69 protein-coding genes and 1 pseudogene (1 of these 70 cut by a window edge) are annotated in these 90,547 nt (G+C 72.5%); 44 read left to right on the top strand and 26 right to left on the bottom strand.

The window, feature by feature from the left end:
- Positions 1 to 100: 100 nt before the first annotated feature.
- Complete coding sequence (locus AB0F56_RS28640; protein ID WP_362014582.1) at positions 101 to 1,288, top strand: low specificity L-threonine aldolase; 1,188 nt, start codon at positions 101 to 103, stop codon at positions 1,286 to 1,288.
- A 28-nt stretch (positions 1,289 to 1,316) separates the two neighbouring features.
- On the opposite strand, the gene AB0F56_RS28635 is transcribed toward AB0F56_RS28640, so the two are convergent.
- Positions 1,317 to 2,384: an asparaginase gene (locus tag AB0F56_RS28635; RefSeq protein WP_362014580.1), complete on the bottom strand. Its 1,068-nt coding sequence runs from the start codon at positions 2,382 to 2,384 to the stop codon at positions 1,317 to 1,319.
- A gap of 116 nt (positions 2,385 to 2,500) precedes the next feature.
- On the opposite strand from AB0F56_RS28635, the gene AB0F56_RS28630 reads away from it, so the two are divergent.
- The 5 genes from AB0F56_RS28630 (at position 2,501) to AB0F56_RS28610 (ending at position 5,982) form a co-directional block, all read left to right on the top strand.
- On the top strand, positions 2,501 to 2,956 hold the full coding sequence (locus AB0F56_RS28630) for an Lrp/AsnC family transcriptional regulator (protein WP_362014579.1): 456 nt from the start codon (positions 2,501 to 2,503) through the stop codon (positions 2,954 to 2,956).
- A gap of 78 nt (positions 2,957 to 3,034) precedes the next feature.
- Positions 3,035 to 3,460, top strand: a complete 426-nt coding sequence (locus AB0F56_RS28625) for a cell division protein SepF (RefSeq protein WP_362014577.1) — start codon at positions 3,035 to 3,037, stop codon at positions 3,458 to 3,460.
- 292 nt (positions 3,461 to 3,752) lie between these two features.
- On the top strand, positions 3,753 to 4,973 hold the full coding sequence (locus AB0F56_RS28620) for an ATP-binding protein (RefSeq protein ID WP_362014600.1): 1,221 nt from the start codon (positions 3,753 to 3,755) through the stop codon (positions 4,971 to 4,973).
- On the top strand, positions 4,966 to 5,355 hold the full coding sequence (locus tag AB0F56_RS28615) for a nucleotide pyrophosphohydrolase (RefSeq protein ID WP_362014575.1): 390 nt from the start codon (positions 4,966 to 4,968) through the stop codon (positions 5,353 to 5,355). The genes AB0F56_RS28620 and AB0F56_RS28615 overlap by 8 nt, the downstream gene beginning before the upstream one ends.
- Positions 5,356 to 5,481: 126 nt before the next feature.
- Positions 5,482 to 5,982: a DUF6099 family protein gene (locus tag AB0F56_RS28610; RefSeq protein WP_362014573.1), complete on the top strand. Its 501-nt coding sequence runs from the start codon at positions 5,482 to 5,484 to the stop codon at positions 5,980 to 5,982.
- A gap of 26 nt (positions 5,983 to 6,008) precedes the next feature.
- Here the strand turns inward: AB0F56_RS28610 and AB0F56_RS28605 are convergent, their stop codons facing one another.
- Entirely contained in the window at positions 6,009 to 6,245 is a 237-nt protein-coding gene (locus AB0F56_RS28605; protein ID WP_362014571.1) for a hypothetical protein, read from the bottom strand.
- 251 nt (positions 6,246 to 6,496) lie between these two features.
- Here AB0F56_RS28605 and AB0F56_RS28600 point away from each other — a divergent pair, with 251 nt between their 5' ends.
- The 17 genes from AB0F56_RS28600 to AB0F56_RS28520 all read left to right on the top strand — a co-directional run bounded on the left by AB0F56_RS28600 (position 6,497) and on the right by AB0F56_RS28520 (position 35,546).
- Positions 6,497 to 7,420 carry an LLM class F420-dependent oxidoreductase gene (locus AB0F56_RS28600; RefSeq protein ID WP_362014570.1) on the top strand — a complete coding sequence of 308 codons (924 nt, stop codon included), beginning with the start codon at positions 6,497 to 6,499 and terminating at the stop codon, positions 7,418 to 7,420.
- A 14-nt stretch (positions 7,421 to 7,434) separates the two neighbouring features.
- Positions 7,435 to 8,337 carry a homocysteine S-methyltransferase gene (gene mmuM, locus AB0F56_RS28595; RefSeq protein WP_362014568.1) on the top strand — a complete coding sequence of 301 codons (903 nt, stop codon included), beginning with the start codon at positions 7,435 to 7,437 and terminating at the stop codon, positions 8,335 to 8,337.
- Positions 8,338 to 8,489: 152 nt separating this feature from the next.
- On the top strand, positions 8,490 to 9,977 hold the full coding sequence (locus AB0F56_RS28590) for a 3' terminal RNA ribose 2'-O-methyltransferase Hen1 (RefSeq protein ID WP_362014566.1): 1,488 nt from the start codon (positions 8,490 to 8,492) through the stop codon (positions 9,975 to 9,977).
- Positions 9,974 to 12,517 (top strand): polynucleotide kinase-phosphatase, encoded by a 2,544-nt coding sequence (locus AB0F56_RS28585; RefSeq protein WP_362014564.1) that lies wholly within the window; start codon positions 9,974 to 9,976, stop codon positions 12,515 to 12,517. Before AB0F56_RS28590 ends, AB0F56_RS28585 begins: the two co-directional genes overlap by 4 nt.
- Positions 12,518 to 12,779: 262 nt before the next feature.
- Positions 12,780 to 13,502 (top strand): Crp/Fnr family transcriptional regulator, encoded by a 723-nt coding sequence (locus AB0F56_RS28580; RefSeq protein ID WP_362014562.1) that lies wholly within the window; start codon positions 12,780 to 12,782, stop codon positions 13,500 to 13,502.
- A 78-nt stretch (positions 13,503 to 13,580) separates the two neighbouring features.
- On the top strand, positions 13,581 to 14,393 hold the full coding sequence (locus AB0F56_RS28575; RefSeq protein WP_362014561.1) for a hypothetical protein: 813 nt from the start codon (positions 13,581 to 13,583) through the stop codon (positions 14,391 to 14,393).
- Entirely contained in the window at positions 14,390 to 16,747 is a 2,358-nt protein-coding gene (locus tag AB0F56_RS28570; RefSeq protein WP_362014559.1) for a hypothetical protein, read from the top strand. The genes AB0F56_RS28575 and AB0F56_RS28570 overlap by 4 nt, the downstream gene beginning before the upstream one ends.
- Positions 16,744 to 18,192: a hypothetical protein gene (locus AB0F56_RS28565; RefSeq protein ID WP_362014557.1), complete on the top strand. Its 1,449-nt coding sequence runs from the start codon at positions 16,744 to 16,746 to the stop codon at positions 18,190 to 18,192. The genes AB0F56_RS28570 and AB0F56_RS28565 overlap by 4 nt, the downstream gene beginning before the upstream one ends.
- Positions 18,189 to 18,728 (top strand): Pycsar system effector family protein, encoded by a 540-nt coding sequence (locus AB0F56_RS28560; RefSeq protein ID WP_362014555.1) that lies wholly within the window; start codon positions 18,189 to 18,191, stop codon positions 18,726 to 18,728. Before AB0F56_RS28565 ends, AB0F56_RS28560 begins: the two co-directional genes overlap by 4 nt.
- A gap of 5 nt (positions 18,729 to 18,733) precedes the next feature.
- A complete protein-coding gene (locus tag AB0F56_RS28555; protein ID WP_362014554.1) occupies positions 18,734 to 21,286 on the top strand; it encodes a VWA domain-containing protein in 2,553 nt (850 codons plus the stop codon).
- Between the two features lie 47 nt (positions 21,287 to 21,333).
- Positions 21,334 to 24,720, top strand: coding sequence for a tubulin-like doman-containing protein (locus AB0F56_RS28550; protein WP_362014552.1), 3,387 nt, complete (start codon positions 21,334 to 21,336; stop codon positions 24,718 to 24,720).
- Positions 24,717 to 27,182 (top strand): ATP synthase subunit I, encoded by a 2,466-nt coding sequence (locus AB0F56_RS28545; protein ID WP_362014550.1) that lies wholly within the window; start codon positions 24,717 to 24,719, stop codon positions 27,180 to 27,182. The genes AB0F56_RS28550 and AB0F56_RS28545 overlap by 4 nt, the downstream gene beginning before the upstream one ends.
- A complete protein-coding gene (locus AB0F56_RS28540; RefSeq protein ID WP_362014548.1) occupies positions 27,179 to 29,404 on the top strand; it encodes a hypothetical protein in 2,226 nt (741 codons plus the stop codon). Before AB0F56_RS28545 ends, AB0F56_RS28540 begins: the two co-directional genes overlap by 4 nt.
- Positions 29,401 to 31,401 carry a hypothetical protein gene (locus tag AB0F56_RS28535; protein ID WP_362014547.1) on the top strand — a complete coding sequence of 667 codons (2,001 nt, stop codon included), beginning with the start codon at positions 29,401 to 29,403 and terminating at the stop codon, positions 31,399 to 31,401. Before AB0F56_RS28540 ends, AB0F56_RS28535 begins: the two co-directional genes overlap by 4 nt.
- A 40-nt stretch (positions 31,402 to 31,441) precedes the next feature.
- Positions 31,442 to 32,674, top strand: coding sequence for an arginine deiminase (locus tag AB0F56_RS28530; RefSeq protein WP_362014545.1), 1,233 nt, complete (start codon positions 31,442 to 31,444; stop codon positions 32,672 to 32,674).
- Between the two features lie 214 nt (positions 32,675 to 32,888).
- Positions 32,889 to 33,899: an ornithine carbamoyltransferase gene (gene argF, locus AB0F56_RS28525; RefSeq protein ID WP_362014543.1), complete on the top strand. Its 1,011-nt coding sequence runs from the start codon at positions 32,889 to 32,891 to the stop codon at positions 33,897 to 33,899.
- A 171-nt stretch (positions 33,900 to 34,070) separates the two neighbouring features.
- Complete coding sequence (locus AB0F56_RS28520; protein WP_362014542.1) at positions 34,071 to 35,546, top strand: amino acid permease; 1,476 nt, start codon at positions 34,071 to 34,073, stop codon at positions 35,544 to 35,546.
- Here the strand turns inward: AB0F56_RS28520 and AB0F56_RS28515 are convergent.
- Positions 35,500 to 35,943, bottom strand: a complete 444-nt coding sequence (locus AB0F56_RS28515; protein ID WP_362014541.1) for an ATP-binding protein — start codon at positions 35,941 to 35,943, stop codon at positions 35,500 to 35,502. The genes AB0F56_RS28520 and AB0F56_RS28515 overlap by 47 nt on opposite strands.
- 280 nt (positions 35,944 to 36,223) lie before the next feature.
- Between AB0F56_RS28515 and AB0F56_RS28510 the strand changes: the two genes are divergently transcribed.
- Both AB0F56_RS28510 and AB0F56_RS28505 read left to right on the top strand, forming a co-directional pair.
- A complete protein-coding gene (locus AB0F56_RS28510) occupies positions 36,224 to 37,051 on the top strand; it encodes an enoyl-CoA hydratase family protein (protein ID WP_362014539.1) in 828 nt (275 codons plus the stop codon).
- A 2-nt stretch (positions 37,052 to 37,053) separates the two neighbouring features.
- Complete coding sequence (locus tag AB0F56_RS28505; protein ID WP_362014537.1) at positions 37,054 to 39,360, top strand: bifunctional salicylyl-CoA 5-hydroxylase/oxidoreductase; 2,307 nt, start codon at positions 37,054 to 37,056, stop codon at positions 39,358 to 39,360.
- Here the strand turns inward: AB0F56_RS28505 and AB0F56_RS28500 are convergent.
- Positions 39,347 to 40,168, bottom strand: coding sequence for a PaaX family transcriptional regulator C-terminal domain-containing protein (locus AB0F56_RS28500; RefSeq protein WP_362014536.1), 822 nt, complete (start codon positions 40,166 to 40,168; stop codon positions 39,347 to 39,349). The genes AB0F56_RS28505 and AB0F56_RS28500 overlap by 14 nt on opposite strands.
- Positions 40,169 to 40,177: 9 nt before the next feature.
- A complete protein-coding gene (locus AB0F56_RS28495) occupies positions 40,178 to 41,821 on the bottom strand; it encodes an AMP-binding protein (RefSeq protein ID WP_362014534.1) in 1,644 nt (547 codons plus the stop codon).
- 109 nt (positions 41,822 to 41,930) lie between these two features.
- Between AB0F56_RS28495 and AB0F56_RS28490 the strand changes: the two genes are divergently transcribed.
- The 5 genes from AB0F56_RS28490 to AB0F56_RS28470 all read left to right on the top strand — a co-directional run bounded on the left by AB0F56_RS28490 (position 41,931) and on the right by AB0F56_RS28470 (position 46,956).
- Entirely contained in the window at positions 41,931 to 43,091 is a 1,161-nt protein-coding gene (locus tag AB0F56_RS28490; RefSeq protein ID WP_362014532.1) for an acyl-CoA dehydrogenase family protein, read from the top strand.
- Positions 43,088 to 43,486, top strand: a complete 399-nt coding sequence (locus AB0F56_RS28485) for a RidA family protein (RefSeq protein WP_362014530.1) — start codon at positions 43,088 to 43,090, stop codon at positions 43,484 to 43,486. Before AB0F56_RS28490 ends, AB0F56_RS28485 begins: the two co-directional genes overlap by 4 nt.
- Before the next feature lie 118 nt (positions 43,487 to 43,604).
- Positions 43,605 to 45,158 carry an MFS transporter gene (locus AB0F56_RS28480; RefSeq protein WP_362014528.1) on the top strand — a complete coding sequence of 518 codons (1,554 nt, stop codon included), beginning with the start codon at positions 43,605 to 43,607 and terminating at the stop codon, positions 45,156 to 45,158.
- 179 nt (positions 45,159 to 45,337) lie between these two features.
- Positions 45,338 to 45,838: a thiol peroxidase gene (tpx, locus tag AB0F56_RS28475; protein ID WP_362014527.1), complete on the top strand. Its 501-nt coding sequence runs from the start codon at positions 45,338 to 45,340 to the stop codon at positions 45,836 to 45,838.
- 170 nt (positions 45,839 to 46,008) lie between these two features.
- Entirely contained in the window at positions 46,009 to 46,956 is a 948-nt protein-coding gene (locus AB0F56_RS28470) for a tetratricopeptide repeat protein (RefSeq protein ID WP_362014525.1), read from the top strand.
- Positions 46,957 to 46,966: 10 nt separating this feature from the next.
- On the opposite strand, the gene AB0F56_RS28465 is transcribed toward AB0F56_RS28470, so the two are convergent.
- The 5 genes from AB0F56_RS28465 to AB0F56_RS28445 all read right to left on the bottom strand — a co-directional run bounded on the left by AB0F56_RS28465 (position 46,967) and on the right by AB0F56_RS28445 (position 54,052).
- Complete coding sequence (locus AB0F56_RS28465; protein WP_362014524.1) at positions 46,967 to 47,932, bottom strand: ABC transporter substrate-binding protein; 966 nt, start codon at positions 47,930 to 47,932, stop codon at positions 46,967 to 46,969.
- A 1-nt stretch (position 47,933) separates the two neighbouring features.
- Complete coding sequence (locus AB0F56_RS28460) at positions 47,934 to 49,898, bottom strand: ABC transporter permease subunit (protein ID WP_362014522.1); 1,965 nt, start codon at positions 49,896 to 49,898, stop codon at positions 47,934 to 47,936.
- Between the two features lie 67 nt (positions 49,899 to 49,965).
- Positions 49,966 to 51,021: a glycine betaine/L-proline ABC transporter ATP-binding protein gene (locus AB0F56_RS28455; protein ID WP_362014520.1), complete on the bottom strand. Its 1,056-nt coding sequence runs from the start codon at positions 51,019 to 51,021 to the stop codon at positions 49,966 to 49,968.
- On the bottom strand, positions 51,018 to 52,553 hold the full coding sequence (locus tag AB0F56_RS28450; RefSeq protein WP_362014518.1) for a GMC oxidoreductase: 1,536 nt from the start codon (positions 52,551 to 52,553) through the stop codon (positions 51,018 to 51,020). Before AB0F56_RS28450 ends, AB0F56_RS28455 begins: the two co-directional genes overlap by 4 nt.
- Positions 52,550 to 54,052 (bottom strand): aldehyde dehydrogenase family protein, encoded by a 1,503-nt coding sequence (locus tag AB0F56_RS28445; RefSeq protein WP_362014516.1) that lies wholly within the window; start codon positions 54,050 to 54,052, stop codon positions 52,550 to 52,552. Before AB0F56_RS28445 ends, AB0F56_RS28450 begins: the two co-directional genes overlap by 4 nt.
- Before the next feature lie 226 nt (positions 54,053 to 54,278).
- Here AB0F56_RS28445 and AB0F56_RS28440 point away from each other — a divergent pair, with 226 nt between their 5' ends.
- Complete coding sequence (locus AB0F56_RS28440; protein ID WP_362014515.1) at positions 54,279 to 54,716, top strand: nitroreductase family deazaflavin-dependent oxidoreductase; 438 nt, start codon at positions 54,279 to 54,281, stop codon at positions 54,714 to 54,716.
- Positions 54,717 to 54,828: 112 nt separating this feature from the next.
- Positions 54,829 to 55,035 carry a cold shock domain-containing protein gene (locus tag AB0F56_RS28435; protein ID WP_362014513.1) on the top strand — a complete coding sequence of 69 codons (207 nt, stop codon included), beginning with the start codon at positions 54,829 to 54,831 and terminating at the stop codon, positions 55,033 to 55,035.
- On the opposite strand, the pseudogene AB0F56_RS28430 reads toward AB0F56_RS28435, so the two are convergent.
- Positions 54,983 to 56,072, bottom strand: a pseudogene (locus AB0F56_RS28430) (UDP-N-acetylmuramoyl-L-alanyl-D-glutamate--2,6-diaminopimelate ligase); the annotation flags it as partial. The gene AB0F56_RS28435 and the pseudogene AB0F56_RS28430 overlap by 53 nt on opposite strands.
- A 305-nt stretch (positions 56,073 to 56,377) precedes the next feature.
- Between AB0F56_RS28430 and AB0F56_RS28425 the strand changes: the two are divergent.
- A complete protein-coding gene (locus tag AB0F56_RS28425) occupies positions 56,378 to 58,468 on the top strand; it encodes an MMPL family transporter (protein ID WP_362014511.1) in 2,091 nt (696 codons plus the stop codon).
- Between the two features lie 19 nt (positions 58,469 to 58,487).
- Here AB0F56_RS28425 and AB0F56_RS28420 read toward each other — a convergent pair whose 3' ends face one another.
- From AB0F56_RS28420 to AB0F56_RS28410, 3 genes are all read right to left on the bottom strand, one after another.
- On the bottom strand, positions 58,488 to 59,465 hold the full coding sequence (locus tag AB0F56_RS28420; RefSeq protein ID WP_362014510.1) for an alpha/beta hydrolase: 978 nt from the start codon (positions 59,463 to 59,465) through the stop codon (positions 58,488 to 58,490).
- A 252-nt stretch (positions 59,466 to 59,717) separates the two neighbouring features.
- Positions 59,718 to 60,365, bottom strand: a complete 648-nt coding sequence (locus tag AB0F56_RS28415) for a fasciclin domain-containing protein (protein ID WP_362014508.1) — start codon at positions 60,363 to 60,365, stop codon at positions 59,718 to 59,720.
- 67 nt (positions 60,366 to 60,432) lie between these two features.
- The gene (locus AB0F56_RS28410) at positions 60,433 to 62,004 is read right to left on the bottom strand and encodes a molybdopterin-dependent oxidoreductase (RefSeq protein ID WP_362014506.1); all 1,572 of its coding nucleotides are present in this window, start codon (positions 62,002 to 62,004) and stop codon (positions 60,433 to 60,435) included.
- A gap of 156 nt (positions 62,005 to 62,160) precedes the next feature.
- On the opposite strand from AB0F56_RS28410, the gene AB0F56_RS28405 reads away from it, so the two are divergent.
- The 3 genes from AB0F56_RS28405 (at position 62,161) to AB0F56_RS28395 (ending at position 64,121) form a co-directional block, all read left to right on the top strand.
- Positions 62,161 to 62,652 carry a MarR family transcriptional regulator gene (locus AB0F56_RS28405; protein ID WP_362014504.1) on the top strand — a complete coding sequence of 164 codons (492 nt, stop codon included), beginning with the start codon at positions 62,161 to 62,163 and terminating at the stop codon, positions 62,650 to 62,652.
- 111 nt (positions 62,653 to 62,763) lie between these two features.
- Complete coding sequence (gene sigK, locus AB0F56_RS28400; protein WP_362014502.1) at positions 62,764 to 63,354, top strand: ECF RNA polymerase sigma factor SigK; 591 nt, start codon at positions 62,764 to 62,766, stop codon at positions 63,352 to 63,354.
- The gene (locus AB0F56_RS28395; RefSeq protein WP_362014500.1) at positions 63,351 to 64,121 is read left to right on the top strand and encodes an anti-sigma factor; all 771 of its coding nucleotides are present in this window, start codon (positions 63,351 to 63,353) and stop codon (positions 64,119 to 64,121) included. Before sigK ends, AB0F56_RS28395 begins: the two co-directional genes overlap by 4 nt.
- 13 nt (positions 64,122 to 64,134) lie before the next feature.
- On the opposite strand, the gene AB0F56_RS28390 is transcribed toward AB0F56_RS28395, so the two are convergent.
- From AB0F56_RS28390 to AB0F56_RS28355, 8 genes are all read right to left on the bottom strand, one after another.
- Positions 64,135 to 64,800: an alpha/beta hydrolase gene (locus tag AB0F56_RS28390; protein WP_362014498.1), complete on the bottom strand. Its 666-nt coding sequence runs from the start codon at positions 64,798 to 64,800 to the stop codon at positions 64,135 to 64,137.
- On the bottom strand, positions 64,797 to 65,552 hold the full coding sequence (locus AB0F56_RS28385; RefSeq protein WP_362014599.1) for a DUF1295 domain-containing protein: 756 nt from the start codon (positions 65,550 to 65,552) through the stop codon (positions 64,797 to 64,799). Before AB0F56_RS28385 ends, AB0F56_RS28390 begins: the two co-directional genes overlap by 4 nt.
- A 56-nt stretch (positions 65,553 to 65,608) precedes the next feature.
- Positions 65,609 to 66,958 carry a class I SAM-dependent methyltransferase gene (locus AB0F56_RS28380; RefSeq protein WP_362014497.1) on the bottom strand — a complete coding sequence of 450 codons (1,350 nt, stop codon included), beginning with the start codon at positions 66,956 to 66,958 and terminating at the stop codon, positions 65,609 to 65,611.
- Positions 66,955 to 67,683, bottom strand: a complete 729-nt coding sequence (locus AB0F56_RS28375) for a DUF1365 domain-containing protein (protein WP_362014597.1) — start codon at positions 67,681 to 67,683, stop codon at positions 66,955 to 66,957. Before AB0F56_RS28375 ends, AB0F56_RS28380 begins: the two co-directional genes overlap by 4 nt.
- Positions 67,684 to 67,730: 47 nt before the next feature.
- Complete coding sequence (locus tag AB0F56_RS28370) at positions 67,731 to 68,987, bottom strand: FAD-dependent oxidoreductase (protein WP_362014495.1); 1,257 nt, start codon at positions 68,985 to 68,987, stop codon at positions 67,731 to 67,733.
- Positions 68,988 to 69,351: 364 nt separating this feature from the next.
- Positions 69,352 to 70,881, bottom strand: a complete 1,530-nt coding sequence (locus AB0F56_RS28365) for a UDP-N-acetylglucosamine 1-carboxyvinyltransferase (protein WP_362014493.1) — start codon at positions 70,879 to 70,881, stop codon at positions 69,352 to 69,354.
- A gap of 51 nt (positions 70,882 to 70,932) precedes the next feature.
- Positions 70,933 to 71,289: a VOC family protein gene (locus AB0F56_RS28360; RefSeq protein ID WP_362014596.1), complete on the bottom strand. Its 357-nt coding sequence runs from the start codon at positions 71,287 to 71,289 to the stop codon at positions 70,933 to 70,935.
- Positions 71,290 to 71,366: 77 nt separating this feature from the next.
- On the bottom strand, positions 71,367 to 72,323 hold the full coding sequence (locus AB0F56_RS28355) for an AraC family transcriptional regulator (protein WP_362014491.1): 957 nt from the start codon (positions 72,321 to 72,323) through the stop codon (positions 71,367 to 71,369).
- A gap of 81 nt (positions 72,324 to 72,404) precedes the next feature.
- On the opposite strand from AB0F56_RS28355, the gene AB0F56_RS28350 reads away from it, so the two are divergent.
- Positions 72,405 to 73,259 carry an NAD(P)H-binding protein gene (locus AB0F56_RS28350; protein WP_362014489.1) on the top strand — a complete coding sequence of 285 codons (855 nt, stop codon included), beginning with the start codon at positions 72,405 to 72,407 and terminating at the stop codon, positions 73,257 to 73,259.
- Positions 73,260 to 73,279: 20 nt separating this feature from the next.
- On the opposite strand, the gene AB0F56_RS28345 is transcribed toward AB0F56_RS28350, so the two are convergent.
- Positions 73,280 to 74,305, bottom strand: a complete 1,026-nt coding sequence (locus tag AB0F56_RS28345) for a saccharopine dehydrogenase NADP-binding domain-containing protein (RefSeq protein WP_362014487.1) — start codon at positions 74,303 to 74,305, stop codon at positions 73,280 to 73,282.
- Positions 74,306 to 74,406: 101 nt separating this feature from the next.
- On the opposite strand from AB0F56_RS28345, the gene AB0F56_RS28340 reads away from it, so the two are divergent.
- Positions 74,407 to 75,435: a helix-turn-helix domain-containing protein gene (locus tag AB0F56_RS28340; protein WP_362014485.1), complete on the top strand. Its 1,029-nt coding sequence runs from the start codon at positions 74,407 to 74,409 to the stop codon at positions 75,433 to 75,435.
- 150 nt (positions 75,436 to 75,585) lie between these two features.
- On the top strand, positions 75,586 to 78,303 hold the full coding sequence (gene acnA / locus AB0F56_RS28335; RefSeq protein WP_362014484.1) for an aconitate hydratase AcnA: 2,718 nt from the start codon (positions 75,586 to 75,588) through the stop codon (positions 78,301 to 78,303).
- 111 nt (positions 78,304 to 78,414) lie between these two features.
- Here the strand turns inward: acnA and AB0F56_RS28330 are convergent, their stop codons facing one another.
- From AB0F56_RS28330 to AB0F56_RS28320, 3 genes are all read right to left on the bottom strand, one after another.
- Positions 78,415 to 79,323 carry a VCBS repeat-containing protein gene (locus tag AB0F56_RS28330; RefSeq protein ID WP_362014594.1) on the bottom strand — a complete coding sequence of 303 codons (909 nt, stop codon included), beginning with the start codon at positions 79,321 to 79,323 and terminating at the stop codon, positions 78,415 to 78,417.
- Positions 79,324 to 79,547: 224 nt separating this feature from the next.
- The gene (locus AB0F56_RS28325) at positions 79,548 to 80,480 is read right to left on the bottom strand and encodes a VCBS repeat-containing protein (RefSeq protein WP_362014482.1); all 933 of its coding nucleotides are present in this window, start codon (positions 80,478 to 80,480) and stop codon (positions 79,548 to 79,550) included.
- A gap of 156 nt (positions 80,481 to 80,636) precedes the next feature.
- Positions 80,637 to 84,476: a GH92 family glycosyl hydrolase gene (locus AB0F56_RS28320; protein ID WP_362014481.1), complete on the bottom strand. Its 3,840-nt coding sequence runs from the start codon at positions 84,474 to 84,476 to the stop codon at positions 80,637 to 80,639.
- Between the two features lie 388 nt (positions 84,477 to 84,864).
- On the opposite strand from AB0F56_RS28320, the gene ngcE reads away from it, so the two are divergent.
- From ngcE to AB0F56_RS28295, 5 genes are all read left to right on the top strand, one after another.
- On the top strand, positions 84,865 to 86,328 hold the full coding sequence (ngcE, locus tag AB0F56_RS28315; protein WP_362014479.1) for an N-acetylglucosamine/diacetylchitobiose ABC transporter substrate-binding protein: 1,464 nt from the start codon (positions 84,865 to 84,867) through the stop codon (positions 86,326 to 86,328).
- A 115-nt stretch (positions 86,329 to 86,443) separates the two neighbouring features.
- Complete coding sequence (locus AB0F56_RS28310) at positions 86,444 to 87,373, top strand: sugar ABC transporter permease (RefSeq protein WP_362014477.1); 930 nt, start codon at positions 86,444 to 86,446, stop codon at positions 87,371 to 87,373.
- Between the two features lie 178 nt (positions 87,374 to 87,551).
- The gene (locus AB0F56_RS28305; protein ID WP_362014593.1) at positions 87,552 to 88,415 is read left to right on the top strand and encodes a carbohydrate ABC transporter permease; all 864 of its coding nucleotides are present in this window, start codon (positions 87,552 to 87,554) and stop codon (positions 88,413 to 88,415) included.
- A gap of 292 nt (positions 88,416 to 88,707) precedes the next feature.
- A complete protein-coding gene (locus tag AB0F56_RS28300) occupies positions 88,708 to 89,919 on the top strand; it encodes an ROK family transcriptional regulator (RefSeq protein WP_362014476.1) in 1,212 nt (403 codons plus the stop codon).
- A gap of 122 nt (positions 89,920 to 90,041) precedes the next feature.
- On the top strand, positions 90,042 to 90,547 hold the start of the coding sequence (locus AB0F56_RS28295; RefSeq protein ID WP_362014474.1) for a substrate-binding domain-containing protein. The gene runs 595 nt beyond the window's last position; only the first 506 of its 1,101 coding nucleotides appear in the window; its start codon is at positions 90,042 to 90,044; the stop codon falls past the right edge of the window.

Below are 90,547 nucleotides of genomic sequence, written 5' to 3'. Positions count from 1 at the left end.
TACGACACCCTCATGGCCGACCAACTCGACACCGCCATCGAACAGCACGGCAAGGGCGACCTCGGACAACTCCTCGCCGGAAACGACACCTGGACGCGCGATGAGTGAGCCCGGTGACGCGGACTCCGCCGGCCGGAACTCCCTCGACCAGACCTCCCTCGACCAGACCTCCCTCGGCCGGAACTTCCTGAGCGACAACACCGCCGGCGCGTCCCCCGAGGTGGCGCAGGCGGTCGCCGACGCGCTGGCCGGGCACGCCATGCCGTACGGCTCCGACCCGTACACGGACTCCGTACGGCGCCGCCTCAGGGACGTCTTCGAGCGGGACCTCGACGTCTTCCCGGTCTCCTCGGGGACCGCCGCCAACGGCCTCGCCCTGTCGGCCCTCGCCCGTCCCTGGGGGAGCGTCCTGTGCCACTCCGGGAGCCATGTGCACAACGACGAGTGCGGTGCCGCCGAGTTCTTCACGGGCGGTTCCAAGGTCGTCACCGTCCCCGGCGCCGACAGCAAGGTCGACCCCGAGGCGCTGCTGCGCGAGATACGGAGGCGTGCGGGTGACCGGCACAGCGTGCAGCCCTCGGCCCTCACCCTGAGCCAGGGGACGGAGACCGGCGGCGTGTACACCGTCGAGGAGATCCGTACCCTCTGCCTGATCGCCAAGGCCTCCGGTCTGGGCGTGCACATGGACGGCGCGCGCTTCGCCAACGCGGTGAGCCGACTGGGCGTGAGCCCGGCGGAGATGAGCTGGAAGGCCGGCATCGACGTGCTGTCGTTCGGCACGACCAAGAACGGCACGATGACCGCGGACGCGATCATCTCCTTCGACCCGTCCCTCTCGGCCGAACTGGCCGCCCGGGTGAAGCGCGCGGGGCAGCTCGCCGCCAAGGCGCGGTTCCACGCCGCGCAGCTCGACGCGTACCTCACCGACGACCTCTGGCTGCGCAACGCCGACCGCGCGAACGCTCTCGCCGCACGTCTGAGGGACGGCCTGCGCGGCGTACCGGGCGTCGAACTGCCCGGTGCGGAGCCGCAGATGAACATGGTCTTCTGTGCTCTCGCGCCCCAGGTCGTCAAGGGGCTGCTCGCCGACGGCCACGCCTTCTACCACGACCGTTGGGAGCCGGGTGTCGTCCGGTTCGTGACGTCGTTCGCGCACTCCCCGGAGGACGTCGACGCCCTGCTGTTCGCGATCCGCCGCCACACCGCCGAGCCGGCGACGGAATCCCCGAAGCCGGCCGTCCCGCACCCCCGTGACCGGTCGTCACGGCACCACTGCGTCCGCGACTGACCCCGACTCCCGCCCGGGCGCGGGGCCGTCAGGAGGCGCGGGAGCCGGACGTCGCGAGGGCGGGCTCGGGGCGCACCGGGCCGTTCAGCAGGCTGTGCAGCAGGGCCGGGCGGCGCTCGGCGGAGACGTCCGCGAGAAGCGTCGCCAGGACGGCCATCCGGGCCTGCCCCGCGCGCAGCGTCCCCGCGGGTACGGCTCCGGCGGCCACCAGGTCCACGGCCCCGCCGCCGGTGTACAGCTCGGCGATCGGGCCGGCGGGGACCCGCGTGCTCAGCGCCACCAAGGTGCCGTCGGCGACGGCCGCGCCGACGGCCGCGGAGATCTCGGGGGTGGCGTTGCCCGCTCCGGTGCCGACGAGCACGACGCCCCCGGCGCCGGCGGCGACGGAGGTGTTCAGGAAGAGCGGGTCGCCGTCGCTGTGGTGCATGACCACGTCGACCCGGGGCAGTGCCTCGGCCGTGTCGCCGGTGGCCGTGGCCTTGGGCAGCGGCAGCGGAGTGGGGCGGTCCGGGCTGCGGCGGATGTGCACGCTGCCGAAGCCGACCTTCCCGAGGACGCTCTCGGAGGGGTCCGCGAACGCGTCCGCCGCGAGGGTCTGCGTCTTCACCGTGCCGCGCGCCGCATGCACGCGGCCGTCGAAGACCACGAGTACGCCCAGGTCGCGCACCGAGGCGGCGACCTGCAGGGCGTCGTACACATTGCCGGGGCCGTCGCCGTCGCCCGTACCGAGCGGACGCTGCGCGCCGGTGAAGACGACCGGGCGGGGGTCGGAGTGGTGGAGGTCCAGGAAGAAGGCGGACTCCTCCAGGGTGTCCGTGCCGTGCGTGACCACGACGCCGTCCACGTCCGGGTCGGCGAGGGCGGCGTGGACCGCGTGCAGCAGGGTGAGCTGGCGGGCGGAGGTCATCCGGGAGCTGTTGACGTTGAACAGGTCGACGACCTCGACCGTCACGCCCTCGGGCAGCGCCGAGGTGGCCAGGACGTCGTCGCCCGACGCGTCGGCGGCGTAACCGGTGCCCTGCCAGCGGCTGGCTATGGTGCCGCCCGTGCTGATGAGGGTGATCCGGCGGGGCCGGTCGTCGCGTGTCCACTGCATGGGTGTCTGTCCCGGGGATCGAAGGTAGTCGCCTTCGCAACGATAGTTCAGCTTGTATGGAATTTGATTGCGAGTTCCGCGCCGGAATCGTAAATTCCGGCATGCATAATTGCGTCATGGACCGGATCGACCGCAGCATCTTGCGTGAGCTTCAGGACGACGGACGGCTGAGCAATCTGGAGCTCGCCCAGCGCATCGGCCTCAGCGCCTCCGCGTGCCTGCGGCGCGTACGGCAGCTGGAGGAGGACGGGGTGATCCAGGGGTACCGCGCCGTGATCGACCCCTCCGCCGTCGGGCGCGGCTTCGAGGTCCTCGTCTCGATCGAGGTCCGGCGCGACCGGGAGACCGTCGAGGCCTTCGAGGAGGCCCTGCAGACCATCCCCGACGTCATCGAGGCCTACCGCCTCTTCGGTAGCCCCGGCTGCCTCCTGCGCATCGCGGTCGCCGACCTCGCCGCGTACGAACGCCTCTGGATCGAGCGGCTCACCTCGCTCGCGGGCGTCACGGAGGTCAACTCGCAGATCATCATGAAGCGGGTCAAGGAACCGCGCGGACTGCCGGTCGAACGCTGATGACCTCCGCGAACGGCCCGGCAGAGTCCACTCGTGTCGGTGTTGGGCCGAACGGGTGAGAAACGGGAGGATGGGCGCATGAGTAGGTACGAGAGGTACGACGTCACCGACGCACAGTGGGAGGGCCTCGCCCAGGTCGTCCCCCTGCGCGGCCGTGACGAATGGCCGTCCAGAGTCGACCACCGCACGATGCCCGACGAGTACGAGACCGCCGAGCAGCGCCGCATGGTCGTCCTGCGCGTGCAGGTCTTCGCCGACGCCCGCGAGGTCGCCGAGTACCTCATCGCCCGCATCCCGGTCCTCCTCGACCTGACCAGCGCGGACACCGAAGTCGCCAAGCGCATCCTGGACTTCAGCAGCGGCGTGGTCTTCGGCCTCGGCAGCGGCATGCACCGGGTCGACCGCAACGTCTTCCTGCTCGCCCCCGCAGGTACGGAGGTCGAGGGCACGTCCGACGCGGAGGCCGGGGACGACGTGGCCGGGGCGGCCGTCCCCCGATCGTAGGAAGATGGACAGGGCGTAACGGTTCGTCATCCACGGGGCTGCGTACGGTCCGATCATGGACTCCACCGGCGGCCACACGCCCGATTCCGTCTCCTCCTTCCCCTCGTCCTCCGCCGCTTCCCATGCCTGTACGACCCCGGTCCGGGCGCCGTTACGCGGCCCCGCGGGGGAGCGGGCTCCGGTGGGTGGTGGCGGTCCGCCCGTGGGTGGAGCGGGTGGTTCCGGCGGCGGTCCAGGTGGCCCCGTCGGCCCCGATCGGCGCGCCGCGCGGCGGGACGCGCTGCGGCAGTTGATGGACGCCTCCGCGCGCCGCCCCGCCCGCCCCGCCGTCACCGAACTCCGTCTCTCCGCCTTCGCCGCGCACCGCGCCGCCGTCCACCCGCTCGGCCCCGTGACCCTCTTCAGCGGGGCGAGCGGCAGCGGCAAGTCCAGCGCCCTGCGGGCCTACGAGGCGCTCGCCCGGCTCGGCGCGGGCGAGGAGGTGGCCGCCGCGTTCCCCGACGCCGCCGCCCACGTGCCCGAACGGGCCCGGCCCGACGCTCAGGGGAGGCGCGGCTTCCGGATCGGCTGCACCGTCGACGGCCCGGCCGGACCCGTCCGCCTCGACCTCGCGGTCCAGGCCGAACCCACCCTCCGTATCGTCGGCGAACGCCTCACCTGCCGCGGCCGTACGCTCCTCACCACCGCGCTCCGCGACCCCGGCCGCAGCACCGTCCAGGCCGAATGGCACACCGCGGGCACCACACCCGTCACCCGGGCACCCTTCCCCGACGACCTCCTCGGCACCGCGCTGCTGCCGCTGCGCGTGGCCGGCAAGACGAAGGGGCAGCTGGAGGTCCTGGCGGCGGCCGAGCAGGTGGTGGTGGCGCTGCGCTCGGTGTTCCCCTGCGACCCGGAGCCCACGCGGATGCGGGGATCCGTGCCGATGGGCGAGGGCCGGCTGCTGCGCGGCTGCGACAACCTCGCGGAGGTGCTGCACCGCACCGCCTCCGAGTGCCCGCGCCGCCACGCCCGGCTCGCGACGGTGGCGGGCGCCGGGTGCGCGGGGGTCGTGACCGGGCTGCGGGTGGAGGAGCTGCCCGACGCGACGGTACGGGCGCTCCTGGAGCGGGCACCGGGCGGCGCCGTGCGGCCGGGCCCGGCCGGCGCGTCCGGGTGGGCCGGGGGCGCCGTGGTCCCGGCGCCCCGCAGGGCGCCGTTCGCGACCCCGCTCGGCCGGCTCGGCGACGGCGAACTGCGCTACCTCGCCCTCGCGCTCGTCCTGCTCACCGGGCCCGGAGTGCTCGCCATGGACCAGCTCGGCGAGGTGCCCGCCGCGATGCGGACCCTGACCGTCCTCGCCGACGGCCTCGACCGCTCCCTGGACGTCACCCAGCTCCGCGCGCTGTTCGGGCTCTCCGCCGACATCGCCACCGGTGGACACATCCGGCTCGTGGGCTCGGTGGGGGAGCCGGCCGCACGATACGCACGCGAGACACCGGGGGTGTCGGTGGTAGACCTGGGGCGTGAGTGAACTGGATGTAGCGGGATTGCAGCGCAGACTGGCCGAGTTCGCGGCCGCGCGGGAGTGGCAGCCGTACCACACACCGAAGAACCTGGCGGCGGCGCTCAGCGTCGAGGCGGCCGAACTCCTGGAGATCTTCCAGTGGTTGACGCCCGAGCAGGCGGAGCGGGTGATGGACGACCCGAAGACCGCCCACCGGGTCGAGGACGAGGTCGCCGACGTCCTCGCGTATCTGCTGCAGTTCTGCGAGGTGTTGGGCGTGGACCCGCTCGCCGCGCTGGCGGCGAAGATCGACAGAAACGAAGTTCGATTCCCCGCCCGACGGCCCCCGATCCCCGAGGAACGGGACGACAGCGCGACCGAAAACGGTTTTCGTCACTCTTCGGAGTGATCGGGATTTCCCCATCGAGCTTACTGTCCACAGATTTCCGAATTCCTCTGGCGTGGGGGCTCAGGCACCTTCACGCTGGGTAATGGAGTCAGTGGGCAGTAAGTCGTACGAACGGGGGCGGCGTACATGGAAGCGGAGCGACTGATCGCGGCAGGCCGGCACGCGCTCGCGGGAGCGGGGACGGCAATGGACATCGTGGCGGAGGCCTGGCAGGCCCAGGCCCTCGCCCAGGCGATAGGGAGTCATCTCGCCCTCTGTGGACCGCAGGAGCTGCGGAGCGAGGCGCGAGGACTGAGCGAGATCGGCGGCGGACGCGGCATGGTGTCCGACCACCCGCTGCTCGGGACGGGCGGACCGAGAGCCGCCCAGCTCACCGAAGTGGTCGAGCCGCGCGTGGCGTTGACCGCGCTCGGCGCGCTGCTCGGGGAAGTGGGGATCGCCCTGGTCGGCGTGGCCTGCGCGACCGACGAGGAAGGGCTGTACTGGCAGTGCATCGAGGCCATCGACGCCGCCGACGAGTCGAACGACCGGGTGCGCGGGATGCTGCGCCGACTCGCGATCCGGGAGCGGGACCGGCCGCCCGATGCCGCTCGGGGCCGGGCGGGCCCGGCGGGGGCGTCGTCATGAGTCGCCGGCGGGCGGCCGGGCCGGCGTCACCGCGCGCCGGGCTCGTCCTTCGCCCGGCTCCGTCCCTCGCCCTCGCTCTCCAGCCGGTCCGACGAGGACTGGAGGTCGGCGTCCAGCTGCGACAGGTCGGCGGTCAGCGCCGCCATCAGCTCCTCCATCTGCTGCAGCAGGCCCTTGGGGGCGCCGGAGCCCTTCTGCTCGGGCACGGACTGCTGCACCGGCTGCTCGGGCATCGCCCTTTCGGGCGCGGCTTCCTGGGACATGGCGGCCTCCTCGGCCCAGGCCCTTCCCCCGAGGGGAGGGCCACACGGGAGAACGACGCACCGGCAGCGGCCGCCGGCACGCGGGCGCCGGGCGGTCCGGCACCGCCCGAGCCAACGACGCGCGCAGGGCCACGGTCACTGGCCAGGCGGGACGCGCCCCGCCACCGGGCCCGATATTCACCCGACCGGGCAGGACCTGCCCCCGGGCTGACGGAGAGGTTGACGGCCGCCCGTCGGTGCAGGATGGAGGCATGGATCTTCGAATCTTCACCGAGCCCCAGCAAGGGGCCGACTACGACACGCTGCTCACGGTCGCCAAGGCCACCGAGGACCTCGGCTTCGACGCCTTCTTCCGCTCCGACCACTACGTCAGCATGGGCTCCGCCGACGGGCTGCCCGGGCCGACCGACGCCTGGATCACCCTGGCGGGCCTCGCCCGAGAGACCCGGCGGATCAGGCTCGGCACGCTGATGACCGCCGGCACGTTCCGGCTGCCCGGCGTCCTGGCCATCCAGGTCGCCCAGGTCGACCAGATGTCCGGCGGCCGGGTCGAACTGGGCCTGGGCGCGGGCTGGTTCGAGGAGGAGCACCGGGCGTACGGCATCCCGTTCCCCAAGGAGAAGTTCGGCCGCCTCGAGGAGCAGCTGGCCATCGTCACCGGGCTCTGGAACACGAAGCTCGGCGAGAAGTTCTCCTACGACGGCGAGTTCTACCAGCTCGCGGACTCGCCCGCGCTCCCCAAGCCGGCCCAGGACCGGATCCCGGTCCTCATCGGCGGGCACGGCGCGACCCGCACGCCGCGCCTGGCCGCGCGGTACGCCGACGAGTTCAACATCCCCTTCGCCTCGATCGAGGACAGCGAGCGGCAGTTCGGGCGCGTCCGGGCCGCCGCCGAGGCCGCGGGGCGCCGGGCCGACGAGCTGGTGTACTCCAACGCCCTGGTGGTCTGCGTCGGCAAGGACGACGCGGAGGTGGCCCGCCGGGCGGCGGCCATCGGGCGGGACGTGGAGGAGCTGAAGGCGAACGGGCTGGCCGGCTCGCCCGACGAGGTCGTCGACAAGATCGGGCGGTACGGAGCGATCGGGGCGTCCCGGATCTACCTCCAGGTCCTCGACCTGTCCGACCTGGACCACCTGGAGCTTGTCTCCTCCCAGGTCCAGTCGCAGCTCGGCTGAACGGAGGCGCACCGATGAGGCCCGTCGACCCGCTCGCCGAGGCGCTCGCCCGCGAGGTGCTCGTCCTCGACGGCGGGCTCTCCAACCAACTGGAGGCCCAGGGCTGCGACCTGAGCGACGAGCTGTGGTCGGCGCGGCTGCTCGCCGACGGGCCCGAGCAGATCGGGGCGGCGCACACCGCCTATGTGCGGGCGGGCGCGCGGGTGCTGATCACCGCGAGCTACCAGGCCACCTTCGAGGGCTTCGCCCGGCGCGGGGTGGCCCGGGCGGAGGCGGCGCGGCTGCTCGGGCGGAGCGTGGAGCTGGCCCGGGCGGCGGGGGAGGGGGCGCCGGCGCCGGTGTGGGTGGCCGCGTCGGTGGGGCCGTACGGAGCAATGCTTGCGGACGGCAGCGAGTACCGGGGCCGGTACGGGCTGACCGTGCGCGAGCTGGAGCGGTTCCACCGGCCCCGGGTCGAGGCGCTCGCGGCGGCGGGGCCGGATGTGCTGGCCCTGGAGACGGTGCCGGACGCGGTCGAGGCGGAGGCGTTGCTGCGGGCCGTCGAGGGGTGCGGGGTGCCGGTCTGGCTCTCGTACACCGTGGCGGGCGGGCGGACGCGCGCCGGGCAGGGGCTCGCCGAGGCGTTCGGGCTCGTCGCGGGGAACGCGCAGGTGCTCGCGGTCGGGGTCAACTGCTGTGAGCCGGCGGACGCGGCGCGGGCGGTCGGGATCGCGGCGGAGGCCACGGGGAAGCCGGTCGTCGTCTACCCCAACAGCGGGGAGGAGTGGGACGCCGGGGCCCGCGCCTGGCACGGCACCGGCTCCTTCGACCCGGACGGCATGCGGGACTGGCCGGCGGCCGGGGCCCGGCTGATCGGCGGCTGCTGCCGCGTGGGCCCGGACCGCATCGCGGCCCTGTCCGCCGCCCTCGCGCCCTGACGCGCGGGGTTCGGCCCCGTACCCCGTGCGGGTGCGGGACCGAGCGGGGGGTGCTGCCACCGCGTGAGCGGTGCGGCGGCGCTTCCACCGCGTGCGCGGCGCAAAGGGAAAATGCCTGGTCGGGGCCGGGATATCGGACCATACTCGGACGTGTGTTCCTGACGATCAGCACCACCGGCACCCCCGAACGTCCCGCGACCGATCTGGGCTTTCTGCTGCACAAGCATCCCGACAACGCGCAGACGTTCTCGACCTCGCACGGCACGGCACACGTCCTCTACCCCGAGGCGAGCGCCGAGCGGTGCACGGCCGCGCTCCTCCTGGAGATCGACCCCGTGGGTCTGGTGCGGCGCGGCAAGGGCAAGGGCCGGGGCGGCGCCCCCGACTCCGCGCTCGCGCAGTACGTGAACGACCGGCCCTACGCCGCCTCCTCGCTGCTCGCCGTCGCCCTCGCCACCGTCTTCAAGAGCGCCCTGCACGGCGCCTGCAAGGCGATGCCCGAGCGGGCCGCCGCGCCGCTGCCGCTGCGCGTCGAGGTCCCGGCGCTGCCCGCGCGCGGCGGTGCCGAGCTGGTCCGCAAACTGTTCGGGCCCCTCGGCTGGGACACGGTCGAGGCGGAGCCGGTGGCGCTCGACACCGCGTTCCCCGAGTGGGGCGACTCGCGCTACGTGCGCCTCGTCCTCGAAGGGGAGCTGCAGCTCGCCGACGCGCTCAACCAGCTGTACGTCCTGCTGCCCGTCCTCGACGACGCCAAGCACTACTGGGTCTCGCCCGACGAGGTCGACAAGCTGCTGCGCGCGGGCGACGGCTGGCTGGCCGACCACCCCGAGCAGAAGCTGATCACCAGCCGCTACCTCTCCCGCCGCTGGGGCCTGACCCGGGACGCCATGGAGCGCCTGGAGCTCGCCCGCCTCGCCGAGGCCGACGACCTCGATGTCGAGGACGTCGACAACGCCGTCGACGAGACGAGCGACACCGAGGAGAAGCCGGTGCCGCTCGCCGTGCAGCGCCGCGACGCGATCCTCGCCGCGCTGCGCGCCGCCGACGCGACCCGTGTGCTCGATCTCGGCTGCGGACAGGGCCAGTTGGTGCAGGCGCTGCTCAAGGACGTGCGCTTCACCGACATCGTCGGTGTCGACGTGTCCGTGCGCGCCCTGACCGTCGCCGGGCGCCGGCTGCGGCTCGAGCGGCTCGGCGAGCGGCAGGCCGGCCGGGTGAAGCTGATCCAGGGCTCCCTCGCGTACACCGACAAGCGGCTCACCGGCTACGACGCGGCCGTCCTGAGCGAGGTCATCGAGCACCTCGACCTGCCCAGGCTGCCCGCGCTCGAATACGCCGTGTTCGGCTCGGCGCGCCCCCGCACGGTCCTCGTGACCACGCCGAACGTCGAGTACAACGTCCGCTGGGAGTCGCTCCCGGCCGGACACGTCCGGCACAGCGACCACCGCTTCGAGTGGAACCGCGAGGAGTTCCGCGCCTGGGCGGGTCGCGTCGCCGAACAGTACGGATACGGAGTCGAGTTCACACCCGTCGGACCCGACGACCCGGAGGTCGGCCCGCCGACCCAGATGGCCGTCTTCACCCAGAAGACCGAAGCGACCGAAGCGACCGCCGCGACCCCGAAGGAGGAGCAGGCATGACCACCACCGAGACCACCCGCACGCTGCCCGTCACCGACCTGTCCCTCGTCGTCCTGATCGGGGCGAGCGGTTCCGGCAAGTCCACGTTCGCGCACCGCCACTTCAAGCCCACCGAGGTCATCTCCTCCGACTTCTGCCGGGGTCTGGTCGCCGACGACGAGAACGACCAGAGCGCCAGCCGGGACGCCTTCGACGTCCTGCACTACATCGCGGGCAAGCGCCTGGAGGCGGGACGGCTGACCGTCGTCGACGCCACCAACGTCCAGCAGGAGGCGCGGCGTCAGCTCGTCCAGCTCGCCCGCCAGTACGACGTGCTCCCGATCGCGATCGTCCTCGACCTGCCCGAGGAGGTCTGCCAGGCGCGGAACGCGGCGCGTCCCGACCGCGCCGACATGCCCCGGCACGTCGTCCAGCGCCACCGCCGCGAGCTGCGGCGCTCGCTGCGCGGCCTGGAGCGCGAGGGCTTCCGCAAGGTGCACGTCCTGCGGAGCGTCGAGGAGGTGGAGGCCGCCCAGGTCGTCCTGGAGAAGCGGTTCAACGACCTGCGCCACCTCACCGGCCCCTTCGACATCATCGGTGACATCCACGGCTGCCGTTCCGAGCTGGAGACCCTGCTCGGGAGGCTCGGTTACGTCGACGGCCACCACCCCGAGGGGCGTACGGCGGTCTTCGTCGGCGACCTCGTGGACCGGGGCCCGGACAGCCCGGGCGTCCTGCGGCGCGTGATGTCCATGGTCGCGGCCGGGGACGCGCTCTGCGTGCCGGGCAACCACGAGAACAAGCTGGGCCGCTGGCTCAAGGGCCGCAAGGTCCAGGAGACCCACGGCCTCGCCGAGACCATCGAGCAACTGGGGCGCGAGAGCGAGGAGTTCCGCGTCGAGGTGGGCACGTTCATCGACGGGCTCGTCAGCCACTACGTCCTCGACGAGGGCAGGCTGGTGGTCTGCCACGCCGGTCTGCCGGAGAAGTACCACGGCCGGACCTCCGGCCGGGTGCGCTCGCACGCGCTGTACGGGGACACGACCGGGGAGACCGACGAGTTCGGGCTGCCCGTGCGCTACCCGTGGGCGGAGGAGTACCGCGGCAAGGCCACCGTCGTCTACGGCCACACACCCGTCCCGAACACCGCGTGGATCAACAACACCATCTGCCTCGACACGGGTGCCGTCTTCGGCGGGAAGATGACCGCGCTGCGCTGGCCGGAGCGTGAACTCGTCGACGTACCGGCGGAGAAGGTCTGGTACGAGCCCGCGCGGCCGCTCGCCGGCGAGGCGCCCGGCGGGCACGAGGGCCGGCCCCTGGACCTCGCCGACGTGCACGGACGCCGGATCGTGGAGACCCGGCAGATGGGCAACGTGTCCGTACGCGAGGAGAACGCGGCGGCGGCCCTGGAGGTCATGAGCCGGTTCGCGGTCGACCCGCGCCTGCTCGCCTACCTCCCGCCGACCATGGCGCCGACCGCGACCTCGAAGCGGGAGGGCTACCTGGAGCACCCGGCCGAGGCGTTCGCGCAGTACAAGACGGACGGCGTCGAGCGGGTCGTGTGCGAGGAGAAGCACATGGGCTCGCGGGCCGTCGCCCTGGTCTGCCGGGACGAGGACGCGGCGCGCGAACGGTTCGGCGTGACCGGAGTGACCGGCGCCCTGCACACCCGTACCGGACGGCCCTTCTTCGACGACCAGGAGGTCACCGAGGAGGTCCTCGCGCGGCTGCGGGCGGCGATCACGGCCGCCGGGCTCTGGGAGAGCCTCGACACCGACTGGCTGCTGCTCGACGGCGAACTCATGCCGTGGTCGCTGAAGTCGGCCGGGCTGCTCCGCTCGCAGTACGCGGCCGTCGGCGCGGCCTCCCGCGCCGTCTTCCCGGGCGCGCTGGGCGCATTGGAGCAGGCGGCGGCGCGCGGGGTCGCGGGCGTCGACGCGCTCCTGGCCAAGCAGCGCGAACGGGCCGACGACGCCGAGGCGTTCACGGAGGCGTACCGGCGGTACTGCTGGCCGACGCAGGGCCTGGAGGGGGTGCGGTTCGCCCCGTTCCAGATCCTCGCCGCGCGGGGGCGCGCGCTGACGGCCGTGCCGCACGACGAGCAGCTCGGGTGGCTCGACCGGCTCGTCGACGCCGACCCGACCGGACTGCTGCAGGTCACGCGCCGGCTGATCGTCGACACGGGCGACGAGGAATCGGTGAAGGCCGGGGTCGACTGGTGGCTGGAGATGACGGCCGCCGGTGGCGAGGGCATGGTCGTCAAGCCGCTCGCCGCGCTCGTCCGCGCGGCCAACGGCCGGCTCGTCCAGCCGGGCGTGAAGGTCCGCGGCCGCGAGTACCTGCGGATCATCTACGGACCGGAGTACACCCGCCCGGAGAACCTGGAGCGGCTGCGCAACCGCTTCCTCGGCCACAAGCGCTCGCTGGCCCTGCGCGAGTACGCGCTCGGCCTGGAAGCAGTGGACCGGCTGGCCGAGGGCGAGCCGCTCTGGCGGGTCCACGAGGCCGTCTTCGCGGTGCTCGCACTGGAGTCCGAGCCGGTGGATCCGCGTCTGTGACGTGATCGAGACGGTGCCGCCACGGGGGGCGCAGGGGGCTGGATAGCAACGCTCCCCTGCGCCCCCCATGCTCGTTGGCGGGTATTCGCACCAGCCCCTAGCGTTCTTCACCCCACGGCGTGACGCAGCGTCAACACAGTGGCTGCGCTCGTCACGTGAGGTGAGACCCATACACATGAGCGCGCAGGCGGAGCGGTTTCGTCACGTGGCCGAAAGGCCGCGCGGCCGCCGCCGAGCGGGCGGGAGCGGGGGGTGAGCGACGGTGAGTCTTTTCGGCCAGGACCGCTCGTTCCTCCACGCCCTCCCCGACCAGGACCGCGCCGCGCTCCTCGCCGCCGGCACCCCGCGCGCCTACGAGCCCGGCGAGGTGATGATCCGCGAGCGCGACACCTCCGCGTACGTCCTCGCGCTCACCTCGGGCTGGTCGGTCGTCTCCGTCGAGACCGAGCGCGGCACCCGGCTCATCCTCGCCCTGCGCGGCGCGGGCGAGGTGGTCGGCGACCTCGCCGCCGTGGACCGGCGCCCGCGCAGCGCCACCGTCACCGCCCTCGGCCGGGTGGAGGCCGTGGCCGTCTCCGGCGACCGCTTCCGGCACTTCCTCGCCACCCACCCGCACGCCACCGCGCTGATCATGCGGCAGCTCTCCGCCCGGCTGCGCAGCGCCGACGTCGAGCGCCGCTCCCTCGCCTCCGAGACGGTCCTCCAGCGGCTCGCCGCCCGCCTGGTCGAACTGGCCGAGCGCGCGGGCCGGCGCGCCGAGAGCGGGACCGTACTCGAACTCCCGCTGCACCAGCACGACCTGGCCGCCGCCGTCGGCGCGACCAGGGAGGCGGTGGCCAAGGCCCTGCGGCTGCTGCGCGAACAGGACGTCGTCCGTACCGCGAACCGCCGGGTCGTCGTCCTCGACATGCCCGTCCTGCTCCTCCTCGCCCAGGGCGGATCACCTCGTACGAGCCCGGCGGAGAAATCTCCGCCCGGTGTGTAAACGGCTACAGCCCGGGCCGCCGCGCGCGGCCAGTCTTGACCCGTCACCACGGCACCACGGCACACACAGGGAGTCCGAGTGAGCACTGCGGGAGCGAGCGTGGGAGCGAGCGCCGGAGCCATCCACCGGCTCGTCGTCTTCGGCGACGCCGTCGGATCGGGCACCTTGGGCATGGACGCGAAACGGCTGATGCGCGCCACCATGTACGAGGCCTTCGGAGAGGCGTACGCCGCCATCGGCGTCGAACCCGGCGCCGTCCACCAGGAGGACCGCGGCGACGGCATCCTCGGGGCGCTGCGCCCCGACGTACCGCCGATGTTCGTCGTCGGACGGTGGATCGACACCCTGTACGAGAGCCTGCGCGAGCACAACGCGAACCGGCGCGACCGGCTGCGGATACGGGTCGGCATGAACGCCGGTCTCGTCCTGGAGGACGGCCACGGCCTGGTCGGACGGGCGGTCGACCTCGCCTGCCGGCTCTGCGACAGCCCGACGGCCAAGGAGATCATGACCGCGGCGCCCGAGGCCGACCTGCTCGTGGTCGTCTCGGACTGGCTCTACTCCAACGTCGTGGTCGAGGGCGGCCGTTACGTCGAACCGGCGCACTACCGGCAGGCCCGGGTGCGCTCCAAGGAGACCGACGAGCTCGCCTGGTTCCACATCCCCCGCCTCCCGGCCCCGCCGCTCCCGTCGGCCCCGGGGGGCGCACAGACCGGCGGTGGGCCGGCGCGGGGGGACGGCCCACCGCCCATCGACGTACCCGCACCCGAGCCCTCGCGTCGGTACCACGCCGAGGGCGACATGCAGGTGTTCGAGCGGAACACGATCCACGGCGGCTTCACCGGCGTCCGCAAGGACCGGCCCGCCGCCGCAGAGGGGGAGACGGCATGAGCGACCAGGACGACGCCCCGGCCCCGGAGGAGTCCCGGGACGAGGCCTCCCCCGGCGGCTCGGGCGGGTCCGGCGGGTCCGGCGGAACGGGAGGCGGCGAGACCTCCGGGCCCGAGCGGCCCGCTTCCGAAGGAGGCGCCGAAACGCCCTCGACCCCGGAGCCGAGCCCCTTCGAGCGGGCCGGCCGCAGTCCGGTCGACGGGGTGGGCGGCACCGGCGGCGCCGGAACCGCGCGGGCCGCCCTGCGCACCCTCGCGCCCCGGCCCGCCGGCCGTACGTACGAGATCGGCGGCGACGGTCACATCTACGAGGGCAACCAGTGGATCACCCAGTTCTGGGCGGGCACCCGCCCCGAACTGGTCCAGGGCGCCGTGCCGCAGGAGACGCTCCAGCACCTGGACGACGTCTACCGCGAAGTGCCCGGCTACGCGCGGATGCGGGACCTCCTGCGCGGCAACCGCCTCCTCGTCCTGAGCGGCGAACCCGGTAGCGGCCGCAAGGCCACCGCCCTCGCCCTGCTCTCCGAGGTCACCGACCACAAGGTCAACCGGCTCGACCCCCGCCACCGCGTCGACGAGATCGACACCGCGTCGCTGGAGGGCGGCTTCGGCCACCTCCTGGAACTCCCTTCCGACGAGGGCCGGGCCGAGCACGAGCCGCACCGGGGCCGCGACGAGCCCCGTGACCGGACGCGCCGTACCCGCGTACGCCTCTCCGAACTGCACCTCGACCGGTTCAGCGAGCAGCTGCGCGAACAGGACGCGTACGGCGTCGTCCTCGTCGAGAGCGGCGACCTCGCCGACCGGTTGCTGCGCGGGCGGTACGGGATGTACTGCCCGCCGCCGCCCTCCCACGAGGTCCTCCACCGCCACCTGCGGATGCTGCTGCGGGGCGAGCCCGAGGGCGCCCTCGACGGCGCTCGGGCCCTGGCCACGCGCGCGGACGTGACCAAGGCCCTCGGCCTCGACGCGCTCCGCCCCCGGGAGGCCGCCCGGCTCGCCGACCACCTGGCCAGGCGGCAGAAGGAGGAGCTGACCGACGCCGAACTCCTTGAGGACTGCTCGGCGTTCGTCCGCGCGCAGGCCCGCTCCTGGTTCGCCGGCGCGGACCGGCCCGGCACCCTGCCGGAGGCGCTGCCCGCCCTCAACGCCACGGCGTTCCGGATCGCGGTCGCCGTCTTCAACGGCTCGGCGTACAGCATCGCCGCCGAGGCGGCCGAACTCCTCACCTGGGAGCTGGCCGCCACCCTCGACCCCGAACAGCCGCCGGGGCGGCGGCTTTTCGGTACGCACGCCGACAGCCGGCCCGTCCTGGCCCGCTCCGTCCTGGAGGACGGCGAGCTCGACCTCGGCTCCGTCAAGGTGCCGGTCCGGGCCATCCGCTTCCAGGGCGAGGCGCTGGCCCCGGCCGTCCTCGCCGAGATCTGGGACGGCTACCACAACGTGCGCGGCCCGGTCTCCCGCTGGCTCCGGACGCTCTGCCACGACCCGCGCCCCGAGGTGTGGGTACGGGCCTCCATCGCCGCGGGCGTGCTCTGCTCCTGGGACTGGATCTACGGGTTCGGCGAGCTGATCGCCCCGATGGCGGCCATGGACAGCGCCGTACCGCGGATGGCCGCCGCGACCGCGCTCGCCGAGGCGGCCCGCAACCCGCGCGTGAAGCCGGCCGTCGTCGCCGTCCTCAAGGAGTGGGCGAACGGGGAGGACGACGACCTCCTCGACACCGCCCTGCTCACCCACGGCTACGTCCTCGCCGCCGGGACCGTGACGGGCTCGCTCGACGCGCTCGCGCGCGTGGTGCGCCGCCGGGAGGCCACCGACGTGGACGTCATCGGCACGGCCTCCTTCAGCGTCGTACGGCTGCTCGCCTCGGGCGACCCGGAGCCGGTCGTACGGCGGATGGCGGCCTGGCTCCGTGACGGGCGGCTCAACCTCGCCAACCTGGTCCTGGTCTCCATGCTGAACACGCTGACGTTCCGGACCACCCACCTCTGGGGGCTGCGGGACGTGCCCGAGCTCGAACCGCACGCGGCCCGGCCGCTCCTCGTGGCCCTGCTCGCCACCCACCCCTCCCTGGCGCCGCACTTCGCGGGGCTGCTGCGCCACACGCTCTCCACCGGGCGTTCGGGCGAGGCGGCCCTCGACGGCCTGGGGAGCCTGCTGCGCCGCGCGTCGCGCGACGAGGAGGCGCTGGACCACGTGTGCCGGCTCCTGCCGCTGCTCGGGGTGACACGCAGGGACCGCGACCGGCTGCGCGGGCTGCTGAAGGAACTGGTCGGCGACCGTGACCGGCCGATGGACCGGCGGGCCGCGGGCCGGATGTGGGACGCGGTGGCGGAAGGAGCCGAGCGATGAACGACCCCCGGAACCAGAACGGCGGCCAGGGCGGGCAGGGCGGCGGACAAGGGCAGCGGCGACAGCAGGGCGGCGCACAGGGCGCACAAGGCGCGCAGGGAGCGCAAGGAGCGCGGGGCCAGCAGCGAGGTCAGCAGGGACAGCAGGAGCAGCCCGGACAGCCGGGGCAGCCGGGCGGGGAGAAGGCCGTGGGGCCGCTGTTCTGTGAGCTCGCGCCCCCGTACAAGCGGACCAGCGGCGCGGTCGCGGCCGTGCTCCTCTACCGCAACGGCGGCCACCGCATCATGTGGCCCGACCGCACCGAGGACACCAACAAGCCCCTCCTGGGCTCCCCGTACACCGTCTTCGAGGTGCTGACCGGCCGCCATGTCACCGAGTTCGAGCTCAGCCTGCCCGCCTCGGGGGACGGCATCTTCTTCCAGGCCGCCGCGCGGGTGGTGTGGGAGGTGGCGGACCCGTACCTCGTCGTCACCCAACAGGTGTGGGACGTGGCCGAGTTGATCCGCGACGACCTCCTGGACGGGCTGCGGGCGGTGTCCCGCCGCTTCCGGCTCACCGACGCGCAGCGCGCCGACGAGGCCGTACGGGAGGAGCTGAGTTCCGGGCGCTTCAGCCTCGGCGAGGACCTGGGGCTGCGCGTACGGGTCCTGGTCTTCATCGACCTGGCCGACGCCATCAAGGAGAAGGTCGGCGAGCGGGACATCATCGAGGTGTCGATCCAGGTCGACGAGCGCGAGCTGGAGCAGAAGCGGCTCAAGGAGCTGGGCGAGCGCGGGCTCGTCGCGGAACGGGCCCGGGAGCTCGAAGAGCTGTTCCGGCGCGGTGATCTGGCCCAGATCGCCCACCACATGGCGATGAACCCCGACAAGCAGTGGGAGATCAGGCGCGAGCTCCAGCACGAGAAGCGGGAGGGACAGGCCGACTTCCTCGCCGTGTTCAACCGCCTGCTCGACACCGGGGTCCTGGAGCGGCACGACATCGGCGAACCGATGTACCAGGTACTGGAGTTCCTGCGGGAGAGCACGGGCTCGGTCCTCGGCGGAGTCGCCCACCGGGTCCTCAACCCGCCCGGTTCCCGCCGCGGCAGGGCGGCCCTGGACAGGGGCCAGGGGCAACCCGAGCCCGTCGCACCGCCGTGGCGCGACGACGAGCGCGACGAGGACGAGCGGGACGTACGGGATCAGGACGCGCGCAACGAGAACGCGCGCAACGAGAACGCGCGCGACGAGGACGCGCGGGAGGTACGGGACGAGGAACGGACGGTCTACGAGCCGACCCGCGTCCAGTCGTCCTCCGAGCGCGACCGCGCCCGCCGCCGACGCCATGACGAGGGGCGCTACGACGACCGGCGCTACGACGACCGGCGGTACGACGAGCGGGGCTTCGGCGACCGGGGTCCCACGCGCCGCCCCAGCTCCGACTTCAACGACTGGGACACGGAATGACCGCGCCCACGCCCACCCCGACCCCCGCTCCCACCCCCACTCCCGCGCCGACCCCCGCACGCGTGCCGGACGCCGCCGACCTCCGCTTCATGGCCGAGCGGCTCCTCACCACCGTCCGCGAGGACATCGGCCGGGCCGACACGAAGGCGGCGATCCTGCTCTCCGGCGCCCTCGCCTTCCTGGCGGTGGTCTTCTCCCGCAACCCCGGCCCCCTGCCCTCGTCGGGCGCGGGCCTGGCCCTGTTCGTGGGAGCCGGGGTGCTGTGGACGGCCGGGGTCCTGATGCTCGTCTCGGTGGTCCTGCCGCGTACCCGCGTCGGCGCCGACCGCACCCTGCTGCGCGAACTGACGGCGGGGACCGGGCCGGACGTGCTGCGCGACCGGCTCACGACGTCCGGCGAGGACGTCACCGACTGGCTTCTCGAACAGGCGAGCGTGCACGGAATCGTGCTCGCCGCGAAATACCGGTGGCTGCGTCGGGGCGTGAGCGCTCTCGCGCTCGGCGCGCTGCCGGCCCTCTTCAGCGGACTGTGGTGAGAAACATGCAGTGGAGAAAGACCGGGGGAGTCCTGCTCCTCGCCGGGGCGCTGCTCGCGCTCTCCGGCCCGGGCGCGGCGGGTGCCGGTGACGCGGCGACGCTGTGGACCCGTACGAGTGCACAGGCGAACTCGGCGGCCCCGACGCCGTCCGAGGGCCCCGACCCCATCGACTTCGCCGTCGTCGTCGACCAGTCGGCGAGCCTCGCCGACAAGGACCTCGCCCTGGAGACGGAGGCGGCGGCCCTGCTCAGCCAGGGGGAGATATCCGAACGCTCCCGGGCCACCGTCATCGGCTTCGGAAGCTCCGAGAAGCCGGGCCAGTCCCCGGTGAACGTGGTCTGCCCGCCGACCGTCGCCGACGCGGCCGGCCGCCAGAGCCTGAGCGACTGCGTCCCGAAGCTGACCCGCAGGGACGCCGCCCGCATGGGTCCCGGCACCGACTTCCCCGCCGCGATCCGCCAGGCCGTCTCCCGACTCACGGAGGGCGGCCGGACGACCACGCCCAAGGTCGTCTTCCTGCTCACCGACGGCAAGCTCGACGTCGGCGACAGCCCCGAGTACGGCCCCGACAAGGCCATCCGGCAGAGCAACGGCGAGAAACGGCTCGCCGAGGAACTGGCCCGCGCGCGGGCCGCCTCCGTGCAGATCTGGCCCCTGGGCTTCGGCGGCGAGATCGACCGCGCCGCCCTCACCGCGATGGCCGAGGGCGGCTACCGGGGCAGCTGCGCCGACGTGCCCGGAGCCATACCGCGGATGCGGGTGGTCGACGACGCGGCGGGGATCGACAAGGCGCTCCAGGAGACCTTCGCGGCGGCCCGCTGCGCCCGGATCGCCCACGGTACGGTCGGCAAGCCGCCGGCCGACCTGGCCGTCACCATCCCGCCGATCGCCACCGACGGTTCGCTCACGGTCGGCAAGCACGACCCCAAGGTCCGGGTCACCTACTACGACCCGAGCGGCCGCAAGGTCCCCACCCAGGGCGAGTTCGACGGCTCGACGTTCGAGGTCAGCGGCCAGGACGGCCCGGTCGAGGCGCTGCGCGTCAAGAACCCGATGCCCGGCCGCTGGCGCGTCCACATCGAGGCCCCGGAGGGACACCGGGACCGCGAGGTCGCCGTACGGGCCATCTGGCAGGGCCGGTTGCGTTCCGAGGTCACCCTCGACCCCGCCTCGCCGCGCGGGGGCGAGGAGACCGTGGTGGAGGTGCGGATGCAGACCCGGCGCGGGGTCGTCATCACCGACCCCACCCAGTTGGCGGGGGTCGGTGTCTCGGCCGTGCTCAGCGGCCCCGGCTTCGAGCCGGTCACCGTCCGCCTCGCCGACGACGGGCAGGCGCCCGACCGGCGGGCGGGGGACGTGCGGTTCACGGGGCGCGTCACGATTCCGGCGACCGCCACCGGCGACCTGGAACTCGTCACGAACATGGCGGCGCCCGGCATCACCTCCGACCGCCGCCCGCTGCACACCCGGAAGTCCGAGGGCACGCCCGTCGTCACCGCCGGTCTCACCGTCGACCGGGCGACCGTCCACCCCGGGGCCACCGTCCGCGGCACCCTGGACGTCGCCAACGACGACAGCGTGCCGCACCGCCTGCGCCTCGCCCTGAAGGACCAGACGCCGGGCGCCGACCTCACCCTCTCCCCGGCCACGGTCACCGCCGAAGCGGGCCGCACGACCCGGTACGACTTCTCGGTCACCGTCGGGCGCGGCACGCCCGTGGGCGAACTGGGCGGCCAGATCGTGGTCCTGGACGCGGCCGACGGCGACCGCACCCTCGACACCACCTTCCTCGACGTGCGCGTGGAGGCGCCGCCGACCTGGTGGGACCGCTGGTGGGGCGCGGTGGTGGCCGGGGCGGCGGTCCTCCTGCTCGCCGCGGCCTTCACCGTCGTCCGGTTCCGCGACCGGCGCCGGCGCAAGGACCTGACCGGCGTCCGGCTCGAACTCCTCCGCGACGGACAGGTCCTGAGCACGCTCGGCATCCGCAAGAACCAGAGCCCCGGCGGCGAGTACCCCTTCACGATCGAGGAGGCGCGCGGGGCGGCCCCCACACTCCGCCGGGCCCGCGGCGCCTCCTCCGCCCACCGGCTGCGCCGGTCGGGCGGCGGCGAGCTGCTCCTGCGGCCCAGGGGCGGGCGGGAGTTCTCCATCCGCCCGGGGGTCCCGGCGGGCCTCGACGACTTCGAACTCGTCGCCGTCGACGGCCGCCGCCCGCACCGCGGCACGGACTCGGTCCGTACGAGCGGGTCCGGCGGCCGGGAGCGTACGGGTACGGGCTCGGGTACGGGCGGCTCAGGCCGGGAACGTACCGGCGCCTCGGGCCGGACCGGCGGCTCCGGCGGTCTGCGCGACCGCTTCCGCCGCGGTTCCTCCACCCCGGGCGCGGACGCTCGCGGCACCGACCGGCGCCGGGAGCGTGCGACCACCGACCGCGACCGGTCCGGCGACCGGTCCACCGACCGCGACCCGGCCCGGGACCGGCGCCGTACCGGACGTCCCGACTCCGGCGGCGGCGCCGAGCAGCCCCGCGGGTCGACCCGCTCATCGGACTTCTGACGGCTCACGCACCGACCGCACCACCACGGTCTCAAGGGGAGACGCACATGAAGATCTACCAGCCCATGCTCTTCGTCGGCCTGGGAGGCACCGGCGGACGCATCGGCAGCGAACTGGAGCGGAGCCTGCGCAGAGAGCTGTGCGGCCCCGACGGCACCGATCTCGTCGACGGCGGCAAGCGGCTGCCGTTCCAGCTGCCCGAGTGCCTGCAGTTCGTCTACGCCGACTTCAGCGAGGGCGACCTGCTGCACCAGCCGCAGTTCAAGGCCAAGGGCGCCGAGAGCCAGGCCTACGCCCGTACGTCCAGGATGGTCCGCGACCTGCTGCCGGCCGAGTTCGACTCCTCTCCCGACGTGACCCGCATGCTGCGGATCGCGCTGCACGAGGAGACCCGTTCGTGGCTGCCGCCGCAGGCCCGCCAGCCCCGGGTCGCCCCGCTGCACGACGGCGCGGGCCAGCTGCCGACCGTGGGCCGCGCCGCGCTCTTCGCGACGATGCGCCACGGCCTCGAACCGGTCCTGCGCCAGCTGCGCGAGGCCATCAGTGCCATCGGCACCTCGGCCGGTGACCTCCAGCGGGTCGGCGGCGGCCGGATCCGGGGCTGCGACGTCTTCGTCGCCTTCTCGGTGGCCGGCGGCACCGGAGCCGGGATCTTCTACGACTTCCTGCATCTCATCGGGCACGAGTTCCGCAACGCCAAGGTGCGCGGCGTGAAGATCTACCCGCTGGTCGTCATGCCTTCGGCGTTCCCGCCCGAGGCGGGCGGCGGCCGCGAGGCCGAACTGAACGCGGCCCGCTCCCTGGTGGACCTCTCGCGGCTCGTCGACGACCAGAACGTGCCGGACGCGGCGGACGAACTCGGTGACGTCGAGCAACGCAGTCGGATCAGCGTCCACTACCCGGGCGAGGGCGCGGTCAAGCTGCGGGCCTCCACCGTGCAGACCGCGTTCCTCTTCTCCAAGCCCGCCGTCATCCGCCCGGAGGACCTGCGCCGTTCCATCACGGCGATGGTGATGTCCCTCATCGGCACGGAGGTCGGCGAGGACTCCGGTGGCCCCGGGGGCAACCGGGGGAGCGACGACGACTACCAGTCGTTCGCCGCCAGTTTCGTCAACAAGAGCGTGGAACGGTCCACTCCGGCCCGTACCGGCATCGGCTACCGCGGCATGTCCACCAGCCTCGCCGCCTCCCTCACCGTGCCCGTCGACGACCTCGCCGAGATCGTCGCAGCGCGCCTCCTCGCCCAGGCCGTCCGGGGCATGACCGAGCGGGCCCGCCGTCCCTCCTCCGACTCGCCGGAGCTGGTCAAGGAGCTCTTCAACCGGTCCGGGATCGGGCGGCTCTGGGTCCGCGAGGCCCCCGACGTGCCCGCGCCGGAGGAGCTGCCCAAGGGGAGCCGGGCGATCACCCGGGCGCTCTTCGACCGGCTCGGTGACATGGAGGACTCCCTCGACCGCCTCACGAGCACCCTGGAGCGCGAAGTCCCGCGCCTGGTCGAGGAGTTCAAGCCGGGCACCGGTGTGCGGGAACTCCTCGACAAGATCGGTCCCTTCCAGCTGGAGGCCGTTCTGAACGGCCTGCCCGGCCACACGGACCGGATCGGCCGGGAGGGGTTCACCGGCATGCTCGACAACCGGCGCAACGAACCCGAACGGCCCCCGCACGTCCACACCCAGCCGCCCGTGATCCCGCACATCAAGCGCAGTAAGGGCGGTCTCGTACCGGCCCGGTGGAGCGACCCCGACGTCCAGGACGCGCTCGCCGAACAGGAGGACTGGTACACCTGGCGGGCCCGGAAGCTCTGGCACAGCGGCTGGCAGGAGGGCGAGACGCAGTGGCGGGACCCGCTGCACCGGATCGTCCACGACCTCGGCGAGCTGACCAGCGCGCTGCGCGCCCACGAGCAGGACGAGGGCCGCCTCTTCGCCGACCGCAGGCGCGAGCTCTACCGCGACGACCGCACGGGCATCACGTACCTCCTGCCCCCGCAGAACAGCCTGCGGGCCTTCTACGACGACGTCCTCGACCGGCTCGCGCAGAGCGAGCGGCTCCCGGAGAACGTCGACGCCGCCACCCTCCTCGGGCGGCTGGTCAGGGCCGAGGACTGGCGCTCCGCCCTGGACGCCGTCCGCCGCTCACCGGGCGCCGCCGTCAAGGAGATCAAGCAGGTCGTCGAGCAGCGCGTCAAGCGGCTCTTCGGCGAGGCCAACGAGGACCGCTACACGCGGCCCCTGCTGCCCTCGATGGAGCTGCTGCTGCGGGCCGCGTCCGGGGACGAGGCCGCCGAGTCGAAGATCGACGTCCGCTGGCTCGAACAGTTCCGGGCCGGGATCGCCGGGCTGCTCCCGGTGGGCTTCAGCCCGGACGGCGGCGGACCGCTGAAGACCCTCATCGTGCACCCGGCGAGCGAGTCCGACACCCGCGCCTCCGAGTACCTCGCCGAGGACCTGAACCTGCCGGTCGGCGGGACGCAGGAGTTCCGGGCCGTGGACACCGACTCCATCACCGTGGTCCTCTTCCGCAGCGGGATGAACCTCACCGACATCTCCGAGGTCCGCGGTGTCCTCAAACTGTGGGCGGAGGCACGGGACTCGGCGGGCGAGGACGACTTCCTGCACTGGCGGCAGCGGCTCGGCTACCAGGACGACTGGCTGGTCTCCACCGAGGAGGACCGGACCCGGATCCTGCACCGGCTGCTCAACGCGATGTGGAACGGGAACATTCGGATCCAGGGACCGGCGGACTCCCCCGAACTGGTCCGCATCCGGCTCCAGGAGGGCGAGGGCGCGAGCATGTCGCTCCGCCTGGAGGGCTTCGACGGAGCGCTCTCCAGCTGGGCCGGTCTGCTGCGCGGCTACGAGCAGTCGGCGCTGCTCGACGAGGGGCAGATCGTGGAGGTGTTCTGCGAGCGGCTGATGCGCTCGCTGCCCAAGGGGCTCACCCATGTCCCGGCCGACCCGTCGCCGCTCTTCGTCCACCTCATCGAGAAGGTCGTCCCGCGCCAGGTGGCGCTGCTCGACCAGTTGAGTGCGGAGTACGACGAGCGGGACGCGCAATGGCTCGCGCCGCTGCGCCACTTCTGGACGGAGACCTTCCCGGCCGCCATGAACCGGCGCTTCTCCGGGGCGGGACATCCCGTACGGCCCAGCCTCCAGGCCCTCTTCGACCGGTACGTCCAGACACAGGCACAGGCACAGGCTCAGGCGCAAGCGCAAGCGCAAGCGCAAGCGCAAGCGCAGGAGCAGGCGCAGGCTCAGGCCGAGGCGCAGGCCCAGGCTCAGGCCGAGAACCAGGCGCCCGAGCCGCCCCCGGAGTCCGTGCCCCGGCCACGGCCCGAACCCCGGCCCCAGGCGGCGCCCCAAGCCCCGCCCCCGCCCGCGGCCACGCCCGAGGACGTCCGTTACCCGTGGGACCTGGACGGTGAGGAGGAGTGAGCCCCCGCGCGACCCCGGAGCACCCGGTACCCGGCCACGCCGTGTGCCTCGACCTCAGGGCCCCGCTGCACGACCCCGACGGCGTCGTGCGCGCCGCACTGGAGGCCCCGCAGCCCCCCGGGGACCGGCGCTTCGTCGTGCTCGACGACGCCGAGATGCTCGTCGCCCACCAGCTCCTGCACGAACGCCTGTCGTCGTACGGCCCCGCGCGGATCATCTGCCTCGCCGTCGGCGCCCCGGGCCGGCGCACCCTGCACCGGTCGCTGACGCTGCGCCCGCGCAACGCCGGGGTGCTGTGGCTGCTCGACGAGCCGGACGACGCCGCGCTGCGCCCGCTCGTGGACATCGTCTCGGGACCCGAGGTGTTCGGGGCCGTGCTCCGGGCGCTGGCGGAGGTGGTCCACGGCGTGGCCGTTCCCTCCGCCCGCGTCCTGGAGCACGACCTGACCGAGGAGGCCCGCGCCCGGTCCTGGCGGCAGGCCGTGGAGGGGCTCGCGGGACCGGACGTACCCGCCCAGGCGCCCTCGACGGACGGAGCTCCCGCCGAACTGGCCCTGCTCCTCGACGAGTCCGTGCCGCGCTCGCTCGCCGGCCACGACTGGCTGCCCGCCCACGGGCGGGCCGGGGGCCTGCTGCTCACCTGCGAGGAGGCCTGGGACGACGCCGTCGAGGGCCACGCGCGCGTGCGCGGTCCGGCCGGCTTCCTCGCCGGGGCCGACCGGTCGCCCGACCTGCCGGGGGAGATCGAGCGCTTGGCCGGCGCCCTGAAGCGCCTCCGTACCGCCGTCGCCGACACCTTCGCCGTCGCGGGCGGGGCGAGGCTCACCGCCGAGCACCGGGGGCACCTGCGCGACCGGGGCGTCGAACTGCCCGAGATGCCGCGGGAGATCTCGCGCGCCGGGATCGTCCCGGCCCTGCGGGACCACACGTACGAACTCATCGGCCGCGGGCTCCCGCTGCGCTCCGTCGCCGCCCGGCTCGCGGCCCTCTCCTCGCGCACGGCGCCCGCGGGCAGCGCCGCGCGGCTCCAGCGTCTCGACGAGATCTGCCCGCCCGAGGACCTGCACCGGATGGCCGCGCAGCAGCCGTTCACGGCCGGCGGCTCCCGGCCCGTCGCGCTCGTGGTGACCGGTGTCCTCGCCCTCCTCGCAGGGCTCTGGCCCGGCGCCGGCTGGGCCCTCGGGCCCGGCACCGGCGTCCTCGCCGCCGTCCTGGCCCATCTGATGCTGCGCCGCAGGCCCAACCGCTCACCGGACGGGCGGCTCGACGGCGGCGGCAGCACCGGCGCCGCGCCCCGGCTCTTCGGCGGCGTCGTCGGCGGGATCCTCGGGGCGGCCGTCGGCCAGCTCGTCGGCCTCCCGCTCTGGGCGGGCGCCGTGACCGCCGTGCTGGCCGTCGGCGCCGTCGTGGGCCTCGCCCTGCGGGACTGGACGCGCGCCGTGGACGACTGGTGGGCGCGGATGGACCCGGGGCACGCCGGCCCCCTGTTGAAGGAGATCCAGGACCTCGTGATCACGACGGCCGTGCACGACTGGCTCTTCGCCGACGTGCGCCACCACTGCGCGGAGGGCGCCGGGGCGGTCGCCCGACTGCTGCGCGGCCTCGCCGCGACGGCCGACGCGTACGCGTACCCGTACGAGGGGAACGGGCCCGGCTCCGGGCGCGCCCACGACCACGGCCCGGAGCGCACCGCTCCGTCGGGCGGCGCGGACGCGGGCACGGGCACGGCTCCGGGCGAGGCCTGGAGCTGGGGCGACTGGGCGGACAGCGCGGGCGACGACCTCTGGTCCGACGGACCGGACGAGGACGACCTCGTTCCCGAGCCCCGCAAGCCCGAGTCCCCGGCGCCCGCCAAGCCCCTTGCCCCGACGGGGGCGTCCGGGGACCCGGCGCCCGCCTGGCTGGAGCGGCGGCACGGCGACGGCGGTCCCGCCCTCGTGGACACCCTCCTCGCCGACCTCGTCGAGGGCACCGTCCGCATCCTCGACGGCTGCTGGGCGGGGATCGAACGCGACCCGGCGAACGCCGGCCGGCTGCCGCTGGACGAGCGGCTGACCGAGCTGCTCGACGAGACCCGCGTCCGGCTGGAACGGGACGTCGCGGCCTCCCCGCCGCCCGGCTCGGGCGACCGGCGCGACCGCCCCGACGCGGCCCGGCTCACCGGTGTCGCGCCCGACGCCGTGGCCCGGCTGATAGCCGCCGACGACGACCCCGACCACACGGTGCCGATGTGCGGGCCCGAGCATCTGCGGCTGCTCTCGCACGACCCCGGCGCCGTCCGCCAGGTCCGCTTCGTCCCCGAGACGATGCGGCGCGGAGCCACCGGCGACGACATCTGGCGTGGCACGGGGGAGGACGTGGAGTGGACCCGCGCGGGACGGCACGCCGGCGTCCTGCGGCTCGTACCGCTGCGCCCGGACGTGGTACGCATCGTCAGGGCAGAGGAGGCGGGAACGCCATGACCGAACCCGACGACGGGACCCGGCACGCCCGGCACGCCCGACACCCCGGAACCCCCGGGCCTCAGGATGAGTTGGAGTTCTCCACGCACCTCGGGGACACGATCCGGTTCGCCGTCCGGTACGGCGCGGACCGCAGAGCGGCCGGCCGCCCCGGCGTGCTCGTCCGCGAGGTCACGCTGAGCGCCGGCTGGCCGGTCCTCCAGTACCGGCTGCCGCGCTCGGCGCAGGCGGACCCGCACGCGTACGGCGCCCTGGAACGGGAGGTCTCCGCCGCCGTCGCGCTCGAACGGCGTTACGGCACCGAGAAGTTCGGGGAGGTCTTCACCCGGATCGTCGGCTTCGACCTGGAGGGCGCGGACCCCTTCGTGCTCTACCGGCTGTCCGCCGGATCGCCGCTCACGGAGTGCGCCGGTCGCCTCAACGGCGACGAACAGCACCGCGTTCTCGCCCAACTCGCGCTCTCCGTACGGCTGCTGGCCGAGGTCGAGTTCGTGCACCGGACGATCGCCCCCGACACCGTGCGCTGGGACGGCACCCATGTGCGGCTGGGGGAGCCGTACGCCGTCCTGCGCGAGGGCGAGCCCCGCGAGGCCTTCGGCTCGGCGCCGTGGGCCTCGCCCGAACAGCGCGCCGGGCGCGGCACCGCCGACACCCGCGACGACCTGTGGTCGGTCGGCAGGATCGGCTACTACCTCCTCTCCGGCCACCCCGACCGGGGCGAGGGGCCGCCGGAGGACCTGGGCGACTACCGCCGCCTCGCGGCGCTCGAACACAGCGGGCTCTTCGCCGCGGACGCGGCCGCGCGGCCGTCCCCCGTGGAGCTGTTGCGGCTCCTGCACGTCCCGGACCCGCTCGCCACGGCCGTCGGCGCCCCCGATCCGCTCAGCAGGGGCCGCGCCGAGTTCGACGCCCACCTCGCCCGCAAACGCCGGGTGGCGGCGTCGCTGTTCCCGCCGGAGCCGAGCGGGACGGGGGACGGGCGGCAGCCGGGCGGGGACGCGGCGCGCAACCCCTACGACCTGGTGCCGCCCCGGCCCTCCCTGCGCGCCCGGCTGTTCGGCGGCGACACCACCGACCGGAACCCGCCACGCCCCGCCCCGGCCCCACCCCCACCCCCCGCTTCCGCGACGGCCGACGCCCCGGCCGCGCGGCGACGCGGTCGGATGTGCCCGCACTGCCTGCTCTCCGTCGAGTACGACGAGAGTCTGCTGGTCACCATCGACGCCAAGGGCAACCGGCTCCCGCTCGACCTCGCCGCCGAACAGCGTCCCGCGCACCGGCGCGAGCTCCTGCGCAAGGCGTACCACCTGTGCCCGCACGCGGGGCCCGGCGACGAGGCGCACGAACTGCCCGTGCCGTACCTGACCAACGGCGAGCCGCTCTCCATCGCCTTCGTCGGCAGCTCCTCCGTCGGCAAGACCCATCTCCTCGCCGCCATGCTCGGCGAGGTCGAACTCGGCGGCCTTGAGCGGTACGGACTGAAGTGCCTGCCGCTCAACCCGGACACGCACCGCGCGTTCCTGCGCGAGCGCGTGCAGAGCCTGCAGCAGGGGCGGCGGCTCGGCAGCACCGTCCAGCAGACCTTCGCCCGGTTCGCCGACGGCCTGCTCGTCTCCGCCCGGGGCGCGACGCCACGGCCCGTCGTCTTCTTCGACCTGGCCGGCGAGGACCTCGCCCAGGACGGTGTGGTGACGAACTTCCTGTCGGGCGTCGACGCGTTCGTCTTCGTCCTCGATCCGCTGCGCGCCCTGCGCATGCCCGCGCTCGACCCGGTCCGCGAACAGGACGGGCTGCCCCTGCGGGAGCTGGGGGACGAGGCGTTCACCACGGTCCTCAACCGCCTGGAGCGGCCGGCCGACGGACTGATCGGCGCGCCCGCGGCGATCGCCGTCAACAAGTCCGACCTGGTCCGCTTCGAACCGGCCGTCGACCGCTGGCTCGGCCGCGCGCTGCCGCCGAGGATCGACCGGGAGGCGCTGCGGGCCGAGAGCCGGGACGCGTACGCCTTCCTGGCCCACCACGCGAGCCGTGCCTGGCTCAAGCCCTTCGACGACAGTGCCCGCTGCACGCTGCACTTCGTCGCGGCCACCGGCGGGCAGGCGAAGGGGGACCGGTTCCCGCACGGGGCCCGGTCGCGCCGGGTCCTCGCACCGCTGTTGTCCATCTTCGCCATGTGCGGGCTGCTTCCCGGGGCGGAACCGATCGAGGAGGGAGCCGGATGAGCCGGTCGAGATACGAGGCGGACCAGATCGTCTTCCGCTGGGACAGCGAGAACGCCGTCGGCACCACGGGGTTCGGGCCGGTGGCGTGGTCGGGGCAGCGGGACGAGGTCGAGGCCCTCTTCCAGATCTACGGAGCGCTGCTGCGGGCGAGCGGGGAGGAGACCCGGCCCGCGCTGCTCCGGGTGGAACAGCCCGCGGGCGTCGTCCTGATCCGCCGCATGCCCGGACGCGACCCCGGCGGGCGGGCGTCGGTGGTCTGCCATGCGCTCGTCGGCTCGCCGGAGCTGCTCGACCCGGCGTTCTGTCTCGGGCTGCACGCCTGGGACTGGCAGGGGGCGGAGCTGCCGTCGGGGCTGATACGGGGAGCCCTGCCCGCCGTCCCGAGGGAGGCGCTGGTGGCCTCGGCCGTGGCCGGTCAGCGGGCGCTCGACCTGGCGTTGCCCGGAGTGGAGTACGAACTCACGGGCATGGTCGCGGAGTTGCTGCGGCACCCGCAGGCCCGGTTCACGGTCCTGGACGAGCGGGGCGACACCGCGTACGCGGTACTGCGCGGGCTGCACGCGATGTTCACCGACGTACCGCGCCCGCGCCGCTGGACCTTCGCGAGCCACGACACGGTCGAACTGAACAAGCTGCGTTACGTGTTCGTCGGCCAGTGGGCGGGGGCGGCAAGCCGGAACACGGACCGCCGCCGGGTGGACCCGCGCGAGCGGATCGGCGACCGGGCGGAGGAGCTCGCGGCCCGCCTGGTCCACCACCACCTCGACGGCCCGGAGGGCGCGGTCGTCGCGGCCCTCCGCGAGGCCCCGGGCGCGGGCGACCTCTCGCTCCTGGAGTCGGCCGAACGGGCGGTGGCCCGCCTCGACGCGGCCCGCGCCCGCCGCGCGTCCACCGACGACACCAAGCCCCCGGAGCCCGCGCGCGGACCGGCGTGGGTCCAGGACGAGGAGGCCCCGTACGGGGCCCAGGAGGCGGGCGGGCCACCGGCTGTCGAGCCCGCCGCACCGGTCCAGCCCGTCACGCCGGTCGTACCGGTCGAGCCCGTGGTGCCCGTAGCCCCGCCGGCCTGGCCCCCCGCTCCGTACCAGCCACCGCAGGTACTTCAGTCACCGCAGCCACCCCCGACACACCAACCACCCCCGCCACCGCCCCCGCCCCCGCCACCCCAGCCCCACGGCGACCTGCCCGTCGTGGCCCCCGTGTGGCGAGGGCCCGAGGGGAGCAAGGCCTGGTGGCGCAGGGGGCGGTCGAGGCGCGGGAGGCCGGTGGAGACCGGTCTCGTACGGTGGCTGGCCGCCGACGCGGACGACGCCGAGGCGCGCGTCCGGGCGGCCGGTGACCGCGAACTGCTCACCGCGCTCCGGGGTCACCGTTCGTACCGCGTCACCACCCTTCTCATGCGCGAGATCGCCCGACGCCTGCCCCACTGGCCGCAGTCCCTGCGGCGGGAGTTCGGCGACCTCGTCATCGCCCACGAGTTCTTCGTGACGGCGCCGCGCTCCGCCCTCCTCGGCGAGCCCGACGAGGCCGAGCGCGCCGCCAACGCGGCCGCCCTGCACCGCTGGGCCGTGCGCCCGCTCCTCGACGAGGGCGACGCACCGGGCAACGGCGTACTCGTCGCGCTCCTGACCCGGCTCCGGGCGAGCCCGGTCCCCGCCGCCCGGGCGGCCTTCCAGCAGATCGTGGACGACGAGCGGCCCGGTCTCCCCGAGGCCGTCTGGCGCGCACTCGTCCAGGATCCTGCGCTCCCGCCGGAACCCGTACCGACGCCCGTACCGACGCCCGTGGCCTTCCATGCCCAGGCCCCGCACTCTCAGGCCCCGCACTCTCAGGCCCCGCACCCTCAAGCTCCGCCGCCCCTCGTTCCCTCACCCCCGCCACCCGCGCCCGCGGCCTCGCCCCCGCGTCCCCCCGGCGACGGGAAGCTCGTCTTCCTGGCGCTCCTCGCCGTGATCGTCACCCTCGTCTCGGTCATCGTGTCGATGGTCGTGACGTGAGAACCACGCGTGAGCCGCCCGGCTCCGTCAGGATGGGCGCATGGGATTCCATGTCGATTCCGAGACCGGGCGGCTCCGCCGCGTCATACTGCACCGGCCCGATCTGGAGCTGAAGCGGCTGACACCCTCCAACAAGGACGCTCTCCTCTTCGACGACGTGCTCTGGGTGCGCCGCGCACGCCAGGAGCACGACGGGTTCGCCGACGTGCTGCGCGACCGGGACGTCGAGGTCCATCTCTTCGGGGATCTCCTCGCCGAGTCCCTCGAACTGCCCGCCGCCCGCAAGCTCGTCCTCGACCGGGTCTTCGACGAGAAGGAGTACGGCCCCCTCGCCGCCGACCATCTCCGCGCGGCCTTCGACTCCCTGGACGCCGTCGCGCTCGTGGAGGCGCTCGTCGGCGGGATGACGAAGCGGGAGTTCCTGGCGGTGCACCGCGAACCCACCTCGGTCCGGTTCCACGCGATGGACCTGGACGACTTCATCCTCGGCCCGCTCCCGAACCACATCTTCACCCGGGACACCTCCGCCTGGATCTACGACGGGGTCTCCATCAACGCGATGCGCTGGCCCGCCCGGCAGCGCGAGACCGTCCACTTCGAGGCGATCTACAAGCACCACCCGCTCTTCGCCGGCCCCGAGGCGGGCGGCTTCCACCTCTGGTCCGAGGGTCAGGCCGACTACCCGTCCACGATCGAGGGCGGCGACGTCCTCGTCATCGGCAACGGAGCCGTCCTGATCGGCATGAGCGAGCGGACCACCCCGCAGGCGGTGGAGATGCTGGCCCGGGGGATGTTCGCGGCCGGCTCGGCCCGGACGATCATCGCGCTCGACATGCCGAAGCGGCGCGCGTTCATGCACCTCGACACGGTGATGACGATGGTCGACCACGACACCTTCACCCAGTACGCGGGGCTCGGCATGCTCCGCTCGTACACGATCGAGCCGGGCGACGAGGGCCAGTCCCTGCGGGTCACCGACCATCCGCCCGAGCACATGCACAGCGCGATCGCCGCCGCGCTCGGTCTCCAGGACATCCGGGTCCTCACCGCGACCCAGGACGTCCACGCGGCGGAGCGCGAGCAGTGGGACGACGGCTGCAACGTCCTCGCCGTCGAGCCGGGCGTGGTCGTGGCGTACGAGCGGAACTCGACCACCAACACCCATCTGCGCAAGCAGGGCATCGAGGTGATCGAGATCCCCGGCAGCGAGCTGGGCCGGGGGAGGGGCGGCCCGCGCTGTATGAGCTGCCCGGTGGAGCGCGACGCCGTGTGAGGCCGGCCGGGCAAGGGGCGGCCGCGGCGGGGACGGCCGGGCCAGGGGCAGCCGAGGCGGGGACGGCAGTCGGTCCGGGCGCGACGGCGGAGTCGAGTGGGCGGGGTCACTGTATAGCCATGCTGATTGGCGTATAGACTTCCAGTCGCAGACTTGTTCGTCGTCCGTTCGTCGTCGTCGCCTCGCCGTCCCCGACCGTATCCAGGAGCGCCCCATGGCCACCGACCTCATCGGCCGCCACTTCCTCAAGGAGCTGGACTTCTCCGCCGAGGAGTTCCGCGGTCTGATCGACCTGGCCGCCGAGCTGAAGGCGGCCAAGAAGGCGGGCGTGGAGGTCCAGCGGCTGCACGGCCGGAACATCGCTTTGATCTTCGAGAAGACCTCGACCCGGACCCGCTGCGCCTTCGAGGTCGCCGCGGCCGACCAGGGCGCCTCGACCACGTACCTGGACCCGGCCGGCTCCCAGATCGGCCACAAGGAGTCGGTCAAGGACACCGCCCGGGTCCTCGGCCGGATGTTCGACGCCATCGAGTACCGCGGCGACAACCACGAGAAGGTCGAGGCGTTCGCCGCGCACGCGGGCGTCCCCGTGTTCAACGGACTGACGGACGACTGGCACCCCACGCAGATGCTCGCCGACGTCCTCACCATGACCGAGCACACGGACAAGCCGCTCGACGAGGTCGCCTTCGCCTACCTCGGCGACGCCCGCCTGAACATGGGCAACTCCTACCTCGTGACCGGCGCCCTCCTCGGCATGGACGTCCGGATCGTGGCCCCGAAGGCGTACTGGCCGGGCGAGGCGGTCGTCGCCTCGGCGCACGCCCTCGCGGAGACCAGCGGCGCGACGATCACCCTCACCGAGGACGTCGGCGAGGGCGTCAGGGGCGCGGACTTCGTCGCCACCGACGTCTGGGTCTCCATGGGGGAGCCCAAGGAGGTCTGGGACCAGCGGATCGCCGACCTCCTGCCGTACGCCGTGACCATGGACGTGCTGCGGGCCACCGGCAACCCGGCCGTGAAGTTCCTGCACTGCCTGCCGGCCTTCCACGACCTCGGGACGGCCGTCGGCCGCGACATCCACGCCCGGCACGGGCTGAGCGAGCTGGAGGTCTCCGACGAGGTCTTCGAGTCGGACCACTCCGTCGTCTTCGACGAGGCCGAGAACCGGATGCACACCATCAAGGCGGTCCTCGTCGCCACGATGGCCGGCGACCTCGGGTAGTCGTCACCTGCTCGTCACCGCAGCTCACGGATAGCGATACGCCCGATTGGGTGTATATGCGATCCATGGTTACCATCGGATCGATTGGTGGGGTTCGGGCTCACAAGCCCGGACCCCATTCGTGCGTCCACACCCCGGGCGCCCCGCTTGATCAGAGATGAGAACCCCCGCATGTCCCCGTCCGCGCCGCGGATCAAATCCCCCCAGCAGCTGATCGCCGAATCCGGCGCGGACCTCGAAGGCCACGGCCTCAAGCGCACCATGGGCCTCTTCCAGCTCATGTGCTTCGGCATCGGCGCGATCGTCGGCACCGGCATCTTCGTCGGCCTCTCCGACAGCGTCGCCGAGGCGGGCCCCGCCGTCGTCGTCTCCTTCGTCCTGGCCGCGATCACCTGCGTCTTCACCGCCTTCTCCTTCGCCGAGCTGGGCGGCGCGATCCCCGTCTCCGGGTCCTCCTACTCCTTCGCGTACGCGAGCCTCGGCGAGCGGGTCGCCTTCCTCGTCGGCTGGTGCCTGCTCCTGGAGTACGGCGTCTCCGTCTCCGCGGTCGCGGTCGGCTGGAGCCAGTACCTGAACGAGCTCCTGGACAGCCTCGTCGGGCTGAGCCTGCCGCAGGCGCTCTCCGCCGGACCCGGCGACGGCGGTGTCGTCAACCTGCCCGCCGTCGTCGTCATCGCGCTCGCCGCCGTGCTCCTGGTGCGCGGGGTCCGGGAGAGCGCCCGGGCGACGGCCGCGATGGCCGTCCTCAAGCTCGGGATCCTGGTCCTCTTCTGCGCGATCGGCTTCAGCGCCTTCCAGGACGGCAACCTCTCGCCGTTCGCCACCCACGGCGCCGCCGGGATCACCGCGGGCGCGTCCGTGGCGTTCTTCTCGTACATCGGCTTCGACGCCATCACCACCGCGGGCGAGGAGGTCAAGAACCCCCGCCGCAACATCCCCATCGCGATCCTCGTCTGCATCGGGGTCGTCACGGTGCTCTACGGCGCGGTGGCGCTCTCCGCGATCGGCGCGCTCGGTGCGGACGCCGTCGCCGACAAGCCGGCCGCGCTCTCGCTCGTCGTCGACCAGGTCACCGGGTCCTCGATCGGCGGCGGGATCATCGCCTTCGGCGCGGTCGTCGCGATCGCGTCGGTCGTCCTCGCGGTGATGTACGGGCAGACCCGCGTCCTGATGTCGATGTCCCGGGACGGGCTCGTTCCCCGGGTCTTCGAGCGGGTCTCGCCGAAGAGTGCGACCCCCGTCGCCAACACCTGGATCGTGGCGGCCGTCTTCGCCGTCCCGGCCGCGTTCGCCTCGCTCGACGTGGTGGTGGGCCTGACGACCATCGGCACGCTCGCCGTCATGGCCGTCGTCAACATCGCGGTGATCGCGCTGCGCCGCCGCGATCCGGAGCTGCCGCGCTCCTTCCGGGTGCCGCTCTACCCGCTGAGCCCGGTGCTCGGGGTCGGCTTCTGCCTGTACCTGATCTGGGGCACGGGCTGGGCGACCTGGCTTCAGTTCGCGGCCTTCCTGGCCGTCGGAGCGCTCGTCTACGCGTTCTACGGGCGCCGCAACTCGCGGCTCGCCTCCGGTGCCGAGGACCGTACGACGTCCCCCGAGCTCAGCGCTCCGGCCGCCGACGCTGTGCCGGCACCGCGGGAAGGGTGAACCAGACCGCCTTGCCGTGCGCGGTGGGGCGGTGGCCGCAGTCGCTGGAGAGCGCGCGGATGAGGAGAAGCCCGCGCCCGTGCTCCTGCCAGGGGTCGGGCCGCTGGACCGGCCCGGGGCCGATCAGCTCGCCGGGGCCCGCCGGGCGCCGGTCGTGCACCTCGACCTGACAGCCGCCCGGCAGCAGCTCGACGACCAGCTCGATGGGGTCCTCGGGGTCCGTGTGCTCCACGGCGTTGGCGACCAGCTCGGCGGTGAGCAGCTCGGCCGTGTCGCTGTCGGCGGGCGCGGCCAGCTCGGTGAGCGCGGTGCGGACGAGGGCCCGGGCCATCGGCACGGCGGCGGTGGTGTGCGGAAGCTCGACGCGCCACGAGGCGGTGTCGGCGGCTTCGGCCATGGCGGGCTCCCTTCACCGAGAGCGGTGGGCGGTGGGCAGGGCGAGGCGGTGCGGTGCGCGGGGAGGGCGAAGAGAAGGACATGGGGACCGCCTGCCCCGACACGTCCGGCTTTCAACCTTACGAACCGGTCCGGCCGAATCCATGGGCACCCCCTCCTTCACGGCGGGGACCAGTGCCCCCAAGGTCCCGGGACCTTCGGACCGTCGCGATATCGCGCACTCGTGACGGTGGTCACAACACGGTGATACGCTCCGGGGAGGAGGAAGGGAGGGCGACCCCATGAGCCCCTTTACCGGCTCCGCACCCCGTACCGAGCGCTGGCGGCATCTGCGGCTGACCGTCGACGACGGCGTCGCCACCGTCACCCTCGACCGCCCCGCGAAACTCAACGCGCTCACCTTCGGCGCCTACGCCGACCTGCGCGACCTGCTCGCCGAGCTGTCCCGCGAGCGGGCCGTCCGCGCCCTCGTCCTCGGCGGCGGGGGGCGCGGCTTCTGCTCCGGCGGCGACGTGGACGAGATCATCGGCGCCACACTCGCCATGGACACCGCCCAGCTGCTCGACTTCAACCGGATGACCGGACAGGTCGTCCGCGCGATCCGCGAGTGCCCCTTCCCCGTGATCGCCGCCGTCCACGGCGTCGCGGCCGGCGCCGGAGCCGTCCTGGCCCTCGCCGCCGACTTCCGGATCGCCGACCCCACCGCCCGCTTCGCCTTCCTCTTCACCCGCGTCGGGCTCTCCGGCGGCGACATGGGCGCGGCCTATCTGCTGCCCCGGGTCGTCGGCCTCGGCCACGCCACCCGGCTCCTCATGCTCGGCGACCCCGTCCACGCGGCCGAGGCGGAACGCATCGGCCTGCTCAGCGAGGTCACCGAGGAGGGCGCCGCCACCACCCGCGCCGCCGAGCTCGCCCGCCGCCTCGCCGACGGCCCGGCCCTCGCCCACGCCCAGACGAAGGCCCTGCTCACCGCCGAGCTGGACATGCCCCTCGCGGCCTCCGTCGAGCTGGACGCGGCCACCCAGGCGCTCCTGATGAACGGCGAGGACTACGCCGAGTTCCACGCCGCCTTCACCGAGAAGCGCTCCCCGAAGTGGCGGGGGCGCTGAGGATGCCCCCGCCCGAGGCGGGCCGCGCCCCCGCCGCCCCGCTCCGGATCGCCGTCGTCGGCGGCGGCCCCGGCGGGCTCTACGCGGCCGCGCTGCTCAAGCGGCTCGACCCCGCCCGCGAGGTCACCGTCTGGGAGCGCAACGCCCCCGACGACACCTTCGGCTTCGGGGTCGTCCTCTCCGACGAGACCCTCGGCGGCATCGAGCACGCCGACCCGGCCGTCTACCGGGCCCTCCAGAACGAGTTCGTCCGCTGGGACGACATCCACATCGGCCACCGGGGCGAGCTGCTCACCTCCACCGGCCACGGCTTCGCCGCCCTCGGCCGCCGCCGGCTCCTGGAGATCCTGCACGCCCGCTGCGCCGAACTCGGCGTACGGCTCCGCTTCCGTACCGGGGCGCCGCCCGCCGCCGCACTGGCCGCCGACCACGACCTCGTCATCGCCGCCGACGGCGTCCACAGCGCGACCCGGGAGGCCCACGCGGACGTGTTCCGCCCCCGGATCACCACCCACCGCTGCCGCTACATCTGGCTCGCCGCCGACTTCGCCCTCGACGCCTTCCGCTTCGAGATCGCCGAGACCGAACACGGCGTGATGCAGCTCCACGGCTACCCCTTCTCCGCCACCGCCTCCACCGTCATCGTCGAGATGCGCGAGGAGGTCTGGCAGGCCGCCGGCTTCGACGAGATGGGCGAGGACGAGTCCACCGCCCACTGCGCCAAGCTCTTCGCCGACGTCCTCGGCGGCCGGCCCCTGCGCTCCAACCGCTCCACCTGGACCGCGTTCCGTACGGTCGTCAACGAGCGCTGGTCCCACGGCACCACCGTCCTCCTCGGCGACGCCGCCCACACCGCGCACTTCTCCATCGGCTCCGGCACCAAGCTCGCCGTCGAGGACGCCCTCGCGCTCGCCGCCTGCGTCGAGGAACAGCCCACGATCCCCGAGGCCCTGGCCGCGTACGAGACCGAACGCAGGCCCGTCGTCGCGTCCACCCAGCGCGCGGCGGCCGCCAGCCTGCGCTGGTTCGAGGAGATCGAGGGCCATCTCGACCAGCCGCCCCGGCAGTTCGCCTTCAACCTGCTCACCCGCAGCCGCCGCGTCACCCACGACAACCTGCGGCTGCGCGACCCCCGGTTCACCGACGCGGTGGAACGCGAATTCGGCTGCCCGCCCGGCACCCCGCCGATGTTCACGCCCTTCCGGCTGCGCGGCCTCACCCTGCGCAACCGGGTCGTCGTCTCCCCGATGGACCTGTACGTCGCCGAGGACGGCCTCCCCACCGACTACCACCTCGTCCACCTCGGGGCCAGGGCCCTCGGCGGCGCAGGGCTCGTCATGACCGAGATGGTCTGCGTGAGCCCCGAGGGCCGCATCACCCCGGCCTGCACGGGCCTGTGGACCGAAGAGCAGGCCGCGTCCTGGAGCCGGGTCACCGCCTTCGTCCACGAGAACGCCCCGGGCACGGCGATCGGCGTCCAGCTCGGCCACTCCGGCCGCAAGGGCTCCACCCGCCGCATGTGGGAGGGCATCGACCAGCCGCTCCCCGAAGGCAACTGGCCCCTGACGGCCGCCTCACCGCTGCCGTACCGCGAGGGCGTCAACCAGATCCCCCGAGCCCTGGACCGGGCCGGCATGACGGCCGTACGGGAGGAGTTCACGGCCGCCGCCCGGCGCGCCGCCGCCTGCGACTTCGACCTCCTGGAACTGCACTGCGCCCACGGCTACCTGCTCTCCGGCTTCCTCTCCCCGCTCACCAACCACCGCGACGACGCCTACGGCGGCCCGCTGGAGAACCGGCTCCGCTTCCCCCTCGAAGTCTTCGACGCCGTACGGGAGGTGTGGCCCGAGGACCGGCCGATGACCGTCCGCCTCTCCGCGACCGACTGGGCGGACGGCGGCACCACGCCCGAGGACTCCGTGGAGATCGCCCGCGCCTTCGCCGCCCACGGCGCCGACGCCCTCGACGTCTCCACCGGCCAGGTCGTCCCCGACGAACGCCCCGAGTACGGCCGCTCCTACCAGACCCCGTATGCCGACCGGATCCGGGGCGCGCTCGGCGTCCCGGTCATCGCCGTCGGCGCGATCTCCTCCTGGGACGACGTCAACTCGCTGCTCCTGGCCGGCCGCGCCGACCTCTGCGCCCTGGCCCGCCCGCACCTCTACGACCCCCACTGGACCCTGCACGCGGCGGCCGACCAGAACTACCAGGGCCCGGCCGCCCCCTGGCCGGCCCCGTACCGCGCGGGCAGCCGCACACCCCCGACGGGCCGCACGGACGCGCCGAAGCCGCGGCTCAGGCTGTCGTGACGTGCGCGAACTCGGCCCCCCGGTCGCGCAGCCGCTCGTGCAGCTCCGCGAAGACCGCCGCCGAGCGGGCGCCCGGCCAGTCCTGGGGCAGCAGCTCGGCCGGCAGGACCGGGTCGGCGTACGGGAGGCGGCGCCAGGAGTCCAGGGCGAAGAGGTAGTCGCGGTACGCGTCCTCCGCCGTGCCCTGCGCGGCCGTCCAGGCCCGCAGGACGGGCTCGTGGGCGGCCAGGAACTCCTCGTGGAGCTTGGCGATCGACGGCAGGTCCCACCAGCGGGCCACCGCCTCCGCCGTCGGCGCGTACCCCAGGTGCTCGCCCCGGAAGAGGTCCACGTACGAGGAGAGCTCCAGGCGCTCCAGGGTGTGGCGGGTCTCCTCGTACAGCCGCGCCGGGGCGATCCAGACCCCCGGCGACGCCGTCCCGAAGCCCAGCCGGGCCAGGCGTGAGCGCAGCAGGTGGCGCTTGTGGCGCTCGGCCTCGGGGACGGTGAAGACCGCGAGGACCCAGCCGTCGGAGAGCGCCGGCTCGGTACGGGCGTAGATCCGGCGGTCGCCGTCGTCCAGGAGCTGGCGGGCGTCGTCCGACAGGACGTACCCGGCGGCCCCGTCCGCCGTCCGCCGGGGCAGCAGCAGGCCGCGCCGCTTCAGCCGGGACACCGACGAGCGCACCGACGGCGCGTCCACGCCGAGGACCGCGAGCAGCCGGATCAGCTCGGCCACCGGCAAGGGCTCCTCGCCGGGCGCGAGCCCGCGGCCGTACGCGCCGTACAGCGAGACGATCAGGGAACGGGGGGTGTGCTGCTCGACCACGTGATCACTCTAGGGGGTGTCCTCCGAGGCCGCGCGCAGCCGGAATCGCTGCAGCTTGCCCGTGGCCGTCCGGGGCAGCGCGTCCAGGAAGACGATCTTCCGCGGGCTCTTGTACGGCACGAGCCGGGCCCGTACGAAGGCCCGCAGCGCGCCCGCCGTCTCCGCGTCGCGCGGCACCCCGTCCCGTACCACCGCGTACGCCACCACTATCTGGCCGCGCAGCGCGTCCTCGTGCCCCACGACCGCCGCCTCGACCACGTCCGGATGGGCCAGGAGCGCCTCCTCCACCTGGGGGCCCGCGATGTTGAAGCCCGCCGAGATGATCATGTCGTCGGCGCGGGCGACATAGCGGAAGTAGCCCTCGGTGTCGCGGACGTACGTGTCGCCCGTGACGTTCCAGCCCCGGTGGACGTACTCGCTCTGGCGCGGGTCGGCCAGATACCGGCAGCCGACCGGGCCGCGCACCGCGAGCAGCCCCTCCTCGCCGTCCGGGAGCTCGGCCCCCGACCGGTCCACGACCCGCGCCTGCCAGCCGGGGACCGGCCGGCCGGTGGTGCCCGGGCGGATGTCGCCGTCGGCCGCCGAGATGAAGATGTGGAGGAGTTCCGTCGCGCCGATGCCGTTGATGAGCTTCAGACCGGTCCGCGCGTGCCAGGCGTCCCAGGTCGCGGCCGGCAGGTTCTCGCCCGCCGACACGCACCGCCGCAGCGAGCCGAGGGTCGACACGTCGTGGCCGCCGTGCCGGTCGATCTCCTCCAGCATCACCCGGTACGCCGTCGGCGCGGTGAAGAGCACCGACACTTGGTGGGCGGCGATCGCCTCCAACAGCTGCTTGGGGCCCGCCTGTTCGAGCAGCAGCGCGCTCGCCCCGGCGCGCAGCGGGAAGAGCACGAGCCCGCCGAGCCCGAAGGTGAAGCCGAGCGGAGGGGAGCCGGCGAAGACGTCGTCCGGCTCGGGGCGCAGCACGTGCGCCGAGAAGGTGTCGGCGACGGCGAGCACGTCCCGGTGGAAGTGCATGCACCCCTTCGGCCGCCCGGTGGTCCCCGAGGTGAAGGCGATCAGGGCCACGTCGTCGGCGGCGGTCTCCACCGCCTCGTACGTGTCCGGCGCGGCGGCGGCGAGGGCCAGCAGGTCGTCCGGGGCGTCCCCGCCGAAGGCCGTGATCCGCAGCCCGGGCACCTCGGCCTTGACCAGGTCGTCCACCGTCCGCACATCGCAGAGCGCGTGCGTGCAGCGGGCCATCTCGCACATGACGGCCAGTTCCTGGGCCCGCTGCTGGGCCAGGACGGTGACGGCCACCGCGCCCGCCTTCATCACGGCGAGCCAGCAGGCGGCCAGCCAGGGGGTGGTGGGGCCGCGCAGGAGCACCCGGTTGCCGGGCCGGACGCCGAGCTCGGCGGTGAGGACGTGGGCGATCCGGTTCACCCGGCCGCTCAGCTCTCCGTAGCTCCAGACGTTCCCGTGGCCGTCCCGGAACGCGGGCCGCTCCGTGCCGAATCGTTCCACCGTACGGTCGAGCAGTTCGGTACCGCAGTTGAGCCGCTCCGGGTAGTCGAGCCCCGGCAGATCGAAGAGCAGTCGTGGCCACTGTGCGGCGGGCGGCAGGTGGTCGCGCGCGAAGGTGTCGTGGTGGGCCGAGGGGGTCAGCTCCATGAGTTCGTCCCCTTGTCGTGGTGGGGTCGCCCAACGAGCGTATCGTGATGATGACGACAGTCAACGGTGCGCGATAGAGATGATGTCGGCGAACGGGACAGGGGTCCGAATGTCCGTATTCTCACTCGATCCACAGCAGACCGCCCGCTGCGCGGAACTGCGCGCCCTCGCGGCCGAACGGCTCCGGCCGATCGCCGACAAGGGCGAACCCGGCCGTGTCAACCGCCCCCTCGTCGCCGCCCTCGGCGAGCACGGCCTGCTCGCCGGGCTCTTCGACGCGGGCGCCCTCGACCTCTGCCTGCTCCGCGAGTCCCTCGCCCAGACCTGTACGGAGGCCGAGACCGCCCTCGCCCTCCAGGGCCTCGGCGGCCACCCGGTCGCCGCCTTCGGCACCCCCGAGCAGCGGGCCCGCTGGCTGCCCGAGGTCGTCGCGGGGCGGGCCGTCGCGGCCTTCGCGCTCAGCGAGCCCGAGGCCGGCTCGGACGCCGCCGCGCTCGCCCTGGAGGCCCGCCCGGACGGCGCGGGCGGCTGGCGCCTGCACGGCGAGAAGCGCTGGATCTCCAACGCCCCGGAAGCCGACTTCGCCACCGTCTTCGCCCGGACCACCCCCGGGGCGGGCGCCCGTGGCGTCACCGCCTTCCTCGTCCCGGCCGACCGGCCAGGACTCTCCGGCAGCGTCCTCGACATGCTCGCCCCGCACGCCATCGGCAGCCTCGTCTTCGACGGCGTCCCGGTCGGCCCCGCGGACCTCCTGGGCGAGCCCGACCGGGGCTTCCGGGTCGCCATGACCACGCTCAACCGCTTCCGTCCGAGCGTCGGCGCCTTCGCGGTCGGCATGGCCCAGGCCGCCCTCGACGCCACCCTCGCGCACACCGCCACCCGCGCGGCCTTCGGCGGCGTGCTCGGCGACCTCCAGGCCGTCGCCCACCAGGTCGCCGAGATGGCCACCCGTACCGAAGCCGCCCGCCTCCTCGTCTACGCGGCGGCGGCCGCCTACGACGCCGGGGCGGACGACGTGCCCCGCCGCGCGGCGATGGCGAAGCTGCTCGCCACCGAGACCGCGCAGTACGTCGTCGACGCCGCCGTCCAGCTTCACGGAGCGCGGGCGCTGCAGCGCGGCCATCTCCTCGAGCACCTCTACCGGGAGGTGCGTGCCCCCCGCATCTACGAGGGCGCCACCGAGGTCCAGCGCACGATCATCGCCAAGGAGCTGTACCACGCTCATGCGGCGCAGGAACCGAAGAAGCAGCCACAGGAGGTCACGGCATGAGCCTGCACCGGCACAACCCCGCCGAACTCTCCCCGCCCACGGGCTTCTCCCACGCCGTCACCGCCACCGGCTCCCGGCTCGTCCTCCTCGCCGGGCAGACCAGCCTCGACCGCGACGGCAAGGTCGTCGGGGAGACCCTGCCCGAGCAGTTCGAGACCGCCCTGACCAACCTCCTCACCGCGCTCCGGCACGCCGGCGGCTCCCCGAGGGACCTCGCGCGCGTCACGGTCTACGCCACCGACATCGCCGACTACCGCCGCCACGCCCACGAACTGGGCCGGATCTGGCGGCGGTTGGCGGGCCGCGACTATCCGGCGATGGCCGTCATCGGAGTCGTACGGCTCTGGGACGAACAGGCGCTTGTGGAGGTGGACGGCCTCGCCGTCCTGGAGTGAACGGCCGTTGACCGCACCCCCGCTTGATCAACTGGAGAGTCGCAGAACCCGGGCTTAATGTCGAAAGGTGGACTGACCGGCCCACGGCCTCTCTCAGTGAGCGAGGGCGCGATCCGCCATGAGCACACCGAACCCGACGCCCAACCCAGCACAGACCACGACGCCGCCCAAGAAGGGCGGCGACGGCAAGGGCATAGCCCTCTTCGTCATCGCCTCGTGTCAGCTGATGGTCGTTCTCGACATCACGATCGTCAACATCGCACTGCCCCACATCCAGGACTCCCTGAACTTCTCCACCACGAGCCTGTCCTGGGTGGTCAACGCGTACACGCTGACCTTCGGCGGATTGCTGCTGCTCGGCGGACGCGCGGGTGACATCCTCGGCCGGCGCCGCGTCTTCATCTTCGGCATCCTGCTCTTCGGATTCGCCTCGCTGCTCTGCGGCTTGGCCCAGAACGACTGGCAACTGCTGGCTGCCCGGGCCCTGCAGGGCGTCGGCGGCGCGATAGCCTCCCCGACCTCGCTCTCCCTGATCACCACGAACTTCGAGGAAGGCCCGGAACGCAACCGGGCCTTCGGCGTGTTCGCGGCGGTCTCGGCGGGCGGCGGAGCGATCGGCCTCGTCGCCGGCGGGCTGCTCGTCGAATGGCTCGACTGGCGCTGGATCTTCTTCGTCAACGTGCCGATCGCCCTGCTCATCGCGTTCCTCACGCCCCGCCACATCAAGGAGTCCGAACGCCACCCCGGGCACTTCGACTTCACCGGAGCGCTCACCTCCACCCTCGGCATGGTGGCGCTGGTGTACGGGTTCATCCGGGCCGCCCAGGAAGGCTGGCGGGACCCGTGGACGCTGGCCTCGTTCGGCGCGGCCGTCGTCCTGCTGCTCCTGTTCATCCTGGTCGAGCGGCGCTCCCGGCAGCCGATCACCCCGCTGCACATGTTCGCGGACCGCAACCGGGCGGGCACGTACGCCATCATGCTCTGCCTCGCGGCGGCGATCTTCGGGATGTTCTTCTTCCTGACGCTCTGGGTGCAGGACGTCCTGCACTTCAGCCCGCTCAAGACCGGCCTGGCGTTCCTGCCGGTGAGCGCGATCATCGCGGTCGGCGCCGGGCTCACCTCCAACCTGCTCCCCAGGTACGGGCCGAAACCCTTCATGGTGGCCGGCTCGTTCATGTCGGCGGTCGGTCTTTCCTGGCTGACCCTGACCGACGTCCACTCCACCTATCTGGGCAGCGTCCTCGGCCCGATCCTGGTCTTCGGCTTCGGCATGGGCCTGATCTTCGTCTCGCTGACCATCATGGCGCTGTCCAACGTCGAGCAGCAGGAGGCGGGTGCCGCGTCCGGGCTGCTCAACGCCACGCAGCAGGTGGGCGGTTCGCTCGGCCTGTCGATCCTGGTGACGGTCTTCGGCACGGCCAGCCGCAACGAGGCGAAGGACCAGATTCCCGCCTTCCTCGCCCAGGCGAGTCCCCTGGAGAAGGCCCAGTTCGCCAAGACGGGCGAACTTCCCCCGCCCTGGTCCGACGAGGTCCTCACGGCCGGTGTCTCCCAAGGCTTCATCACGGCCGCGATCTTCTCCGTCGTGGCGTTCGTCATCTCCATCTTCGTGATCCAGGTCCGCGCCTCGGACATCGAACGCCTCAAGGGCGGCATGCCACCTCCCGGCTGACCCGACGGCCCCGCCATGACCCCCGTGCCCGACGAGGAGCTCCCCGCCGACGACGACGGACTGCGCACGGGGGTCGTCGACCGGATCGACTGGTGGCGGGGCGTACCGGGGGATCACTCCACGTACGATCGAGGGCGTTGTCGTATCACTCTGCGAACACTCTCCGAGGGAGCTTCTCCATGGCCCAGATCGCGTTCAAGGGCAACCCCGTCCAGGTCAACGGCGTGCTGCCCGCCCCCGGCAGCGTCGCTCCGGCGTTCTCGCTCGTCGCCAAGGAGCTGACGGACAGCACGCTGGAGCAGTACGCGGGCCGGCGCAAGGTCCTGAACATCTTCCCGAGCGTCGACACCGGCGTCTGCGCCGCCTCGGTGCGCGCGTTCAACGAGAAGGCCGCCGACCTGGACAACACGGTCGTGCTCTGCATCTCCGCGGACCTGCCCTTCGCCCAGTCCCGCTTCTGCGGCGCCGAGGGCCTGGAGAACGTGAAGACGCTCTCCACCCTGCGCGACCGTGACTTCCACACCAACTACGGCGTCGACATCGCCGACGGCCCGCTGGCCGGCCTGACGGCCCGCGCCGTCGTCGTCCTCGACGAGAACAACGAGGTGCTCCACTCCGAGCTCGTCGGCGAGATCGCCACCGAGCCCGACTACGAGGCCGCCATCGCCGCCCTGAAGTAGGCCGGGACGGGTACGGGCGGGCCGCCGACGCGGCGCCCGCCCGTACCACCTGACCCTCCCACGACCGCCGGGTGAACTCTGGTGGAAGCTTGGCCCCAGGACGATTCGCGGGGTGCCGGCGCCGGGGATAGTGATCCCGGTCAGACAGAGTTCACGCACGTGGGGGTTCGATGACGAGATGGGATGCGGTCCGGGTCCGGCAGGGTCTCGTCGACAGCTGTTCCTCGGCCGAGCAGGCCGGTGACCAGGCCCTTCGCAAGGGCAAGCCGCGCGAGGCGCGGCGGCACTACGAGCGGATGCTGGCCGAGTCGATCCGGCTCGCCGAGCAGTTCCCCGACCTCGCCACCCGGCGGGACCTGAGCCTCTCGTTCAACAAGTACGGCGCCTTCTGGGTGGGCGCCGACCGCCTCGACCAGGCCGCGCAGGCGTACGAGGAGGGCCTCGCCATCGCCACCCGGCTGCGCGAGGAGAACCCGGACGACATCCGGCTCCTGAGGGACCTCAGGTTCGGCGAGTTCAAGCTCGGCGAGATCGCCCTGCGGACCGGCGGCCCCGCGGCCCAGGACACCGCGCACGATCGCTTCACGACCGCCCTCTCGCTCGCCGAGCACGTCGTCGCGGCCGACCCGCTCCACCCCGCCGACCGCCGCGAGCTGGGCGTCGTCCTGGAGCGCCTCGGCCTGCTCGCGTCCGAACGCCAGGACCTCGACGAGGCCGCGCGCCGGTACGCCCGCGCCCTCGCCGTACGCCGTGAACTGGCGGCCGAGTTCCCCGGCGACCCCCAGGCGCGGCGCGACCTCGCCGTCCAGTACGAACGCCTGGGCGACCTGGCCCTGCGCCGCCGCGACCTGGAGGCCGCCCGCGCCCACTACGACGAGTCCCTCTCGCTGCGCCGCGCCCTCCTCGGCGACGACCCGCGGGACCTGTCGACCCAGCGCGACCTGAGCGTCCTCTGCGAGCGCCTCGGGGACGTGGCGCTGCTCACCGACGGCCCGGAGCAGGCCCGCCAGTGGTACGACGACAGCTTCGCCATCCTGGACGCGGCCTACGGCCCCAAGCACCCGGAGACCCGCACGCTCCGCAAGAAGCTCCGCAGCCACCCGACGGCCCCGAACTGACCCCCCGGTGTCATCGGGACGGGAGCCAGGTCCGCCAGGTGGTCTCGTTCTCCTTCACCCAGCGCGCCGCCGCCTCCCGCGGTGACAGCTTCTGCTCCGCGATCATCAGGGCCACGTCGTTCTGCATCTCCGTCGTCCACCGGAACTTCTTCAGGAACGCGGCGGCGTCACCCCCGCCGTCCGCGAAGCGGGCGTTGAGGAACTTCTGCAGCGGCGTGTGCGGGTACGCGCAGGCCACCTTCTCCGGATCGGCGTCGCAGCCCTCCTTGTACGCGGGCAGCTTCACCTCCGTCATGGGAACCTTCTCGAACAGCCACTGGGGCTTGTACCAGTAGCTCAGGAACGGCTTCTTCTCCTTGGCGAACTGCTTGATCTGGGTGATCTGCGCCGCCTCGGAGCCCGCGAACACGACCTCGTAGTCGAGGTCCAGGTTCTTCACGAGCGCCTTGTCGTTCGTCACGTAGGACGGCGAGCCGTCCAGCAACTGGCCCTTGCCGCCGCTCTCCGCGGTACGGAACTCGTCGGCGTACTTGTTCAGGTTCTTCCAGTCGGTGACGTCCGGGTGCCTCTCGGCGAAGTACGTCGGTACGAACCAGCCGATGTGGCCGGTCACCCCGAGGTCGCCGCCCCGGGCGATCGTCTTCTTGTCCTCGACGTACCGCTTCTCCTGCTCCGGGTGGCCCCAGTCCTCCAGGATGGCGTCCACCCGGCCCTGGCTGAGCGCGTCCCAGGCCGGCACCTCGTCGATCTGGACGGTGTCCACCCGGTAGCCGAGCTCGTGCTCGAGCAGGTACTGGGCGACGGCGACGTTGGCCTGCGCGCCCACCCACGACTGCACCGACAGGGTCACCGTGCGGGAGCCCTCGGCGTCGGCGAAAGGGGAGGCCTGGCGGGTCATGTCGGCGGCTCCGCAGCCGGTGAGGCCGACCGCCAGGGCGGCGGCCGTCACGAGTGCGGCGATTCGGGTGCGAGCCATCTCAGGCCCCCTTTCCGGAGAGGTCACGGCGCTGCGTCGGCTGGGTGACGCGGTCGAGCATCAGGCCCAGGCAGACGATCGCGGCGCCCGCGACCAGGCCGGTCGCCAGGTCGCCCTGGGCGAGGCCGAAGACCGCGTCGTAGCCGAGCGCGCCGCCGCCCACGAGCCCGCCGATGACGACCACGGCGAGCACGAGCACCACGCCCTGGTTGACGGCGAGGAGCAGCGCCGGCCGGGCCAGCGGGAGCTGGACCTGGAGGAGCTGCTGGCGGCCGGTCGCGCCCAGCGAGCGCGCCGATTCGAGCGCGGCCGGGTTCACCGCGCGCACGCCCTGGGCCGTGATCCGTACGACCGCGGGCAGCGCGTAGACCACGGCGGCCGCGACCGCCGGGGCGCGGCCCACACCGAACAGGGCGACCACGGGGATCAGGTACACGAACTGCGGCATCGTCTGGAAGACGTCGAGCACCGGGCGCAGCGCCCGGTCAAGGCGGCCGCTGCGGGCCGCGGCGACGCCGAGGGCGAAGCCGAGCAGGAGGGTCACCGCGACGGCGGCCAGGACCTGGGAGAGCGTGTCGAGCGCCGGGTCCCAGACGCCGAGGACCCCGATCGCGGCCATCGCGAGGACGGCGGTCACGGCGGTGCGCCAGGTGCCGATGAGCAGGGCGAGCGCGCCGACGCCGACCAGGACCGCCCACCAGGGCAGCCACTGCAGGCCGTCGCGCAGCGGGTTGAGGACCCAGGTGGTGAACCGGGCCGCCCAGTCGGCGGTGCCGCCGACGAGCGGTACGCCGGAGTAGAGGTGGGCGGTCATCCAGTCGACCGCCCCGTTGACGGGTTCGGCGACGTCGACGGTCCACGCGGTGGGCCAGGTGAGCCGGTCGGTCAGGCGGCCCGCGACGGCGACGACGGCGGTCACCGCGAGGGCGACGGCCCACCCGAGCCGCGAACGGCGGGCCGGAGCCGCGCCGATCCGCTCGCCCGCGGCGGCGGTCACCCGGTCCAGGACGACGGCGAGCAGCACGATCGGCACGCCGGCGGCGAGCGCGGCACCGACGTCCACCGAGGCCAGCGCCTGGTAGACCCGGTCGCCGAGGCCACCGGCGCCGATGACGGACGCGATCACGGCCATGCCGAGCGCCATCATGATCGACTGGTTGACGCCGAGCAGCAGCTCCTTGCGGGCCAGCGGCAGCCGGGCCGTCAGGAGCCGCTGCCTGCCGGTCGCGCCGAGCGAGGCCGAGGCCTCCATGACGCCGGCGTCGACGCCCCGAAGGCCGAGCGCGGTGAGCCGCGCCATGGGCGGGGCGGCGTAGACGACGGTCGCGAGCACGGCCGCGGGCACGCCGATCCCGAAGACCAGGACGACAGGCAGCAGGTACGCGAAGGCCGGCAGCACCTGCATGGTGTCGAGGACCGGGCGCAGGACCCGGTGCATACGGTCGGACAGGCCCGCGGCGAGCCCGAGGAGGCCGCCGAGCAGCACGGACGCGGCGACGGCGACCACCATGAGGGCGAGCGTCTGCATGGTCGGCACCCACATGCCGAGCAGCCCGCAGACGGCAAAGGCGGCGACGGACGTCAGCGCGAGCCGGACACCCGCGACCCGCCAGGCCACCAGCCCGGCGGCGGCGGTCACGCCGGCCCAGCCGAGCGCGAGCAGCACGAGGTACACCGCGCGGACGGAGACGACCACGACGTTGCTGACGTGCCCGAGGAAGTACAGGAACAGCGGGTGGCCGTCGCGGTTGTCGATGATCCAGTCGCTGGTGCGACCGAGCGGTCCGGAGACGTCGACGGCGAGCGCCGGGGGCCAGCCGCCGGCGCCGAGCAGGAGGCCGCCGAGGACGAGCGCGAGGAGCGCACCGGCCCCGATCAGCCGGCCGCGGTGGCGGGCGACGGCGCGCAGCGCGGCGCCGACACCGCCCGGGCCGCCCGACGAGGCGGAGGTGACGGTGGCGGTCATCGGCCCCACCGCCCAGGAGCCGTACCGGTCGGACCGCCCGGCGGCGGCCAGGTCGAATGGGCGAACATCAGGCCACCGCCTTCCGCGAAGCGGCGGCCGGGACCCCGGCGACGACGCCGAGGAGCCCCGCGTGGTCGACCACGCCGAGACAGCGGCCGTCCTCGACGACGCGCGCGTTCTCGCCCGTGCGGGCCACGGCCTCGATGGCCTCGTGGACGGTGGCGCTCGGGGCGAGCGAGGGACCGCCCTCGTGCTCGTCGGGGAGCGCGGGGCGCATCGCCGAGCGGACGGTCAGGACCTGCTCGCGCGGCACGTCCCGGACGAAGTCCCTGACGTACTCGTCGGCGGGGGAGCCCACGATCTCCTCGGGCGTGCCCAGCTGGACGATCCGCCCGTCGCGCATCAGCGCGATGCGGTCGCCGAGCTTCAGCGCCTCGCTCAGGTCGTGCGTGATGAAGACCATCGTCCGCCCCTCCTCCCGGTGCAGGCGGACGACCTCCTCCTGCATGTCCCGGCGGATCAGCGGGTCGAGCGCGCTGAACGGCTCGTCGAACAGAAGGACTTCGGGGTCCACGGCGAGCGCGCGGGCCAGCCCGACGCGCTGCTGCTGGCCGCCGGACAGCTGGCCGGGCCTGCGGTGCTCCATGCCCTCCAGGCCCACCTTGGCGACGAACTCCGCCGCCCGTTCCCGCCGTTCGCCGCGGCCCACGCCCTGGATCTCAAGTCCGTAGGCGACGTTGTCGAGCACCGACCGGTGCGGCAGCAGACCGAAGTGCTGGAAGACCATCGCGGCCCGGTGCCTGCGCAGTTCGCGCAGCCGGCCGGCGTCCATGGACAGTACGTCCTCGCCGTCGATGGAGAGGGTGCCCGAGGTCGGCTCGATGAGCCGGGTCAGACAGCGTACGAGGGTCGACTTGCCCGAGCCCGACAGGCCCATGACGACGAAGACCTCACCTCTTCGGACGTCGAAGGAGACCTCGCGGACGGCGGCGGTGCAGCCGGTCCGCTCGCGCAGCTCGGCGGGGCCGAGGGCGGCGAGTTCCGGGTCGGCGGGCACGCGGTCGGCCTTCGGGCCGAAGACCTTCCACAGGTCGCGTACGGAGAAGACGGGATCGGTGTTCATCGTTTACTGCCTCCCAGCAGGTCGGCGCATTTCTCGCCGACCATGAGCACGCCGATCATCGGGTTGACGGCGGTCATGGTCGGGAAGACGGACGCGTCGGCGATCCGGATGCCGTCGAGGCCCCTGATCCTCAAGTCGGGTGCGACGACGGCGAGTTCGTCGTCGGCGGCCCCCATCCGGCAGGTGCCGGCCGGGTGGTAGACGGTGTGGGCCACGTGCCGGGCGTAGGCGCTGAGCTCCTCGTCGGAGGTGACCTCGGGCCCCGGGCAGACCTCGCGCTTCAGCCATCCGGCGAGCGGCTCGCTCGCCGCGATCTCCCGGGCGATCCGGATCCCGTCGACGAGGGTCCGGCCGTCGTAGTCGTCCTCGTCCGTGAAGTACCGGAAGTCGAGGGCGGGTTTGACCTCGGGGTCGGCGCTCGTCAGGTAGAGCCGGCCGCGGCTGCGCGGCTTGGGGATGTTCGGGGTCATCGAGACGCCGTGCGCGGGCCGTTCGTAGCCCAGCCGCTCGGGGTTGTCGGTGAAGGGGATCTGGTAGAAGTGGAACATCAGGTCCGGCCCCTCTGCCGCCGGATCCCGGCGGACGAAGAGCCCGGCGTCGGAGTCCATCGCCGAGTTCTCCGGGATCGGACCGTGGGTCTCCCAGACGATGACGGACTCGGGGTGGTCCAGCAGGTTCTCCCCGACGCCCGGCAGGTCGTGCACGACGGGGATGCCGAGCTTCTCCAGGTCGGCGCGCGGCCCGATGCCGGAGTGCAGCAGCAGCCGCGGGGTGTCCACGGCCCCCGCGCAGACGAGGACCTCGCGCCGGGCGCGTACGACATGCTCCGCGCCGTCCTTGGTACGGATGTGCACGCCGGTCGCGCGGGTGCCTTCGAGTTCCAGCCGGAACGCCCAGGTCTCCAGGGCGATGTGCAGGTTCGGCCGGTCGAGGAAGGGGTGCAGATAGGCCACGGACGCGGAGGACCGCTTGTTGTTCTCGGGGTGGTACGCGAGATCGAAGAACCCGACGCCCTCGTGGAAGGGCTGCCGGTTGAACCCCTCGACCCGCGGAACCCCGAGCGCGCTCTGCGCCGCGTCGACGAAGTCCCGGGCGATCGCGTTCCGGTCGGCCTCGTCGACGGGGACGATGTTGTTGCGCAGCCGGGCGAAGTACGGGTCCATGGCCGCCGCGTCCCACCCCTCGGCGCCCGCCTCCGCCCACTCGTCCCAGTCGGACGGGAGCGGCTTGAACGCGATGAGGGTGTTGTGCGAGGAGCAGCCGCCGAGCACCCGCGCACGGCTGTGGCGGATGTGCGAGTTGCCCCGGGGCTGCGCGGTGGTGGGGTAGTCGTAGTCCAGCTCACCGCCGAGCAGGCCCATCCAGCGGCGCAGGGTGAGGACGTCGTCGCGGCCGACGTCGCTGGGGCCGCCCTCGATGACGGCGACGCTGACGTCGGGGTCCTCGGTCAGCCGGGAGGCGATGACGGAACCGGCCGTACCGCCGCCGACGACGACGTAGTCGTACAGGTGCTGGTCGTGCTGCTCGCTCATGCCTGGCCCTTCTCTCCCGCGAACCAGCGCACGGGGCGCGGAGCGAGGTTCTGATAGATGTGCTTGGCCTCGCGGTACTCGGCGAGGCCGCTGGGGCCGAGCTCACGGCCGATGCCGGACTTGCCGAAGCCGCCCCACTCCGCCTGCGGCAGGTACGGGTGGAAGTCGTTGATCCAGACGGTTCCGTGCCGCAGTCGGCCCGCGACGCGCCGGGCGCGCTCCTCGTCGGCGGTCCACACCGCGCCGGCGAGGCCGAACTCGGTGTCGTTGGCGAGGGTGACGGCCTCCTCCTCGGTGCGGAAGGTCTCCACGGTGAGGACGGGCCCGAAGACCTCCTCGCGGACGACCCGCATCCGGCGGTGGCAGTGGTCCAGGACGGTGGGCCGGAAGAAGTAGCCGGGCCCGTCGGGCTTCTCGCCACCCGCCCGCAGGACTGCGCCCTCGCCTAGCGCGGAGGACACGTAGTCCTCGACGCGGGCGACCTGGGCGGCGGAGACCAGCGGCCCGCACTCGACGCCCTCGTCGGTGCCGCGGCCGAGCCGGATCAGTTCGGCCCGGCGGGCGAGTTCGGCGACGAACCGCTCGCGCAGCGACTCCTCGACGATGAGGCGGGAGCCGGCGGAGCAGACCTGGCCGCTGTGGATGAAGGCGGCGTTGAGCGCCTGGTCGACGGCGGTGTCGAAGCCCTCGGGCGTCGAGCAGGCGTCGGCGAACACGACGTTGGGGTTCTTGCCGCCCAGTTCGAGGGCGACCTTCTTCACGCTGTCCGCGGCCGCCCGGGCCACCTTCGTACCGCTGACGAGACCGCCCGTGAACGAGACGAGGTCGACGTCGGGGTGCTCGGCGAGCCGGGCGCCGACGGTGGCGCCGGGGCCGGTGACGATGTTCGCGGCGCCGAGCGGCAGCCCGGCCTCCATGAGGAGTTCGACCAGCGCGACGGTGGTCAGCGGGGTGATCTCACTCGGCTTGATCACGAAGGTGTTGCCGGCGGCGAGGGCGGGCGCGACCTTCCAGCTGGCCTGGAGCAGCGGATAGTTCCACGGCGTGATGAGAGCGCAGACCCCGACGGGCTCGTGCACGACGACGCTGTGGATCTCCTCGGACCCGGCGTCGACGACCCGCGCGCCGCTCTCCTTCTCGACGAGATCGGCGAAGTAGAGGAAGGCGTCGCGGACGCAGTCGACGTCGACGCGCCCCTCCTCCAGCGTCTTGCCCGCGTCCTGGCTCTCCAGGGCGCCGATCCGCTCCCGGTCGCGCTCCAGAAGGCCCGCGACCCGCCGCAGCAGGGCGGCGCGGTCGGCGACGGGCGTACGCGGCCAGGAACCTTCGTCGAACGCGGCGCGGGCCGCGGCCACGGCGTCGTCGGTGTCCAGGACACCGCCTTCCGCCACGACGGCGAAGGTGGTCGCGTCGACGGGATCGATGATCTCGCGCGTGGCGCCGGAGAGGGCGGAGCGCCACTCTCCACCCACGTGGATGGTCTGCTGTGCTGCGGTCACGTCGCGTACGGCCTTTCGTTCCTTTGAATCCCCCTGCCGGTAGCACCGGCGGTCCGGCCGCCTGCCCTGACTACCGGGATCCATGCGCAACGCCTCGCGGAGAGTGGCCTGCTTCACGCACCAACACGCTCAAAGAGAGACATTTGACCTCGCTCGTATCCATGGGGCCGGAGTCTCTGATGGACTGACCCGGCCGATGTGAGAGGCCGACGAGAGAGGGAGCGACATGCCGCTTGAGGGAACGTACGAGCCCAGCCCGACGCAGTGGGTGCGGGAGCAGGTCGAGCTGTACGAGGCGTCGGGCGGCACGGAGGGCACGACGATGCGCGGCCTGCCCGTCGTCCTGGTGACCAACGTCGGCGCGAAGAGCGGCAAGCTCCGCAAGACCCCGCTCATGCGGGTGGAGCACGAGGGCGCCTACGCCCTCGTCGCCTCCAACGGCGGCGCCGTGAAGCACCCGGTCTGGTACCACAACCTGGTCGCCTTCCCGCAGGTCGAGCTCCGCGACGGGACGGGCCTGTGGGACATGAAGGCCCGCCTGGTGACCGGCGAGGAGCGCCAGGCCTGGTGGGAGCGGGCCGTCGCGGCCTTCCCCACCTACGCCGACTACCAGCGCGGGACCGACCGGGAGATCCCCGTCTTCGTGGTGGAGCGCGTCGAGTGACCCCCTCCCGACATCACGCTCCGTAGCGACCCGGTCGCGCGAGGGATCTTCCCAAGGCGGCCGTCCGGAGGTGAGATGGAAGGGAGGTGCCCGCCGCCCGAGGGAGTCCACCGTGAACGGCCGCCGCAAGGGACTCGTGACGTACTTCAACCAGGAGGGCGGGTACGGGTTCATCACCCCGTACGGAGACGAGGACGCCGTCTACGTCCGAGCCGAGGACGTGGAGACGGCTGACCAGGTCCTCTCCGAGGGTCAACAGGTCAGCTTCACCCTGGAACTGACCCCGGGGCGCTTCGAGGCCCGGCGGGTACGCCCGTGACGGCCGCTCCGGAGTAGGCGTCGGCGAGGTCGCGCACGGTCGCCATGTCGCTGAAGGGCAGCAGCTCCTCGCCGACGATCTGGTGCGGCTCGCTGCCCTTGCCGGCGATCAGGACGGCGTGCCGCGGGCCCGCCGCGGACAGGGCGAACGCGATGGCCTCGCGGCGGTCGGTGATCCGCTCGTACGGTGTGCCGGTCGCGGCGAGGCGGGGGCGATCTGGTCCAGGATGGCCTGCGGGTCCTCGGTGCGCGGGTTGTCCGAGGTGAGGACGCACAGGTCGGAGTGGGTCCCGGCGATCCGCCCCATGTCGGCCCGCTTGGTCGTGTCCGGGTCGCCGCCGCAGCCGAAGACGGTGATCACCCGGCCGCGCGCGTAGCCCCGGATGGTCGTGAGGGCCTTGTCGAGGGAGTCCGGGGAGTGGGCGTAGTCCACGATCACCGACGTACCGCCCGGTGTCTCGAAGCGCTCGAACCGGCCGGGCACGGGCGGCATCAGCTCGAGTGCGGTGACGAGCGCGCCCAGCTCGTGGCCGAGGACGTGCCGTGGTCGCCGAGGTGGTCCTGCGTGAGGTTGGTGAACACCCCGACATCGATGAACGTACGGTCCACCCGGTGCGTCAACAGGCCCATCGACGTGGCTTCGAGCACCACACTGCCGGTCCCGCGGTCGCGCATGCACCCCAGGAGGTACTGCAGGTCCGGTGACTCCGGGGTGGTCAGCACGGAGCGCGGCATCGGGATCGGCTCGTCGCCGATGCGGCTGCCGGCCGTTCCGATGACGCCCACCTTCGCGCCCTCGGCGATCCGCAGCGCGGACTCGACCATGTACGAGACCGATGCCTTGCCGTTGGTGAAGGTGATCGCCACGACATCCATCCGCCGCCCCGGTTCGCCGAAGTCACGGGAGGTCACGACCGCGGCCGCCCTCCGGACGTCCGGCACGCGCACGGCACAGGCGCCCGGCGGCCACACCGCGGGCGCCACGGAGTCGGGTCCGCCCTCCTGGTGTCCGGGCACGGCGATGAACAGGCAGCCCGGCGCTTCGACGTCGGCGGCGGTGGTCGGGTCGACGACGGCCGCCCGCACTCCGGACGCGACCTGCCGCAGGCGCTGCCTCGGCGAACGCGTGCGACCCATGGAGCGGGAGTGCAGGGCCGTTCCGGCGACCGGCCGCCCACCTAGGGGCAGGCCGTCCGCGTTCACGGTCGGTGCATCCCTCGGGCGGGGTTCGACGGAAGAGCTCGGGATGCCGTGGTGCACGCCGCCGCTTCGGGCCATGGTTGAATCTATCTCAATCATTAAGAGTTTGCGCATTGAAGTACTTCGCCTGCCTTGGAGCCCCCATGCGCCCGTCCACCCCGTGGATCCGACGTCTGCTGCCCCTCGCCCTGCTCATCGCCTGGCTCGCCATCGGCGGCGGTCTCGGCCCGTACGCCGGCAAGCTCGGCGAGGTCGCCACCAACGACCAGGCCGCCTTCCTGCCCCGGAGCGCGGAATCCACCCAGGTCGTCGAGGCGCAGAAGGCGTTCCGCCAGGACGAGACCCTGCCCGCGATCGTGGTCTGGACGGGCGAGCCCGAGGGCCGCGAGCTCGACACGGCCCAGCAGGCCGCGGCCGGCCGGGCCCTGGCCTCGCTCACCGGACGGCCGGGGGTGGCCGGGACTCCGTCCCCGGCCCTCGTGTCGCAGGACGGCCTGGCCCTGAGCGGGGTCGTACAGCTCCGCCCCGACCTCGGGGAGGAGCTGCCCACGGCTCTCGCGGCCGTGACCGAGGCCGCCGAGTCCGTGCCCGGCACCCAGGCGCGGATCGCGGGTCCCGCCGCGACGCAGGCCGATCTGACCGACGCCTTCGCCGGGATCGACGGCCTCCTGCTCGCCGTCGCCCTGCTGACCGTCCTCGTGATCCTGCTGCTCGTGTACCGCAGCGTCCTGCTCCCGCTGGTGATCATCCTCGGCGCGGTCTTCGCGCTCGGACTGGCGTGCGCCGTGGTCTACGTGCTGGCCGATCACGGCGTGGTGCGGGTGGACGGCCAGGTCCAGGGCATCCTGTCGATCCTCGTCATCGGCGCCGCCACCGACTACGCCCTGCTGCTCGCCGCCCGGTACCGCGAGGAGCTCGCCGCACACGCGGACGACCGCTTCCGGGCCATGCGCGCCGCCCTGCGCCAGTCCGTCGGGCCCGTCACGGCCAGCGGGGCCACCGTGGCCCTCGGCCTGCTCGCCCTGCTCTTCAGCGATCTGACGAACAATCGGGCGCTCGGCCCGGTCGGCGCGATCGGCATCGTCTGCGCGGTCCTCAGCGCCCTCACCTTCCTGCCCGCCGTCCTGGTCCTGCTGGGCCGGGCCGCCTACTGGCCGGCCAAGCCGCGGCCGGCGGATGCGGCGAGCGGCGGCCACGGCCTGTGGCGGCGGGTGGCGGACCTCGTGGACCGCGCCCCGCGCAAGGTGTGGGCGATCACCCTCGGCGCGCTGCTCGCGTGCGCCGCGTTCGCCCCGACGCTCGAGTCCCGGGGCGTGCCGCTCGACGAGATCTTCGTGAACGACGCGCCGTCCGTCGCCGCCCAGCAGACGCTGGGGCGTCACTTCCCCGGCGGCTCGGGCAACCCGGCGGTGGTGATCGCCGACGCGGCCGCGCTGCCCGCCGTGACGGCGGCCGCCGAGGCCACCGACGGAGTCGACTCGGCCAGTCCGGTCACCGCTTCCGCGCGGCCCGGCGCAGGCGCGCCGCTCGTCGTGGACGGCAGGGTCAGGATCGACGTCACCCTGAGCGACGCGGCCGACAGCACGGCGGCGAAGGAGACGGTCGTCCGCCTCCGGCAGGCCGTGCACGCCGTCCCCGGAGCCGACGGACTCGTCGGCGGCTACACCGCCCAGCAGTACGACACCCAGCGCACCGCCGAGCGGGACCGCACCCTCATCGTGCCCGTGGTCCTCGCGATCATCCTGGTGATCCTCGTCGGCCTGCTCCGCTCGCTCCTGATGCCGGTGCTGCTCGTCGCCACGGTGGCGCTCAACTTCCTCGCCACCCTGGGCATCTCCGCGCTCGTCTTCCCGCACGTGTTCGGCTTCACCGGCACCGACTCGTCGGTCCCGCTGTACGGGTTCGTCTTCCTGGTCGCCCTGGGCGTGGACTACAACATCTTCCTGATGTCCCGCGTCCGCGAGGAGTCGCTGCGCCACGGGGTGCGCGAGGGCGTGCGGCGCGGGCTGACGGCCACGGGCGGGGTCATCACGTCGGCGGGGGTCGTCCTCGCGGCCACCTTCGCCGCACTCGGGGTCATCCCCCTCGCCTTCCTCGCGCAGATCGCCTTCATCGTCGCCTTCGGCGTCCTGCTCGACACCCTGGTCGTCCGCTCCCTGCTCGTCCCCGCCCTGGTCCGGGACATCGGGCCGAAAGCCTGGTGGCCGGGCGAACTCAGCCGCAGGACGCGGTAGTAGGGGGGTCAGCGACCCCTCAGACGGGCTTCCCTCCCGGCATCGGGCCGACGGCCCTCGGTCCCGGGAGGGTTCTCGGATGGAGCTGCTCGACCCTCGTGCAGTAGGGCAGTGCGTGCAGCGGCTCGTCGGCCAGGAAGCGCGTCACCAGGTCGGTGATCTCCACCGGCCGTTCCAGGAAGAGCATGTGGTCGCTGTCGGCGACTTCCGCGAACCAGCCCCTGCCGCACGCCTGAGCCATGCGCCGGCACTGCGCCGGGGTGGTGAAGGCGTCGTGCTCGCCCGTCGCCGTCAGCGTCGGGGCCGGCACCGGCACGCTGGTGTCGAGCTCCGCGTGGTGGAGCAGACGCAGCGTATTGGTGCTCACCTGAACCGCCTCGGCCCGGGACAGGGCGGCCAGCCGGCGCAGCAGGAAGCGGCGGACGCGCGAGCCGTTGGTGATCCCGTCGAGGCGCCCCGTGTTCATGAGGATGTCGACCGAGGCATGCGCGTACTCGTCCATCCGGCCGGCGTCCAGGAGGGCCAGCGCGCGGTGCATGGCATCCCGGGAGTGCTCGGGGATGGCCGCCATCGTGCCGACCAGGACCATGCGCCCCACGCGCTCGGGGTGGCGCTGGGCGATGCGGTACGCGATGGCGCTTCCGTAGGAACCGCCCACCACGTTGACCTGCCGCAGACCGCTCTCGTCGAGTATGTGGCAGACGGCGTCCGCCAGTACGTCCACGCTCCGCCCCGGGGGCAGGGGGTCCGCTGCGCCCCAGCCGGGGGGGTCGACGGTGAAGACGTCCATGTTCGTCAGGAACAGCTTCTCGCAGCGCCCCCAGGTCTCCTTGCTCTGGAAGGCGCCCCCGATGAGCAGGAGCGGACGCAGCCTCGGGGCGGTCGCCCGGACCAGTCGCGACTCGCAGCGCAGTCCGTCCCAGCGGTGCCGGCGCACCAGTTCAGGACGGTGCGACGGCTGTGACCCGACCGTGGTGGGCGGCGAGGAGAGGGGCATTGCGGGGGTTCCTGTCAGGTGGGTGAAGGAAGCGTGCGGAGGGGCGATGAGCGACATCGCGGCCCGGACCGGTCGCGCATCTGCCGAGCCTTACCATCGGCACCTTTTGTCCGGCTCCCGGGGCTCAACGAGCCTCGACAATCAAGGGCACGCCGGGATCACGCCGAAGGCCTGAGAGGACGGGAACGACGACGGGAGTCGTGCGGTCACGCGTGCCCGCACGGCCGCACGACTCCCTGCCGCGGTCCGGGCCTACTTCGGCATGAGGACGGTGTCGACGATGTGGACGGTGGCGTTGGCGGTGGGGACGTCGCCGCAGACGACCTTGGAGGTGTCGTTGACGGTGTAGGCGTCGCCGGAGCCCTTGGTGGTGACCATGCCCTTCTGAAGCGTCTCGAAGGAGCCGTTCTCCAACTGCTTCGGCGTCAGCTTCTGGCCGACGACGTGGTAGGTGAGGATCTCGGTCAGGGTGGCCTTGTCGGCGAGGACCTTGTCGAGGTCGGCCTTGGGGATCTTGGCGAAGGCGGCGTTGGTCGGCGCGAACACCGTGATGTTCTGCGCGTTGTTGAGGGTGTCGACCAGGCCCGCCTTCTGGACCGCGGCGACCAGGGTCGACAGCTCCGGGTTGTTCGACGCGGCCGTGGCGACCGGGTCCTTCGCCATGCCGTCGAACGAACCGGCACCGTCCTTGGGCACCGAGGCGCACGCCGGGCCGAAGGGGCCGTCGCCGGCCGTGTCGTCCCCGGTGGCGGGCGAGCTCTCCTGGGTGGCGGGGGCCTCGGGCGCGGTGTCCGAGGAGGCGGCGTCACTGCCGGAGTCCGTACACGCGGCGAGCGAGAAGGGCAGCACGGCCGCGGCGGCGACGGCGACGGCGGTACGGCGGAAACGACGTGCGTTCATGAAGGGATCTCCTTGTGAGGTGTTCCCCGCCCTGTGAGGTACGGGGGAGTGGGTGGGGCGGGCGGGCCTACCCGGCGGTCACGACGACGGAGTGCCATCCGGCGGCCCCGTCGGGGAGGGTTCGGGTGCGCCGTTCGGTCTGGGTCTCACCGGTGCGGTCGGTGGCGCGGACGGTGAGGGTGTGGGTGCCCTTCGTGGCCGGCCAGGGATACGACCACTGGCGCCAGGTGTCCCGGGTGTGCTCGGCGGCCAGGTCGGCCGGCTGCCAGGGGCCGTCGTCGACGCGGATCTCGACCCGGTCGATGCCCCGGTGCTGCGCCCAGGCGACGCCGGCCACCATCACCGTTCCGGAGGCCGGCCGGGCGAAGGGCTTGGGGGTGTCGATGCGGGCCTGCGTCTTGATCGGCGCCCTCCGCGCCCACTTCCGCCTGACCCAGTACGGGTCGTACGCGTCGAAGGTGGTGAGCTCGATGTCCTCGATCCACTTGCACGCAGACACGTAGCCGTACAGGCCGGGAACGAGCATCCGGACCGGAAAGCCGTGGACGAAGGGCAGGGGCTCACCGTTCATGCCGACGGCGAGCATGGCGTCCCGGCCGTCCATGACGTCCTCGACCGGCGTGCCGAGCGTCATGCCGTCGACGGAGCGCGCCACCAACTGGTCTGCGGGCCCGCCTCGGGACGGCGGACGGACGCCCGCTTCGGCGAGGAGGGCGTCGAGGCGCACACCGAGCCACCGGGCGGTGCCGACGTACGGTCCGCCGACCTCGTTGGAGACGCAGGTCAACGTGATGTCGCGTTCGATCGTCTCGCGGGAGAGCAGTTCCTCGAAGGAGATGCTCAGCTCGCGGCGGACCCCCTTCCCGTGGATGCGCAGGCGCCAGGTGTCGGCCGCGACCTTGGGGACGACCAGGGCGGTGTCCACCCGGTAGAAGTCCTTGGTCGGGGTGGTGAACGGGCTGATGCCGGAGAACCGCGGCGCCGCGCCGCGGGGGACGGCGGGGGCCGGTGACGACGGCCGGGGCAGGACGACCGCGGCGCGCGAGGCGACCGAGTCGCCGGACCGCGACGCGTTCAGCACCCGGGCGAGCGCGCCGACGCCCGTACCGGCCGCCGCGGCGGCGCCGACGGCCAGCAGGAACCGGCGACGGCTGCCGCCCGCCCCGGTGTCCGCCCGGCCTGCCGGGCGGGTGACGAGCGGGCTGATCAGGACGTACAGCAGTACTCCGCCCGCCAACCCGCCCACCAGTGACGGCAGGGCGTCGGCGTACGAGTCGGAGTCCGGCCGGTTCAGGGCCGCGGCCGCGCCGACGAGGCCGAAGGCCACGACCCCCGCCGCCCCGGTCCGCCGGCTCCTGAGGGCCAGTACGCCCAGAGCCATCGCCAGGAGGGCGATCACGACGAGAATCCCGGCCTGCAGGACGAGCTTGTCGCTGGTCCCGAAGGTGCGGACGGCCCAGTCCTTGACCCCCGCGGGGGTCCGGTCGACGGCCGCTCCGCCGACGGCCGTCACGGGCCCCGCTTCGGGCCGGACCCCCGCGGCGACCAGTTCGGCAAGCGCCAGCGCCACGTAGCCGGAGACGAGCCCGGCCAGTGCCGCCAGGGTTCCCCGGCCGATGACTGCCTTGTCGATGTTCACGGTCGGGTCTTCGGAACCGTACGGCCCCCGGATGGGTGCGACACCGGAACCGGTGAGACCCGGCCGCGAGGTTGACGCCTCCGTGTCGGCCGACCCGGGCCCGAGGGGCAGTCCACCGTTTCCTCCACGGGCCGTTCCGGCGCATAGGCTGACCGCGTGGCCAGCACCGATGACCGAGACAGGACCGCGCCCCCCGCCGGGGCGCCGGGCGACCTCCAGAGCTTCGCCGTCGCACTGCGCCGCACGCACGGGGAGATGAGCCGGCTGGTCCACGGCTTCGCGCACGCCCACGGACTGCACCCGACCGACGTGCAGGCGCTCGGCATCGTCCTCGACAGCCCGGAACCGCTCACACCCGGCCGGCTGCGCGAGCAACTCGGGCTGACGTCAGGGGCGGTCACCGCCTGTCTCGACCGGCTCGAGAAGGCCGGCCACATCCGCAGGTCCAGGGAGAGCGCGGACCGCAGGGTGGTCCACGTGCACTACGAGGAAGGGGCGCGGGCCGCCGCACGCCAGTACTTCCTCCCGCTGGCGCAGGCCGCCGACCGGGCCAGGGAGCGGTTCGACGCGGAGGAACTGGCCACGGCGCTACGGTTCCTCACCGCGCTCAACGACGAACTGGGGGCTCTCCGGGCCCCCGGCCACTGACTTCCTGAGGGTCGGAGACCACTTCTTCGCGAGCGCGTGCCGTACGGACCAATCCGCCGGCGCCTCCGCCACGAACGACGCGTGTACCCGACCAGACGCAGGAGGACCGCGGTGAGAGAGAACGCACGTGCGGCCGGAGCCCGGGCACCGGCCGGCCACCCCGAGCTGCCGGAGCTCCTGAGCCGGACGGCCCGCGGGGACCAGGAGGCGTTCACCGCCGTGTTCGACGCCGTCGCAGGACCGGTCCTGGGTGTCGTGCGCGCCGTGCTGCGCGATCCCGCCCAGTCGGAGGAGGTCGCGCAGGAGGTCATGGTCGACATCTGGCGGCTCGCCGCCCGCTACGACCCCGAGCGCGGTTCGGTGCTCACCTGGGCGCTCACCCTGGCACACCGGCGCGCCGTCGACCGGGTCCGCTCCGAGCAGGCCGCGTCGGACCGCGTGCGGCGCGTCGCCCTGCTGGAACAGACCCCCGCCTACGACGAGGTCGTCGAAGAGGTGGAGAACCGGCTGGACCGCGAGCGGGTACGGCGCTGTCTGCGCGGTCTCACCGAACGGCAGCGCCAGTCCGTCACCCTCGCCTACTACCGCGGCCTGACCTACCGTGAGGTCGCCGAACTCCTCTCGCTGCCCCTCGGGACCGTCAAGACACGGATGCGCGACGGTCTGATCCGGCTCCGCGACTGCCTGGGGGTGACGGGATGAACAGCTTCGACCCGCACATGCTCACCGGTGCCTACGTGCTCGACGCGCTCGACTCCGACGCCGAGCGGCAGGCGGTCGAACGCCACCTCGACCACTGTCCGTCCTGCGCCCACGAGGTCGACGAGCTGGCGGAGACGGCCGCCCGCCTGGGACAGGCGGTCGCCGAGACCGTCGGCCCGACCCTGCGCGCCGCGGTGCTGCGCAGGATCACGACCGTGCGTCAGGAACCGCCGTACACGACCGCGTTCGACGGCGGCGCGGTGGCCGCCGGTCGCGGCCGGTCGCGGCGCGGCTTCCCCCGATGGGCGCTGGCCGCGTCCCTCGCCGGCACCGTCGCCCTCGGCGGATTCGCCACCGCCTGGCAGTACGACCGGGCCGAGGAGGCCGCCCGGGCCGCGCGCGAGGCCACGGCAGAGGCCGAGTCCGTCGCGGCCGTTCTGGCCGCGCCCGACGCACGTCTGACCACGGCCCGGCTGGCCGGCGGGGCGGTCGGCACGGTCGTCTACGCGCCCTCGGCCGACCGGGCGGCGTTCGCCGCGTCCGCGCTGCCCCGGCCGCCCGCCGGGTCGGTCTACCAACTCTGGTACGCCGACGGCGACGTCATGCGCCCGGCCGGACTCCTGCCCGCCGACACGACCACCTCCACGACGCTCCTGGCGGGCCGGGTGAACGAGGCGTCCGCCATCGGCATCACCCTCGAACCGGCGGGCGGCTCACCCCGGCCGACCACGGCCCCGCTCGCGGTGATCGCCCTGCCCACCGTGTGAGCCCGGCCGCGTGTCACGATCCGTCCGGATCCCCGAGCAGTGCGGCGGTGAGTTCGGCGGTGCGGCGGTGCCAGTGGGCGGCGCCGCGGAGCATCGCATGGCCTCCGGTGGTCATCGGGATGGCGACCGCGTCGGCGCCCGCCGTCCGGGCCCTGCGCACGAAGTCCCAGGCCTCCCGGGCGGAGGTGACCCGGTCGGCCTCGTCGTGCAGCACGTGGATCGTGCGTCCCGCCAGGTGCTCGACGGGCTCGCCCGGCGGGCACCACGGTGCCAGGGCCACCACGCCGCGGACCATCGGGTCGCCGGCGGCGCTCAGCGCGGCGCGGCCGCCCATCGAGTGGCCGACGAGCACGACGGGGATCGGCCCGGCCCGCTCCCGCAGCCGCGCCAGCGCGGCCGCCGCGTCCTGGGCCGCGTCACGGCGGTCGCCGTTCCAGCCCCGGTGCCGGTAGCGGACCTCCGCGACGAGCACGTCCCGGCCCGCGAGCGCGCGGGCGACGGCGGTCGCGAACGGGCGCATGCGCAGGGCGGGCAGGTTGACCAGGGGCGGCGGCCCGAGGCCCTCGGAGCGGCCGCCGTGCAGCAGGAGCACGGCCGCGGCGGGGACGGCCGGCGCGCTGCGTACGACGAGACAGCCCGCTGCGCCGCGCCGGACCGCGGGGGCGGCGTCGGGCGTCATCGGGGATCGGCCCGGTGCGTGGGCCGGCGGGGCGGGCGAGGCAGGAAGCCGCTCGTACGGGCGGCGTACTCCGCGTAACCGGGGCGGTGCGCCATGTGGGCCTCCAGGAGCCGCTTGCCGCTGCCCCAGATCAGCAGGGCGCTCATCACCAGGGGCGACACCAGAACGAGGACAGCAGTCTGCCAGGTCGCGCAGGCGGTCAGGTAGAGCCCCCACCAGACCAGGAAGTCACCGAAGTAGTTGGGGTGCCGGGTCCAGCTCCAGAGGCCCCGGTCCATGATCCGTCCCCGGTGCGCGGGGTCGGACTTGAAGCGGGCGAGCTGGTGGTCCCCGACCGTCTCGAAGGCGAGGCCCGCCGCCCAGAGGACGAGGCCGACGGCGAGCAGAGGGTCCGGTCCTTCGGGCAGGTAGGCCGCCGCCTGGACGGGCAGGGAGACGAGGCAGACGAGGGCGCCCTGGAGGAGGTAGACGGTGCGCAGCGCGTAGAGCGCCGGATGGCCGGGGGCCCGGGCGAGCATCTTCGCGTAGCGGGGGTCCTCGCCGTGGCCACGGCCCCTGCGGGCGATGTGGACGGCGAGGCGCAGCCCCCACAGGCAGGTCGCGAGGGTGACGGCGAGCCTGCGGCCGTCGTCCCCGTACCCGGCGGAGAGCACGAAGGTGACGACGGCGACGGCGGTGAACGCGAGGCCCCAGGCGATGTCGACGATCCGGTGGACGCCCTTCACCGAGGCGATCGCGAACGTCACCAGCATGACCGCCAGGGCCGCTCCGGCCGACGCGGCCAGATTGACCGCCAGGGCGGACGCGTTCACCGGGACGCTCCGGGGCAGTCCGCAGGCTCCGCCGGCTCCGCCTGCTCCGCCGCGACGAGGCGGAGCTGGCGGACGTCCAGGTAGTGCGCGCGGAAGCCCGCCTCGGAGTAGGCCAGGTACAGCTCCCACATGCGGTGGAAGACCCGGTCGAAGCCGAGCGCTTCGACCGCCGCCGACTCCCGGACGAACGTCTCCCGCCAGAGCCGGAGCGTCTCGGCGTAGTGCGCGCCGTAGCCGGTGTCGTGGGTGAGGGTCAGGCCGGCGGCGGCGCTCTCGTGGGCGAGGGCGTCCGGCGACGGGATGAGGCCGCCGGGGAAGACGTACTTGCTGATCCAGGTGTGGGTGCGGGCGGTGTGGAGCATCCGCTCGTGCGGCATCGTGATGGCCTGGAGGGCGACGGCCCCGCCGGGCGCGACGAGCCGGCGCAGGGCCTCGAAGTAGGTGGGCCAGTACTCGGCGCCCACGGCCTCGATCATCTCGACGCTGACCACGGCGTCGTACCGGCCCTCGACCTGGCGGTAGTCGCGCAGTTCGACGCGCACCCGGTGCTCCACGCCGGCCTCGGCGATCCGGCGCAGCGCGAGCGCGCGCTGCTCCTCGGAGAGCGTGACGGTCAGGACGTCGGCGCCCCGGGACGCCGCGCGTATCGCGAGTTCGCCCCAGCCGGTGCCGATCTCCAGGAGCCGGGTCCCCGGGCCGACACCGGCCAGGTCGAGCAGGCGGTCGATCTTGCGGTGCTGGGCCGCCGTGAACGCGCCCGGTGTCGCGGGGAGGGTGTCGAACACGGCCGAGGAGTAGGTCATGCTCGGGTCGAGGAAGCGGGCGAACAGGTCGTTCGACAGGTCGTAGTGCCGGTGGATGTTGGCGCGGGCGCCTTCGAGGGTGTTGAGGTCGCGGGCCGGGCGGCGGCGCACCCAGGCGCCCCGGAGCCGGCGCAGCGGTGCCGGTACGAGGTCGTCCACGTGGGTGGCGAGCACGGTGAGGAGGCCCACGAGGTCGTCGCTGTCCCACTCGCCGGCCATGTACGACTCGCCGAAGCCGATCAGCCCGTCGGCGCCGATCCGCCGGTGGAAGGCGGCCGGGTCGTGCAGGGTCAGGACGGGCGGGGCGGGGGTGACCCGGTCGGCTTCGCCGGTGGTGGGGCGGGGAACGGCGCCGGGCGGCCCACCGAGGTTCGTCCGCAGCGGCAGCCGGGCGAAGGCACGGGCGAGGACGCGCCGGGCGACGGCCGTGCGCAGGGCGGAGGCGCGCGGGAGGCGGGCGACGTCGGGCCAGCGCTCCGGATCGACGGGCGGACGGCCGAGGGCCGCGACGCGGGGCGCGGCCGGCGGGACGGAGACGGTCACAGCATGCCTTCTCGGGTGGGCGGGGCGGGACGGGGACGGACGGGAACTCCCTTGAGGTACAGGCGGATCCCGTGCCACCGGATGCCGGCACTGACGGCGGCGGTGGACCACGGGTGGCGCAGCGCCGCGGCGAGCAGGCCGCGCGCGTCGGCGGTCCTGCGGCGGCCGCGGACGGTGGCGGTCAGCGGCCGGCTCCCGTCGCCGTGCCGCAGCTGGACGGTGAGGTCGAGGCGGTCGCCGGGCAGCGGCAGCCGCATCCGGTAGGAGCCCTCGACGTCGAAGAACGGGGAGACGTAGAACTCCTTGGCGACGTCGGCGCGTCCGGCGGCGTCGGGCCGCAGGAGGTAGCAGTGCCGGCCGCCGTAGGTGTTGTGGACCTCGGCCACGACGCAGACGGGGCTGCCGGCCCGGTCGTGACACCAGTACAGGGTGAGCGGGTTGAAGACATGGCCGAGCACGCGCGCGTGGGCGAGCATCAGCACCCGCCCGTCGGCGTTCCGTACGCCGTGGGACGCGAGGTAGGCGTCGAGGCCGGCGCGGAGGGTGGGTGCCCGGCCGCCGAAGTGGTCGCGGGCGTCGAAGCGGGCGAGCGGGCGCAGGAGGCGGGGTAGTCGCGGCAGGTCGTCGAGGTCGACCAGCCACAGGTAGGTGCGCTGCCGCAGGGAGTGGTGCGTCGGTCCCACGCGCGTGTGGGAGACCTCGCAGGGGTAGAGCGCCGGCGCCAGGGATGCGAGGAGAGAGGCCGGTGCGGCGGGTGTGGCGCTGTCCGTGGTCACCAGGTCACCCCCAGCGCGCGGGCCGCCTCGACTCCGGAGCGGCAGCCGTCCTCGTGGAACCCCCAGCCGTGGTACGCGCCGGCGAAGGCGGTCACGGACGTGGCGAGACCCGGCAGTTCGCGCTGCGCGGCGACGGAGCGGGGCGTGTAGACGGGGTGCTCGTACACCATGCGGGCGAGCACCGTGCTCTCGTCGACGCGGCCGTCGGCGTTGAGGGTCACGAGGTGCGGCTCGTCCACCGGGAGGCGCTGGAGCCGGTTCATGTCGTAACTGACCTTGACGACCCCGGGGCGCGCGTCGCAGGAGGGGAGCCAGTAGTTCCACGACGCCCGGGCGTGCGGCGCCGCGGGCAGCACGCTGGTGTCCCGGTGCAGGACGGTGGGGTTACGGGAGTAGGTGAACGCCCCGAGGACCCGGCGCTCGTCGGGGGTGGCGTCGGCGAGCATCCGCAGGGCCTGGTCGGGGTGGACGGCGACGACGACGGCCGCGTGGGTCTCGGACTCGCCGTCGTCGGTGGTCACCCGGACCCGGTCCGTGCCCCGTTCGATCGCGCGGACCGGGGTCGCGGTGCGGACGGCGGCGAGTTGCTTGGCCACCTTCTCGACGTACGCCCCGGAGCCTCCCGTGACGGTCCGCCAGCGCGGTGAGCCCGTGGTGGAGAGGAGGCCGTGGTGGTCGAGGAACCGGAAGAGGTAGGCCGCCGGGTACAGGAGCGCCGTGTCGGGGGCGCAGGACCAGACGGCGGACACGAGCGGCACGGCGAAGTGGCCGACGAAGTACGGCGAGAACCCGCCGCGTTCCAGGAACGCGCCGAAGGTCCGGCTGTCGTCTCCGGCGGCGAGCAGCCGACGGGCCGCCCGGTGGAAGCGCGGTACGTCGGCGAGCATCCGCAGATGGCGGCCGCGGCGCAGGTTGCCGCCGCCCAGCAGACCGCGGGGGCCGCGGGCGCCCGCGTAGGCGAGGCCGCAGCCGTCGCACCGCACGGACATGCTCATCTCGGCGTCCTGGGTGGCGACGCCGAGCTCGCGGAAGAGCCGCAGCAGGTGGGGGTAGGTGCGCTCGTTGTGGACGATGAAGCCGGTGTCCACGCGTACGGTGCCGCCCTCCCGGGTCGGCACGTCATGCGTGTGCGCGTGCCCGCCGAGTCGGTCGTCCGCCTCGTACAAGACCACGTCGTAGCTCCGCGACAGCACGTGAGCGGCTGTCAGGCCGGCCACTCCCGCCCCGACGACCGCGACGGTTCGCCGACTCATTCGTTCCCCCTCGCGTCACGGGGCGCCCGCACACCGGTCGCGCGGAGCGTCCCCGGGAGTGGTTCGGCGCCGTCGGCCGTTCGGATGGGTGCGACATCGGCGAGGGGCCGCCGAGGGCTGACCGTGGGCACTGCGACCATGACGACTCCTCCTCCGGCCCGGCCCGGCGCGGGCGGGCGGTCCTCCCTGCCTCCTCAGGTTCCGGCGAACGGCGGCAGCGCCTCAAGACGCATCGTTCGTGCGTCGTTTCGGGAGGGATCAGGAAGCAGGGCGAGTCGATCGGGCCGCACACAGCGCCGCACCCCCTGCCGACCAAGCTCTCTCAGGTCTGCAGGGGGTGCGGCGGCGGCCGTTCGGCGTCGTGTCAGATGTCCCGGAAGATCTCGATCTGCGCGCCCACCGAGTTCAGGCGCTCCGCCAGCTCTTCGTAGCCGCGGTTGATGACGTAGACGTTGCGCAGGACCGACGTGCCCTCGGCCGCCATCATCGCCAGGAGGACGACCACCGCCGGGCGCAGGGCCGGGGGGCACATCATCTCGGCCGCGCGCCAGCGGGTCGGGCCCTCGACCAGGACGCGGTGGGGGTCCAGGAGCTGGAGGCGGCCGCCGAGGCGGTTGAGGTCGGTGAGGTAGATGGCGCGGTTGTCGTAGACCCAGTCGTGGATCAGGGTCTTGCCCTGCGCCGTGGCCGCGATGGCCGCGAAGAACGGCACGTTGTCGATGTTCAGGCCCGGGAAGGGCATCGGGTGGATCTTGTCGATCGGAGCCTCCAGCTTGGAGGGCCGGACCGTCAGGTCCACCAGGCGCGTGCGGCCGTTGTCCGCCGCGTACTCCGGCGAGCGGTCGTGGTCGAGGCCCATCTCCTCCAGGACCGCGAGCTCGATCTCCATGAACTCGATCGGGACCCGGCGGATCGTCAGCTCCGACTCCGTCACCACGGCCGCGGCCAGCAGGCTCATCGCCTCGACCGGGTCCTCCGAGGGGGAGTAGTCCACGTCCACGTCGATCCGCGGGACACCGTGCACGGTCAGCGTCGTCGTGCCGATGCCGTCCACCCGTACGCCCAGCGCCTCCAGGAAGAAGCAGAGGTCCTGGACCATGTAGTTGGAGGAGGCGTTGCGGATGACGGTGACGCCGTCGTGGCGGGCCGCGGCGAGCAGCGCGTTCTCCGTCACGGTGTCGCCGCGCTCGGTCAGCACGATCGGGCGGTCGGGGGAGACCGACCGCTCGACCTGCGCGTGGTAGAGGCCCTCGGTCGCCGTGATGTCGAGGCCGAAGCGGCGCAGCGCGATCATGTGCGGCTCGATCGTGCGCGTACCGAGGTCGCAGCCGCCCGCGTACGGCAGCTTGAAGCGGTCCATGCGGTGCAGCAGCGGGCCGAGGAACATGATGATCGAGCGGGTCCGGATCGCCGCCTCGGCGTCGATCGAGTCCATGTCCAGCTCGGCGGGCGGCACGATCTCCAGGTCGACCCCGTCGTTGATCCAACGGGTGCGCACGCCGATCGAGTTGAGGACCTCCAGGAGCCGGAAGACCTCCTCGATGCGGGCGACGCGGCGCAGGACCGTGCGGCCGCTGTTGAGCAGCGTGGCGCAGAGCAGCGCGACACACGCGTTCTTGCTCGTCTTGACGTCGATGGCCCCGGAGAGCCGGCGCCGGCCGACGACCCGCAGATGCATGGGGCCGGCGTAACCGAGGGACACGATCTCGCTGTCGAGTGCTTCGCCGATGCGTGCGATCATCTCAAGGCTGATGTTCTGGTTGCCACGTTCGATCCGGTTCACGGCGCTCTGGCTTGTGGCCAGGGCCTCGGCGAGCTGCGTCTGCGTCCAGCCCCTGTGCTGACGGGCGTCACGGATGAGCTTGCCGATGCGTACGAGGTAGTCGTCTGCCATGAGCGTCACGTTATCTCAGATATGAGATGACGCTCGCGTGGGGGTGGGCCGTCAGGGTGACGCGCTGTGCGCAGTGGGGTGACGCGGTTCGTACAGCGGCAGTTCGGCCCCGCTCGGCAGCCGTACGGCGGCGAGCAGACCCCAGCCCTGATCGCTGATGGGCCGTGAGATCTCGGTGCCGCGATCCTCGAGGGTGGTGAGCGTGGCGGCGATGTCCTCGCACATCAGATACACCTCGTGCTTCGGCTCACCCGCCGTCGGGTGCACCGCGACCTCGGCCGGCGGCAGCTTGAAGATGAGCCAGCCGCCGCCCGCGTCGACGTGGTCGAAGCCGAGCACGTCCTTGAGGAAGGCCCGGTCGGCGTCCGCGTCCGGGGTGTAGAGAATCACATGCGCGCCGCTGAACATGCCCATGCTGCGATCCTCGGCCCGCCGTACGCCCCCGGCAATCGCACCGCGCCCGTACGGGGGTCACCCGCGGGTGGTCAGGCCGCGACCGCCCTCGCGGCCGCGCGGTGGTGGCTGGGGCGGGTTCCGTGCACGCGCTGGAAGGCCACGCTCAGCCCGAACGCGCTGCGGTAGCCGACCTGTCGGGCGATCGCCTCCACCGTCTCGTCGGTGCGCGCCAGCAGATCGGCCGCAAGGGCCAGGCGCCAGCCGGTCAGATAGGCCATCGGGGGTTCGCCGACCAGCTCGGTGAAGCGGCGGGCCAGCGTCGCGCGCGACACACCGCTCTCCTCGGCGAGCGCCGCCACGGTCCACGCCCGCGCCGGCCTGTCGTGGATCAGCCGGAGCGCCCGGCCCGCGACCGGGTCGCCGAGCGCCCGGTACCAGCCCGGCGGATCGGCCTCCGGACGGCTGAACCACTCCCGCAGCGTGCACAGCAGCAACAGGTCCAGGAGCCGGTCGAGGACCGCCTGCTGCCCCGGGTCGTCGCGGCCGATCTCGTCGGCCGTCAGGTCCATGATCGGTGCGGGGCCGCCCTCGGGGCGGACCACGAGGACCCGGGGGAGCGCGCTCAGGAGCCGCTCCGAGACCTGCCCGCCGACCCGGTAACTGCCGGTCAGCAGCACCGCGGGGCCGTCCGCGCTGTTCCCGCACATCCGCAGGCCCAGGACGATGTCCTCGCTGATCTCCTCGCCGTCGGCCGTCGTGCACCGGTCGGGACCTTCCCGTACATACAGGGGCGCCGCCCCCGAACCGTCCTCGTCGCCGACGGAGAACGGCTCCGAGCCGGCCACGACGGCCACGTCACCCTCGCCGAGCGCGACCGGCGGCTCGCCGCCGCCGGGGTCGATCAGGCCCGAGCCCCGCAACATGGTCACCAGGGTGAGCGGGGTGCGGTCGGCGAACCGCACGGACCACGGAGGTTCCAGGTGGTTCCGGCTGAACAGCGCGCCCTCGGCCCGCACCTCGTACAGCAGGCTCCCCAAAGCGTCCATACGGCAAGGTTAGACGCTCAGACATCGGATTGAGCCGACAGACCATTCCCCGCCTCACCATCGGCGCGTTTGACTCGTTCCATGACGACGACATCGAAGAACGCGACGACGAAGCCCGTCCTTGTCCTCGGCAGCACCGGCAAGACCGGCCGCCGTGTCCTCTCCGGCCTCCGGAACGCCGGCCACGAGGTCCGTGCCGCCTCCCGCAAGGGACCGACCGCCTTCGACTGGACCGACGAGTCCACCTGGGAACCCGCGGTGACGGGCGCCGGCTCGGTCTATCTGGTCGACGCGCAGAACGAGACGGCGGCGGACTCGATGCGCGCCTTCACCCAGCTGGCCGCCGCGCGCGGGGTCGAGCGGCTCGTCCTGCTCTCCGCCAACGACTGGGTGGTGCCGGACGGCGAGGAGAAGCTGCCCTGCGAGCGCGCGGTACGCGAGTCGGGCACGGCCTGGACGATCGTGAAGCCGGCCTGGTTCTTCCAGAACTTCAGCGAGGACCCCTTCTACGTGCGGCAGATCCTCGACGGCGAGTTCGTCAGCTCGACGGGGGCGGGCACCGAGCCGTTCGTCGACGCCGACGACATCGCCGATGTGGCGGTCGCCGCCCTCACCGAGGACGGCCACGCCGGGCAGACCTACCGACTGACCGGGCCGCGCCTGCTCGGCCTCGACGACGTCGCGGAGGAGATCGCGCGTGCCACGGGCCGGGACATCGCCCACCGCGACGTCCCGCCGGAGGAGTTCGCCGTCGTCGGCGAGCGCCAGGGGCTGCCGGGGGAGTACGTGGAGCTGGTCAACATGCTCTACGGCTGGATCCGCGAGGAGCGCTTCGCCCACCTCGCCGACGGTGTGCAGCGCGCGCTCGGCCGCGAACCGCGCGACTTCGCCGCGTACGCCCGTGCCACCGCCGCGACCGGCGTCTGGCACCCCTGACCCCGGCCTCGGCCCTCGGGCTACAGCTCCACCGAGAGGTGGGCGGACAGGGCGCGGAGGAAGTCCGGCGCGTCGAACATCGCCCCGGCCGAGGCGACTGAGACCGTCCGGTTCCGGCCGGTGACCAGCCGGTCGACCGCCTCCACGGCGAGCGGCGCGCTGACGGCGTAGATGTCCCGGCCGCTCGCCGTGGCGCGCAGCTCCTCGCCGCCGGAGCGGACGAGGACGTCGACCAGGAAGGTCTGCGCGGACCGCCCCTGCTCGTCGGCCGCCGCCGGCGCCGGGGTGTCGGCGGCCGCCAGGTCCCTGGCCGCCTCGACGGCCATGTACGTACGGACCTCCGGAACGGCCAGGTGGCTCGGGACGGTGACGACGTCGGCCATGGTGAAGTCGCCGATCACGGCCCTGACCCCGAGCGGCTCCGGGAACGACCACTGCACCGTGGGCGTGGCGTCGTCGCCGTACACGAGACGCCCCCGCGTGTACCGGACGTGCCGGCCGTCCCTGCGCTCCCGGGAGACCGCGCCGGCCGTGCGGGTGCCGGCCGTCGGGTGCCAGCTGCTCAGCCCGTACGCGACATGGACCTCGTCGGCCCTCGTCCGGTCGCCCAGAGCCGCGCTGACCAGCAGGTCGCCGAGGCCGCCGAAGAAGGCCATCGCGGGGACGACCGCCGTGTTCGCGGTGCGCGCGGGCTCCGCGAACCGCGCGAAGGTGTCGAGGTTCGCCTCGATCTCGGCCGCCACGTCCACGTACGGGATCCCGGCCCGCAGCGCCGCCTCGATCACCGGGGCGGCGGTCGTGGCGAAGGGCCCGGCGGAGTTGATCACGGCGGCGGTCCCGGCGAGGGCCCGGTCGAGCGCGGCCGGGTCGTCGACCGAGGCGGGCCGGACCTCGACGCCCGGCAGCGACGCCGCGAACTCCCGCAGCTTGTCGGCGTCGCGCCCCGACAGGACCGGGACGAACCCGCGCGCGATCAGCTCCGCCACCACGAAACGCCCGGTGTGCCCGTAGGCGCCGTACACCGCGACCGTCCGACCTGCACTCATGAGATCCCCTCTGTCCCTGCTTCATTCGGATACGGAGAGTCTGGCAACGGCGATCGCCCGGCACGAGTGTCCGGAACGACATGCCCCATACACTTCCGGACATGGAATCGGACAGGGGTACGCAGACGACGGCCGCGGACACGGACACAGGCACGGGCACCGTCGCCCTGGCCGTCACCGACGGCATGCTGCACTTCGAACTCTCCGTGGCGTACGAGGTGTTCAGCGACCCGCTGTACGACCTGACCGTCCACGGCCCCGCCCCCGTCCGCTTCGGCAGGTTCCTGCTGGAGCCGGACGGCGGGTTCGAGAGGCTCGCGCGCGCCGCCACGGTGATCGTCCCCGGGTGGGCCGACGTCGACGTGGACCCGCCCGCCGCCCTGGTCGACGCGGTGCGCGCGGCCCATGAGGCGGGGGCCCGGGTGGCCTCGCTGTGCACGGGCGCGTTCGTGTTCGCCGCCGCCGGGCTCCTCGACGGGCGCCGCGCCACCACGCACTGGGCGCACACCGAGGTCCTGGCTGCGCGGTACCCCCGGGTGGAGGTCGACCCGGACGTCCTCTACGTGGACAACGGGAGCGTGCTCACCTCGGCGGGCAAGGCCGCCGCGATGGACCTGTGCCTGCACCTGGTCCGCCTCGACCACGGCTCGGCGCTCGCCAACACGGTCGCCCGCCGTCTTGTCGTCCCCCCGCACCGGGCCGGCGGTCAGGCCCAGTTCGTCACCGCCCCGGTGCCGGCCCAGGACGACCACCCCCTCGCCGCCCTGTTCCCGTGGGTCCTGGAACGGCTCGGCGAGCCGCTGACCGTGGAGGACCTGGCCCGCCGGGCCCACATGAGCTCGCGGAACCTGACCCGCCACTTCCGTACGGTCACCGGCACCACCCCGCTCCAGTGGCTGCTGACCCAGCGGATCCGCCACGCCCAGGAGCTCCTGGAGGTGACCGACGACAGCGTCGACGCCATCGCGACCGCCACGGGCATGGGCACGGCCACGACCCTGCGCCGCCACTTCAACCGCACGATCGGCGTGCCCCCGGACACGTACCGCCGGACCTTCCGCAGCGCGCGCTCCACGCGCGCGGACTCTCACAGGCATGCCGGGCATGACCGAGCGGCGGGGATGCACTAGAGTTATCTCGACATCGAGATAACTGCTTACGGCGCACCGCAGCCGCCCACCCGGTAAGGGTTACCTAACTAAGCCTTACCTTAGCGGATCGGCGAGGAGTCGTGGCGGCAGCATGGCGGTAATACGCGCACATTGATGAAGGAGACTGTCGTGTCGGCGAACAGCTTCGACGCCCGCAGCACGCTGCGCGTGGGCGACGAGTCGTACGAGATCTTCAAGCTGGACAAGGTCGAGGGCTCCGCGCGCCTCCCTTACAGCCTGAAGGTCCTCCTGGAGAACCTCCTCCGCACCGAGGACGGCGCGAACATCACCGCCGACCACATCCGAGCCCTCGGCGGCTGGGACTCGCAGGCCCAGCCGAGCCAGGAGATCCAGTTCACGCCCGCCCGCGTGATCATGCAGGACTTCACCGGCGTTCCCTGTGTCGTCGACCTCGCCACCATGCGTGAGGCCGTCAAGGAGCTCGGCGGCGACCCGGCGAAGGTCAACCCGCTCTCCCCGGCCGAGCTGGTCATCGACCACTCGGTCATCGCCGACAAGTTCGGCACGAAGGACGCCTTCGGCCAGAACGTCGAGCTGGAGTACGGCCGCAACAAGGAGCGCTACCAGTTCCTGCGCTGGGGCCAGACCGCCTTCGACGACTTCAAGGTCGTCCCGCCCGGCACCGGCATCGTCCACCAGGTGAACATCGAGCACCTGGCCCGTACGGTCATGGTCCGTAACGGCCAGGCGTACCCCGACACCCTCGTCGGCACCGACTCGCACACCACCATGGTCAACGGCCTCGGCGTGCTCGGCTGGGGCGTCGGCGGCATCGAGGCCGAGGCCGCCATGCTCGGCCAGCCGGTCTCCATGCTGATCCCGCGCGTCGTCGGCTTCAAGCTGACCGGCGAGCTGCCGGCCGGCACCACCGCCACGGACCTCGTCCTCACGATCACCGAGATGCTGCGCAAGCACGGCGTCGTCGGCAAGTTCGTCGAGTTCTACGGTGAGGGTGTCGCCGCCACCTCCCTCGCCAACCGCGCCACCATCGGCAACATGTCGCCGGAGTTCGGCTCCACCGCCGCGATCTTCCCGATCGACGGCGAGACCCTGAACTACCTGAAGCTCACCGGCCGTTCCGAGCAGCAGGTCGCGCTGGTCGAGGCGTACGCCAAGGAGCAGGGCCTCTGGCTGGACCCGTCCGCCGAGCCCGACTTCTCGGAGAAGCTGGAGCTCGACCTCTCCACGGTCGTCCCCTCCATCGCCGGCCCGAAGCGCCCGCAGGACCGCATCGTCCTCGCGAACGCCGCCACGCAGTTCGCCCAGGACGTCCGCAACTACGTCGACGAGGTGGACGAGGCGGGCAAGGAGTCCTTCCCGGCCTCCGACGCCCCGGCGAACCACCCCGACGGCGCCCCGTCGAAGCCGGTCACCGTGACCGCCCCCGACGGCACGACGTACGAGATCGACCACGGCGCGGTCACCGTCGCCGCGATCACCTCCTGCACCAACACCTCGAACCCGTACGTGATGGTCGCCGCCGCGCTCGTCGCGAAGAAGGCCGTCGAGAAGGGCCTGACCCGCAAGCCGTGGGTCAAGACCACCCTCGCCCCGGGCTCGAAGGTCGTCACCGACTACTTCGACAAGGCGGGCCTGACCCCGTACCTCGACAAGGTCGGCTTCAACCTCGTCGGCTACGGCTGCACCACCTGCATCGGCAACTCCGGCCCGCTGCCGGAGGAGGTCTCCAAGGCCGTCAACGAGCACGACCTCGCGGTCACCTCGGTCCTCTCCGGCAACCGGAACTTCGAGGGCCGTATCAACCCCGACGTCAAGATGAACTACCTGGCGTCCCCGCCGCTGGTCGTCGCGTACGCCCTCGCGGGTTCGATGAAGGTCGACATCACGAAGGACGCGCTCGGCATCGACACCGAGGGCAACCCGGTCTTCCTGAAGGACATCTGGCCCTCCGAGGCCGAGGTGAACGACGTCGTCGCCAACGCCATCGGCGAGGACATGTTCAACAAGTCCTACCAGGACGTCTTCGCGGGCGACGCCCAGTGGCAGGCGCTGCCGATCCCGACCGGCAACACCTTCGAGTGGGACACCGAGTCCACCTACGTCCGCAAGCCCCCGTACTTCGAGGGCATGACGATGGAGACCACCCCGGTCACCGACATCGTCGGCGCGCGCGTCCTCGCCAAGCTGGGCGACTCGGTCACCACCGACCACATCTCCCCGGCCGGCGCCATCAAGGCCGACACCCCGGCGGGCCAGTACCTGACGGAGCACGGCGTCGAGCGCCGCGACTTCAACTCGTACGGCTCCCGCCGAGGCAACCACGAGGTCATGATCCGCGGCACGTTCGCCAACATCCGCCTGCGCAACCAGATCGCGCCGGGCACGGAGGGCGGCTTCACCCGCGACTTCACGAAGGACGGCGCCCCCGTCTCCTTCATCTACGACGCCTCGCGCAACTACATCGAGCAGGGCACCCCGCTCGCGATCCTGGCGGGCAAGGAGTACGGCTCCGGCTCGTCCCGCGACTGGGCCGCCAAGGGCACCGCGCTGCTCGGCGTCAAGGCCGTCATCGCCGAGTCGTACGAGCGCATCCACCGCTCGAACCTCATCGGCATGGGCGTCCTCCCGCTCCAGTTCCCGGAGGGCGCCTCGGCGGCCTCCCTCGGCCTGACCGGCGAGGAGACCTTCTCCTTCACCGGTGTCGAGGAGCTGAACAACGGCACGACCCCGCGCACGGTCAAGGTCACGACGGACACGGGCGTCGAGTTCGACGCGGTCGTCCGCATCGACACCCCCGGCGAGGCGGACTACTACCGCAACGGCGGCATCATGCAGTACGTCCTCCGCAACCTGATCCGCGGCTGACGCACCGGCTGACACACGAAGCGGGCCCCGCTCCTCGAAGGAGGAGCGGGGCCCGTTCGTTCTCTCACGACCGCGCCGCGAGGGCGCGAGGCGTCGGGGACGCCGGGGCCGTCAGAAGATCAGGCGGTAGGTGTTCCAGCCGGTGCCGATCTTCGTACGCGGCTTGAACGCCGGGGACGTGACGCCCGTGCCCGGGTACAGGTACAGGTTGCCCGCGGAGTCGCGGGCGATCAGGTCGGTCACACCGTCGTAGTCGACGTCGCCGCTGGAGACGAAGGTGGGCAGGCTGTTCCAGCCGGAGCCCGCCTTGTAGCGGTTGCCGAACGGCTTGCTGTAGTTGCCCGTGCCCGGGTACACCCACAGGTTGCCCGACTTGTCGCGGGCGACCACGTCGTTCTTGCCGTCGTTGTTCAGATCGCCCTTGCCGGTGATCTGGTTCATCGCGCCCCAGCCGGTGCCGACCTTGACGCGCGGGGCGAACCTGCCGTTGCCGTACCCGAGGTACAGGTACAGGTTGCCGGCGCCGTCCCGGGCGAGCACGTCCGCGGCGACCGCGCCACCGAGGTCGCCCACGGAGACGACCTTGTCGAAGACACCCCAGCCCGCGCCGAGGTCGATGGTGGTCCCACCCCAGGGGGTGTAGTGCAGCCGGCCGCCCGTGACGCCCCAGGCGCCGTCGGTCTCGCCGTCGCCGTTCTGGTCGGCCATGGTGAAGTGGTTCGTGTACTTCCAGCCGCTGCCCACGTACTGGCGGTCGCCGAAGCCACCCTCGCCGTTGGGCATGTAGGCGTACATGAAGCCGTCGCGGTCCACGCCGCGCAGCTCGCCGTCGGCGACGGCGGACGCGCCCTGGGTGGCGAAGGTGCCCGCCGCCGGGGCCTTGGCGTCGGTCGCCGCGACCGCGGTGCGCGGCTGCGGCTGGTCGGCCGCGACCGCGGCCGTGGTGGTGGACACCAGCGCGGCGGTTATCGCCGCGACGGTGACACGGGACAGCATCCCCGTGGTGTTCAGGCCAGACATCTTGGCCACGTAGTTCTCCCTCTGTAGTCGCAAGAAATGGTCCGCCGCGCCCGGCGGGGCGGCGGACCACTCATGTTCCTTGATCTTTGCACAGAAAATTCACCTGCCAACTGGTTTGTGACAGAGCTGTTTCGGAAAGCTTTTCCGGCTCTTCATGCAAAAGGCCCCGCTCCTCCGAGGAGGAGCGGGGCCGTTCGTCCGATCGTCGCGCGCGCCGGCCGGGATCAGAACATGAAGCGGTACGTGTTCCAGCCGCCGGTGCCGATCAGCGCCCTGGGCTTGAACGGGGCGGCGGCGTTGCCGGTGCCGGAGTAGCGGTAGAGCTTGCCCGCCGTGTCCCGCGCGACCAGGTCGGCGAGGCCGTCGAAGTCCAGGTCGCTGACGCCGACGAGGCTGTTGAACAGGTTCCAGCCGCCACCGATCTTGGCGCGGCCCGCGAACGGGGCCTTGTAGTCGCCCGTGCCCTTGTACAGGTACAGCACACCGGAGCCGTCGCGGGCGACGATGTCGGCCTTGCCGTCACCGCTCAGGTCGCCGACCCCGGCGATCTGGGAGTACTGGCCCCAGCCGCCGCCGACCAGGATGCGGTTGGTCAGCTTGCCGTCGCCGTAACCGAGGTAGAGGTAGAGCTTGCCGGACGCGTCGCGGCCGAGCATGTCCGGGGCGTCGGCGCCACCGAGGTTGCCCGGGACCAGGACCTTGTTGTAGATGTTCCAGCCCTTGCCGACGGTGATGCCGCTGTCCTCGACGTCGCCGTCGGCGTAGACGAGGGTGCCGTCGTTGGTCCACGCCCACAGGTCCTCGGCGACACCGTCACCGTCGTTGTCGGCCTGCTGGGCGTTCTTGAAGACGTTCCAGTCGGACGTCTGGAGCTCGCGAGCCTCGTAGCCGCCCGCGGAGTCCGGCGCGTACCAGTACATGTTCGGGCCGGAGACGGCGCCCAGGTAGCGGAAGTCCGCCTCGGCGGCCGACGTGGCCGCGATGCCCGCCTTCTGCGGCGCGAGGGCGCGGGCAGCCGCCGAGACGGCCTTCTCCGCCGGCTTCGGCGCCTCGGCCGCGACCGCGCTCGTGGTCGTGGCGACCAGGGCCGCCGTTATCGCCGCGACCGTGACACGGGACAGGACGCCCGTGGTGTTCAGGCCAGAAGGATTGGCCACGAAAGACTCCAGATCTCTGGGGGAAGAAACGGGTCCGCCGCGCCCTCTCGAGGGCGCGGCGGACCACTCATGCCCATGGATCCTGGCACGGGATCTTCACAGGTCAATTGGCTTGTGACAGAACTGTTTCGGTCGGATGATCATGTTTGCCGGGAGTTAGCGGAGAAGCTCCACTTCCGACAACTTCGCTTCCCCTTCCGTGACCAGACGGTAGGTCGTGTACGCACCCGGTGCCCGGATCGTGAACGCCCTCGTCTGGCGGTCCCACGTGAACGACTCACCCGACCGCTTGTCCAGGTCCGTCCACCTCTGTCCGTCCGTCGAGCCCTGCAGCACCCACCCCGTCGGCGCCGAACCCGCCGCATCCGACGTCAGCGTGTACTGGACTGCGCGCGTCCGCTCCGCCACCGGCAGGACGACCGGCGAGGCCGCATTCACCGTCGCCGACGTCGCCGAGGTGTTGTCGACCAGCGGGCCCGTGCCCGTCGTCGCGTCCGTGCGCGGCGCGGGGGCCGAGCCGACCGGGGTGATCGAGACCGGACCCGCCTCCTTGCCCGTGCCCCAGGCCGACGGCCTCGGGCCCATGTCGAACGTCAGCTTCCCGCCGCGGGCCAGGACGTCGTGGGGGAGTGCCGTGGAGTTCCAGCGCTCGCCGTTGAGCTTCACGCCCTGCACGTACACGTTCTTCGCGCTGTTGCGCGGGGCCTCGACCACGAGCGTGCGGCCGTTGTCCATCCGCAGGGTCACCTTCGTGAAGAGCGGCGAGCCGATCGCGTACTCCCCGCTGCCCATCACCAGCGGGTAGAAGCCCAGCGCGGAGAAGAGGTACCAGGCCGACTGCTCGCCGTTGTCCTCGTCGCCGTGGTAGCCCTGCCCGATCTCGCTGCCGGTGTACAGGCGGGAGAGGACCTCGCGGACCTTCTCCTGCGTCTTCCACGGCTGACCCGCCGCGTTGTACATGTACGGCACGTGGTGCGCGACCTGGTTGGAGTGGCCGTACATGCCCATCCGTACGTCCCGGGCCTCCGTCATCTCGTGGATGACGCTGCCGTACGAGCCGACGAACTCCGGGCTCGCCGTCTCCGGCGTCGAGAAGTACGTGTCCAGCTTCTCGCCCAGGCCCGCTCGGCCGCCGTACAGGTGCGCCAGGCCCCGCGAGTCCTGCGGAGCCGTGAACGCGTAGCCCCAGCCGTTCGTCTCCGTGTAGTCGTGGCCCCAGATCCGCGGGTCGTACTGGTCCGACGGCACCCGCCACGCGCCCTTGAGGTCACGGCCCTGGAAGAAGCCGGCCTTGCCGTCGAAGAGCGAGACATAGCTCTGCGCCCGGGAGAGGAAGTACGCCGCCTCCTCCTGGTACCGCTTCTCGCCCGTCTTCTTGTGCAGCGCCTGCGCCATCTTCGCGATGCCGTAGTCGTTGAGGTACCCCTCCAGGGACCAGGACAGGCCCTCGTGGGTCTCCGTCGACGCGTAGCCGAGGAAGGGCGAGGTCTCCATGCCCTTCCGGCCCACGCCCCGGCTCGGCGGCACGACCGTGGCGTTCTTCAGCGCCGCCTCGTACGCCGCCTTCGCGTCGAAGTCCACGCCCTTCACGAACGCGTCGGCGAACGCCACGTCCGAGGACGTGCCGGTCATCAGGTCCGCGTAGCCGGGGGAGGACCAGCGGGATATCCAGCCGCCGTCCTTGTACTGCTGCACGAAGCCGTCGACCAGCTCGCCCGCCTTCTTCGGAGTGAGGAAGGAGTAGGCCGGCCACGTCGTGCGATACGTGTCCCAGAAGCCGTTGTTGACGTAGACCTTCCCGTCCACCACCTTCGCCCCGGTGTGCGTCGGTGTGTCCTCGCCCGTCATCGGGGAGAACGGGCTCGCGTACTTGTACGTCGACCCCACCTTCTCGAAGCCCGAGTTCGGGTACAGGTACAGGCGGTACAGGCTGGAGTAGAGCGTCGTCAGCTGATCGTGGTTCGCCCCCTCCACCTCCACCCGGCCCAGGATCCTGTCCCACGCGGTCTGCGCCCGGTCCTTCACCTTCTCGAAGCGGCTGCCCGCAGGGAGCTCGTCCGCCAGGTTCGCCTTCGCCTGGTCCACCGAGAGCAGCGAGGTCGCCAGGCGGAGCGTGACCGTGCGGTCCGCGCCCGCGTCGAAGCGGAAGTGGCCCTTCACACCCTGCGCGGCGGAGCCGGTGACCGGCGCGTCGAAGACGCCGTACACGAACATCCGCGTCGCGCCCGTCGACAGACCGCTCTTGACGTCGGAGAAGCCGGAGAAGGAGCTCGTCGCCGGGTCGAGGGTCAGCCCGCCCTGGTCGGTGACGTTGTCGAAGACGACGCTCGCGTCCTCACCCGGATAGGTGAAGCGCATCATCGCCGCGTGGTCCGTCGGGGTCATCTCTGCCTTCAGGCCGTTCTCGAAGGTGACGCCGTAGTGGTGCGGGCGGGCCGTCTCCTTCTCGTGGCGGAAGGCGAGCGCCCGCGCCGTCCGGTCCGTGGGCGGAGCGCCGGCCGCCGCCGAGGGCATCAGCTGGAAGGTCTGCCGGTCACCCATCCAGGGGCTCGGCTCGTGGCTCGCCGCGAAGGCCTGCACCGTCGGCAGGTTGTCCGCGTTGTTGCCGCGCGCGTACTCGTACAGCCAGCTCTGCGAGGCCGCGTTCGTCACCGGCGTCCAGAAGTTGAAGCCATGCGGGACCGCGGTCGCCGGGAACGTGTTGCCGCGCGAGAAGGCGCCGCTGGAGTTCGTGCCCCGGGTGGTCGACGCGTAGTCGGAGAGCCGGGCGAGCCGCTTCTCGGGCGCCTTCGGCTTCAGCGCGATGTCGTCGATCCAGCCCTGGAACTTCGCCGGGCCCTTGGGGGAGTCGTACGCCACCAGGATCCGGTCCACGGTCTTCCCGGCCGCGACCGAGCCGATCCGCGCGGACACCTGGTTCCACTGGTTGACGTAGAGCCGCTTCGCCGCGCCCTGGCCCTGTGGGGAGAGCGCGCCGCCGTGGGAGTCGGTGGCCCGCAGCCCGCTCAGGTGGGTGCCGTCGGTGAACGCCAGGTCCACCGACACGTTCGTGGCCGGGTAGTTGAGGTCCGTCTCCGGCATGGACGGGAAGATCCGGTACGACAGCTCGGTGTCCCGCTCGATCCGGGTGTCCACGTCGAAGATCCGGTTGTACGAGTACGCCCGGCCGGCCGGCTTGTGCGTACCGGCGTAGCGCAGCGCCCGCGTACCGGTGAACCCCGCGTTCGCCTTCGCGGTCGGCGAACCGCCGGGGCCGCGGTCGACATGGCTGCGCATCTCCGGGGGCACGGGGGCCGAGGTGTCCCCGTTCGAGAACTGAACGTCGGCCAGTTGGGTGAGATTCGCGCCGGAGTTCTTCGTGATCTCCAGCCGGTAGTGGGCGTACGCCGTGTCGCCCGCGAAATCGAACGTCCGGGTCTCGAAGCGCTTGGCGAAGCTCTGGCCCGACCGGCTGTCGAGGACTTTCCACTCCTTGCCGTCCGCCGAGCCCTTGAGCGTCCAGTCCTTGGGGTCGCGCTCGGCCGCGTCGTTCGCCGAGGTCAGCGCGTACGTGACCACCTTGACCGGCTCGTCGAGGTCGAACTCCAGCCAGGCGGTGGGCTCGAACACCAGCCACTTCGTGCTGGGCTGGAGATCGACCAGATTCTCCTTGGTCTCGCCCGAGCCCGCGTTCTCGCCGCTGGCCCGCAGTGTCGTCACCTTGTCGGTGACGTTGCCGGGTATTCCACTGGCGAATCCGCCGTCGACCCCCGACGCCCGCGGGGCACCGTCCGAGCCGATGTCGACCGAGTTGCGCCAGGTGGGCTGTGTTTCGTCCGATTCGAAGGAGGTCGTGAACTCCCGGGAAGATGTGTCCGGTTGGCCGGGAAGTGCCTGTGCCACGGAGGGCGCCGAACTCAGTACCAAGGCCGTCGACGCCAGCAGCGCGGCGGCTCTGAGACGGGGGTTCCGGGGCCGGTTCCCGGACCGTGAACGGGTGCGAATTCTGGGATCCATGGAGTGTCGCCGCTCCTGCCACTGGATTTGGACAACGTTGTCATCTGAATGGCGCAGGCTCCAGTAGTGGGGCAAGTGGCAGGTGGTGTCAAGGGTGTTGATAGCAAGTCGAGGGATGAAACGGCACTTATACGCCGTCATAATCCGGGAGGTCTCACTTCGGGAAAGACTGCCGCGCAAACCGGCTTTCGATCTTGCTCAGAAGAAGGGAAGTGGACTATACCTGTCGGCGTCCGGACCGTCGTACCACTCACCCGACGGCACGACGCCTGTACGTGTACGACCCAAGCTGCATACGAATGCGGTGGCGGGGCCCTTCGCCTGTGGCGAGCAGATAACGGGCGACCGGTACACCGCCTGAGTCCTGAATGAAGGCGAGGACTTGAGCATGGGATCCACCTCCGCGCACGACACCTCCGCGCACCACAACGAGGGCCTCGGCCGCCGTGATCTGATCAAGCGCTCCGCCGCCCTCGGTCTGATCTCGGTGCCGACGATGAGCTTCCTCTCCGCCTGTGCCAGTGGCGGTGACGGTGGCGGCGGCGACAAGGTCGAGAAGGGCACCAAGTCCGAGAAGAACCCCCTCGGCGTCAACGGGTCCGCCCCGCTCGACTTCGTCCTCTTCGACGGCGGCTTCGGCCAGCAGTACGCCAAGGACGCGGTCAAGGTCTACGAGGGCACCTACCCGCAGGCCAAGGTCAAGTTCACCGCCACCCAGAAGATCACCACCGAGCTGCAGCCGCGGTTCAACGGCGGCAACCCGCCGGACCTCATCGACAACTCCGGCGCCGAGCAGATGGACATGGGCGTCCTGGTCGGCCAGAAGCAGCTCACCGACCTCACCGCGCTGCTCGACGCCGCCTCGATCGACGACCCGAACAAGAAGGTCCGCGACACCCTGCGTCCGGGCATCGTGGAGATGGGCCAGTTCGACGGGGCCCCGGTCTGGATTCTCTACTACGCGTACACGGTCTACGGCGTCTGGTACTCCCAGAAGCTGCTCGAGTCCCTCGACGCGACGTACCCCGAGACCTGGGACGAGATGCTGGCCGTCTGCGAGAAGGCCAAGAAGAAGGGCATCGCCGGCTGGACGTACGCCGGCAAGCACCCGTACTACGTCCCCTTCTCGCTCTACCCGATGATCGGCAAGGTCGGCGGCCGCGAGGTCCTCGACGCGATCGACAACCTGGAGCCGAAGGCCTGGGAGCACCCCGCCGTCAAGGCCTGTTTCGAGGCGTACTACGAGCTCCAGCGCAAGGGCTACATCCTCCAGGGCACCCCGGGCCTCGACCACATCCAGTCGCAGACCGCCTGGACCGAGGGCAAGGCGCTCTTCATCCCGAACGGCTCCTGGGTGGAGAACGAGGCGGCGAAGACCATGCCGGCCGACTTCAACCTGGCCGTCTCCGCCCCGACCGGCATCGACTCCTCCGACAAGATGCCCTTCGGCACCATCTGGGCCTCCGGCGGTGAGCCCTTCATCGTCCCGGCCAAGGCGAAGAACGCCGAGGGCGGCATGGAGCAGCTGCGCATCATGCTCAGCGAGGCCTCCTCGAAGAACTTCACCAAGTCCGTGAAGTCGCTGACCGCCTTCAACGGCGGCACCGACGGCATCGAGCTGACCCCGGGTCTGAAGTCCGGTGTCGCGGCCCTCGACAAGGCCGGCCAGAACGTCGTCAACCCGCGTCTGCAGGACTGGTACGTGGCGCTGCAGAAGGAGAAGATCGGTGTCGCCGGACTCGGCGAGATGATGGCCGGCCGGGCGACCCCGGCCGAGACGATCAAGAAGATCCAGAAGTTCGCCGACGAGGCGGCCAAGGACACCTCCATCAAGCACTACAAGCACCAGTGAGCTGTGCCGGGGCCCCTTCCCGCCGACCGGGAGCGGGCCCCGGCTCCTTGCGTACGGCACGCACGCCACGCACGGCACCAGCGGCTATTCCGCGGGAAGATCGGGGTCGGTAGGAATGCAACACGGCAAGTACCGTTTCATCGTGGGATTCCTGGCGATCCCCCTGGCCATGTACGCGTTGTTCGTCATCTGGCCCTTCATCCAGTCCATCTACTACTCGTTCACGGACTGGAGCGGTCTCAGCCCCGAATTCCGGATGGTCGGGTTCGACAACTACAGCCGCATGCTCGACGACGAGGTGTTCTGGAAATCGCTCCAGCACAGCCTGACCTTCGCCGTCGTCCTGCCGCTGGTCACCGTCGGCCTGGCGCTGTTCTTCGCGTTCATGCTCAATGTCGGTGGTCGGCGCCGTAAGGGAGCGGCCGTCGCCGGTGTGCGCGGCTCCTCCTTCTACAAGATCGTGTACTTCTTCCCGCAGGTGCTGTCGATCGCGATCGTCGCGCTGCTCTTCCAGTTCGCGTACAACCCGAACAGCGGAGCCATCAACTCCGTTCTCAAGGGAGTCGGCCTCGGCAGCATTCAGCCCGACTGGCTCGGCGACCCGAACCTGGCCCTCATCTGTGTGATGGTCGTCCTCGTCTGGTCCACGGTCGGCTTCTTCGTCGTCCTCTTCTCGGCGGGCATGGCCTCCATCCCCAAGGACTTCTACGAGGCGGCGCTGCTCGACGGCGCCAACCGGTTCACCACGTTCTTCAAGATCACTCTGCCGCTGCTCTGGGACACCGTGCAGTCCGGCTGGATCTACATGGGCATCCTGGCGCTCGGCGCCGAGTCCTTCGCCGTCGTCCAGATCATGACGGTCGGCCCCAACGGCGGCGGTCCGGACTACTCCACCATCGTGATGCCGCTGTACGTGTACCAGAAGGCCTTCCGCGACGGTCAGGCCGCCTACGCGACCACCATCGGCGTCGCGCTGCTCGTCGTCACGCTGCTCTTCGCGGCGGTCGTCATGCGGCTCGGCCGGCGCGAGCGGCTGGAGTACTGATGCCGCGTACGCAACTCATGCTGTGTCTTCCCGGTGGACAGGCCCCGGATCCCCAGCAGGCAAGCAGCTCGGTCGCGGTGGCCGGCACGACAGCACGAGGTGACCTCCGGTGAAAGCCATCGACACCCCTCCCGCCGGCGCGGCGCTGCCCGAGCCGCCCGAGCCCGACGTCACGAAGGTGAGCGCGCCCTCCGTTCCCCGCAAGGAGAGCAAGAGCGAGGGCGCCACCCTCAACGTCTTCTCGCACGGCATCCTGATCATCTGGGCGATCATGGTGGTCATGCCGCTGCTGTGGGCGGTCATGACCTCGTTCAAGACCGACCGGGCGATCTTCACCTCGCCCTGGGCGCTGCCGGACAAGCTGCACTTCGAGAACTGGTCGCGCGCCTGGACCGAGGCGCACATGAGCGACTACTTCCTGAACACCATCCTGGTGGTCGGCGGCTCGCTGATCGGCACGCTGCTCTTCGGCTCGATGGCGGCCTATGTGCTGGCCCGCTTCGACTTCCCGGGCAACCGCTTCATCTACTTCCTCTTCATCGGCGGGATGAGCTTCCCGATCATCCTGGCGCTCGTACCGCTGTTCTACGTGCTCCAGAACATGGCCCTGCTCAACACGCTGCACGGCCTGATCCTGGTCTACATCGCGTACTCGCTGCCGTTCACGGTCTTCTTCCTCACGGCCTTCTTCCGCACCCTGCCGACCTCGGTGGCGGAAGCGGCCTTCATGGACGGCGCCTCGCACACCCGGACCTTCTTCCAGGTGATGCTGCCGATGGCCAAGCCCGGCCTGATCAGCGTGGGCATCTTCAACTTCCTGGGCCAGTGGAACCAGTACCTGCTGCCCACCGTGCTCAACACGGAGCAGGACAAGAAGGTGCTCTCCCAGGGCCTGGTCCAGCTCGCCGTCAGCCAGGGCTACAAGGGCGACTGGTCCGGCCTCTTCGCCGGCCTGGTGATGGCGATGCTGCCGGTGCTCGCCGCGTACATCATCTTCCAGCGCCAGGTGGTCGCCGGACTGACGGCGGGCGCGGTGAAGTAACCGTCACAGACATCCGCGGCGAAGGGCGGCCCCCGTACAAGGGGGCCGCCCTTCGCCACGTACAGCAGCCGTCGGGGCTGTCACGAGTCACGATTTCGTCACGGGGAGTGAGCGAATTCGGGCTCATTCGAGCCTCACCTTGCTCAAGGTCTTGCTCAAGGTCTTGACGGGAGACAAGCCCAAAGGCTCAGCTTAGAGTTCACAAGTTGGAGAACAAGCTGGGGTCTCACAGGCGCGTCCCCGGCCGGGGCGGTGATCACACCGTCCGTCGCAGGCGGGAGTGGATGAGTCGATGGAGACTCCGGGGTCGCAGACATCTCTGCACAGGGCCAACCTCGAGCGGGTGGTCCGTGCGGTCCGCATGGCGGGCTCGCTCACCCAGGCGGAGATCGCCCGGGCGACCGGCCTGTCCGCCGCCACGGTCTCCAACATCGTGCGAGAGCTGAAGGACGGCGGCACCGTCGACGTCACCCCCACCTCCGCGGGCGGCCGTCGGGCGCGCAGCGTCTCGCTCTCGGGGGACGCCGGCATCGTCATCGGCGTCGACTTCGGCCACACCCATCTGCGGGTCGCCGTGGGCAACCTCGCCCACCAGGTGCTCGCCGAGGAGTCCGAGCCGCTGGACGTGGACGCCTCCTCCGCTGAGGGGTTCGACCGGGCGGAACAGCTGGTCATGCGGCTCATCGGGGCCACCGGCATCGGCCGCGACAAGGTCGTCGGCGTCGGCCTCGGCGTACCGGGCCCGATCGACGTCTCCTCCGGCACGCTCGGCTCGACCTCGATCCTTCCGGGCTGGTCCGGCATCAACCCCGCCGACGAGCTCTCGGGCCGGCTCGGCGTGCCCGTGTACGTCGACAACGACGCCAACCTCGGCGCGCTGGGAGAGCTCGTGTGGGGCAGCGGCCGGGGGGTGAAGGACCTGGCCTACATCAAGGTCGCCAGCGGCGTGGGGGCCGGTCTCGTCATCGACGGGCGGGTCTACCGGGGCCCCGGCGGCACGGCGGGCGAGATCGGGCACATCACCCTCGACGAGTCGGGCCCGGTCTGCCGCTGCGGCAACCGCGGCTGCCTGGAGACCTTCACGGCCGCCCGCTACGTCCTGCCCCTGCTCCAGCCCGGCCACGGCCCCGATCTGACGATGGAACGGGTCGTCCAGCTGGCCCGTGAGGGCGACCCGGGCTGCCGGCGCGTCATCGCCGACGTCGGCCGCCACATCGGCAGCGGCGTCGCGAACCTCTGCAACCTGCTCAACCCCAGCCGGGTCGTCCTCGGCGGCGACCTGGCCGAGGCCGGTGAGCTGGTCCTGGCGCCCATCCGCGACTCCGTCTCGCGGTACGCGATCCCCAGCGCCGCCCGGCAGTTGTCGCTCGCTCCAGGGGCCCTCGGCGGCCGCGCGGAGGTGCTCGGCGCGCTGGCTCTCGTACTGAGCGAAATGGGCGATTCGACCCTGCTTGAGAGCGCCCTGCCCGGCGCCGCGCAGACCTCCGCGCCTGCCTTCACTTAGATAACGAATGGCACCGTTGCCATCTCGTTAAGGATTTACTTCTTGACGATGTCCCCGCGGCCGAGTTGACTTCCAGCCACCTCGGCCGCAACGTCGCGGCCTCGTCAGGGAGGCAACCCCACATGAACGCATTGACGCGTCGCGTCGTCATAGGCACGGCCGCGGTTTCCATGGCCCTCTCCGTCGCCGCCTGTGGCAAGGCGGGCGACAGCGACTCGGGTAACGGGAGCGGCGGCGACAGCAAGACCATCGGTCTGCTGCTGCCGGAGAACAAGACCACGCGTTACGAGACCTTCGACCGCCCGATCATCGAGGCGAAGATCAAGGCTCTCTGCTCGGACTGCGAGGTCAAGTACAACAACGCCGCGCAGGACACCGAGACGCAGAAGAAGCAGTTCGACGCGCTGGTCACGCAGGGCGTGAAGGTCATCATCCTGGACTCGGTCGACTACAAGGCCACCAAGTCCTGGGTCCAGCAGGCGGAGAAGAAGGGCGTCAAGGTCGTCGCGTACGACCGGCTGGCCGAGGGCCCGATCTCCGCCTACGTCTCCTACGACAACGAGAAGATCGGCCGCCTCCAGGGCGAGGGCCTCGTGAAGGCGCTCGGCGACAAGGCCAAGGACGCCAA

The organism is Streptomyces sp. NPDC026092 (assembly GCF_040638605.1).
Taxonomy (GTDB): Bacteria; Actinomycetota; Actinomycetes; order Streptomycetales; family Streptomycetaceae; genus Streptomyces.
Note: the sequence above shows the minus strand (reverse complement) of the source record. Positions and strands in the feature narration are given on the sequence as shown.

Bases quoted from the DNA above. Each gene is read 5' to 3' on its own strand.
- AB0F56_RS28455 (WP_362014520.1), bottom strand. From the start codon at position 51,021: ATGAACACCGATCCCGTCTTCTCCGTACGCGACCTGTGGAAGGTCTTC.
- AB0F56_RS28440 (WP_362014515.1), top strand. From the start codon at position 54,279: ATGCCGCTTGAGGGAACGTACGAGCCCAGCCCGACGCAGTGGGTGCGG.
- AB0F56_RS28605 (WP_362014571.1), bottom strand. From the start codon at position 6,245: ATGTCCCAGGAAGCCGCGCCCGAAAGGGCGATGCCCGAGCAGCCGGTG.
- AB0F56_RS28320 (WP_362014481.1), bottom strand. From the start codon at position 84,476: ATGGATCCCAGAATTCGCACCCGTTCACGGTCCGGGAACCGGCCCCGG.
- AB0F56_RS28395 (WP_362014500.1), top strand. From the start codon at position 63,351: ATGAACAGCTTCGACCCGCACATGCTCACCGGTGCCTACGTGCTCGAC.
- AB0F56_RS28565 (WP_362014557.1), top strand. From the start codon at position 16,744: ATGAACGACCCCCGGAACCAGAACGGCGGCCAGGGCGGGCAGGGCGGC.
- AB0F56_RS28570 (WP_362014559.1), top strand. From the start codon at position 14,390: ATGAGCGACCAGGACGACGCCCCGGCCCCGGAGGAGTCCCGGGACGAG.
- AB0F56_RS28540 (WP_362014548.1), top strand. From the start codon at position 27,179: ATGACCGAACCCGACGACGGGACCCGGCACGCCCGGCACGCCCGACAC.
- AB0F56_RS28485 (WP_362014530.1), top strand. From the start codon at position 43,088: ATGAGCCTGCACCGGCACAACCCCGCCGAACTCTCCCCGCCCACGGGC.
- AB0F56_RS28415 (WP_362014508.1), bottom strand. From the start codon at position 60,365: ATGAACGCACGTCGTTTCCGCCGTACCGCCGTCGCCGTCGCCGCCGCG.
- argF (WP_362014543.1), top strand. From the start codon at position 32,889: ATGGCCACCGACCTCATCGGCCGCCACTTCCTCAAGGAGCTGGACTTC.
- tpx (WP_362014527.1), top strand. From the start codon at position 45,338: ATGGCCCAGATCGCGTTCAAGGGCAACCCCGTCCAGGTCAACGGCGTG.
- AB0F56_RS28560 (WP_362014555.1), top strand. From the start codon at position 18,189: ATGACCGCGCCCACGCCCACCCCGACCCCCGCTCCCACCCCCACTCCC.
- AB0F56_RS28640 (WP_362014582.1), top strand. From the start codon at position 101: ATGAGTGAGCCCGGTGACGCGGACTCCGCCGGCCGGAACTCCCTCGAC.
- AB0F56_RS28505 (WP_362014537.1), top strand. From the start codon at position 37,054: ATGCCCCCGCCCGAGGCGGGCCGCGCCCCCGCCGCCCCGCTCCGGATC.
- AB0F56_RS28520 (WP_362014542.1), top strand. From the start codon at position 34,071: ATGTCCCCGTCCGCGCCGCGGATCAAATCCCCCCAGCAGCTGATCGCC.
- AB0F56_RS28310 (WP_362014477.1), top strand. From the start codon at position 86,444: ATGCAACACGGCAAGTACCGTTTCATCGTGGGATTCCTGGCGATCCCC.
- AB0F56_RS28530 (WP_362014545.1), top strand. From the start codon at position 31,442: ATGGGATTCCATGTCGATTCCGAGACCGGGCGGCTCCGCCGCGTCATA.
- mmuM (WP_362014568.1), top strand. From the start codon at position 7,435: ATGAGGCCCGTCGACCCGCTCGCCGAGGCGCTCGCCCGCGAGGTGCTC.
- AB0F56_RS28465 (WP_362014524.1), bottom strand. From the start codon at position 47,932: ATGGCTCGCACCCGAATCGCCGCACTCGTGACGGCCGCCGCCCTGGCG.
- AB0F56_RS28600 (WP_362014570.1), top strand. From the start codon at position 6,497: ATGGATCTTCGAATCTTCACCGAGCCCCAGCAAGGGGCCGACTACGAC.
- AB0F56_RS28390 (WP_362014498.1), bottom strand. From the start codon at position 64,800: ATGACGCCCGACGCCGCCCCCGCGGTCCGGCGCGGCGCAGCGGGCTGT.
- AB0F56_RS28510 (WP_362014539.1), top strand. From the start codon at position 36,224: ATGAGCCCCTTTACCGGCTCCGCACCCCGTACCGAGCGCTGGCGGCAT.
- AB0F56_RS28460 (WP_362014522.1), bottom strand. From the start codon at position 49,898: ATGACCGCCACCGTCACCTCCGCCTCGTCGGGCGGCCCGGGCGGTGTC.
- AB0F56_RS28300 (WP_362014476.1), top strand. From the start codon at position 88,708: ATGGAGACTCCGGGGTCGCAGACATCTCTGCACAGGGCCAACCTCGAG.
- AB0F56_RS28495 (WP_362014534.1), bottom strand. From the start codon at position 41,821: ATGGAGCTGACCCCCTCGGCCCACCACGACACCTTCGCGCGCGACCAC.
- AB0F56_RS28425 (WP_362014511.1), top strand. From the start codon at position 56,378: ATGCGCCCGTCCACCCCGTGGATCCGACGTCTGCTGCCCCTCGCCCTG.
- AB0F56_RS28480 (WP_362014528.1), top strand. From the start codon at position 43,605: ATGAGCACACCGAACCCGACGCCCAACCCAGCACAGACCACGACGCCG.
- AB0F56_RS28555 (WP_362014554.1), top strand. From the start codon at position 18,734: ATGCAGTGGAGAAAGACCGGGGGAGTCCTGCTCCTCGCCGGGGCGCTG.
- AB0F56_RS28330 (WP_362014594.1), bottom strand. From the start codon at position 79,323: ATGTCTGGCCTGAACACCACGGGGATGCTGTCCCGTGTCACCGTCGCG.
- AB0F56_RS28635 (WP_362014580.1), bottom strand. From the start codon at position 2,384: ATGCAGTGGACACGCGACGACCGGCCCCGCCGGATCACCCTCATCAGC.
- AB0F56_RS28515 (WP_362014541.1), bottom strand. From the start codon at position 35,943: ATGGCCGAAGCCGCCGACACCGCCTCGTGGCGCGTCGAGCTTCCGCAC.
- AB0F56_RS28350 (WP_362014489.1), top strand. From the start codon at position 72,405: ATGACGACGACATCGAAGAACGCGACGACGAAGCCCGTCCTTGTCCTC.
- AB0F56_RS28490 (WP_362014532.1), top strand. From the start codon at position 41,931: ATGTCCGTATTCTCACTCGATCCACAGCAGACCGCCCGCTGCGCGGAA.
- AB0F56_RS28450 (WP_362014518.1), bottom strand. From the start codon at position 52,553: ATGAGCGAGCAGCACGACCAGCACCTGTACGACTACGTCGTCGTCGGC.
- AB0F56_RS28355 (WP_362014491.1), bottom strand. From the start codon at position 72,323: ATGGACGCTTTGGGGAGCCTGCTGTACGAGGTGCGGGCCGAGGGCGCG.
- AB0F56_RS28625 (WP_362014577.1), top strand. From the start codon at position 3,035: ATGAGTAGGTACGAGAGGTACGACGTCACCGACGCACAGTGGGAGGGC.
- AB0F56_RS28360 (WP_362014596.1), bottom strand. From the start codon at position 71,289: ATGTTCAGCGGCGCGCATGTGATTCTCTACACCCCGGACGCGGACGCC.
- AB0F56_RS28535 (WP_362014547.1), top strand. From the start codon at position 29,401: ATGAGCCGGTCGAGATACGAGGCGGACCAGATCGTCTTCCGCTGGGAC.
- AB0F56_RS28385 (WP_362014599.1), bottom strand. From the start codon at position 65,552: ATGCTGGTGACGTTCGCGATCGCCTCGGTGAAGGGCGTCCACCGGATC.
- AB0F56_RS28585 (WP_362014564.1), top strand. From the start codon at position 9,974: ATGACCACCACCGAGACCACCCGCACGCTGCCCGTCACCGACCTGTCC.
- AB0F56_RS28620 (WP_362014600.1), top strand. From the start codon at position 3,753: ATGGACGCCTCCGCGCGCCGCCCCGCCCGCCCCGCCGTCACCGAACTC.
- ngcE (WP_362014479.1), top strand. From the start codon at position 84,865: ATGGGATCCACCTCCGCGCACGACACCTCCGCGCACCACAACGAGGGC.
- AB0F56_RS28365 (WP_362014493.1), bottom strand. From the start codon at position 70,881: ATGGCAGACGACTACCTCGTACGCATCGGCAAGCTCATCCGTGACGCC.
- AB0F56_RS28420 (WP_362014510.1), bottom strand. From the start codon at position 59,465: ATGCCCCTCTCCTCGCCGCCCACCACGGTCGGGTCACAGCCGTCGCAC.
- AB0F56_RS28370 (WP_362014495.1), bottom strand. From the start codon at position 68,987: ATGAGTCGGCGAACCGTCGCGGTCGTCGGGGCGGGAGTGGCCGGCCTG.
- AB0F56_RS28630 (WP_362014579.1), top strand. From the start codon at position 2,501: ATGGACCGGATCGACCGCAGCATCTTGCGTGAGCTTCAGGACGACGGA.
- AB0F56_RS28470 (WP_362014525.1), top strand. From the start codon at position 46,009: ATGACGAGATGGGATGCGGTCCGGGTCCGGCAGGGTCTCGTCGACAGC.
- AB0F56_RS28550 (WP_362014552.1), top strand. From the start codon at position 21,334: ATGAAGATCTACCAGCCCATGCTCTTCGTCGGCCTGGGAGGCACCGGC.
- AB0F56_RS28345 (WP_362014487.1), bottom strand. From the start codon at position 74,305: ATGAGTGCAGGTCGGACGGTCGCGGTGTACGGCGCCTACGGGCACACC.
- AB0F56_RS28340 (WP_362014485.1), top strand. From the start codon at position 74,407: ATGGAATCGGACAGGGGTACGCAGACGACGGCCGCGGACACGGACACA.
- AB0F56_RS28610 (WP_362014573.1), top strand. From the start codon at position 5,482: ATGGAAGCGGAGCGACTGATCGCGGCAGGCCGGCACGCGCTCGCGGGA.